Raw genomic sequence first — 115343 nt, forward strand, 5'->3', positions numbered from 1 at the left:
CCGAGCCCCCCGTGGGCACGCGTGTGACCCCGCCGGGGGCGTGGTGCGCCCCCCGGGGCCCGACCGTGGCGGCCGGCAACCCCCCCACTGGGTTGGCGGGGCCGCCGCGGCGTTCGGGCCAGGGCGCCGAGCTCGTCGCTCACCAACCCCGAGATCGCTGCGACGAATGCGGCGATGCCGGGCAGGTTCGGGCCCTCGGCGCCGGAGGCGGTGAATCCGCTCGGAGCGCCACTCGACCACGTCGAGCCACTCGTCATTCGGCGGGCGCACCGGCCGGGCTCCGGGAAACCCGTCGCCGTCGGTATCGAAGTCCGCGACCATGCCCCCGGCGTGGCGGCCGGCACCTCCTCGACCTTCTCCGGCGCCACAGTGAAAAGGTCAGCCTTACCGGCCCTCACCTTTTGTCGTAGCAACGGTGCTCGACCCTGGTCGGGGCCGCACGGTGCCGCGGTCGTTCAGTGGTGAAGCAAACCCCGAACGCGTTCCCGAGCCTCCGGGACTTGCGCCTGTGACGTCCAGGCGAGGGCGTGTCGTAGCGGCGGTCAGTGCATCCTCCGTTGGTCGGGTGGGAGATCTGTTGGTAATCAACGTGTTCTGGGGCGTGGCAGGGGGTTTGCATCGGTATCACGATGTCGCATGCCGGCGCTACAGCTCGTGCATGTCCGCCGAAGGAGCGGGCCATGTCGAGATCCGGCTCCGGCCGTGCGTTGAACACTTCCGACGGTTCGCGCGTGGCGAAGGACACACGCGGCGTGATCTGATTGTTGGAAACAAAAAATCCCCCCGTCGACATGGTGTCGAGGAGGGATGTGGTTTGTTGTGCGCCATCAGGGACTCGAACCCCGAACCCGCTGATTAAGAGTCAGCTGCTCTGCCAATTGAGCTAATGGCGCTTGCTCCGTGTTCCGGTGCGGGACAGACATTAACAGGCCGAGGGCACAGAAGTGAAATCGATATCCGGCGGGGGCTGTCGGTCGAGTTCTCGAGGGGTGTTAACACCCGGTGGGGTAGTGGGGATCTAACCGGTGGACTCGCCTGCGTCGACGCTACTTTCGCGTTGGTTCGGGCTCGCGGAGCTGGCAGAATATCGGGACGTGGTCTCGACCGATCCCGCCGGCGCGGTGGGTTGAGCTAGCAATCGGTTGGATCCGAAGCCATCGGTGTGCGTCTTGGCGCATCGGGACTTGAAACGGGGTTGAGAGTGAGCGTTGGGCAGGGTCGACATCGGACGATGGGGAAAGTCACCGCACCTCTGATGGTGTTCGCCGTGTTCGCGCTGGTCTTATCGGCGTGCTCATCGTCGTCGGGCAGCGCCGACGGGGTCGCTATCGACCGCAACCCCGTCACCGAACTGATCAAGCCGAAGCTGGTGTCCCCGGTCAAGGACGGTGACGTGGGGGTTTCGCCGGGTATGCCGATGGTTTACAAGGTCGACGACGGCAAGTTCACCGCCGTGACCTTGCTCAACCCGCAGGGCGAGTCGGTGAGCGGCAAGCTGGCCGCCGACGGCCGGTCCTGGGAGACCACCGAGGTGCTGGGCTACGGCAAGGCCTACCGGCTGCGCGCCGACGCGATCGGCCTCGGCGGGGCGAACTCCACCACTTTGAGCTTCACCACCAGCTCGCCGGACAGCCAGACCCATCCTTACCTGCTGCCGGGTGAGGGTGAGGTGGTCGGCATCGGGCAGCCGGTCGCGGTGCAGTTCGACGAGAACATTCCCGACCGCAAGGCCGCTCAGGATGCGATAAAGATCACCACCGAGCCCGCGGTGGAGGGCGCGTTCTATTGGGTGAACAACCGGGAGGTCCGGTGGCGGCCCGAGCACTTCTGGGCGCCGGGCTCCAAGGTCACCGTGGATGTGAATGTCTACGGCAAGAATCTGGGTAACGGCCTGTTCGGCCAGGACAACATCCACTCCTTCTTCACCGTCGGTGACGCGGTGGTCTTCACCGCCGATGACAACACCAAGCAGGTGACCGTCGAGCAGAACGGGCAGGTCGTGCGAACCATGCCGACCTCGATGGGCAAGTCGAGCACACCCACCGACAACGGCGTCTACATCGTCAGCGACCGGTTCGAGAAGATCATCATGGACTCCTCGACCTACGGCGTGCCGGTGGGTTCCTCCGATGGCTACAAGACTCCGGTCGACTACGCGACCCGCCTCTCTTACAGCGGCATCTTCTTCCATTCGGCGCCGTGGTCGGTCGGCCAGCAGGGGTACTCGAACACCAGCCACGGCTGTCTGAACCTGAGTCCTGCCAATGCCCAGTGGGTCTATCAGAATGCCAAGCGCGGCGACATCACCATCGTCAAGAACACGGTGGGCGGGATCCTGTCGGGTGTCGACGGCCTCGGTGACTGGAACATCCCGTGGCCGGAATGGAAGGCGGGCAACGCCGAGGCCCGGTGACGACCGCGTGAAACCCGCCTCGCGCCGGGGCCTTTTCCTGTCCTGGGACGGGCGGAGGTCAGGGAATGACAGGTCCTGGCGTGCCCGGGCAGGTGAGATTCGCGTTGATCGCGCTGCCCAACGCGGCGCACAGCAGTGGGCCGCCGAAGAGGAGCTTTTCGAAGGCGGCCAAGGCCGCGCCCGAGGACCCGGTGCCCGAGGACCCGGTCGTGGTCACCCCGCCCGCCGATCCGGTGCTGCCCGATCCGGTCGAGGACTCCAGTCCGGTCGACTCCATCGGTGTTCCGAGATCCGCGGCGGCCGTCCCGGTGGCTCCGGTCAGCAATGTTGCGCCGACGAGGGCCGCGATAACTGTGGCACGCATCACGAACTGTTGTCTTTCTTGTCAACCAGGGCGATGCCTGGCGACACCTCCCCTCGAGCCGCAGTCTACGGAGTGAAACGGAGATCTGTCAGACAATCGGTGAAGTCGCTATGGTCGATCGGCGATGGTGATGTGCGACAGCGAAACTGCCTGTCGGGCAACGTGGTCAGCGTTCAGGATGTGCGCTCGGCCTGCAGGATCTCGCCGATATCGAAGAATTCCCACTGGTTGGGCGGCATCATCGCGGTGACGTGGACCTGCCGCTGCTCGAAATCCAGTAGCAGTGCCACATGGATGCCCGGCTTCAGGGTCCAGCAGACCAGGTAGAAGTCCTCGCGCAGCTTGCGCGCACGATAGGCAATCGCGTCGACCGCGTGCTGGTTGGGGTCGCTGAGCAGGACGAAGCCGAGATGGTCCGCGGTGAATGTCATGCGGTAGTGGTTGCCGGTCGTGTATCGGTACTCGATCACCGTTCCGGCCAGCTCGGTGGTGGACGGACCGCCGATCAGATCGGGGTGGCCTGCGGTCTCCTGCGCTGAGTCGGTCATTTCTCTCTCTCCATGGAAAAGGGTTTCAGGACGCGATGCTGGGAAGGGCGTGGAGCTCGTGGTGCGCGATGGTGACGCAGTGCAGTGCCTGGGCGGGGTTCAGCCGCCGCGACGACGCCAGGCGCAGACCACCGGGGATCGCACCCGTGCGGCGACATGCGTCGAAGAAGCCGTGTATTTCGACCGCGATCGCCTCGAAGTCGGTGGTCTCGCGTCCATGGCCGCTGCGGCCAGTGGTGGCGGGTATCGGATCGCAGACCCAGGCGACCGGCACTCCGGTGGCCATGACGGCCGCCAGCAGCGGTGGCAGCAGCGCGGTGTCGAGGCGGGCGATCAGCGTGAGTCTGCCCGGCGTCCTGTCGGGGTTGAGCCGCAGGCACAGCGCGGCGATATCGTCCGGCTCGGCGGTCGGTCCGACGGTGACTGCGATCGGGTTGCCGATCGCGGTCACGAGTCGCAGGCGAGCCTCGTTGTCGGTGTGGTGGCCGATCCGCAGGAGGTGGGCCGAGCCTGCCCACCAACGGCCGTCGTCACCGCGACGCGTCAGCGCGGGTGTGTAGGGCAGTAGCGCTTCGTGTGAGGTCCACAGCCGTGGCACCAGGCTGTGCACCTGGCGGCCGCCTGCGGGTGCGGTGGTGGCGCCCGCGAACATGTCGGCGACGTTGCGTAACAGGTCCGCCGACAACGGATTCGGGCAGGCATCGGCGGCCTGATCCAACAGGGCGACCGCCGGTGCGGGCGGCGCTACCGGATGGGTCCGAAGGTGATTGAATGTCGCTGCCGCATGCAGATACCTCGACAGCAACTCCTGGGGATCGGGGTTCGGTGCGGACCATGGCCTTGCGCGCTGATCGGCGATCCGACTGATCGTCACGATGCGCCGACCCGATCCGAACGCCAGGACCGCGGCTGCGGCCGCCGCCATCGCCTGGCCGGCAATGAGCATGTCCGCGCGGCGGTTCGCGAGTGTGTCGACGTGGTTTCCCATGTGCAGTGCGAACGCTTGTCCGGCCGTCACCATGGCGAGTTCGGATGTGAGAGTGTCGCATTCGTCGGCGCTCACCAGTGGGGGCAGTTCGCGCAGCTGATCGGCACCGGTACTGGCGGCGTCCAGCCATGGCGACACTGTGGTCGATTCGCCTGCCCAGCGCGACGGTGATACCGGCTCGTCATCCCAGGGCAGTTCGGGATGTTCGACGAGGAGTTCGGGTGAGATCAGACCGGGATTGAAGCTCTCCCGGATATAGCACAGTGGGCCTGCCTCGACCCGCATGATGTAGGACCGTGACGCGCACACCCGCTGATCGGGCCATCGTGCCAAGCCCGCCCGCAGCAACTCGCGGCGTTGGGCGACCTGGCGGGCCTGCAGGCTGTGTCCGATGGCGGTGTCGACACTGTCGAGCTTGTGCTGCGCGCCCACACCTACGGCGCTGACGACGTAATTGACCGATACCGGAATCGAATCCGGGTCGAGCAAGCATGATCGCCGGACCATCACTTCGGTGCCGGACGGTAACTGCAATGGTGCTCGAACGGTGTCGGGCAGCCGGTCGGCGGACATGATGTCCTGGCGTAGCACCCGCACCCGCAAGGTGGTGCCGAGCGCTGCTTCCAGCGCCGGTGTGGTCAGGTTCGTGTTGGCGACGAGCATTCGAGTAGTCGGATCGGCGAACCGTGCCGCACCGGCCGTCGCCGCCGAATCGGGCTGGCCGAGACGTGGTCGGCACCGCGCCGTGCCGATGGGATTCTTCTCGCGGGGAAAAGCGGTCGCGGCTTCCATCTCATGCATTGGACCCAAACCCGTTTATCTTTTTGATGATTCGCCCTTTGCGGCATCATCCTGCACCTATTTCTTCGGTCTGTCTACTCGAGAAAGCGAAAGAGTCGGCTTCTGGTCCGCCAATAGCCGGCCATATCTAATGCGTATCGTTAACTTTTGGTTATCGAAGATGTCGGTATGCGTAGGTATGTGAATTCATGTGTCGGACATCACGATCGATAGTGGTTATCGTCGTGTTCTGTTGGTTGACAGTGTCGCACTGGAAGGTGATTATCAGATCCCACACGTTCGACGATCGGGTATTCGTCAAACACTTCGCTACGTCTGTTCAAGGGCATAGGTGAAAAGGCATGACCGCGGCCGTAATTGACCCATACCTCGTTGCTATCGCCACGGAGGTTCCCCCTCATCGATATTCGACCGAGGAGTTACTCGCCGCCAGTCGCGGGCATTTGTCCGACAAGCTCGGGGCAATGCTGGGCAGCCTCGGCATCGAGCAGCGGCACTCGGTGCTCGCCAACTATCCGGATGTGCTGTTTCAGGGTGCCGAACCGCAGTTGACCATCGCCGCGGCCGATCTCGCGGTCCGGGCCGCTCGCAAATGCCTTGCCAAAGCTGATGTTTCGCCCGACTCGATCGGCCTCGTGCTCGGCGTGAGCAGCACTCCGGGACGGCTGCTGCCGAGCTTGGTTTGCGACATATTCGCGCGGATGCCGGAACTGCCACGGACCGCGCCGAATCTGAGCATCGAATATATGGGCTGTTCGGCGATGGCGAAGGCGGTCGAGACGGCGAGGTGGTTCCTCACCTGTAACCCAGGCAAGCGGGTCCTGGTCTGCTTCATGGAAGCGATCACGCCGTTGTCTCCGGTGCTTCCGGCCTTCTACTCACATTTCTCGGAAGTGGGTCCGCAGCAGCGTCAAGGCACCGTCGACGTCATGCACGGGTTTCTGTTCGCGGACGCGGCCGTTGCCATGGTGTTCGGCGCGGAGGGCGACGGACCATCGTTCGGCCCGGTGGCCAACCTGACCAACGAGCTGGCGTCGGACGCCGAACTCGGCACCGTTCCGGACGGTGGCTCGGACATCCCGGTGGTGCACGGGCGTCGCATCTACACGCTGAGTCCCTATGTCACACCGCGCGGCGCCCACTACGCCAGTGAGACGGTGCGCATGACATTGGAGGACGACTCCTGCGAGTTGTCCAAGCCTGCCGACGCCGCGGCGCTGCTCCTGCACACCGGCAGCATGCGCATCGTCGACGCGCTGTGCGCCGAGTTCGGCGTCGACAAGGACAGTGAGGTTGTCGCCTCGTCGTACCGAGTGCTGCGCGACCACGGCAACACCCTCGGATGTTCGGTTCCCCTCATGGTGGCGGAGCCGGTGCACCGCCCGGCCGGGCAGGGCCTGCTGGTGGCATTCGGATTGAGCTTCAGTTGCGGCGCGTTCACGATGACGGTCCCCGAAGGTGGATGGAATCCCCAGTGAACGCAACGGATTTCGATGTCGCTGTCGCCGTCGGGCAACGCAACCTCGCCGAATTCGTGTGGGGAGCCGGTGACCGGGACGGGGTCGCGCTGATCGAGCACTCGACCGGCCGGACCTACCGACATCGGGAACTCGTCTTCGCCGCAAGGCGATTCGCGGCCGCGCTGGCTCAGCGCGGGCTGCACCCCGGTGCCAATGTGGCGGTGATCTGTCCCAACGGCGCCGAGTTCATCGCCGCGTACTACGGTGTGCTGCTCGTCGGCGGTGTGGTTCTCGCGCTGGATCCGTTGGGTGCCATCGACGAATGGGAGGCTGCGCTGGCCCGTACGCCTGCCGGCTTCGCCGTCGTGACCGGCGCAGTGTGGCACACGCTTGTGCGAGAGCGCCGTGCGGAGCGATTCCAGCACGTGGTGGTGACAGACGACGACGGCACGGTTGCGGCGGCGCGGACCGGCGCGGTGGTCGGGTGGGGCGCGCTGCTCGCCGAAGCCACGACGACCGTTCCCGCGGCCGCAGGTGGTGACCGCGCGGCGATGCTGATCGCGTCGAGCGGGACCCAGGGCGAGCCCAAGCAGATCGTGCTGACCCACCGCAATATCGCCGCGAATCTCGTGCAGATCGATCTCGCGCACCGGCTGACCACGCAGGACGTCGTGCTCGGTCTCACTCCGTTCCGCCATGTGTACGGGATGCTCCATCCGCTCAACAGCACGCTGCGAGTCCGGGGGACGGTTGTCACGGTGGCCACTCCGTTCACCGCCGCGGACCTGCTCGACACCATCCACCGTCGGCGCATCACCGTCGCGTACCTGGTGCCGAGCGTGTTGGCCGAACTTGCCACGTTCCCCGACGTCGAACGCTACGACACCAGCAGTGTGCGGCTGGTCTACTCGGGCGGTGCGCCACTGCCCGTCGAAGTCGCGGCGACATGCGCGCGAATCCTGGGAGCGCCGGTTGTGCAGGGCTACGGCATGACCGAAGCCTGCTGCACCTACGCCCCGCCCGACATCGATCCAGGGCCGCCCGGATCGATCGGTCTGCCCGTGCCGGGGACACAGACCCGATTCGTCGATCCCGACACCGGCCTCGATGTCGACGAAGCCGACCCCGGCGAAATCTGGATCCGTGGTCCGCAGGTTTCGCCGGGCTTCGTACAGGGCGACGGCGAGATTGTTCCGGTCACCGACGCGGACGGCTGGCTGCACACCGGCGACATCGGTCGTCGCGATGCCAGGGGCTACGTCACCATCACCGGTCGGGCCAAGCAACTCATCAAGTACAAGGGGCACCAGGTCGCGCCCGCCGAGCTCGAAGCGATCCTGCTCGGTCATCCGAATGTCGCCGACGCGGTGGTAGTGGGAGTTCCGGACGAGATCGCCGGGGAGATCCCGGTGGCCTACGTGGTCCTGAGCACCGCTGTCCCGCTCGATGACGTGTCGGCCTACGTCGCCGAGCGGGTCGCGCCGTACAAGAAGATCCGCCGCATCGAGGCGGTCACCAGCATTCCTCGGTCCGCCATGGGCAAGCCGCTGCGCGGCGGCCTGGGGCGCGCGCACTGATCACCGCCGCACTGATCTCATCGGGAGTACCCCATGCGCCACACACTTCCGTCGCTGTTCGAAGCCGCCGCCGACGCCGGGGGTGCGCAACCGGCGGTCTTCGTGGACGGCGGCTACCGGTCCTGGGCGCAGTGGCGCGCCGAGGCCCATGCGCTGGCGCGTGGATTACAGGATCTCGGTATCGGTCCGGGCGACGTGGTCGCCGTGCACCTGCCCAACTGCTGGGAGTTCCTGACGGTGCATGTCGCCGTCGCGGCCGCGGGCGCGACCATGCTGCCCCTGCACATGGGGCTCGGGGCCAACGAACTGCGCGCGCTGCTCGCCAGAACTCGGGCCGCTACTTTGGTCGGCACCGCCGATCGCATACACGGATTGCTCGCCGAGCTGCGTGCGGGATCCCCGGCGCTGCGGCACGTGCTGGTTGTCGGTGATGCGGACTTCGCACCGAATGATGTTCTGGCACTGGAGGATGTGTCGCGGCGGTGGGCAGGCAAGGCACCGCTGCCGATCCAAGTCGGCCCGGACGACCCCTTCGTGCTGCTCCCGTCGTCCGGTACGACCTCGTTGCGCCAGAAGATCTGTATGCACACCCACGACGCCCTCCTGTCGAACGCCGTCGCCGTGGCTGCCGACGGTCGTGCTCGCGATACGGACACGATCATCAGCGCCAGCCTCTTCACGCATCTGTTCGGCCTGCTCTCGGTGCACGTCAGCCTCGTGACCCACGGCCGCCAGGCCCTGCTGCGTGGCTGGGACGTACGGGAATTGCTGCGGCTGGCAGCCGCGAGCGAGGCGGGTGTGCTCTACGCGGTTCCGGCGCAAATCCGCGACATCGTGTCCCTGCTGGGAGCCTCCGGCGACGACTGTGGGATCCGGCTGACGGAAGTGCGGGCCAGTGGCGCGGCCATCTCCGCCACGCTCGTCGAAGACGCCCGGCGGCTGCTCGGTGCACGCGTGATTTCGCACTGGGGCATGTCCGAGGTGGGTGCCGGCCTGTACACCCGGCCCGATGATCCCCCGCGCGCGGCGACCAGCGGTGTCGGCCGTCCGGTATCCGGCGGCCGGGTTCGGGTCGTCGGTGAAGACGGAAGTCCCTGCGGTACAGGTGAAACCGGCGAACTCCAATTTCGTGGGCCCTCGATGTTCACCGAATACTTCGAGGAACCGGAACTGACGAGGAATGCGCTGACCGTCGACGGATGGTTGCGTACCGGGGACCGTGCCGTCCTGAACGACGACGGCACGGTCAGCTTCCGTGGCCGGGACGCCGAAGTGATCAATGTCGGTGGTGTGAAGTTCAGCGCGTCCGAGATCGAGATGCTGCTCGATGACCTGCCTGCGCCGCGGCTGCTCGCCGTGGTCGGCCGACCGGACGACCGTCTGGGCGAATACCCCTGTCTGGTAGTGACTTTGCGCGCGGGCGCCGCGCTCACGTTGCGTGAGGTGACCGGGCATTTGGCGGCCAAAGGTGTTGCGGAGTACAAGATCCCGGCCGAGCTCATCGTGCAGGAGGAGATACCGTGCACGCCGACCGGCAAGATCGCCAGGCGCAGACTCGCCGCGATGCTGGACGGTGATGTTTCACGCCCGCAGTCGGTCTGGGTGCGACGCATGCTGGCGCTACCGCCGTCCGAACGACTGCGCCACGCCCTCGATCTGGTTCGTGACCAGGTGGGTGTGGTGCTGGGTGATCCAGGATCGATCGGTCCCGACCAGGTTTTCACCGATTTCGGCATGAAATCCCTGACCGCGGTGCGATTGCGCGCCGCCTTGTCCGAGGCCACCGGATTCGCCCTGCCCGCGACCACCGCCTACGACCTGCCTACCCCGAACCTGCTCGCTCGGCACCTTTGTGAGTTACTGGCCGAAAAGTCGCCGGTCGGCAGCCCTGCCACGCCGAACCGTGCACGACCGGCCGCGCAGGACCCGGTGGTCATCGTGGGCATGGGATGCCGGCTGCCCGGCGATACCGCGTCTCCCGAGGAGTTCTGGGAACTGCTGGTGGCGGGACGGGAGACCCTCGGCGAGTTCCCCACCGATCGCGGCTGGGGTTTCGATCCGGACGCCACCTTCACCCGGCGGGGCAGCTTCCTGCGCGACGCCGCCTGGTTCGACCCCGCCTTCTTCGGGATATCACCCCGTGAAGCCATGACCATGGACCCGCAGCAACGACTCCTGCTGGAAACGACATGGGAGGCACTCGAACACGCCGGGATCGACCCGAACATGCTGCGGGACACCGAGACCGGTGTCTTCGTCGGTGCTATGGCCTCGGACTACCTGCCACGCACCTATGAGTCGGTCACGCATTCCGATGTGGGCGCGATGACCGGCAATGCGGGTGGGGTCGCCTCCGGCCGGATCTCCTATGTGCTCGGGCTACACGGCCCGGCGCTCACCGTGGACACGGCATGCTCCTCTTCCCTGGTCGCGCTCCATCTGGCGGCCCGATCGCTGCGGGCCGGGGAATGCTCGATGGCGTTGGTCGGCGGTGCGACGGTGATGTCGACGCAGGCCACCTTCGCGGAATTCGCGCGACAGGGCGCCCTCGCAGCCGACGGACGGTGCAAGTCCTTCGCCGCCGCGGCCGATGGAACGGGCTGGGGTGAAGCGGTCGGCGTCCTCGTCCTCGAACGGCTCTCCGACGCGCGCCGGTCAGGCCATCGCGTGCTCGGCGTCATCCGCGGCAGCGCCGTGAACTCCGACGGCACCTCCAATGGGTTGACCGCGCCGAACGGCCGTGCGCAGCAACGAGTTATCCGTCGCGCACTGGCCGACGCCGAGCTGGATCCGTCCGATATCGACGCGGTCGAAGCGCACGGTACCGGCACCACGCTCGGTGACCCGATCGAGGCTCAGGCGATCCTGGCGACCTATGGGCAGGACCGTGAGCGGCCGTTGCTGCTCGGTTCGATGAAATCGAACCTCGGGCACGCACAAGCCGCCGCAGGCATTGTCGGCACGATCAAGATGCTCCTGGCAATGCGGAACGGGCTGGTGCCCAAGACGTTGCATGTGGACGTGCCCTCCCCACACGTGGACTGGGCGGCGGGCGCGGTGCGCCTCGTCACCGAAGCGGCGCCGTGGCCGGAGACCGGGAGACCGCGTCGCGCGGGCATTTCCGCATTCGGGATCAGCGGCACGAACGCACACGTCATTCTCGAACAAGCTCCGCACGAGCGGGACGGGCAAGGACGGGACGGGCAGGGACGGGACGGGCAGGGACGGGACGGCACGGAGGGGGATGGCGACGGACGAGGTGACACGCGACAGCGCGGTGCCGATCTCGGTGACCGTGGCGCGAGTGGCCATGGGCAGCACGAGCCGGGCTCGGATGGCACTGGCCAGGGTGCCACCCGACGGGACGATCGTGGACAGCGTGGCACCGAGCAGTGCAGCGGAACCGATGACCGCACCGCCAGCCCGGCGAATCTGGTTGTGCCGTTGGTCTTCTCGGCATCGACGACAGGGGCTCTGGCAGCTCAGGCGGGACGGCTCGCTTCCCTCCTGAGCAGTGGCGCGGTACCTAGGGATGTCGGTTACTCCCTGACCACCACCCGCGCGACGTTCGAGCATCGGGCGGTCGTGCTCGACGCCGATCGTGACGACCTGGCCGCGCTGATGGCGGGGACTCCCGGCGCTGCGGTCACAGGGCGTGCCGACCTCAGCGGGGGAGCGGTGTTCGTTTTCCCGGGGCACGGCGCCCAATGGGCCGGAATGGGATCCGAACTGCTCGGTACGGCCCCGGTCTTCGCGGCCGCGATGGCCGAGTGCGAGGACGCGCTGGCGGAGTTCGTCGACTGGTCGTTGACCGAGGTCATTGCCGACGAATCGGCCTTGCGCCGAACCGAAGTCGTGCAACCGGTGCTGTTCGCGGTCACGGTTTCGCTGGCCCGGCTGTGGCAGCACCACGGCGTCGAGCCCGCCGCTGTGATCGGTCACTCCCAGGGCGAGATCGCCGCCGCGCACGTCGCGGGCGTGCTGTCCTTGCGTGATGCGATCCGAGCCGTCGTCCGCCGTGGTGAGCTGTGCGCCGCGCTGAGCGGCATGATGCTGTCGGTCGGATCGATCGAAGACATCGAGCATTATCTCGCCACTTACCCGGCGGTGAGCATCGCCGCGTGTAACAGCCGCTCCTCGACGGTGCTGGCCGGAGATGCCGAATCCCTCATCGCGCTCGCGAAGGATTACCGCGATGCGGGCAAGCCGGCTCACGTGGTGCCGATCGGCTACGCGTCACACTCGGCACATGTCGAGCCCATCCGTGACCGGCTGTTGGCAGACCTGGCCGACCTGAGCCCACGGCCGGCGCGCATTCCCTGGTATTCGACGGTGACCGGCCAACCGATGACCGGCCGCGATGCCGACGCCGGTTACTGGTACGACAACCTGCGCCACCCGGTGCAATTCGCCGCGACCGTGGAATCGCTGGCGTCCGCGGGGTTCAGCCATTTCATCGAGGTCGGGCCCCACCCTGTGCTGACCACCGCGATACAGGAGACAGTCGGCGGCAGCGGCCTAGCGGTCGGTACCTTACGTCGCGGCCATGGCGGCCTGCACCGGTTCGCCGCTTCGCTCGCCCAGACGTATGTCCGTGGGCTGCCGATCGATTGGACGAGATTCTTCGACGGCGGCAGTGCCCGACGCATCGACCTACCCACCTATCCGTTTCAGCGCGGCCACTACTGGGTCGGTCGAACCAGACAGTCGAGCGCGGCAGAGCTCGGTCAACAAGACATCACGCATCCGCTGGTGTCGGCACTCGTCGAGCACCCCGACCAACAGGGTGTGACCTGCACTGGCCTGATCTCGCCCGCCCAGCAGCCTTGGCTGACCGATCATCGGGTGCACGGTGCTGTCGTGGTGCCGGGAACCGCCCTGGTCGAGCTGGCTATCCACCTCGGCCAGCGGTTCGGCTGCCACCGGGTCGACGAGCTGGTCATGCACGCCCCGCTGATGGTGCCGGAGGATGGCGTCCGGCTCCAGGTGCGGATGACACAAGAAGAGGAAAAGCGCGTCGTCGTCGCGGTGCACTCGAGGATTACCGGACAGGAGTCCTGGACCGAGCACCTGACCGGTGCGCTCGTGCCGGAAACGGACACCGCGGTGTCCGGGTTCGAGTTCGCCACCTGGCCGCCGCCGGGAGCACAACGCATTGATATCGACACCGTGTACGAGTCGCTGCTCGAGGCGGGTGTCGCGCACGGCCCGGCCTTCCGTGGGCTGGGCGCACTGTGGCGGCGCGATGCCGAACTCTTCGCCGAAGTCGCATTGCCCGATGACCTTTCGACCGGATCTTTCCTGCTGCATCCTGCTCTGCTCGACGCGGCGTTGCATCCGATCGCGGTGAGGCAAGACCATAGCGATACCGCGGTGCAGCGGGCAGGAGCGGGCGTCGCTCGTGGACCGGACGAGTCGACTCCTCGCCCACAGCCGATGCTGCCGTTCGCTTGGCGGGGTGTGAGCCTCTTCGCGACCGGGGCGAGGGCGTTGCGAGTGCGGTTGCGTCCCGAGGCCGATCGACCCGGTGGGATCGCACTGGATATCGCCGACGACCTCGGCAGAGGTGTCGCACGAGTGGAGTCGCTGATCTGCCGCCGCACCGACGGCGTGCTCCCGGGTAGCGCCATCGCGCCGAACACGCTGTTCCGGATCGGCTGGAAGCACGCGGGCCAACGGTCCGACGACGACCGTGAGCTGCTCGACGTCAGCGCCGTGTCCGACCTTCGGACCGCGCTGAATCTCGTGTTGACCGCTCTGCAGCGCAAGGCAGTCGAACACACCGGATTGATCGTGCTGACCAGGAATGCCGTGGCCACGGCGGATGTCGAGGACACCGATCCCGTGCAGGCCGCCGTGTGGGGCCTGGTTCGCTCCGCCCAGCGGGAGCATCCGGGCCTGTTCGTCCTCGCCGACACCGACGACCCGACCGCATTCGAGCGAGCAGTGCCCGAGGGGGAATTCGAGTTCGCGGTTCGCGCGGACTCGGTTCTCGTCCCCCGCCTGATCAGGCAGCGAGCAGCCCGGGCACAGACGGCCGCGAATGCAGGCGGCGCAGCGTCGGTGACCGGCGGCAGCGCACCGGTGACCGATGATGCCGCTCCCGTGACCGGCGGCGTTGCGCTCGCTTCGGGTGGGATTGCGTTGGTCACCGATGACGCTCTCCCCGCGATCGACGGCACTGTCCTCGTGACCGGCGGGACCGGTGGCCTCGGGCGGCGGCTGGCCCTGCACCTGGCCCAGCGGCACCGCGTGCGGCATCTGCTGCTGATCTCACGGAGCGGCTCCGATGCCCCCGGTGCGCAGACGCTGCGTGCTGAACTGGCGGAACTCGGTGCCGACGTGCGCATCGTCGCCTGCGACGTGGGTGACCGCGCCGCCCTTGCGGCAGTAGTGGCAGGCATCGATCCACAACACCCGCTGATCGGTGTCGTCCACGCGGCGGGGATCGTCGACGACGGGGTGCTCGGTGCGCTGAACGCGGATCGAATCGAGAAGGTGCTGCGGTCGAAAGCCGATGCGGCGCGGCATCTGCACGAGCTCACCCAAGACCTTCCGATCCGGTTATTCGTCTTGTTCTCCTCGATCGCCGGTCTGCTCGGCAGCCCCGGCCAGGCCAATTACGGTGCGGCGAATACCTACCTGGACGGATTGGCGGCGCATCGCCGGGCGCGGGGTCTGCCCGCGGTCTCGGTGGCCTGGGGGCTGTGGCCACAGGCCACCGGGATGACGAGCACGCTGACCGCCGCTGACCACGCCAGGATGTCCCGCAACGGCATCCTCGCGCTCTCCGACGCGGACGGTCTCGCGCTGTTCGATGCCGCACTGACCGCCGGTCCGGCGCTGTTGGCAGCGATACGCGTCGATCTCGCCGCGATCGGCTCGACACTGACAGCGCCGATCTGGCATGAGCTGGTCGATCCGGTGCGGGAGTCTCCCGTCCCAGCCCCTAGGCCGGTGGCGACGGCCGCCACACCATCGGACTCGCTTCGCCGTCAACTCACCGGACTCGACCCAGCCGACCAGGTTCGGCTCATCGAGGACATGGTCAGGGGTCACGTCGCGGCCTTGCTCGGCTATCGAGACACGGCGGCGGTGGCGCTGGATCGCAAGTTCCTGGAGATCGGCTTCGACTCGCTGTCGGCGAAGGAATTGCACGACGCCGTGAACACGGCGACCGGTCTCCGCTTGCCTTTCATGGCCGTGTTCGATGCGGAGACCCCCGGCGCGCTCGCTAGGCGAGTGTGGAACGAGCTGATCGGGCCGCCGCCCACACCGGAGACCGAGCCGGTCGCGACGGTTTCGCGCTATGCGGAGTCGGTCCGAGCGGTCGTCCAGCACGCAGTCGCCGCGGGCCGCCCGGAGGTGGCCTTCAGCATGATGCGGGCGGCCGCGGATCTGCGGCCATCCTTCACCGACAGTGCCGATCGTGGCCCGGTCGTCGCGGCCACCACCTTGACCGACGGACCGCACCGTACCCGCCTGATCGCCCTCAGCTCGCCGATGGCCAATGGCGGTGTCCACCAGCATGCCCGGCTCGCCACACATTTCCGGGACGCAGTGCGTTTCTCGGCAGTGCCGTTGCCCGGCTTCGCGTCCGGCGAGAAGCTGCCTGATTCCGCCGAAGCCGCTGTCACCGCGGTCGTGGACAGCGTGCTCGGTGCCGCAGCGGGCGAGCCCTTCGTGCTGCTCGGCTACTCGTCGGGCGGTGCGCTGGCGTATGCCGCCGCGCGGCGTCTCGAACGCAGCCCACGGGGTCGACTCGCCGCGCTGGTGATGATCGACACGTTCCGGATCGATGACCCGACGGTCCCGATCGAGACGATTCTGCGCGAGATGTTCGTGGATGAGACCGGTATCGCCGGACCCACCGGTGACCGGCTCTCGGCAATGGGCCGCTGGCTCGCGGTGATGTCCGACATGGACTTCGCCCCGATCGAGGTGCCGGTGTTGTTCGTTCGGGCCACGGAGCCGTTCGCTCCCGGTACGGGGGACCCGGCCCGTTGGCAGACGCGGCCGTTCCACGACACCCATGATCTGCGGACCGTGCGATCGGATCATTTCGGCCTGGTCGGCCGGGATTCCGAACATACTGCCCAGGTCGTCCGAGCATGGCTCGAGGAACATTTGTGACCCTGACGGCTGGCAGCCACCCTGCTACCTGTGGGGCGGAATACTCGCCATGTCTGCTCGCGAGTCGGATAAAAGGGCCAGGTCAGAACGTTTACGCTCAGACCTGGCCCGTACAGGGTCCCCGATGTCCCAGCATACGAACTGCGAAATCCTGGTCGCCGGGCCCGAGATCGTCGTTCGGCCGGTCGCGACGCTGGTGCGATAGATCCGCTGGCCGCGGTGGTCAGCTCTCAGTCGGCAGTTGCCGTGGCCATTCCTGGGCTGTGTGCGTCGGTGCCCTGGGGGAGGCACGTACCACATCTACAACAAATCGGGCGCGTGGCAAACTGCAGATCTCCGCCGAATTTGCGACAGATCGGCGGCTCTATCGTCGGGTAGCCAGCTGCTCGATACAGGCTGCAGTCGTCGCTGACAATGACCCATGTCGGTGATGATTCAGCCGACCTGCTGCCCCCGACACCGGAGCGGGTGACCCGGTTTCTTCGATTTCGTGAAGGACAGGATCGCGACCGCTCGCAAATATGTGCCAGCGGCAAGGGATTACGTTGTACCGAATGCCATATCACGCTGGGCTGCGCTCGGAAGAACCTGTGCCGCTCGAGCTTCTGGATGCGCATTTCGTTCGTGACCCGTAGGCAACTCCCCTCGGAAGCCGGGCCGTTCGGCCACCGCGTGCAACGGCACCGCGGCAGGGTCGCCGCCGCCAAGGCGCGGCACCTGCGGTCCGCGAAGACCACGGGAGACGACTGCGCGGAGCAGTATCCCGCCGGACAGCGCCAGATCGGTGAGGGCGGGCAGGTGAGCCCAATGCATCACGGCGCCCGGCATCGGGACAGCCACGTGCAGCATGAGCATTGCGCTGCTCATCGCCGCGGTCATGGTCCAGGCAGCGAGGGACGGGCCGGTCCACAAGTGCCAGGCGCACCACAGGCAGCCCAGCGACATCAGCGCTGGCAGGACAACCAACCACACTGCGGTGCAATGGGTTCCACCGCAGGCGGCATGCAGGGTCGACGAGACGAGCGCCAGGGTCGCTGCGGCCCGGCCCACTCGGGACCGGGTCGGAACCGGCGGGTAATCCATCACTGCACCGGATGTGCGCAGCAGTCGTGCGGTGCTTCCTTCTCTTGACGGCCGGCTTCGCCCCTGTCGATGGCCGCGGCGACCTTGCCCAGCCAGTCAGCGGCCGTCTCGTCGGCCGTGGCTGCGTACTCGTCGTTCCAGTTCCACCACTCGTACGGCGGTGTCCGGGGGTAGCCCTCGGGTGAATCCTCCCAGTTCTCCTGGCGGCCGAGGGCCGTCATGTCCAGGTAGCTCCAGGTGTTTCCGAAGTACTCGTCGCCACGGCGGTTGATGAAATAGGTGCGATACATCTGGTCGCCCTCGCGAATGAAGGCGTTGGTGCCGTGCCATTCATCGACGCCGAAGTCCACGTCGAACTGGTCGGTCATGGTGTACCAGGGGATCTGTGACCAGCCCATCCGGGCCTTCACCTTCTCGATCTCGGGTTGCGGTGCGCGCGAGGCGAATACGAGCGTGGTGTCGCGGGCGTTCAGGTGCGCGAGATTGCCGACGTGGTCGGCGATCATGGAGCAGCCGCGGCAGGCGTGATCGGGCCAGCCGAGCACTCCGGGCTCGAAGAATGCACGGTAGACGATCAGCTGGCTGCGGCCCTGGAAGAGGTCGAGCAGGCTCACCGGGCCCGTGGGTCCGTCGAATCGATACTGCTTGTCGACGGCCACCCACGGCATGCGTCGGCGTTGGGCAGCGAGCGCGTCGTGGGCCCGCATCACCTCCTTTTCCTTGACCAGCAGCTCCAGACGCGCTGCCTCCCACTCGTTCTGTGAAACGATCGACGGTGTCTTCATAGCGACATTCCTGTTCGGTTTCGGGTTGTTGATCAGGCCCGGTCGAGGATGTTCTTCAACGCGTCGAGCGAGCCGTCCCAGTCACGCGCCAGCGCGGCCAGGAATTGTTGCGCCACTTGCATCGGCGCGGAATGTAATCGGTAACGCACCCGGCGGCGCTCGCCCGGCTCGGCGGTCACCAGACCGGCCTCGGACAGCAGCGCGAGGTGTTTGGCGATCGCCTGCCGGGTGATCGGCAACCGAGCCGCCAGATCGGTCGCCGTGGCGGGCCCGGCGGACGCCAGCGCGGCGAGGATCGCGCGCCGACTGGGATCCGCCAAGGCCACGAAGACCTGCTCGGCAATCGCCTCCTGGTCAGGCCGCATCGAGGTAGCCGGCCAGCTCACCAAGCTCGTTCCGCCAGCCGCGGGTGTTGCCCTCGAACGCCGCCTTGTAGGCATCCTCCGCGAGCTGAGCGAAACCGGACTCGACCACGGTCAGTTGGGTACCCGCCGCCACGGGCTCGAGTGTGAACTCCACATAGGTGCGGCGTGGATCCTCCTCGGGCAGTCCGAAAATATGCCAAGTGAACCCGAATACATGCGGTTCCTCCACCCGCTCCACCCGCATGTCCGCTATGTGTCCCCCCTCGTTCCAGCGCATCCACCCCTTACCGCCCGGGCGCAGCTCGATGTCGGCCTCATTGCCGAACCACGTGCCCAACCCCTCTGCCGTGGTCAGCGCTGCCCACACCTTTGTCGGCGGGTGTGCCAGCTCGATCGTCCGCTCGATGCGATCGGGAAATCCCATAACCACCTCCGAAATAGCAACTCGACGGTTGCGATATTATTGCAACCGATGGGTTGCGTCAACTGGGCTCGCGGCCCGGTCGGCCGGTTGGTTGGTTGGGGCGAGCCGGGACACGCTGCTGCCGACGCCGGAAGATCAACGGGCGGAGCGTGATACGGCCACCGACACTGCCGTGGCCTGGTGCCCGCGGTCGAGTGCTGCTGTGACGATTCGGCTGCTGATGGCATCGATAACTGGGATGTGCATGGTTCTCCCTATTCGTGCGATGAACAACCGCGGGCCCCGCAGAGGTCGGCGGCGATATCGAACGAGGAACTGGTCAACGGTCTCACCGTCTACCTCCTCGGAATCACGGAGAACGAGTACGCCGACTACTCGCGATCCAGGGAATCGGTGATCGCCACTATCAACACCGCGCTTTCCCGGGTACGGAGGGGAGAGGGGTTTCTCGACCTACCGCACCACACCGCCCTTGGTTGGCGGAGGCAGGGTCGGGACCGGTGTCCGGGTCGTATATTGCGCCGAAGTTCGCGTAGTCGAGAAAGGCGGAGAACGGGGTGTTGCCGAAGTAAGCGGCGCACTGCATGCCACCGGCGGCGGCCTCGGTGGCGTTGTCGAGGACTGCCTTGACCGCTGGATCGTCGAGATCGGGGAGCGCGACGGAAAGAGCACCGGGATCGTCGAGGAACTCATCCGAGATCTGCCACCACTCGGAGGCTCCGATCGGACCGTTGGTGAGGTGCGTGCCACGATCGATCAGTTGAAGATCCTTCAACGGGATCTGCTCCGGATCTTGTCGGCCCGCCCGCGGGCACCTGCCCCAGTCGAGCTGGACGATATTGCGGACCGCATATGTGACGTGATGCACACCGGAACCCGCAATGAGACGAAGGCGCTAATCGAGGGGTTGGTTGCCTGGGTAATGATTACTGCCCGGATTGGCTGGTCCCGGTCTTCCGAGTTCCACTGGACGAAGTCGTCGACAGTGAAGAATCTGCTGTTCACGGTGCGCGAACCGTTACCGGGGTAACGGTTCGCGCACCGTGACAGTTGGGGTGGCTGACGGGACTCGAACCCGCGACAGCCAGGATCACAACCTGGTGCTCTACCAACTGAACTACAGCCACCATTGCCGATGAATCACCGGCGCGGTAGATATTAGCGTGTAACCCCCTGGAGTCCCTAATCGGTTAACGGCGTGCCTTTTGTACTGGGCTTTTGGCGCGCCGCGGGGTTGCGGTGACTACCGGCCACACCTGCGGTCCCGCCGATCCGGCGACCGCGGCCGGTTACTCGCCGTCGGGCTGGGCGGACGCGGTGTTCTTGTTGTTGCCGAGTTCGGTGGCGATGGCGGAGATCTCGGCGGTCGACGGGCCGGGTGCGGCGACGAACGCGGTGCGGCGGTAGTACTCGAGCTCTCGGATGGATTCCTTGATGTCGGCGAGGGCGCGATGCGTGAGGCCCTTCTCGGGCTGGCCGAAGTAGATGCGTGGGTACCAGCGGCGGCACAGCTCCTTGATGGAGCTGACGTCGATCATTCGGTAGTGCAGGTGGGTATCCAGCAGCGGCATGTCGCGGGCGATGAAGCCACGGTCGGTGGCGATCGAATTGCCGGCGAGCGGGACCGTGCCCGCGAGCGGCGCGTACTCGCGGATGTAGTCGAGCACCTGCTGCTCGGCCTCGGCCAGGGTGACCGTGGAGCGGCGCACCTCTTCGGTGAGACCGGAACGCGCATGCATTTCGGCGACTACCGGTGGCATAGCGGCCAGCGCCTCGTCGTCGGCGTGGATGACGATATCCACGCCCTCACCCAGAATGTTGAGGTCGCTGTCGGTCACGAGTGCGGCCACCTCGATCAGCTTGTCGCTGTCGAGACGCAGGCCGGTCATCTCGCAATCCATCCACACCACGTACTTGTCGCTCACCGGAGACACAGTAGCCGTTTGGTCGTGACCGACCGGGCCCACCCGGCGGCGTGGTCGCAGCGGATTTCGGGTATCGCACACACCGAGTTCGACACCACGAATTTGTCGGACAGCCCAGCGGCACCAGCGGCACCAGCGGTGATGACTGGGTTGAGCCATCCGTCCGCGACCAGCGGCGATAGAGTTTGCAGGAGTTCGGCGTAGGCGTTTGTGGCACGACAGCCAACACTGCGAAAGCAGTCAGGAGTCAGACCAAGACGGAGGACGCGCGATGACCACCCCTCAGGAGAAAGCGGCCGCTGCCCGTAAGGCCGCGCAGGAGGCGGCGCGGGTCGCCGCGGAGGCCGCCGCCGCGGCGGACGATGCGGAGCGTGAGTTGGCCGAACAGGAGGCCGCGGGCGCCTCGGGTGCGGCCGATGGCGCCGATGCGGTGGCCGCCCGGTCCCAGACAAAGGCCGCCGCGACCGCGGAGACCGCTGCCGCGGCCGCCGCGGTCGCTCGAGCTACGACAGCGGTAGCGTCCGACACGGCGAGTTCGGCGGAACAGTCGCCCGCACAGCAGATCGCCGCGGGCTACGCGTTCGACGGCGAGGCGCTCGCGCTCGGCTCGGTGATTGTCGACGGGGAAGTCGATCCGACTGCGCTGGTGCGGATTCCGATGCGCACCTTGAACCGGCACGGCTTGGTCGCGGGCGCCACCGGCACCGGTAAGACGAAGACGCTGCAGGGCATCGCCGAACAGCTCTCGCGCGCCGGAGTGCCGGTGGTGCTCGCGGATATCAAGGGCGACCTTTCCGGTCTTTCCCAACCGGGTCAGCAGAACGAGAAGTTGAGCGCGCGGGCCCTGGAAACCGGTGCGGGGCAATGGCAGCCCACCGGCTTCCCGACGGAGTTCGTCTCGCTCGGCACCGGTGGCGTCGGGGTGCCGATCCGTGCGACCATCACCGCCTTCGGTCCGGTGTTGCTCAGTAAGGTGCTCGGGCTCAACGAGACTCAGGAATCGACGCTCGGACTGATCTTCCACTGGGCGGACCGACAAGGGCTGGGTCTGTTGGATCTGAAGGATCTGCGCGCGGTCATCACCCATCTGACCAGCCCGGAAGGCAAGGAAGATCTCAAGGGCATCGGCGGGGTCTCGGCGGCCACCGCGGGGGTCATCCTGCGCGCGCTGGTGAACCTCGAGGCCGATGGTGGCGACACCTTTTTCGGTGAGCCGGAACTGGACCCGGCGGATCTGCTGCGCATGGCGGGCGGGCAGGGGGTGATCACCCTTTTCGAGCTCGGTGCCCAGGCGGCGCGACCGGTGATGTTCTCGACCTTCCTGATGTGGGTGCTCGCCGACCTGTTCCAGACCCTGCCCGAGGTCGGCGATGTCGAAAAGCCCAAGCTGGTATTTATCTTCGACGAGGCGCACCTGTTGTTCGCCGACGCGTCGAAGGCCTTCCTCGAGCAGGTGGAGCAGACGGTCAAACTGATCCGTTCCAAAGGCGTCGGCGTGTTCTTCTGCACCCAACTGCCCACGGATATCCCGAATGCCGTGCTCTCCCAACTGGGTGCGCGCATCCAGCACGCGCTGCGCGCCTTCACACCCGACGACCAGAAGGCGCTGTCCAAGACGGTGCGAACCTATCCCAAGACCGGCACCTACGATCTGGAGCAGGCACTCACTTCACTGGGCACCGGCGAGGCCATCGTCACCGTGCTCTCGGAGAAGGGTGCGCCGACTCCGGTGGCGTGGACCAGGATCCAGCCGCCGCACTCACTGATGGACACCATCGGCGACGAGGCAATCAGGTCCCGCGCGCTGTCGAGTTCGCTGTTCGGCAAGTACGGCCGGACCATCGACCGGGAATCGGCTTACGAGATGCTCGCCGCGAAGGTTGCCGCGGCACAGGAGAATCAGCAGCCGCCCGTGGTGCCCGGGCGTTCCACGAAGGCCGCCGAGCAGGACTCGGCGGCCGAGCGCATCATGAAGAACCCGGCCGTCAAAAGCTTCCTGCGTTCGGCCGCCACGGCGGCCGGTCGCGAGATCAGCCGCAGCATCTTCGGCACCCGCAAGCGCTGATGGTCCATGTCACCGGCCCGAGCCCGCAACGCGAACGACGGTCGTGACGGTGGTCAACGTCCGGGGCGGCGCCGTGGGTCAACCGGCATCGCGGTCGAGCATGTCCGGTTCGCGGCGTACGAGTTCGACGCAACGGCCGCTGTCGACGGCGATGACGGGCAGCCGGCCGGTGTCGGACAAGGCGGGTCCATGCTGGTACGCGCCACTGCACGGCACCGCGAGCAGATCACCGGGGCGCAGGTCGGCGGGCAGCCGGATATCGGTGGCGAGGATGTCGTTTCCGGCTCGGCTCGCGACGGTGGCGGCCCGGTGCGACCCGGCGGCCTGCCGGTTCGCCGGCAGCATGCCCGTCAGAGCGGCGGGCCGCGTGCCTGCGCGCGCATCGCTGTCGACAATGACGCAAGCGTGGCCGCCGTCGTGGTGTTTGACCGAGCACACCCGCAATAACGTCACGCCGGCGCGAGCCACGATTCCACGGCCGGGTTCGAGGGCGATATTAGGACGCGGGAAGCGTTGTCTGGCACAGGCCGCGTCGAGTGCGTCCTCGAGGATGGCGGCGAGTTCGGTGAGGTTCATTTCGGCGTCGCCACGGCGATAGGCGACCGCGTGCCCGCCGCCGAGATCGAGGTCGCTGAGGATTCGGCTGTGGTCGTGGCGCACCTGCGCCATTTCCGCGACCATCCGGCGGACCGCCTCGCCGTAGTGGTCGGGATTGTGGATCTGGGAGCCGACCTGGCAGTGGAAGCCGATCAGGTCGAGCATCGGCTTGCTCAGCACCTGCTCGACGGCAGCCGCAGCCGCGGCGCCGATCGGGAAGTTCGGCAGTCGAGCCATGTCTGTCGGCTGAGCATCCACATCGAGATCGGCGGACAAGCGCAGCAGCACTCGCTGCGGATGGGTGGCCACCGCCGCGAGCAGAGTGATCTCGGCGAGCGAACCGGCCACGACCCGCCCGACGCCGCAATCGACCGCGGTCACCAGCGCGTCGAAGGATTCCCCGTTGCCGTGCATGATGATTCGCTTCGGGTCGATGCCCGCGGCGAGAGCGACGTCCAACTCGTCGGATGAGTACACAGCCACCGAAAGACCTTCGTCGGTGACCCAGTCCACGACGGCGCGAACCAGCAATGCCTGTCCGGCATAGACGATCTCGGTCTCCGGGAAAGCCTTCCGATAAGCACGGCAGCGGCACCTGACCTCGTGCTCGTCGAGGACCATCGTTGCGGTGCCGTATCGCTCGGCGATATCGGCGAGCACGACACCGCCGACCACCATCCGGCCCGACTCGTCGTAGTGCGAATCGCGGGGCCAGAGCGCGGTGTCGAGGCGTGCGGTCGGCAGCGACCGGGTGGACGAGAAGAGGTCGAGCAGCGTCACGATGTTCTCCTGTTTGCGCCCGCTGGAGATAGCCGCGGGGGATATTCAGGTGTACCTCGCCAGGAGGGCGCTCGACCTGTCGTTAGCACAACCTTGACCACCCGATCGGCGATCCTGACGAATCACTGACACGCCGTTGTCGATGCCGTTTCTCAGCGGCGGATATCCCGGCTGAGCAGGTCGGACAGGGTTTCTCGACGCACCAATTCCCGGGAGACACCCTTGCGCACCGCGACGATCGGCGGGCGGCCGACGCTGTTGTAGGACGACGCGAGGCTGTGGTGGTAGGCGCCGGTGCACGGCATGGCCAGCACCTCGCCGGGCCGCAGGTCCGCGGGTAGCTGCACATCGGTGGCGAGGATGTCGCCCGCCTCGCAGAACCGGCCCGCGACCGTGGCGGTCATCTGTGGGCCGGTCGGATGCCGGTTGGCGACGACCACGCTGTAGTGCGCGCCGTACAGCGCGACCCGTGGGTTGTCGCTCATCCCGCCGTCGACCGTGACGTAGGTGTGCCCGCCGTCGATGTGCTTGACCGAGCGCACCCGGTACAGGGTGACCCCTGCGTGGGCGACTATGGCTCGGCCCGGCTCGATGGCGATGACCGGGCGCGGGAACCTGCGGCGCGCACAGGCCGCGTCGAGGGCGTCCTCGACAATCGCGGATAGTTCAGCGAGATTCATTTCGGCGTCGCCGCAGCGATAGGCGACACCGTGTCCGCCGCCGATGTCCAGATGGGTCAGCAGGTGGTCCTGCTCGTCACGCACGCGCGCCATCTCGGCGACCATCCGTCGAATGGCCTCGCCGTAGTAGTCCGGCTCGCAGATCTGCGAGCCGAGATGGCAATGGAAGCCGACCAGCCGCAATGTCGGCTGGCGCAGGATGCGGGCGACAGCTTCGTCGGCCGATGCGCTACCGAGCGGGAAACCGAACTTCTGATCGGTGACTCCGGTGACGACGGCGGGATGGCCGTGCACGTCGATGCCGGGCGACAGCCGCAGCATGACCTGCTGCGCGTCGGTGGCCAGTGCGGAGAGCAACGTGATCTCGGCGAGCGAATCGACGACGATCCGGCCGACGCCGACTCGAACGGCGGCTTCCAGTTCGTCGAAGGATTTTCCGTTGCCGTGCAGAATCATTCGTTGCGGATCGACGCCCGCGGCGAGGGCGACGGCGAGTTCGCCCGCCGAGCAGACATCCACGGACAGTCCCTCCGAGGTGACCCAATCGGCGACCGCCGTGATCATCAGCGCTTTGCCGGCGTAGTAGATCTCGGCGGCGGGGAAGGCGGCCCGATAGGCCCGGCAACGCTGCCTGACCTCACGCTCGGCGAGCACGTAGGTGGGGGTGCCGTACTGGTCGGCGATATCGGCGAGCGCGACACCACCGACGGTTATTCGGCCCGCATCGTCGTAGTGCGTGTCACGTGGCCAGATCGCGGAGTCGAGCCGCGGGAGCATGCCTCCCGGCCGCAGCGACGGAAAAATCTCCAGCAGCGTCACGATGTCTCCCTGTGCCGCCCCGCTTTCTCCACCTGCGGGGCCGCTGTCAGGACTACGCCGATTTCAGCAGCCCGATCCACCGACATATGCGAACTTGACGCATCGCTGCACGATCTTGACGAGATCGCAACGGCCGGCCGGCCATGCATTCACCGAAGCTCAACCGCAGGCCCCGGCGTTGTCGGCGCCGGCGATCGAGCGGTGCGAGCGCACGTCGTGCGCGTTGCGCGGACCGCGGAGTTGGGCCCGCTTCTACTCTGCGTGACCATCGGTGGCGATCGGTCGCCACCGGCCGTTGTGCGAGTGAGCCTCAGCTGAAATCTAGCCGCCGAGCTTGCGGTAGAAAGCGCCGGCGATGGGGGCGGTGAACGAGCGGGGTCCGTACTGACCGGCCACGCTCATGCCCTTGCTGATCAGACCGGGAACCACGCGCATCTTGTTGCGGGCCAGGGCATCGATGGACACCTTCGCCGTGTATTCCGAGGTGACCCACATGAAGTCCGGGACCATGCGGTCCACGATCGATGCCTCGGACGGGTCCGGCGTTTCGGTGCGCACCGGGCCGGGCGCGAGCAGGGTGACGTGCACACCGGAGTCCTTCAGCTCGCCGCGCAGCGATTCGGAGAAGGTGTTGGCGAAGGCCTTGCTCGCCGCGTACGTGGCGTTGTTCGGGATGGGCATGTTGCCCGCCGCCGAGCCGCTGATCAGGATGCCGCCGCCGCCGCGCGCGATCATGCCGGGCAGCACCGCGAGCGTGAGGTCGTGCACCGCAACGGCATTCAATTCCATCTGCGCGCGTTCGTAGGCCATATCGAGTTCGGCGACCGCCCCGAAGGTAGCGATGCCCGCGTTATTGCACAGAATCGCGATATTGCGCGCGGCCAGCTCTTCGACGAGGGCGCCGCGCTGGGTACGGTCGGCCAGATCGACCGCACGCACCTCGGCGGTGATGCCGTGTGCCAGCGTGAGCCGCTCGGCGAGTTCGGTGAGCAGGTCACCGCGCCTGGCGACGAGGATCAGGGAGTAGCCGCGCGCGGCGAGTTCGGCGGCCAGCGCGGTGCCGATGCCGGAGGAAGCGCCGGTGACGACCGCGCGATTCTCGGAGGTGGGGGAGGGCAGGCTCACGAGTGGAGCCTAGGCGATGTGACCGTCCTGATCGACGAGCACCATCGATCCGAGGGAGGTCGAGCGGTCGGTGGCTCTCGTGCGGCCGCACATCGCGCGTCGGCGGGGCCCGTGCGTCGGATGGATGTCGGCCGTGCGGTAACCGTCATTGTCGACCAACATCACGGAACGGACCGGGTCGAGAACGCCATGCTCGCAGCTGTCGAGGCCGCTGTGCGCTCGGTGTCGTGAATCCCCCGCCGCCGACATCGGCCTCGGACGCTGTCGATCGAGCCGATCCGGCATCGAGCTTCATTGATGCCGGATCGACTCGTGTTACCGGTGGGATCAGAGGCGGGCGGCCAGGCGGGTGCCCTGATCGATCGCGCGCTTGGCGTCCAGTTCGGCGGCCAGTTCGGCGCCGCCGATCAGGTGCAGGTTCATGCCTGCCGCGCGCAGCGGTTCCTCCAGTTCTCGCACTGATTCCTGGCCCGTGCAGATGATGACATTGTCGACCGGGATCAGTTGCGGGCGTTGGCGTTTCTCCCCGAAGCTGATGTGCAGGCCGTCGTCATCGATGCGCTCATAGTTCACGCCGCCGACGTGCTCGACGCCCTTGGCCTTCAGCGCGGCGCGATGCACCCAGCCGGAGGTCTTGCCGAGGTCCTTGCCGAACGGGGTCGACTTGCGTTGCAGCAGTACGACTTCGCGAGCCGCGGGCGCGGGCTTGGGGGCGGTCAGCTGACCGCGGACCTGTTCGTTTTCGGAGTCGACACCCCACTCTTCCTTCCACTCGTCGAGCTTCAAGGTGGGATGGCCTTCGACGGTAAGGAATTCGCTCACGTCGTAGCCGATGCCGCCCGCGCCGATGACCGCGACACGCTTGCCGACGGGGCGTTCCTCGCGCACCAGCTCGGCGTAGGACAACACCATCGGATGGTCGACGCCCGGGATGTTCGGAATGCGCGGGCGCACACCGGTGGCCAGCACCACCTCGTCGTAGCGGGCGGTGATGAGCTCCTCGGCGGTGACCCGTTTGGTCAGGTGCACGGTCACGCCGGTGACCTCGAGCATCCTGGTGTAATAGCGGATCGACTCGTTGAACTCTTCCTTGCCTGGGATGCGACGCGCGATGTCGAACTGGCCGCCGATCTTGTCGTCGGCCTCGAAAAGGTCTACCCGGTGGCCGCGTTCGGCGAGGTTGACCGCGGCCGAGAGCCCGGCCGGTCCCGCGCCGACGACCGCGACGCGCTTGGTGCGCCGCGTCGGTAGCAGCTTCAGCTCGGTCTCGTGGCCCGCCCGGGGGTTCAGCAGGCAGGACACGGTCTTGTGCTGGAAGGCGTGATCCAGGCAGGCCTGGTTACAGGCGATACAGGTATTGATCTCCTCGACGCGATTGCCCTCGGCTTTGTTCACCCACTCGGGGTCGGTGAGGAAGGGTCGCGCGAGCGAAACCAGTTGGGCGTCACCGCGAGTGAGGATTTCCTCGGCGATCTCGGGCATATTGATCCGGTTGGACGCACAGACCGGAATGTCCACCTGCTCGGTGATCTTCGCGGTGAACTCGACGAAGGCCGCGCGCGGCACCGAGGTGACGATGGTCGGAACGCGCGCCTCGTGCCAGCCGATGTCGGTGTTCAGGATATTCGCGCCCGCGGCTTCGAGTTCCTTTGCCAAGGCGACGATCTCGTCGAAGGTCTGCCCCTTCTCGACCAGCTCGGCCATGGACAGCCGGAACACGATGATGAAGTCCGGGCCGACCGCGGCGCGGGTGCGGCGCACGATCTCCACCGCGATCCGGCGGCGGTTCTCCGGCGAACCACCCCATTTGTCGGTGCGCTTATTGGTGCGCGGCGCGAGGAACTGATTGATGAAATACCCTTCACCGCCCATGATTTCGCAGCCGTCGTAGCCGGCGAACTGCGCCAGCTTCGCACAGCGGGCGTAGTCATCGATGGTCTGCTCGACGCCCTTGGCCGAGAGCTTGCGCGGTCGGAACGGGTTGATCGGGGCCTTGATCGAGGACGCTGACACGCTGCCGGGCATATAGGAGTAGCGGCCCGCGTGCAGGATCTGAATGGCGATCTTGCCACCTTCTCGGTGCACGGCCTTGGTGATCGTCCGGTGCCTATAGGCCTCGGATTTGTTGGTGAGCTTCGCACCGAAGGGCAGCAGCCAGCCGGTGCGATTCGGGGCGTAGCCGCCGGTGATGATCAGACCGACACCGCCACGGGCGCGTTCGGCGAAGTACGCGGCCAGCTTGTTGGTGTCCCAGGCGCGATCCTCCAGGCCGGTGTGCATCGACCCCATGATCACGCGGTTGCGCAATGTGGTGAAGCCGAGGTCGAGCGGCTCGAACAGGTGGGGGAAAGAACTCATCTGCGAGTCTCACCTTTCTCCGGGTTCCGGGTGCGGGGCTGTCGCACGCGGTTGCAGGGCTTGCAGAACTTCCTCGCACCATTCGACGAACCCCGCCTCGACGCGGATGCCCGCGCGCAGGACGAGGTATTGGTGCAGTGGCGTACCGGAGAGCTGATCCGGTGCGGGGAAGTCTCGCTTTTCGATGAGCCTGAACAGCTCGAGTCGCTGGTTGTGCTGGTCGCGATGCCTGGCGACCTCGTTGCAGAGCGCGCCGATGTCACCGTGCGCGGCGGCGCGGATCTTCACGCCGAGTTCGTTGCGCGGCATCCTGGTATCGCTCGGCTCGGCGATCCATCTGGCCAGCTCGGAGCGACCGGCCTCACTGACCGAGTAGACCTTCTTGTCGGGCCTGCCCTCCTGGGTCACCGATTCGCCGGTCAGCCAGCCGGATTCCTCCATGCGCTTGAGCACCCGGTAGATCTGCTGGTGGGTAGCGCTCCAGAAGAAGCCGATCGATTTGTCGAACCGGCGCGCCAGCTCGTACCCGGAGCCGGCCCGCTCGGTCAGCGATACCAGCAGGGCATGCTCGAGGGCCATGTGGCCAGGATAATCGTTACACGCGGTACTATGCAACTGGGTGCATAGCGCGGCGTATGGATCGCCGGCGGTCAACGGATGTGGGCTGCTACTACGAATCGCGCGGGGGCGGTCCGGGCTGGGGGCCCTGCTCGCGTTGCGCGATGATCGCGGCACCCATCCAGCGGGTCAGATATCGCCGCAGATCCTCGTCGCTGCGTGGTGGATTGCCCGGGGAAACGAAGAATGACTGCATCGTTCGCAGGACGTATTCGACGAGCTCGTGCAGCGCCGTGTCGTCATACCCGTAGCGCTCCCAATCGACGTCGAATCGTTTGATCATGAGCATTCCGAAGGTTTGCGCCTCTTCGGAAGTGAGGCTTTCGGGGTGGACGTTGGAGTACGTGCTCGAGAGCAGGATGCCGAGATGGGGCGTTCGGCGCACCTCGGTCAGTGTGTAAACCACGCCCTCGGTCATCGCCGCGACCGGGTCTTCGATACCGCTCACCTGCTGTGCCAGTCGATCGAGAAAGCCGTCGACCGACGCGATCGCCGCGGCCCTCATCAGGGCATCCGCACTGGGGAAGTATCGGTACACCGTCTGGCGGATGACGCCGAGTGATTCCGCGACGTCGGCGATGCTGATCTCCGAACCTGTTCGACCGATCAGGTCGACGGCGGCGGCGACAATTCGGCCGGACGCGTCTTCATCGTTGTCCGGTGGGCTCCCGCCCCATCCGCGCCTTCCTGCCACTGCTCGCTTCCTCGGCTCGAACTGTGTCCGTCGCGTACGAATTCGACCGTGTGGGAACCCTATCGACGGTCCCGATCGGGGGCTCGACGGTACCACGGGGCCGACTCATCGGGGTTCTCCCAGCTCGGGCCTGCGTCGACGATTCTTATCATACACGGAAGTGATTCTGTGTATGATCACCTCACCGTGGCACGGCTGCGCAGTCGAGCGGGCCATCGGGTCAGACCACTTCCGAAATTCGAGGTAAAGCTCAGTGACCGATCTGCAAGTTCGAAAGATGCGGTTCGCATTCGCGGATTACGACGTGCCCTTCGTATGGAACGAAGAGAATCCGGCGTTCTCGTCCATGGCCAATGCGGTGTCCTTCCTGGCCATCGGCTTCGAGAAGATGATCGTCAACATGATTCGCGAGGCCATGCCGCGGATAACCGATCGCGCGATTGCGGAGGAAGCCGATGCGTTCGTGCGCCAGGAGGGGCAGCACTCGACAGCCCACCGCCAGCATGTGAATGCACTGATCAGGCGATTTTCTGGGCTCCAGGAAACTCTCAACGACGTCATCGCGGAATTCGATCGCCTCACCGTGCACACCTCACTCGACTACCGGCTCGCCTATACCGCCGACCTCGAGGCAACGTTCACCCCGGTGTTCAAACTCATGCTCGACAACGATTCGTCCCTCTTCCAGCCTGGAGACGACCGGGTCGCGTCGCTGTTCATCTGGCACTTCGTCGAGGAAGTCGAACATCGAAGCTCCGCGCTCATCATTTTCGATGCCCTTGTCGGAAGCGATACCTACCGGATGCGTATGGCCCCGTCGATATTCCGACACGTGATGCGGGTGATCAGGCTGGCGTGCGACGGCTTCAACAAGCATGTCCCGCTGGAGGATCGGAAGATCGACGCACTGGCGATGTTCGCGACGCATCGGCACAAGCACAAGCTGCGCAAGTGGCTACGACTGCCCGGCGTGGACAACGGTCCGATGCTGCGTGCCTTCGACGAACTGCCACTGGGTGAGCAACTCGTCGCGTTGGTCGGCGTCATCCGCAGTCAGTTGCCCAAGCACAACCCGGACCACGAGAAGCTGCCCGCACTCGCCGATGTGTGGTTCGAGCGCTACGACGCCGGATACGACGTCTCGCACTGGTACACCGCCGGTACGCGCGCATCGCGGCAGGCGGACTGATGGCCGATCATTGCGCACCCACCTTCGACCAGCTCGCGAACGCGCTCGGCTTTTCCTGTGCGGAGGCCGGTGGACTCGTCGAGTTGCGGAACCCTGCCGGGTTGGAGAATTGGACCCTACCGGTCCTCGAGTTCACCATCGTGCTCGGCGCGGTGCTCGCGCTGATATACGCGATCGTGCGCTTGCGTCGGCACGGTGATCCCACCAACCTGGTGGTCTGGTTCGGTGCGACCGCATACCTGTTCATTATCGAACCGCCGCTGTATTTTCCCGAGGCCTTCGGTATCGACGCCCATGTCGACACGATGTTCGCGCACAACGTCTTCACCGTGGATTTCCTCTGGGGTCGACTTCCGCTGTATATCGTCGCGATCTACCCATTGATGGCCACACTGGCCTTCGAGATAGTCAGAATGCTGGGAGTTTTCCGCCGGTACGGGGTTCTCGCCGGTGCGGTCTGCGTGGGTTTCGTCCACCACGCCTTCTATGAAATCTTCGACCACCTCGGACCGCAACTGCGGTGGTGGGAGTGGTCGATCGACAACCCGCTCAATCAACCGATGTTCGATTCGGTACCCCTGCCGAGCGTGGTTGTGTTCGCGGCGTTGTGGCCGATGTCGCTCGCGTTCTGTGTGCAGCTGTTCGTCGGTCGCCACATCGACCAGGGCCACACTTTTTCTGGACCGCAGTTGGTCTGGCGGACCGTTGTCATCGGCGTACTCGGATCTTTGGGTACCGCCGTGTTACCCATCCCCGCAACTGTTTTCGGTACGGGAAACACCACACTGCGGGGCTTCCTCTATGCGGCCGAAATGGTCATCGTCACCATTGTCGCTGTCCCGATTCTCGCCCGCCAGTGGTTGCGGCTACGGCGAGACCAAGGGAATGCTCCGTGCCAGCGCGACAGCTTCGTCCGGATCTACAGCGTGGTCTATCTGTGCGTGATGGCAGTACTCTGGGCGACCGCGTTGCCCGAATTCTTCGACGCCGTCGACGGTTCGACAAGCGAGGGGGACCCGGTCGGGAATCTCTGGTACACACTGTCGTGCTTCGTCGTCGCGGTACTCTGCGTAGCCGCCGTCTTCACGGTGCCACACAGAAAAGTCGACGAGACCGACATGCATGTCGTCAGTGCCGATGCGGTGACTCACACGTCATAGCCGGGCAATCCCGGGTGCGGTAGCAACGTGGGGTGGCCGGCCGGTGCCCTGCGAGCGCATCGGGCGTCGGGATCTCGATGTCCGCCCAACCGATCCTCGACACGCCCACGCGGCGAGCGGCCGCGGCGGCAAGGCTGAACGTGAGCAGGGACGGTTGTCTCGAGTGTTGTCCCGACGCGCCGCCGGATCCGCATTAGGCTGCGCGACATGACCGAGGTGGACGCGCGGGCGACTGTCGGGCAGGCGGCCGGGCGCGGGCAAGTGGTGGCGTGGGGATTGTGGGATTGGGGGTCATCGGCCTTCAACGCGGTGATCCTCACCTTCGTCTTCTCGGTGTATCTCACCGACAAGGTGGGTGACGATCTGCCCGGTGGGATCTCGGCGAGTGCGTGGCTGGGCTGGGCGCTCGGCATCGCGGGCCTGCTCGTGGCGGTGACCGCGCCGATCAGCGGGCAGCGCTTCGACGCGACCGCGAAACGCAAACGCTCCCTTGCGGTTCTGACCGCGCTGACGATCCTGGCGATGGCGTTGATGTTCTTCGTCCACGACGACTACCACGATCTGTGGATCGGGCTGGTGCTGCTCGGGTTCGGCTCGGCCTTCTTCGAGTTGGCGAATGTTCCGTACAACGCCATGCTGCGCCAGGTGTCCACGCCGGCGACCGTCGGCAGGGTCTCCGGATTCGGTTGGGCAATGGGCTATTTCGGCGGCATCCTGCTCCTGCTGATCTGCTACTTCGGGTTCATCTCCGGTGACGGCGACAGCCGCGGTCTGCTCGGCGTGCCCACCGATGACGGACTGAACATCCGCCTCGTCGCGATGCTGGCCGCGGTGTGGTTCGCCGCCTTCGCCCTTCCGGTGCTCTTCGCGGTGCCGGAACTACCGCGCACCAGCGCCGATCCCGGCGCGGCCAAGGCGGGCTTCTTCGGTTCCTACCGAGTGCTGTGGCGTGACCTGCGCGAGCTATGGTCCGTCGACCGTCGGACCGTCGGATTCCTGGTGGCCAGTGCGATTTTCCGGGACGGCCTCGCCGGTGTCTTCACCTTTGGTGCGGTGCTCGCCGTCCGTGTCTACGGCATCGCCGACTCCGATGTGCTCCTGTTCGGCATCGCGGCGAATGTCGTCGCTGCCCTCGGTGCGATCATCGCGGGTCGATTCGACGACCGCGTCGGCCCGAAGATTGTTATCGTCGTCTCCCTCGGCGCGATGCTCCTGTGCGGACTGGCGCTGGTCATCGTCTCCGGGCCGCTGATGTTCTGGATCTTCGGCCTCCTGCTCACCGTCTTCGTCGGCCCGGCGCAGGCTTCCGCTCGATCCTTTCTGACCCGGCTTGCCCCACCCGGCCGCGAGGGCCAGATGTTCGGCCTCTACACCACTACGGGTCGTGCCGTTTCCTTCCTCGCCCCAAGTCTTTTCGGCCTCTTCGTCTGGCTCTTCGATGCCGACCGCGCGGGCATCGCCGGCCTGCTTGTCGTGCTCGCCGTCGGCCTTGCCGCGCTGCTGATGGTGCCGGGCCCGGACCGCGCCCGCTAGTCCCTGCTCGGCCGCCAAGCGCTCATGCCGAGGGCGATGAGACGGACCTGTCGGACAGTGCGGTCGACGATGAACCGCTGGTCGCGCGGGGTTGCGGCGACGTAGGCGGCGATGCCGTCGGAGACCGTGGCGACCAGCAGATCGGCGGCGATTTCCAGATCGTCGGGCGACCAGGAATCCAGTGCGCGGACGCGAGAGAGGTCGGCGACCAGTTCGCGGACGATCAGTTGCAACTCCATCGCGATGGCCTGGCGCAGCGCCGCCGAGCCGCCGTGGCGCTCACGGGTGAGGAAGCCGAACATCTCGCGTTTGGCCGCGACCTGTTCGAAGACGAAGCGCACCGTCTCCGACAGGCTGGCATCGGGGGTGCGGCGCACTTCGCGCAATGCGAGACGCAGTGCTTTGACGCTCTCGTCGACCAATGCGGCGCCCAGATCCTCCAGCGAGGAGAAGTGGCGGTAGAACGCGGTCGGCACGATCCCCGCCGAGCGGGCGATCTCGCGCAGGCTGAGCGCGGCGAACCCGCGTTCGGCGGCCAGGGTCAGAGTGCCGTCCAGTAGTGCCTGGCGGGTTCGCTCCTTGCGTTCGCCTCGCGTTGCTGCCTGCTCGCTCATCACGGTGAGCATACATCCGTTCACCATTCGCCCCATCGAGAGATGTAGTTCGGGTCACACGTTTTGCTGGTTGACATCGGACCCTGGTCATCGGTCACACTAGTTGAGTGTACAGACGTGCACTGAAATTGGTCGCACGTCCCGAGTCCTGACAAGCAGGGCCCCGGCTCCCGACAAGCAAGGTACGGAGAACCCGAATGGTGGATCTCATCAACCTGGTGCAGACCCTGACCACGCCGCACCCTCTCGATCGGTATTTGGAACTCATTCGCCCGACGCTGACAACGCGGGTGATGCGGGCCGAGATCACCCACGTGCGCCGCTCGGTGCTGGGGTCGGTGACGCTGACCCTGCGCCCGACCAGGCAGTGGGCCGGTCACGCGCCCGGGCAGTATGTCCAGATCGGCGTGGTGATCGACGGCGTCAGGCACACCCGCTGCTATTCGCCGGTGAACGTGGCGTCGCGCCGTGACCGGCACATCCAGCTCACCGTCAAGGCACACCCGGACGGCCTGGTTTCGCAGTATCTCTACACCAGAGCGCTGCCGGGGATGGTGGTCGACCTCGCGCCCGCCACGGGCGCCTTCCGGCTGCCCGAGCCGCGCCCGGAGCGGATAGTGCTGATCAGTGGTGGCAGCGGCATCACGCCGGTGCTCGCGATGCTGCGCGCCCTCGCCGACGAGGGTTATCCCGGTGAGGTGGCCTTCCTGCACTACGCGAAATCGCCCGAGGTGCAGCCGCATCGCCCGGAACTGGCGGAGATCGAGCGGGCGCACAAGAACTTCCGCATCGAATCGCGATATACGAGTTACGGTTCGGGCTACTTCGACTACGACGAGCTGGAGCGGGTCGCGCCATGGTTCGCCGACGCACAAACCTTTGTGTGCGGCCCGCCCGGACTGATGGACGCGGTGCGCAAGATCTTCGAGGCGGAGCGGCTGGCAGACCGGCTGCACGCCGAGGAGTTCACCCTGTCGGTCGCGCCTGTGGAGATGGGCGAGGTGTTCGGCACGGTGCGGTTCGCCGCGAGCGGGGTCAGTGCGCAGAACAACGGCTCGGTGCTACTCGAGCAGGCCGAAGCGGCCGGTCTGACACCGGATTACGGCTGCCGGATGGGCATCTGTTTCTCCTGCACCGCGGTTCGGCGCACCGGCTGCACACGCAATGTGCGCACCGGCGACACCGACAGCGATCCCGATCAGCCCATCCAGCTGTGCATCAGCGCGCCCGTCGGCGACGTCGAGATCGATATTTGAGCAAGTGATTTCACTATCAAGGGGAGTTGAGCAATGACTATTTTGACCGAAACGAAAGACGGCCCGCTGGTGCTGACCCCGGACCAGGTCGAGGAGCTCGGCAGGCGCCTGGACGAGCTGCGCGCCAAGGTCGTCGCCGACCTCGGCGACCGCGACCGCGAGTACATCTACTCGATCATCAAGGCGCAGCGCGGTTTCGAGGTCGCGGGCCGTGGCCTGATGTATCTCGGCTTTCTACCGCCGTTCTGGCTGGCCGCGGTCGCCGCGCTGAGCGTGTCGAAGATCCTGGACAACATGGAGATCGGCCACAATGTCATGCACGGCCAGTACGACTGGATGCGTGAGCCGGATCTGAATTCCCGTGAGTTCGAGTGGGACAACGTCTGCCCCGGTGATCAGTGGCGGCACTCGCACAACTACATGCACCACACCTACACCAACATCCACAACAAGGACCGCGACATCGGCTACGGCATCTTGCGTGTCGACGAAGCGCAGCAGTGGAATCCCTTGCGGCTGGGTAATCCGCTGTACGCCTTCGGCCTGATGGTCCTGTTCGAGTGGGGTGTGATGGGTCACGATCTCGAGGTCGAGAACATCGTGCGCGGCAAGCGGAAGTGGGCCGATGTCACAAAGCTGTTGAGCGGCCAGTGGCGCAAGGCGGGCAGACAGGTGCTCAAGGACTATGTGGTCTTCCCGGCGCTGTCGGGTCCGCTGGTGCTCAGCACGCTCGCCGGGAACGTGACCGCGAATCTGGTCCGCAACATCTGGGCGTTCTCCATCATCTTCTGCGGCCACTTCCCGACCGGCGTACAAACGTTCACCGAGGAGGAGACGGAATTCGAGACGCGCGGTGAATGGTACGTCCGGCAGATGCTCGGCTCGGCCAACATCACCGGCGGTCGGCTGTTCCACATCATGTCGGGCAATCTGTCGCACCAGATCGAACACCACCTCTTCCCGGACCTGCCCGCGAACCGGTATCCGGAGCTGGCTCCGGAGGTGCGGGCGCTGTGCGAGACGTACGGCCTTCCGTACAACACCGGCTCGTTCGGTAAGCAGATCGGATCGGTGTGGGGAAAACTTTTCAAGCTCGCACTGCCGCCGTTCTTGGTCCGGAAGGAGAGCGCGCCCGGTGTTATTGTGATGCGACAACAGCAGCCAACTGAAGTGGGCGTGTGAATGATCGGGAAATTCGAAAGCAACAAGGATTTGATCCAGGAATTAACGACTTCCGGTGCACGGCATGTCGGTAATATTGCGTCGATCATCACCGGCACCGTGCAGGACGTCACTCGGGAGATCGGCGAGTGGATCACCGATGCCATCGAGATGAACGAAGCCGCGGCGGCGGCGCGGCGCGATGCTGCGTCGCCGCACGAGGACGCGTTCGCCGATGATCTGCTCGATGAAGGCCCCGGCGTTTCCTACGACGCGGAAGGGGAGCCCCCCGCGGGCGCCGCGTTCGTCGAGGCCGAGGTGGTCGAGCCGGGGGTCGAAGACCTCCGGTGATCACCACACCGGCAGCCGGCGCCGGTGTTCGTTCACATCGGTGATCAGATCCTTGTAGCCGTCGGTCAGCTCCGCCAACCGGCACCACTGCAGGTGGGCTTCCCCGTCCAGCTGCAGTGGGTGTGGGTCGGCGGGTGCCGAGATTCCTAAAGCCTGTTGTGCCGCAATCCATTTCGCGGCCATTCGATCGATGACGGCGCCGAGGGTCTCGGTGTGCAATGAGGCGCCGGTGCGGTGCTGGATATTGGCGGCCACCCAGTGGTCGATGCGGCCCACCAGTTCCGCGCGATGCCCGTCGATGTCCTCGACCAGCTGTGTGCACGCCGCGACGCATCCGCTGGAGGCCCCGGGGGTGTGCGCGGCCTGCTGGGCTCGGTGCCTGCGTTCATGGCATTCGACCAGTTCGCGTGCCGCAGCCAGGACCCGGTGTTGTCGGCGATTCGGGTTGTCGGGCTCGCGGAACGCGCGCAATAACGCTGACGGTGGTGGCAGCTCTCCGGTTCCGATACGGCTTGCTGCGTATTCGGTAGGCATGATGCATACCTCTGCGGTAACGATTGCGATATCTGGATGCGCCAGGGCCGAGGGGGATTTCGAGGAGGGGCACCCCTCGGCTCCGGCGCAGACCCGCGCCCGGAGCGCCACCCCCACAGTCCACCAACACGGCAAAGAAACCGGGAAATCCGCGACGATGCGATGAGGAAGACGGCCCGAGAAATCGGGACTCTTTCAGGAAAGCTCGATAGTCGGATCCACGCAACCGTATGGTGTAAAAAGAGAGAACCTGCCTGGAAATTGTTATGGTCCGTTACGGATCGGTCACATGAGGGCGGCATCGATGTCGGGGCGAAATCCGTGAGCGCATGGGCAGCAACCTGATCCGGTGCGGTAGCTGCGCAGCGCCCCTTCATCGGCTAGCCTCGATGTTCGTGCCTGCCTATGTGTCCTCGCCCGAGTTGACATTCGGCTTCATGTTCGCCCTGGAAGACCCCGAGCGAATTGCGGAGGTCGTGCGCAACCTCATCGTCCGCAAGACCGTGTCGGTGTTTCGACTCGCGCGGCTGTCCGACGACGACGGGCCGCCCGAACGATATGTCGTGAACTGGGCTGCCATTCCGCAGATTTCGATCACCACTATCGCTCCCGAACCGGACGAGATGGCGGCCAACCGCACCATGCTGGTGAATGCCTTCCTCAGCGAGGCGGGCGAAGTGAGCCTGTATTCGGCTACGGGTCAAGCGCCGTCCTGACCTGTGCCGACCTGCCCCGGGCACGGTGTGCCCGGGGCAGTCTCGAGCTCACGATGCGGGATGCTCAGCCGACCGGCAGTGGCGCCTCCAGCCGCCCGGAGCGCGCGAGCGCAGACAGTCCGCACGCAGATGCCGCGCCGACGGCGATCAGACCCGCCCACGCGAGCGAACTCATGCCCGCGCCGCGCGCCGCATCCAGGATCGTCCCGGTGCCGAGGTTGCCGAGCAGAATGCCGATACCGACGATGGTGTTGTAGCAGCCGTAATGGGTGGCGACCAGACGATCACCGCACAGCGCGACCACAGTGTCCATCTCGAACGGGAACACCGCCGCCGCGCCCACTCCCAGCACCGCCGCGGTGACCAGCAGCGCGCCGACCGCAGTCCAGGTTCCTAGTCCATTGCCCGGCACCAGCAACAGCGGGACGAACGCGGCCGCCAGTACTGCCATGCCGATGACCAGGCTGTGTGGACGACCCCATCGCCGCGTGAACCAGCGGGTGATACGCAGCTGGCCTGCGATCGCGATCGTGCCGGACACCACGAACACCGCCGTCATCACCACAGACGCCGAATCCGCGCCGACGATGCGGGCGGCCTGCATCGGCAGCGCGAGATAGACCTGGAAAGACAGCACATAGCAGCCGATCATCGCCAGCGCGAAGAGCAGGAATGGACGATTGGCCAGCACCACCCGCCAGTCCTCGAGCACTGACACGGTTTCGGGTTCGGCCCGATGCTGCGGCAACGCGCGCAGCTGGGCAAGGGTGAGCAACCCGAAGACCACCGCCGCGCCTGTCGCGGTCGTCCGGAAATCGAAGGCCATCAACGCCAGACCGACGATCGGGCCGAACAGGATGCCTGCCTGGTAGAAGATGTTGAACACCGCGAACGCCTCGACCCTGCGCTCGGCCGAGTCCACCGCGAGGTAGGCCCGTACCGCGGGGTTGAACAGTGCGCCCGCGAAACCGGTTGCCGCCGAGGCGATCAGCAGCGCGGGCAGCGAATCGGCGAGGGCAAGCAGCGCGAAACCACCGGTGCGCAATAGGCACCCGGCCACGATGAGCGGCTTGTAGCCGAGCCGATCGGCCAAGGTGCCGCCCAGCAGGAACATGCCCTGCTGGGAGAAGTTCCTGATGCCGAGCACCAGGCCGATCGCCCAGGCGGCCAGGCCGAGCGGGCCGGCCAGATATCCGGCGAGATATGGCATCAGCATGTAGAAGCCGGTGTTGATGGCGAACTGGTTGATCATCAGCATCCGGCTCGGCCGGTTGAAGGATCTGTAGGTGGCGTAAACATTGGTCACCGGGTGACCTCCGGTGCTGCCTCGCCGACGGGCAATGGTGCTGCCGCAGCGCGGTGCGACACTGTGGCCGGACCGGTGCGCCTGCTCGGTTCCGGTGCCGTCGGTTCACCGTGTCCTTCGCGATTGCGGGGATCGACGACAGTGGTGCACCTGGTCCACGAGTCGACAACGGCGGCCGCCGGATGGGCGATCGTCGCCGGTTCGCGCGGTGCGGCGATGCCGAGCAGCCCGTTCGCGCGGCAGTACTCGTCGTTGTACACAGTGTCGAAGTAGCGCAGCGGACCGTCAGGGAAGACCGCGGCTATCCGCACGTCTCGGTCGCTGGTGCGGGCCAGCCAACCTGCGACCAGTGCGACAGCGCCCACGCTCCAGCCGCCGCTCGCGTGATGTGTCGCGGCCAGCGTGCGGCACGCCCACACGGCCTCGGACGGTGCGACCCAATGGATTTCGTCGAATGCCGGATAGTCGACATTGTCGGGATGGATGCTGGAGCCGAGCCCGCGCATCAGTCGCTGGCCCGCTGGCTGCCCGAATATGGTGGACGCGACGGTGTCGACGCCGATCAGCCGCAGGTGCGGGAAGTACTGGCGCAGCACCCGGGCGATGCCCGCGGAATGGCCGCCGGTGCCCACCGAGCACACCAGCGCATCGACCCGGCCCAGCTGCGCGACCAATTCCATGGCAAGGGACGCGTAGGCATCGCGGTTGTCGGGGTTGCGGTATTGGTCGGGGCACCAGGCCCGCGAATCCTCGGCGAGCAATGTGGCTACCCGGTCGCGACGGGCCTGTTGCCAGCCTCCGGTCGGATGCGGTTCGGTGACCATCTCCACTTCGGCGCCGTAGGCGGCCAGCATGTGCCGCATCAACGGTTCGAGACCGGGGTCGGTGACGAGGCGGACCGGATGATGGTACTCCATGCCTGCCAGTGCCAAGCCCAAACCGAGTGTGCCGCTGGTCGATTCGATAATGGGGGCGCCCGGTGTCAGCTCGCCGCGCGCGGTCGCGCGCGCCACCATGTGCAGGGCGGTGCGGTCCTTCATGCCGCCGGGATTGGCGCCCTCGAGCTTGGCCCAGAACCCGCGGCCATCCGGTGCGTGCGCCGAATCGGTTGTGGGAGAGAGGGGTTCGGTGATCCACAGGACCGGGGTATTGCCGACCATCGTGGCGGGGCGTTGGCAGCGATTCGCCGTCGTCAACAGACTTGCGGGACTCGGCAGCGCGGCCGGGTCGGTCGGGAGAGCGGGCTCTAGCAGGTCGTGCGTGCGCACAGCCAGGTGCTGCATGGGAATCGTCGATTCTGTTCGGTCGCTGGTGGACAGCGAGCGGGTGAGTGCGGGAAACGCACGAACACCGGCCGGGCCCCGGCAAGCTCCGGCCTGACGCTGGCCGATCAGATTCTGGCGATGCCGATTCGAAGGAGGGTGTCTCTGCCTCGACGGGCGGGCAGCAGTGATGGCGGTGCGCGGAGCCCGCCGCCGAGGGCGGCGGGCAACGGCAGCACGAATATCAGCGTCGCGGCGAGGATCAGCAGGCCGAGCATCGACGATGCGCCGCGGGGCAGGGTGACGACTACGGCGTCGTTGGACAGATGCTGGTCCGGCGCAGCCGCGTGCTGATGACGATCGATCCCGAACTGAACCGGGGCGGGCGAGGGCACCGACGGGTCGGCCGATTCGATATGCGCGTGAGCGGTGCTCGCGTGCGGGAAGAGGTGACACTCCGGCAGCGCGAGCGTCAGCGCCCAGAGGGTGAACGCGAAAGCGATCACCACCCGGGTTCCTGGGAAACGCATCGCGCTGAACATCACGTTTCCCGATAGTACAAGCCGCACCGCGGATGTCACGGGCTGATCTGTCGGTCTCAGCGGGTCGGGCGCACCGCGCAGGCGACGCCGTCCTCCGCGCCGTCGAGCTTGTCCAGCGTGATCGAGTAGCCCTTGTCGGTCCGCCGCAGCGGTGGCTTCCCGATGGCCCACGCTTCGGTGCAGTCCTTGAACGGACGTTGCGGAGTGCTGGTGACGGTCGACGTCGCGGCCGGTCGGGAGGAACTCGAGCTGCGGCGCTTTTTGCTCTTGCCGCAGCCGCTCATCGACAACACCAGCACAGCGACGAGCAGCGCGCCGATGACGAGCACAAAAGGACGAGACTTACGCATTGAATTACCCCCGAGGTAATACGATTGGACAAACGCCGCCCAGTGTTTCGCGCCGTGGCGTCGTGGTGCAACACCGGGTTGCCACGGGCGGGGACTGTGGGGTGCGCACCCCCGGGCGGGATTCGTTGGCGTGTCGGTATCCGAACGTGGCTTCGGAGCTGCTCTGGTACGAGACAATCGGGACATTCCGCAACCTGAACCGTTGCGTGTCGAAGCACCCGAAGGAGCATCGATCATGGAACCCGAAAATCCTGTCGATCTGGGTAAGTCCGTCGAACCTGTTCGTATCAGAGGAGATCTCGATCCAGCGCTGTCGCGCTGGCTGTGGTTGGTCAAATGGATCCTGGCCATCCCGCATTACATCGTGTTGTTTTTCCTGCACATCGCATGGGCCGTAGTCACCGTGATCGCTTTTTTCGCGATCCTGTTCACCGGCAAATATCCCCATGGGCTATTCGATTTCGGTGTCGGAGTGCTCCGCTGGAGCTGGCGGGTCGGGTTCTACGCTTGGTCACCGCTGGGCACGGACAAATATCCGCCCTTCAGCCTCCAGTCGAACGCGGACTATGCGGCCGATATCGAGGTGGACTATCCGGAGCGACTGCATCGCGGTCTCGTCCTGGTGAAATGGTGGTTGCTTGCTATCCCGCACTACCTGGTGGTTTCGGCGTTCGTCGGTGGCGGATACCTGGCCTTCGGTGACGACTACGGCGTCTCCTGGGTGCCTTTGCTACCGATTATCACGCTGATCGCGGTGGTGGTGCTGCTGTTCACCGCGGTCTATCCGAAGGGCCTGTTCGATTTCGCGATGGGAGTCAACAGATGGGTGCTGCGGGTGCAGGTGTACACCTCGCTGCTGCGTGACGAATACCCGCCCTTCCGGCTCGACCAAGGTGCGCGGGAACCCGAAAACAACTGAACAGTAAGGCAATAGAGCCGGACATCGAGCGACTACCAGGTGGCGGATTCGTAGATCCGCCGGACCACGTCCTCGATGTCCGGCTCTTCGATGGAGAGGTCACGTACCACGGCGCGGTCCGACACTGCCGCGAGAAGTTGTGCGGCCGTGATTTTTTCGGAATCGAAGGCCAGCCGTTGGCGAATCCCGTCGCCTTCGCTCGTCAGGAGCTCGGCACCGGGAAGGTTGTCGAGATCATCGGTCGGCTCGGCCAGGTCGACGGTGAGCACGCGTCGGGCGCCGACCCGGACCGCGAGTCCGTTCACCGATCCGTCGTAGACCAGGCTGCCGCGATCGACGACGAGAACTCGATCGCATAGTCGCTCGATATCGCCCATATCGTGGGTGGTGAGCAGCAGCGTGGTACCACGGTCGGCCCGCTCGGCGCGCAGGAACTCGCGTAGCCGCTGCTTGGAGAGCACGTCGAGACCAATGGTCGGCTCGTCGAGGATCACCAGCTCCGGTGCGTGCAGCAGCGCCGCGGCCACCTCGGCCCGCATCCGCTGCCCGAGCGACAACTGCCGCACCGGAGTGTCGAGCGTTTCGGCCATCTCGAGCTGTTCGACCAATTCGTGGGTGCGCTTGTGCGCGACGTCGGGCTCCAACCGGTGAATGGCGGCCAGGATCGAAAACGATTCGCGCAGCGGCAGATCCCACCAGAGCTGCGAACGCTGCCCGAACACCACCCCGATGCGGCCTGCCAGATCGCGCCGCTGCCGGACAGGTTCCAGGCCGCAGGTGCGTACGGTACCCGCGGTGGGGACCAGGATGCCGGTCAGCATCTTGATGGTGGTCGATTTGCCCGCCCCGTTCGCCCCGATATAGCCGACCGCAGCGCCGCGGTCGATACGGAAGGTCATCCTGTCGACGGCGGTGAGTATTTCGCGGCGTCGGCGCCAGCGACGCCCATTCTTGCGATACAGGATGAATTCACGTGTCAGGTCCCTGATGTCGATGATTGCATCCGGTAATTCACTGTCCGCCATGCTTATCCGCCGCCTCCCTGATAGTGCCGAGTACCGATTCGCCACAAGCCGAGTGCGAGCAGCCATACCCATATCACTGCGAGCGGGGAGAGCCAGGCCAGCCAGGCCGGCAGCAGCGGCGGCCCAGGCAGGTCGAGCAGCGCGATGGTGGGTAGATATGCCGTGAACGAAACCGGGATGGCGAATCCGAACAGCAGCTTCAACGGTGTCGGAAACACCGACGCGGGTTGCATGGCCGCGAAAGACCCGCCATAGGTGAAACTGTTGGTCAGCTCGGATCCGTCGATCAGGAAGAACTGTGCGCCGGCGGCGCACACGAACAGGCCGCCGAACACGGCGATCCCACTGGTCAGTGTGATCGCCAGTAGCGCCGATGTGTCAGGGCCCCAGCAGATATCGTTGCGAATGAGGCCGAGGGCGAGCACGACGATCGCGACCGAAGCGCGGGCGAGGCGGCGCAGCGAGATATCACTGGTGATGAGCTGCAGCAGCAGTGGCTGCGGACGTAGGTAGTACGCATCGATCGTGCCCATCCGAATGAGGACCGGCAGCGAATCCAGGTGGCCGAACAAGACCTGAGCCAGTGCAAAACTCGTATTGCTCAGCCCGAACAAGAGCAGCGCGCCGTCCAGGTCGAGGCCGCCGAGAACCCGGACATTGTGGAAAATGACCCACACCTCGGCAAACTCCACCAGCCCGATCAGGAACGCACTGAATACCTCACTGGCAAAGGACAATCGGTATGTCTGCTGAGCGCGGATCCGGGACGCGAGTACGGCCGCGTAGGGGGTGCACCAGGAGCCTGCGGGTGCGGGCGCGAACGGCGGCTCAGCCACCTTGCACCTCCAGCCTGCGGCGCCCCGCCGCGAGTAACACCCGGCCCACCGCGCCGATCACGAGCACCCAGAACACCTGTGCGGCGACGACCGTCACCGCCGTCATGTCGGTGACCCGGCCCGAGAGGATGTCGATCGGGGACTGCAGGATCGACGGAAACGGGGTGGCCTGCGCAATCGTGCGCAGCCAGTCCGGGAACATGTGCACCGGGACAAAAAGCCCGGCCAGAAACGTGCCGCAAATTTGGTACAGCACTCGCAGACCACGTGTTTCCACCACCCAGAATCCGATCAGCCCGACGGCGAACAGGCACAGGAAGGACAACGCCACCGCGAGGAGCACGCTGAGCACACCGAGCAGGTAGGGAGCGGGCGTGTTCGGCATGGTCAGTCCGAAGGTGAGCACGCCGACGAGCACGCTGGGCACGCCGCGCGGCAGGATGGTGGCCACCGCTCGGCCGAGATCGGCTGCCAGATAACTGCATTGGATATCGACCGGTCGCAAGAAGTCGATCGCGATATCGCCATTCTTGACCCGGTCGACGAGCTCCAATGGCGGACCCATGAATTGGGTTGCGCCCAGCAGCCCCTGGGACAGCCAGACATAGGCGCCGATCGTGCCCTCGTCGTAACCGCCGAAGCCATCCGAGGCGCGCACCGCGGCCATCATCACTGCGGCCCGGACGAATCCGAAAACACAGTTGGTGAATAGCCCGGCGAACATCGCGAGCTTGTACTGTGACTGTCGCCGGAAACCTGCTCTAGCAAGGCGAACATATACCATCATCGCTCGCCGAAGGTGCACTGCTACAGCGAGCCAACCTTCCCCCTCCGCTCTGGCGCGCACAAACAGTTAACTCTAGAGGGGGCCAGCGGACGCGCGGAAGATCTCCGCGCGATTTTTGGAAAAGCGCTACGCACTCGGTGCACGAGTGTTAGAAACACAGTCACTTCAGATTGACCGTCGTCGCCACCCGACGGAGCTGCTCGTGCACGACAGGAAGGATCGTCGATGACTGTCACCGCTGCACAGGTCGGTCCGAACGGTGCCGCGGGCGACTGCTCGCCGGCCGGTCGAAACAACACCGAGATGACCGTCTTCGAGGAACTCGAGTCGAATGTCCGCGGGTACTGCCGCTCCTGGCCTACGGTGTTCGACACCGCGAGCGGGGCCTGGCTGCGCGACGAGAACGGCAAGAACTACCTGGACTTCTTCGCGGGCGCGGGCGCACTGAATTACGGCCACAACAATCCGGTCCTCAAGCGCGCCTTGATCGACTACCTGGCGGGCGACGGGATAACCCACGGGCTGGACATGTCCACAGTGGCCAAGCGCGGACTGCTGGAAACCTTGCGCGACACCGTCCTCGCCCCCCGTGGCCTCGACTACAAGGTGCAGTTCCCCGGACCCACCGGCGCCAACGCGGTGGAGGCCGCGTTGAAGCTGGCCCGCAAGGTCACCGGCCGGCAAACGATTCTCAACTTCACCAACGCTTTTCACGGAATGTCGCTCGGCGCGTTGTCGGTCACCGGCAATGCCGCCAAACGGGCGGGCGCAGGGGTGCCGCTGGTGCACGTGACACCGATGCCCTACGACGGCTACCTCGATGCCGCCGACGCGCTGGGCTGGATGCGCCGCGCGCTCGACGATCCCTCCTCGGGCGTGGACATACCCGCCGCGGTGATCGTGGAGACGGTGCAGGGCGAGGGCGGGGTCAATGTGGCACGCGCGGAATGGCTTCGGCAGCTCGCCGAATTGTGTGCCACCCGCGGCATCATGCTGATCGTCGACGACGTGCAGATGGGCTGCGGCCGAACCGGGCCGTTCTTCTCCTTCGAGGTTGCGGGCATTACCCCCGACATCGTCACCCTCTCGAAATCGATCGGCGGCTACGGCTTGCCGATGGCGCTGGTGCTGTTCAGGCCGGAGCTCGATCAATGGGCGCCGGGCGAGCACAACGGCACCTTCCGCGGCAACAACCCGGCCTTCGTGACGGCCAGGGTGGCACTGGAGCACTACTGGTCCGACGGTGCCCTGCAGAAAGCTGTGCTGGCCAAAGGGGAGCGCACGGCTCAGGTGCTGGCCGAGCTCGTCGCCCCCTTCCCCGGCCTCTCGACCCGCGGCCGTGGCCTGGTGCACGGCGTGGTGTTCGAAGACGCGTCGCAGGCGGGCAAGGTATGCCAACTGGTTTTCGAGCGCGGACTGCTTGTCGAAACCTCCGGCTCGGCCGACGAGGTTGTGAAACTTATGCCGCCGTTGACCATCACCGACGACGAACTCGAACGCGGATTGGCGCTGCTCGCCGGGGCGGTCGAGGTGATCTGCGGCTGATCGGGCGTCAGTCGAACGGGGACTTATCGACGGCACAACCGGTGTGCTCCGGCGGCAGCAGGCCCGAGAACAGGTAGTCGCGTTTGACTTGTTCGGCGCAGGTGCTCTGCACGTACATACTGCTGTGGCCCGCGCCCTCGATCACCACCACCTGTGCCTTGGCCAGTTCCGCGGCGCCCGCGTAAGCGCCGCGCAACGGTGTCGCCGGGTCGGACCGGCTGTTGAGCACGAGAATCGGTGCGGCAGTGCGGCGGTTCCACGGGCCGGTGTACCGGTCGGCGTCGTGGCCCTGCCAGAACGCGCAGGGCAGCGCGTCGAAGACGCCGATACGTCCGAAGTATTTCACTCGCTGGTCCTCCGAGACCGCGGCGCGACTGTAGGCGGCGGGATCGGTCGGAACGACGGAGTCGCTGCACTGGATCGTGTAGAAGGCTTCGGTGCGATTGCCCAGGTAGGTCGCCTGCTGTGCGACCGGTCGCAGGCCAGGGATGGCGGTGCCCGTATCGAACAACTTCTGCAGCAACACGGCGAGGTCGGGGTAGTCCGACGGCTTGGAAAGCTCGGCGGCGGCATTGATGACCGCCGCGTACGTCCACGTCTGACCATCGACCTTGATCGGGGCCAGCCGCGCTCGTTCCGCGAGCACTGTCCACTTGAGCTTCGGGTCGCCGGCGGCGAAGGCGCAGCGCGGCCCGGCGGCCGAACAATCTCGCAGGAAAGCCTCGAAGGTCGCGGCTATGCCGCCCGCGACATCCTGCCTGGTGTCGAGTGGAATCGTCGGGCCTTCGCCGCCGTGGCCGTTGGTGTTGCCCTCGAAGTCCATCGATCCGTCCAGCACCAATGCCCGCACTCGGCTCGGGAACATGTTCGAGTAGATCGCGCCGAGCTGGGTGCCGTACGAAATGCCGTGGTAGGTCAGTTGTGGATCGCCGACCGCGCGGCGCAGCAGTTCTAGATCGCGTGCGGTGTTGGCGGTCGAGGCATGATCGAGGATCGGGCCTGCCAGCTGCTTGCAGCGATCGGCGAGCTCGGCGGAACTGGCGAAAAACGCTGCCTCGCCGCTCGCATCGGTGGGCATGTCCGGCAGGGATCCGAGGAACGCCCGTTGTTCGTCGACATCGGAAAAGCATCTTGCCGCCGCGCTGCGCGCCACCGATCGAGAGTCCCAGGAGACGATGTCGAACCGAGCCCGCAGTTCCTCGGAGAACAGCCACGGCCACCGCGCCCGCTCCCGCAGTCGGTCGACGCCGGACGGGCCGGGTCCGCCGAAGTTGACGAAGAGGGTTCCAATTCGCCGACTCGGATCCGCGGCGGGCAATTTGATCGTCGCCAGCTCGATCTGTTCGCCACCCGGCAGGTTGTAGTCCAGTGGAACCTGTGCGGTGGCGCACTGGAATCCGTCCTGGCAGTCCGACCAAGACAACGTCGGAGTGGCCGCTGCTTCGGCGAGGCGATCGAGGTAGGGGTCCGCTCCCTCCTCCGCCGATGCCACCGTGGGTAGGCCGAGCACGCTCACACCGACGGCAAGCGCCATCAGGGTGGCGCGGACTCGGCGAGACCTGTTGTGCGCCAAGGATGAATCCAATCGAACGCCTTCCTGTGCACAGCCAACCGAGTCGGCTGCATCATTCCAGCTCCTCGATCTCTACCATTCCCACTAATGGAAATCATTGTCCGGTAACGCGATTGCGACAGTACTGGCTCCAGCACCGCTGATCGAACTCGGGTCGCAAACCACGAGGAGGCATTTGGCAATGGGAGGTCTGACGCTGATGACGTTCACGACAGTCTTCGCGGGGCTCTGCCGCCTGCCGGACGGTCGAGCGGCGATCGGCACGGGTTCGACCGGGGAGGGTGGTTCAGCTGAGGTCGACCATTGCATGGCTGTGGTTTCCTGCGCGGAAGGGGCTGCCCTTCGAAGGGGGCGATTCGTGCACGAGGTGCGGCGATGCTGGTCGAATCTCCCGGTGTGTGCTGTTCTTCGATCGGTCGGGAAGGGGAGAAAGCCTCGTCGGCCTACTCCCGATGCCGTGATGGATCGCTGGTGGGTGGGCAGTACCGAGTACCGATGAGCTCGCTGGTCCAGGGCGTCGGTGTCTCCCCGTGCGAGGTTTGTCCGTCGGGGTGCCGGGTACGGCCCAGCTATGACGCCAGTCGGTGATCTACTGTGCGCTTCTACCGTGTCGGGTTTGCCCGATTCGATCTCGGTGGCACCGGGGGTGGCGTGGGGGAGCGGTCAATGATGTCCTTCACCGAATCCGAGTACTGGTTGGGCAGGCTGGTCTTCCAGCGCGGCCTGGGCGTCATCTATCTGATCGCGTACCTGGCGGCCGCGCGACAATTCCGAGCGCTGATCGGTGAGCGGGGGATGCTGCCGGTGCCGCGGTTCGTGAGGCGGGTCTCGTTCCGTGTGGCCCCCAGCATTTTTCAGCTCTACTACTCCGATCGCTTCTTCGCCGCCGTCGCGTGGTTCGGCGTCGTGCTATCGGCCGCGATCGTGGCCGGAGTGCCGGATCTGTTGCCGCTGTGGGCGGCGATGCTGCTGTGGACGGTGCTGTGGGTGCTGTATCTGTCCATCGTCAATGTGGGGCAGGCGTGGTACGCGTTCGGATGGGAGTCGCTGCTGCTGGAGGCTGGATTCCTGGCGATCTTCCTCGGCAATGATCGGGTGGCGCCGCCGCTACTTGTGCTGTGGCTGGCTCGGTGGCTGTTGTTCCGAGTGGAGTTCGGCGCGGGACTGATCAAGCTGCGCGGGGATTGCTGCTGGCGGGATCTGACCTGCCTGTACTACCACCACGAGACCCAGCCGATGCCCGGTCCGCTGAGCTGGTTCTTCCACCATTTGCCCAAGCCGCTGCATCGAGTGGAGGTAGCGGCCAACCACTTCGCTCAACTCGTCGTGCCGTTCGGGCTGTTCGCGCCGCAGCCGGTCGCGAGTGTGGCCGCGGCGTTGCTCATCGTCACCCAGCTGTGGTTGGTGCTGTCGGGCAACTTCGCCTGGCTGAACTGGGTGACGATGCTGCTGGCCGCCACCGCGATCGACCGATCGTCGGTCGCGGCCGTGCTGTCGGTGCCGGATGCTCCGGCATTGCCCGGCGCGCCACCGTGGTTCGCGGGTCTGGTGATCGCGTTCGCCGTCGCGGTGCTGTTCCTGAGCTACTGGCCCGTGCGCAATCTGATGTCCCGGCATCAGCGAATGAACACATCCTTCAATCCTTTTCGCCTGGTCAACGCCTACGGGGCCTTCGGAACTATTGGCCGCATCCGCGAGGAGGTGGTGTTCGAGGGCACCGAAGACGCGGAGATCACCGAGCGGACGCGGTGGCGGGAGTACGAGTTCAAAGGCAAGCCGGGTGATCCGAGCCGATTGCCGAGGCAATGGGCCCCATACCATTTGCGGTTGGACTGGCTGATGTGGTTCGCCGCGATCTCGCCGATGTACGCCCGCGGCTGGCTGTTCGCCTTCGTCGAGCGACTGCTGCGAAATGACTCGGCCACACTGCGACTGCTGCGCAGGTGTCCCTTCCCCGACGCGCCGCCGCGGTTCGTGCGGGCGCGGATCTACGTCTACCGCTTCACAACCCGCGACGAGTTGCTGCGCGAACGACAATGGTGGCATCGCGAACTGGTCAGCGAGTACCTTCCACCGATGACGGCCTCGCCCGCCTGATCCGGAGTGCGTCCGACACGTGGATCATTATGGTGAGTGGGCGATGATGGACTCCGCGTACTGCTCCAGCCGGTCGATTTTTGCCGACAGCGGCTCGATGTCGAGTCCGTGCCGGTAGGAGGGGCGGAATCCGACGATGACATCGGTAACGCCCCGATCCTCCAGTCGTTTCACCCCATCGAGGGAATAGGCATCGGGTGCGACGACGTGGATTTCGAACGGAGACCTCGGATCATCACGTTCGCTACGCAGTTCATCGATCCGGTCGAGCAGTCGGGCCAGCTCCGCGTCGTCGCCGCCCGCGTGCATCCACCCGTCGCCGAGCCGAACGGCCCGGCGCAATGCCGCGTCGCTGTGCCCGCCGACCAGGATCGGCAGTGGCTCGGTCGGCGCGGGCGTGAGCTTGATCCGCTGGATGTCGTAGAACTCGCCGTGGAACTCGAAGTAGCCGCCCGCGCACAGCCCGCGGATGATCTGCACGCATTCGTCCATCCGCTTGCCGCGGCGTTCGAACGGCACGCCCATGATTGCGAAATCCTCTGGCCACGGACTGATTCCGACGCCCAGCGCGAATCGATTGCCACTCAAACAGGCCAGTGAACCGGCTTGTTTGGCAACCAGCACCGGCGGCCGGATCGCCAGCTTGAGCACGAACGGCAGCACCCGAAGCGTGGTGGTCGCGGCTGTCAGAGCCGACGACAGCACGAAGGCCTCGACGAATGGCTTGTCCTCCAGGAATTCGCGATTACCGTCGGAGGAGTACGGGTAAGTCGAGTCGGACTCGGCCGGATAGGCGATGCTGTCGGCCACACACATACTGGTGAACCCGGCCGCCTCGGCAGCCCGCGCCAGCGGCACATAATGCGCCGGATCGGTCATCGCCTGCGAGTAGGTGAATCTCATGCGCCGGTGTTCTTCGGTACCGCAGCGGGATTCGTCACCATGAATGGGTTGCCGACCGGATACCTGCTCACCGACACGGTATCGAGGTTTCGATCTGCCCCGATCCGCGCGACCGACGCCATCATCCGCTCGACGCGCTCCTGGAACTCGGCCGCGTCCCGTGCGCCGTACCAGACCATCGGATCGGTGAGCGCCGCGGCCGGAAACTGTTCCTCGACAATGGCATCGATAGCCGGCGCGTCCGGTGTGATCGCCCGGACCACGACGTTCTGTGTATAGCCGAACGTCGATTGCGTCTCGACCGCCACCGCGGTGTGCTGCCCCTGCCAGCGGCTCAGCCATTCCTCCGGCGTGAGCTCTGCGGGCCTGCGCAGGAACGCCAGGTTGCCGAAGCCCTCGGTTCGCGCCGGAATCGAATCGTCCAGCCGAAGCGGCACCGACTCGGTCACCAGATAGCCGTGCGCCGCGGCGCACACCGCGCCGAGGATGTCTGCCGCCGCCGTCGCCGCGGCGCCGTAGCTCTGCTCGACCCAGACTGTGACGACCGCGGCGATCGGCGGATCCATCGTCGCGTAGCGCATCAGCGCGTCGTGCACCACCGCATCGCGGACGTAGACGGTGACACCCGCCACCCCGAGTTCGACGAGATGGTCGGCCACGGTGGTGCGTAGTGCTGTACACCACGACTCGGTGGCATCGCTATCGGTATGCCGCAGGACGAAGACCAGTTTCTCCACCTTGCCGAAAGTACGGTGACGGGCCGGATCGCGGGAGGGAATCGCCCGGTCACCGGAACCTGTTCGGTACAGCCGTACCGCTCAACCGCGGGTCGGACTCGATATCGGGTGTCGGGTCAATGGTTGGAGTGCGGCCCTGGGTAACCGGGCGGCGTCGGAAAGGCGGGCGTCGGAAACTTGGGCGTCGGAGGGGCCGGTGGCGTCGGAAACTCGGGCGTCTTCGGGTGGGGCGGGTGATAGACCATCGGAAGAACCTCAGCGGCCACGGCGTCGCGGGCATCGGGGGCGGTGGCTACCCCGGGCACAGGTCCAGCACCGTTGGCTGCTACCGCAGCAGCACCCGCCAGGATCGCGGCAATGGACAGGATCGGAGCAAGAATCGTCATAGGCGACATCACAGCGTCTCTTTCACGAAGCGCACCGACCCAGTGTCGGCGCTAGTGGGATAGACGACGGGTCTCTGTGCCATTTTACGTTCCCGGACGAACCCGATCGAGCGACCTTCGCCGCCCTATCGACGGCGCGAATCGGCTCGTGTCCGAGGGGTTCGTCAGCGACGACATCGACCATATGTTCGGCGAGTACCTCGGGTGAGCAGGGCGACCAGCTGATCGATCGGATCGACCGGAACCCCTGAGCAAATCGGTGGTGACCGGACGCCGTGATCGTGGCAACCCGGCGCACGGGACCGGATGCTTCGTCCGGATTGTGCACCGTTGCCCCTCACGTGGTCGGTGCGCAATGGATCGCCATAGGTGGTGTCCAAAGAAAAAGCCGGGCTCCCGGCGTTTAGACGGGAGCCCGGCGGGTAACTACTCTGCGAGCTTGCGCCCCCGGCAGGAATCGAACCTGCGACCTAGGGATTAGAAGGCCCTTGCTCTATCCAACTGAGCTACGGAGGCAGTGGCATCCACCATGGCCGACATTGGCCGCGCTGTCCAGCGCAGCAAGTATAGCGACTGTCCAGATTGCTAAGTTCTTAGCGTCAGCAACATTCCAGTCACCTCAGTCGAGACGTACGGCGAGTAGCAGCATTCCGGCCATGATCAGCTCCAGGATCAGGAAGAACCAGACCGGATAGAAAGCGGAGGGGCGTTCCACGAAGGCCGACCACACCCGGCCGAACGCCATACCACCGAGCGCGGCCGCCACGGCGAGGCACGCTCCGTATCTCAGATCACCGACATCGGCGGCGGCGAGCCCGAGGACCGCGGCGATCGCGATGCCGAAGCCGCCGTAGACGGCGCGCACCTCGGCACGAGCATCGGGGCGATCGGCGAGCAGGCCGAGTGGATCGACCAGCTTGCTGGGCCGCAACAGCCCATAAATTCCCATGCCAGCGAAGAACAACGCCACCACGGCAATCAACACGATCGACATCGCACCTCCGGGTCCGGCCCCACAGTATCGGCCCAAACCCCACCGGGCCACGCATTGCCGACCGAACTACGCTCAGCTGTATGTCGTCAGCGCAGGACCCCCCAGCAGAACTCGACGTAGAGACGGGTAAGTCGGGTTCCTGGTCGGCCTTCGCGATGTTGACGGCACTGGCGGGTGCTATAGCGGCGGTTATCTCCGCACTGGTGGTCGGACTGTCCGCGGCGCAGGCGTTGAGCCTGCTCGGTATTCCCGATCCCGGTCCGCTGACCACCTACGGTCTGCCCGCGATCCGCGCCCTCGCCGACCTGTCCGCGGCGTTGACCGTCGGCTCGCTGCTGTTCGCCACATTCCTGGTGCCGCCGCAGGCCAACGCGTTGCTGGATGTCGGCGGATATCGCGCGGTGCGACGTGCGTCGAATTTCGCCGTCGTCTGGGCCTGCTGCGCCGCGCTGCTGATCCCTTTGACCGTCTCGGACACAACCGGTCAACCGGTCGCCGATGTCTGGCGACCCGAACAGCTGTGGCGGGCGATCGGACAGATCGACCTGGCCGACGCCTGGCGAACCACAGCGTTGTTCGCGCTGGTCGTCGCGGTGGGCTGCCGCCTCGCCCTGCGCTGGGGCTGGACTCCGGTGCTGTTCGGCGGCGCGATCGTGACCATGATGCCGCTGGCATTGACCGGGCATTCATCCTCCGGCGGTGCGCACGATCTCGCCACCAACAGCCTGATCTTGCACCTGGTTTCCGCCGCGATGTGGGTCGGCGGACTGTTCGCGGTGCTCGCGCACGCCATCCGCGGCGGCGCGCACACCGATGTCGCCGCCCGGCGATTCTCGATGACCGCCACGATCGCGTTCGTCGTGATCGGGTTCAGCGGTGTGATCAATTCGTGGGTCCGGGTGCCGAGCTGGGATGAACTGTTCACCACCACCTACGGCAGGCTCGTGCTTGCCAAGGTCGCCGCGCTGGTCGTGCTGGGTGCGTTCGGCTATCTGCAGCGCCGTGCTTCGTTGCCCGCGCTGGCCGCGAACCCAGGCGACCGCGCGGCACTGGTCCGGTTCGGTGGGGTCGAGGCATTGGTGTTCGCCGCGACCATGGGACTGGCCGTCGGCCTCGGCCGCACACCACCGCCACCGCCGACATCGGTGCCGACCCCCGCCGAAGTGGAGCTCGGGTACAACCTCACCGGGCCGCCGACGGCCATGCGATTGCTGTTCGACTGGCGCTTCGACCTGATGTTCGGCACGCTGGCCATCGTGCTCGCGATGCTGTACCTGCTCGGGGTGCGACGGCTGCGGGCACGAGGCGATGCCTGGCCGATCGGTCGAACCCTTGCCTGGATGTCCGGGTGCGCGGTGCTGTTGTTCGCCACGTCCTCGGGCGTCGGGCGTTATTCGCCCGCCGTGTTCAGTGTGCACATGGGCCAGCACATGGCACTGTCGATGTTGGCGCCCATCCTGTTCGCGCTCGGCGGTGCGGTCACGCTGGCGCTACGCGCGCTCCCGCCGGCCGGGCGCGGTGGTATTCCCGGGCCGCGGGAATGGATCCAGGCCGCGGTGCACAATCCGGTGTCGCGCTTGCTGACCCACCCGATCGTCGCGTCGGTGATCTTCGTCGGCGGTTTCTACGCGCTGTACATGGGCGGCATCTACGACTCGTTCGTCGACTCGCACGCCGCGCACTTGCTGATGAATGCGCACTTCCTGCTCAGTGGCTATCTGTTCTATTGGGTGGTGATCGGCATCGATCCCAAGCCGCGCCAGGTGCAACCGCTGACCAAACTGGGGATGGTGTTCGGTTCGCTGCCCTTCCACGCCTTCTTCGGCATCGCCCTGATGAGCATGACCACCGTCATGGGTGGGTGGTTCTTCCGCAGTCTCGGCCTGGGCTGGAACAACGATTTGCTCGGAGATCAGCGCACCGGCGGTAGCCTGGCATGGGCCAGCGGTGAAATACCGCTGGTTGTCGTAATGCTCGCGCTGCTGATCCAGTGGTCGCGCAGTGATGCGAAACTCGCGAAGCGGACCGACCGGGCCGCAGACCGTGATAACGACGCGGACCTCAGCGCGCACAACGCGATGTTCGCCGAGCTGGCAAAACGTGACCGAGAGGTGCGCAAGTGATCGAGCGGGCTTTAGTTGAGCCGCAGCACCGAACGTCTCGGCGGGTATACCGATCGGATGTCCGTGCGGCGCGTAAGCGGTTGGCCGGGCAGACCCGCAAGACGCCGGTCTTCCACACCACCGTCTCGGGTCCGCACGGGCCGATACCGGTGACATTGAAACTCGAATACCTCCAGCACGGCGGCACATTCAAGGTGCGGGGCAGTCTCAATGCGCTGCTCGAGTCGGGTGCGGATGTCGAACAGGTGGTCATCGCCTCCGGTGGCAATGCGGGCATCGCCGCAGCGTTGGCCTCGGCCCGTCTCGGCAAGACGTGCACGGTGGTCGTGCCGGAATCGGCGCCGCACACCAAGGTGGCCGCGATGTGGGCATACGGTGCCGAAGTGCTGTGGCACGGAACCACATACGCCGAGGCCTACCTCTACGCGACCGATCTGGCCGCCGAGCGCGCGGCCTTGCAATTGCACGCCTACGACCTGCCCGCTGTTGTCGCGGGTGCGGGTGTGGTCGGCCTGGAACTGGAGGAGCAGGTGCGGGGCAGGCCGCCGGTGCTCGTCGCGGTCGGCGGCGGCGGACTCGTCGCCGGGATCGCCGCCGCAGTCGGTCGCCGTCAGCAGGTCATCGGCATCGAGCCGGAGGGCATCCCCACCTTGCACGCCGCGCTCGTGGCGAACCGGCCGGTGGATATCGAAGTGTCGGGTGTCGCGGCGGAATCCCTCGGCGCCACCAGGATCGGCGATATCGCCCTCGATATCGCCCGCCGTCACGAGGTGCGTTCGGTGCTGGTCACCGACGATGCGATCACGACCGCCCGGGAGTATCTGTGGCGGGAGTTCCGCATCGTCGTCGAACTCGCCGGGGCGACTGCGTTGGCCGCGGTGCAGAGCGGGGCCTATGTTCCTGCGGAAGGTGAGCGACCGGTAGTGGTGCTGTGTGGGGCAAATACCGACCTGGCGGTCCTGTAGCGCTCGGCAGCCCGCTATTGCGCGGAAACCGTTCGCTCCGAACAGCTTTCGGCGGATAGATAGCACTCTCGCGCCGATGACGCGGTTTCTGGCTCCGGCGAAGTCGGGTTGCTGTGTTATCGCCGGAGCGCAGATCGGCTGCTGGCGATAGGTGAACCGCTCGATGGCCTGCCGGTCGGCAATCGAGCCCTCGGGATGGTTCGCCCGGTGACCGCGACGAACGGCCCCGGGCGCCGGTAGCATCGCTACCGGTGGAGGTGGCGTCTGCGGCGCCCGAAACCTCCGATTACATGATCGACCTACTCGGACGAGCCGCTCGATCGACCTGCCACCGGCTGAGGCGTGGAAACCTACCTCCGCCAGCCACTGCTCGTCGTATCCAGCGAAGGGAGCCCAGCATGAGCGAAAGACCTCAGGACTGGCTGTCCATGCCGAGTGTGTCCCGTGATCACCAAAGGATCGCGCTGCACAGGCCTCCGATCGTCGGGTACCGATTCGGGCGATCGGGTAATCCTGCGGCCGATGAAGGTGGCACTGCGAATGATCCGACCACTGGCAATCGTGCCTGGGTGGACGATCCACGAGTCGTACACGGCAGAGTGAGCCCCCTCCCGGCGGGGGATGCCGACCACGGTGAGCAGAGCAGGCGTAGCGCAGCACCGTCGGCAGACCAGCATTCGGCGACTGATTCGCGGATGTCGCCGCCCGGACAGCGTGGTCACCTCCAAGAGCGAAACCCCCCAGTGGCTCCAGTTGTGGTGGCCGAAATTACCCCAGGGGATGACGCCGAAATTACCCCAGGGGATGACATTGAGCCGATGTCCGAGGCACAGGCGATTATGGCTGTCCGCAGGTATCTGCTCAGCCGCAATTCCGACCCGAGTACATGCGCACCGGGAAGGCTGGTGGCCGAACGATGCAGTGTGGGCTGGATCGTGGGCGCGGCTGCCCTCGCGCGTCAGCGCAACGATGAGCGCATCTACTACATCGCAGACGATGGAGAGCTCGAAGAAACGTCATCCGCTGCCGAACGGTCTGCCTATGTCACATCGTTCGAGCAGCGGTTCAGGCAACGCCGGGCCTTGTTCGGCTAGGTGATCGGGCTACCGAATCGGTTACACCACAAAGGATCTCGGTGAGCTCGCCGTCGGTGTGCCGGGCCGGATGGCGCGGCCGATGTCGGTGCGACTCGTCTGCGCGACAGATCGTCTACGGCCTCTCGATCGACTACGAGGTCTTCTGTCTCCCGAGCAGTCGAGGCCCGCGCCAAGGGCGCCAAGCGGTTCTCGACGCGGCGAACAGATGTATCTGTCGCGCGCGGAGTCAGTGGCGGACGTCCGGTGTGTCGGCTTGCTGTCGACAAGGCCGGAAATGGCCGTTGTCCACATGCGGGAAAGTTCTCCACAGCTTCGGAAGTCGGGGGTCCGCTCAGGCTCGGGATCGGTCAGGCTGGAGGTGCCCTCCTGGCGGGGGAGGCAGCGACCGAGGCGGATGGCCGAGGGGCGAAATATGAATGAAGGGGCGGGAGCATGTACGAGGCAATGGCAACGGTGATCGGCACCGTGGTCACCCATCCGGTCAAGCGGGATCTGACGAATGGGGAGCAGGTGGTCACTTTCCGAATGGCCAGCAATTCCCGCAGGTTAGACCCCGCGACCGGGGAGTGGGTCGACAGCGGAACGCTGTACTTGACCGTCAGCTGCTGGCGCAGGCTGGTGGCGGGGGTCGATGCGTCGATACGCCGCGGTGATCCGGTCATCGTCTACGGCCAGCTGCGGTCGCACGAATACCGAACCAAGGATGGTGTCGAACGGCGCGACCTCGAAATGCGGGCCAGTGCGCTCGGCCCCGACCTGTCGCGCTGCACCGCGCAGCCGATCCGCCGGACCGAAGCGGGGCGTTCATTCGGTCCGAGTAATCTAGTGCGCAATACCTGTGACCGATCGAGCGCAGAAGACCGTGCACGGGTCGACGGCGAGGCGCTGGGGAAGGGCGCGTTGCCCATGCCTGACGTACCGGCCCGGATCACCGAATCCGCGTCGGCAGACGCCTGACCGCACGGCCGATTTGCGCTCGGCGGCAGTGGTAGCTCTGCTTCGTTCCACCAAACCTCACACCGATAGGCTTGTGTATATGGCTGAGTTCATTTACCAAATGAAGAAAGTTCGTAAGGCGCACGGCGACAAGGTCGTGCTCGACGACGTCAACTTGAACTTCCTTCCAGGCGCCAAGATCGGCGTCGTCGGCCCCAACGGCGCCGGTAAATCCAGCGTGCTGAAGATCATGGCCGGACTGGACCAGCCGAACAACGGCGACGCCTTTCTCGCGCCCGGCGCCACGGTTGGCATCCTGCAGCAGGAGCCGCCGCTGAACGAAGAGAAGACCGTGCGCGGCAATGTCGAGGAGGGCCTCGGCGAGGTCAAGGTGAAGCTGGATCGCTTCAACGAGATCGCCGAGCTCATGGCCACCGACTACTCCGACGAGCTCATGGACGAGATGGGCAAGCTTCAGGAGTACCTGGATCACGCCGATGCGTGGGATGTCGACTCGCAGCTCGAGCAGGCCATGGACGCGCTGCGCTGCCCGCCACCGGACGCGCCGGTCACCAACCTCTCCGGTGGTGAACGCCGCCGCGTCGCGCTGTGCAAGCTGCTGCTGAGCAAGCCGGATCTGTTGCTGCTCGACGAGCCGACCAACCATCTGGACGCCGAGAGCGTGCTCTGGCTGGAGCAGCACCTGGCCGCGTACGCGGGCGCCGTACTCGCCGTCACCCACGACCGGTACTTCCTCGACAACGTCGCCGAGTGGATTCTCGAGCTCGACCGTGGTCGTGCCTACCCCTACGAGGGCAACTACTCCACCTATCTGGAGAAGAAGGCCCAGCGACTCGAGGTCCAGGGCAAGAAGGACCAGAAGCTGCAGAAGCGGCTCAAGGACGAGCTGGCCTGGGTGCGCTCGGGCGCCAAGGCGCGTCAGGCCAAGAACAAGGCCCGCCTCGGCCGGTACGAGGAGATGGCGGCGGAGGCCGACAAGCACAGGAAATTGGACTTCGAGGAGATCCAGATCCCGGCCGGACCGCGCCTGGGCAATGTGGTGGTCGAGGTCGCGAACCTGGACAAGGGCTTCGACGATCGGCAGCTCATCAAGGACCTGTCGTTCACGTTGCCGCGCAACGGAATTGTCGGCGTCATCGGACCGAACGGCGTCGGTAAGACCACGTTGTTCAAGACCATCGTCGGGCTGGAGGATCCGGACAGCGGCATCGTCCGGGTCGGTGAGACGGTCAAGCTGAGCTACGTCGACCAGAACCGGGCGGGCATCGACCCGCAGAAGAACGTCTGGCAGGTCGTTTCCGAGGGCCTCGACTTCATCCAGGTCGGCAACCAGGAAATGCCGTCGCGCGCCTACGTCAGCGCGTTCGGCTTCAAGGGTCCCGACCAGCAGAAGCCCGCTGGTGTGCTCTCCGGCGGTGAGCGCAACCGGTTGAACCTGGCGCTCACCCTCAAGCAGGGCGGCAACCTGATCCTGCTCGATGAGCCGACCAACGACCTCGATGTGGAAACCCTGAGCTCGCTGGAGAATGCGCTCGAGCAGTTCCCCGGCTGCGCCGTGGTCATCTCTCACGACCGCTGGTTCCTCGACCGCACCTGCACCCACATTCTGGCGTGGGAGGGCGACAACGACAACGACGCCAAGTGGTTCTGGTTCGAGGGCAACTTCGAGGCGTACGAAGCCAACAAGATCGAACGCCTCGGCCTGGAAGCGGCACGCCCGCACCGGGTCACCCACCGCAAGCTCACCCGCGACTGAGTGGAGGCTCGACAGGCCGCACTCGCGGGTGCGGCCTGTCGAAGCGGTCGAGCAGACTGGCGAGTAACTGCCGACTCTGCCGAAGGAACTACGGACAACCCTGTCGGAATGGACCAGTTGCCGAAGGAAATACGGTCGGCCCGCGCCACGGGTCTGATCTGGCTAGGGTGGTAGCTGTGCATGCGAAGGCGCAGTCCGAGGACCGGGTAGGTCTCATCGCCGACGCGGCAACATAACTTCGTCGGTCCGATCGGTTGCCGTGCCGGGATCGTCGACTTCGGCAATCGAGTGGCGAACCTCGCGTTCGCGGTGAACACCCTGGGTTCGAAAGGGAATTCACCCCTATGTTCGCGACTCGCAGCTACTCTCGGACCGGCGTCACTTTGGTGCGGAACCGAATCCGAGGGAGTTGGCGAAAAATGACGGTCTCGTCCGAATTGTCCAGTGCGGCGTGGGCCGCGAGTTTGCCGCAGGCGTTGCGCGGCGATCTCGGGCCACTCGAGGAGGCGTATTTCCGCCACGTCGACGCGGGCGATGTGGACTGTGCGATCACCGGTATCACCCAGATCTTCCGACGGCACACGGAGCTGGCGATGACCCGCCCGGCCGGTCGCGCGCTGGTTCGGGTATATCACCCGGACGACGCCTCCGGGCTCGGCGCCGCGGTGCAGCTGGTCACCGACGATATGCCGTTGCTGGTGGAGTCGATCACCTCGTCACTGAGCCGGATGGGTGTCAGCGTCAGCGAGGTGATCCACCCGATCTTCGAGGTCGAGCGTGACGCGGACGGCCGCCTGCTCAGGGCGATGCCGCACGAGGTCGACAGCAACGGCAACACCGGGCTGCAGGAATCGTGGATGCACATCCAGCTGCACCCCTCGACCAGCCGGGCGCTGCTCGACCGGATCGAGGGGGCGATGCCGGATGTGATCGCCGACGTGCGCCAGGTGACAGGTGACACCGAAGCCATCCGCGACGTGCAGAGCAGGCTGGCCGACGAGCTGGAACTCGCGGCCAAGGCAGGCACCGCGCCCTTCTCCGGAACCGACCTGGTGGACTGCGCGAACCTGTTGCGCTGGTTGGCCAGTGGCAATTTCACAGTCCTCGGCTATGCCCGTTATCGACACAGCACCTCGCAGGACCAGACCGTGTCGGCCGCACTGCCGGGCACCTGCCTCGGCGTGCTGCGTCCCGATGTCGGCACCGATTTCCGGGTCCCTGTCAACGCAGGGGAGCGGCCACTGCTGATGTTGACCCAGGGCTTGGTGCCCGCGACGGTGCATCGCTCGGTGTACCCGTACTTCGTCGGCGTCGCGGACTTCGACGAGGCGGGAACCATCATCGGTGAGCATCTGTTCATCGGTGTCTTCACCGTGACGGCGGTGCACGAGAACGTCCTGGACATTCCCGTCATCGAGCGCAGGGTGCGGTCGGTCATCGAGGAGAGCGGATTCGATCTGGACTCCTTCTCCGGGCAGGCGATGCTCGAGGTCATCCAGTCGTTTCCACGTACCGAGCTGTTCTCCTCGAACGCCGAGACAATGCGTAGGACCGCGACCGCGGTGCTCAATGTCGGCCTGCGCAGACAGGTCCGGCTGTTCCTGCGCTCGGATGGCTACGGCCGCTTCGTCGCCTGCATGGTCTACCTGCCCCGGGACCGCTACACCACTCGGGTGCGGTTGGAGATGCAGGAAATCCTGGTGCGTGAACTGGGCGGCGTCTCCATCGACTATTCGGCGCGGGTCAGTGAGAGCGAGCTGGCCAGCGTTTATTTCACGGTGCGGATGCCGGAGGCCGAGTTCGGTGTGCCGCGCACGTCGGAGGCGGTTGCCGACACCTCCGAGGACAACCGGCTGCGCATCCAGAAACTGCTCGCCGAAGCGAGCCGGACCTGGGACGACCTCCTCAATGACGAGGTGAGTACCTCTACGGTGCTAGATCCCGGTGTTGTCCAGCGCTATGCCGAGGCATTCCCCGAGGGGTACAAGCAGGACTTCACACCCGACCGTGCGCTGTTCGACGTCGTCCGGTTGGAGCGGCTCTCCGAAGGCTCCATCGACCAGAATCTGTATCGCCGTGCGGATTCGGACCCGGGTTCCTGGCGGTTCACGCTGTACATCGGCGGCACCGGGATATCGCTGAGTCAGGTGCTTCCGGTACTGCAGAGCCTCGGCGTCGAGGTGGTCGACGAGCGGCCGTACCAGGTCGAGCTCGACGCACCGCCCGGCGGCGACCAGGCCGTCGAACGCTGGATCTACGACTTCGGCCTTGTCGCAAGGCCCGAGCTGCTGCGCAGCTCCTTGGATCGGGACCTGGACGCGGAACTGTCGGAGTCCTCGGCCCGCGTCGCCGCCTTGGCGTCGGAGGTGCGTGGCCTGCGCGAGCGGTTCACCGAGGCCTTCGAGGCCGTCTGGTACGGCCGCGCCGAAGCCGACGCGCTCAATGAACTCGTGTTGCGTGCCCGGCTGCCGTGGCGTGCGGTGTCGATTCTGCGCATGTACTCGAAGTACTTGCAGCAGGCGGATTTTCCATACAGCCAGGCGAATATCGCCAGGGTGCTGCTCACCTATCCGGACATCGCGCGGCTGTTCGTCGACCTGTTCGCGGCCCGATTCGATCCGGATACCGAAACGTCGTTGCATGTCGGCGACCTGGAGACCCAGGTGCGCGGCCGCATCGACGAGGTCGTCAGCCTCGACGCCGACCGCATCCTGCGCGCCATCCTCTCGCTGATCAAGGCGACGCTGCGGACCAACTACTACGTCACCGACGCCGAGGGCACACCACGGTCGTACATATCGGTGAAGGTCGAGCCGCGCGAGATCGCTGAATTGCCCAAGCCCAAGCCGCAATTCGAGATCTTCGTGTACTCGCCACGCGTCGAGGGCGTGCACCTGCGCTTCGGCGCGGTGGCGCGTGGTGGGTTGCGCTGGTCGGACCGTCTGGAAGATTTCCGAACAGAGATCCTCGGTCTGGTGAAGGCACAGGCGGTGAAGAACGCCGTTATTGTGCCGGTCGGGGCCAAGGGCGGTTTCGTGGTCAAGCAGCCGCCTGCCGCCACCGGTGATCCCGGTGCGGATCGGCAGGCGCTCAGTGCCGAGGGCGTCGACTGCTATCGCACCTTCATCTCCGGCCTGCTCGACGTCACCGACAATGTGGATCTCGCGACCGGCGCGGTGTTGCCGCCCGCGCGGGTGGTGCGTCGCGACGGCGACGACACCTATCTGGTGGTCGCCGCGGACAAGGGCACCGCGACGTTCTCCGACATCGCCAACGACGTCGCACAGCGCTACGGTTTCTGGCTCGGTGACGCCTTCGCCTCCGGCGGCTCGGCGGGGTACGACCACAAGGCGATGGGTATCACCGCCAAGGGCGCGTGGGAGAGCGTGAAGCGCCACTTCCAAGAGATGGACATCGACACCCAGACCCAGGACTTCACGGTGGTCGGCGTCGGCGATATGAGCGGTGACGTATTCGGTAACGGCATGCTGCTCTCCGAGCACATCCGCCTGGTCGCGGCGTTCGACCACCGGCACATCTTCCTGGACCCGAACCCGGATGCGGCCCGCTCCTTCGTCGAGCGGCAGCGGATGTTCGAGCTGCCCCGCTCCTCGTGGGCCGACTACGACATCTCGCTCATCAGCGAGGGTGGTGGCGTGTGGGACCGCACGGTGAAGTCCGTTCCGATCAGCCCGCAGGCCCGCAGGGCGCTCGGCTTGGCCGACGGGGTGGAAGCGCTGTCACCGCCGGAGCTGGTGCGCGCGATCCTGCTCGCACCGGTCGGGCTGCTGTGGAACGGCGGCATCGGCACCTACATCAAGGCGAGCACCGAAACCAACGCCGAGGTCGGCGACAAGTCCAACGATCCGGTGCGGGTCAATGGAAGCCAGTTGCGGGTCGAGGTGATCGGCGAGGGCGGCAATCTCGGCGCGACCGCGCTCGGCCGGATCGAGTTCTGCCGCAACGGCGGCAAGATGAACACCGACGCCCTGGACAACTCGGCGGGTGTGGACTGCTCCGACCACGAGGTCAACATCAAGGTGCTGCTCGACGGCGTAGTCAGCGCGGGCCGGCTGGCCGAGGCCGATCGCAATCCGCTGCTGGCCTCCATGACCGATGAGGTCGCGCAGATGGTGTTGCAGGACAACGTGTCCCAGAACTTTCTGATGGGCCTCTCGCGAGCCGAGGCGCCGCGCATGATGAATGTGCACCATCGGCTCATCGAAGACCTGCAGGAACGCCGTGGCCTCGACCGCGAGTTGGAGGCGCTGCCCTCGGACGCCGAGATCAAGCGCAGGATGGAGGAGGGTTCGGGCCTTGCCTCGCCCGAGCTCGCCAATCTCATGGCGCACGTGAAGCTTTCGCTGAAGGCCGATCTGCTCGACACCGACCTGCCCGACAGCGCCTATTTCGCGGCCCGGCTGCCCGAATACTTCCCGACGCCACTGCGCGGCCGGTTCGGCGCCGCGATCAAGAAGCACCGGCTGCGGCGCGAGATCGTCACCACGGTGGTGGTCAACGAGATGGTCGACTACGGCGGGATCACCTATGCGCACCGCCTGAACGAGGAGATCGGCGCGACGACCACCGACGCGGTACGCGCGTTCGCGGCGACCGCCGAGATCTTCGACCTGCACGACGTGTGGCGGCGAATCCGTGCCACCGACGCTTCGGTCGCGGTCCGTGACGAACTGGAGCTGGAAACCAAGCGCATCCTCGACCGTGCCTCCCGCTGGTTGCTGAGCAACCGGCCGCAGCCGATCGCGGTCGGTGCGGAGGTCAACAGGTACAGCAGGGGTGTGCGGGAGCTGGCGCCGCAGGTCCCCGGCTGGTTGCGCGGTCACCACGTCGCGACGCTGACCGATCAGTCTGCGGAGGTGATCGCCCGAGGTGCGCCGACCGATCTGGCCACCGAGATCTTCGGCCTGCTGAATCTTTTCCCGCTGCTGGATGTGTTGGATATCGCAGATATCACCGATCGCGGCGGTGACGAGGTCGGTTCGCTGTATTACGCGCTGAACGAACATCTGAAGATCGACTGGCTGCTGCAGGCCGTCAGCCACCTGGAACGCGGTGATCGCTGGCACGCACTCGCCCGGCTTGCGCTGCGCGACGACATGTACGGCTCGCTGCGCTCGCTGACCCTCGACGTGCTCTCCGGCGGTGACCCGGAAGAGACTGCCGACGAGAAGATTGCATACTGGGAGTCGAAGAATCAGTCTCGGCTCGGGCGTGCCCGTGCCGCACTGTCGGAATTGTTCGAGTCCGGAACCCACGATCTCGCCACGTTGTCGGTTGCAGCGCGGCAAGTGCGAAGCATGGTGAGCGGGGTGGGCGCCCAATCGGAGGTACCACGTTGACGAGTTCGTTGAACGGTCGCGGGCAGGCGCACGGCAGCAGCATCGTGCTGCCGAAGCGCTTTCACGCCAAGGTAGACGTCAGGTGGTCGGATATGGATGTGTTCCAGCACGTCAACCACGCCCGCATGGTGACGCTGCTGGAGGAGGCGCGGATCCCGTGGCTGTTCGAGGACGGCCGCCCGACCGCGCCACTGCGCGAGGGCTGCGTGCTCGCCGACCTGCGGGTGCGCTACCGCGGCCAGCTCCGCCACGAGGACACCCCGCTCGATATCGCCATGTGGATCGAGCAGCTGCGTGCGGTCGACTTCACCATCGGCTACGAGGTGCGCGCGGCAGGCGCCGCGCCGGACTCGCCGCCCGCGGTGATCGCCTCGACGCAGATCGCCGCGTTCGACATCCAGCAGCAGCGGCTGCGCCGGATTACCGAGACCGAGCGTGACTATCTCGCCGAGTGGATGGAGTGAAAGGTCGCGCACTCGGTGACAGCCGCGTGGTGACAACAGCGTGATGTCCGGGCAACGTGTGCTGGAGGTTTCCGATCCAGCCGAGCGAGAGAACCTCGCCACATTTCTCACCAGGGCTGTGCGCCTGGACCCCGCGGCGGTGGTGCGGTTGCGCCGTCGCGGGGATCGTTTCGTGTCCGGCTGGGTGGCAACGGGCTTCGAAGCGCTGGCCGTACGGACCGTGGTCGCCGAGCTCGGTGTCGACGATGTCACCGTCGGCGCCGATCTGGTGCTCGCCGGCTTGGCCACCGGAAGTCCGATCGACCTGGGTTACTCGATGGACTCGGCCTGGCGCGGCGCCCTGCCACCCACCGACGGTTTCGTGCACGTCGATGATGTGCCCGCCCGTACCCTGGTCGAACTCGCCGAACAAGGCGCGCAACTGGCCAAGGAGCACGGCAGCAGCCACGGGCCCCCCGCCTCGCTGCTCGACCAGACCGTGCTGACCGTCTCGGCCGCGGACACACAGGTGGAGGTGCCGATGCGCGTTGTCTTCGCCCTCACCGCAATGGATTTCATCCCGCACTCCGGTGACAAGGCCGACTCTCGTCGCATCCTGCCCACCGAAATAGTCCGCGTGCGTGCCACCAAAACCTGGTTGCGTATCGATGCCCGCTACGGCTCGGTCGCCCGCCGGCTGGGCGGTGCCATCCCGCTCACCCCCAGCTGACCCCTCTCAGCTGACGCCCACCACGCGAAGGAGGGCCGTTGTGCCCGCAGCCGCGAGAATGACCACGAGCATGGGGTGGCTGCGCCAGGCCAGCAGTCCGCCGGCGAGAACCCCCGCGGGCAGGGCGAATCCGAGGTGGTCGGATCCGACGGGCAGGGTGGTGATCGCCACCAGCGCGGTGAGGAGCACAACCGCGCCCACATCCAGCAATACCGTTGCCCGAGCGGGGAATCGGATCCGGGTTCGCAACGCCGGCCCGGCCCACCGGAACGCGTATGTTCCCGCGGCGAGCACGAGTGCGGCGGCGAGCAATAACGGTGACATCATGAGCACATCCGCCCGTCGAGCTGCGCGCTGTCGAAAGCCATTGCTGCCGAACAGGTTCGGGACGCGAGTGGCGAGGATATAGTCATTCGATGCTCGGTTCCGGCGCGTCGGCTCCGCCTTGGTCCCACCCGGCGAAAACGACGCCGATCAGTGCGACGAGCACCGGCAGGCCCGCGGGCAGAAACAGCGAACTGAGCACGGCGGCGGCCGCACCGAACGATGCCGCGCGCATGGTTGCCGTCTTGGCCCGCAGCGCAGGAACCACCAGTCCGAGCAGTACCGCGGGGAATATCGCATCCAGTCCGATCACCGAGGTGTCGGGAACCACGGTCCCGATCGCCGCGCCGATCGCGGCGCCACCGGGCCAGGCCAAGAGCACACCGAGCCCGCTGATCCAATAGGCGGCCCGCCTGCGTGCGACGTCGGGTTGTGCCATGGCCAGTGCGACGGATTCGTCGTTCATCACATGTACGCCGATCGGCCGCCGCCAGCCGGTGCCGACCACGTCCGGAATCGATAAACCGTAGGGCACATGCCTGGCATTGACGAGCAGCCCGGCCAATGCCGCCGCGATCGGACTGCCGCCCGCGGCGACGATACCGATGAACAGGAACTCCGAGCCGCCGGCGAGAATCAATACGCCGAGCGCAATGGGAAGCCAGAGTGGAAAACCTGAGTTCACGGCCGTTGCGCCGTAGGAAACGCCGATCAGCGCGACCGCAACGCACACCGCCGCGATGCCGGAGAGCGTGTCCCGATCGAGTGTTCGCCATATCGAACGCATGTTTCTTATACTGAACATGGTTGGTCGGTTCGTCAATATGGTTTTCTGTGGGCGGTCGTCTACTCGATGGGAGCGGGCATGGTGCCGGAAGAATCGGCGGTGGCGACGCCGCAGGCGGTGATCGCTGCCTCGTTGCGCCGGGAACGCGCACGGGCAGGCCTGTCGCTCACCGAGGTGGCGAGCCGGGCGGGCATCGCGAAATCGACACTGTCCCAATTGGAATCGGGCACCGGTAATCCGAGTCTGGAGACGCTCTGGGCCTTATGTGTCGCACTGGATATGCCCTTCTCGCGCCTACTCGACCCGCCTCGTCCCAACGTTCGGATCATTCGTGCGGGGGAGGGGCCGGTGGTGGTCGCCGAACAATCCGACTACCGCGCCACCCTGCTCGCGTCGGCGCCGATCAGTTCCCGCCGCGACCTGTTCCGGATCACCGCCGAGCCGGGACATGCGCGCCGATCCGACCCGCATATCCCGGGTGTTGTGGAACACGTGTTGCTCGCCACCGGCCGGGCGCTCGTCGGGATCATCGACGCGCCGGTGGAACTGCATCCCGGCGACTACATCTCCTACCCGGGCGATGTCCCGCACATCTTCGAGGCGCTCGAACCAGGCTCCTGGGCAACACTGGTCATCGAGTACACCTGAGCAGGGCGGCTGTCGCTCAGGCGGCGCCTTCGCCGAGATACTGCAACCACACCGGGTCCAGATCGGCGGTGGTCGACAGCAGTCGCCAGTGCGGCCCTTTCGGTGAGACCAGCGGTGAGCGCAGTGTCCACCCCAGCTCGCTGAGCAACTTGTCGGCCTTGCGGTGATTGCACGGCGCGCAGCTGGCGACGCAGTTCTCCCAGGAATGCTCGCCGCCGCGACTACGCGGGATGACGTGGTCGATGGTCTCCGCCTTGCCGCCGCAATAGCCGCAGCGGTAGCGGTCGCGGTGCATGAGGGCGGCGCGGGTCATCGGAACTCGGGCTCGGTAGGGCACGTGCACGTAGCTGCGTAGCCGGATCACCGACGGAATGCTGACTGCGGCTTCGGCGGAGTGGACGACAGAGCCCTCGGGATCGTGGTGGACGGTGTCTGCCTTGGCGCAGATGAGCAGGACGACGGCGCGGCGCGCGGACAGGGCGGTGAGCGGCTCGTAGGTGGCGTTCAGAAGCAGCACCCGGCGCTTCAACCAGTTGGTGCCGTCGCTCGGGACGGACGCGAGATGGTGACCATGCTCACCGTGATGGGAGGGGTCACCGTGCTGAGGAATCTCATCGGTGCGATGCGCACCCGGATAGTGATCGGACAAAATGTGCAGCGGAGTAGCCCCCGACCCACGATTGTGGACGTCGGCGGGCTGGAGTTGTCGGTGCGTCCTGGCCTCGTGTGATCGGCCGTGCCGCTGCTTCATGGGGACCCCGATTTCATAGTTTTCAAGATCATGTGGTATCTCGGCAGACACTGCCACCCAGTTGACCATGGAACGACGGCTATTGCACGGTGATTTCGCACAATGTCGGATGAACTGTGGTTGAAGGGCTGCGCGTTCGTGACGCAGGCACAATGGACTGCGGTGGATTCGGACCGATCGAGAGGACCTGATGACTTCCGGCGAGCAAGCGGCGGGTCAGAAAACGGCGCAACAGTCGTTCTACGAGGCGGTCGGTGGTGCGGAGACGTTCCAACGGATCCTCGCCGCGTTCTACCGCGAGGTGGCGACCGATGAGGTGCTGCGCCCGCTGTACCCGGAGGAGGACCTCGGTCCGGCCGAGCGGCGACTGCGAATGTTCCTCGAGCAGTACTGGGGCGGTCCACGCACCTACTCCGAGGAGCGCGGGCACCCGCGGCTGCGGATGCGGCACATGCCCTTCACCATCGGCCCGGTGGAACGCGACGCGTGGCTGCGCTGCATGCACATCGGCGTGGCGGAGATCGAGCCCGCGACCCTCGACGATGAGCACCGCAAGGCGCTGCTCGATTACTTGGAGATGGCGGCGAATTCGCTGATGAACGCCACCTTCTGAGGTGGTTGCGGTCGAGTGCGGGGATGGCGGCAGGGTTTTCGACCCACCTCGGGAATGCTGATGATTTGCCCGATGTCGAGAACGCTGCTGCGCCTGAGCGATTTTGCCGCATAGTTTTGGCACTATTGCGGGTGTGACTGATACACCAGCCGTTCCGGTGCCGGTGGATCGCACCACGCAACCATGGTGGCGGTCGGCCGTGTTCTACCAGGTTTATCCCAGATCCTTCGCGGACTCCGATGGTGACGGCATCGGCGATCTCGGCGGTGTCCGTGAGCGGCTCGGCTACCTGGAACTGCTCGGCGTCGACGCGCTGTGGATATGTCCGGTGATGCGCTCGCCGATGGCCGATGGCGGCTACGACGTGGCCGATCCGCGCGATATCGACGCGTTGTTCGGCGGCATCGCGGCGATGGACGCGCTGATCGCCGAGGCGCACAGCCGCCACCTCAAGGTCACCATGGATCTGGTGCCGAACCACACCAGCAGTCAACATCCCTGGTTCATCGCGGCACTCGCCGCCGCGCCGGGCAGCCGGGAGCGCGCCCGCTACATCTTCCGTCCCGGTCGAGGTCCCGATGGCGCGCAGCCGCCGAACAATTGGCCGAGCATCTTCGGTGGGCCTGCGTGGACTCGGGTCATCGAGGCCGACGGCATGCCAGGCGAGTGGTATCTGCACATCTTCGCGGCCGAGCAGCCGGACCTGAACTGGGAAAACCCTGAGGTGGCTGCCGATTTCGAGGAGACGCTGCGGTTCTGGCTCGATCGAGGCGTCGACGGGTTCCGGCTCGATGTCGCGCACGGGATGGCCAAGCCTGGCGGACTGCCCGATATGGCGCTCGTCCAGACCAAACTGCTGGTCAACGATGACAGCGACCCGCGTTTCAACAATCCGGGTGTGCACGATATTCACCGCCGCATCCGCAAGGTGCTCGACGAATATCCCGACGCGGTCTCCATCGGCGAGGTGTGGGTGGACGACAACATCCGCTTCGGCGAGTACGTCCGTGCGGACGAACTCCACCTGGCCTTCAACTTCCGGCTCGCTCAGACCCTGTTCACCGCCGATGCCGTGCGTGTGGCGATCGACAATTCCCTCACCGCGGTCGCACCGGTCGGCGCGGTGCCCACCTGGACCCTGTCCAACCACGACATCGCCCGCGAGGTCACCCGCTACGGCGGTGGTTTCGACGGCGTGGCGCGGGCCAGGGCGATGTTCATGGTGGAACTGGCGCTGCCCGGCGCGGTGTTCATCTACAACGGCTCCGAGCTCGGCCTGCCCAACGTGGACGATCTGCCCGAGGCGGTGCTGCAGGACCCGGTCTGGGAACGCTCCGGGCATACCGAACGCGGTCGCGACGGCTGCCGGGTGCCGCTGCCGTGGGAGGGGAGTGCACCGCCCTTCGGGTTCACCCCCGCCGCGACATCCTGGCTGCCGATCCCACCCGAGTGGGTGGGGCTGACGGTAGAGGCGCAACTGGAAGAACTGGGGTCGACTCTGTCGCTCTACCGGATGGCGATCGAATTGCGCAGCGTACGACCGGAATTCGCGGGCCCGCGAATCGAGTGGTACGGCAGCCCCGCGGGTTGCCTCGCCTTCCGTCGACCTGGCGGGCTGGTCTGCGTGCTGAACGCCTCGGCCGTCCCGATCTCGTTGCCGCCCGGTGACGTACTGCTCGCGAGTGCGCCACCGGAGAACGGACAGCTGCCCCCCGATGCCGCGGCCTGGCTGGTCTGACTTCGACACGACCGGCGGGCGGTGTCGACCAGAAGACGATCTACTACACACGATCGTCTACCGTTGGTCCGTGAGCATTCTCGAGACAGTGTTGATCTTCGTCGGCATCCCGCTGGTGATCTACGGCGCGATCGCCGGATTGTCGTTTCTCGGTAAGCCACTGGCCGGTGAGAAGCCGGTCCACTACGACCTCGGTCAGAAGTGGACACAGCCGCCGGTGCTGTGGAGTGCTACCGACGAGGTGACCGCCCAGGGTCACCACGCTGAGACCCCGCATGGCTCCCATGCGGCTATCGAATCCGCGCAGGCGGAGCTGATCGGAGGCCGGGCAAGTGGCAAGTTCTAATTGGCCCGCGGTGGTCGAGGCCGATCTACCGCACGGATACGTCATCACCACCAGCGGCCGGGTTTCCGGCGTGCACGAGGCGGGCGATGTATTCAAGGAAGCGCCGTTCAGCGATGACGAGCGGCTGTCGATGGACAACGTGCTCACCGAGGCGACCAGGGCGACCAAGATCCGCTTCAACGTCTACATCGGCGATCTCGGCGAGGACCCGGCCGCAGGCGTGGACGAGATCTTCCCCACGACCCCCGAGGCTGCGCATTCGGTGCTCATCGCCGTTTCGCCCAACGATCGCGCGATCGAAGTTCGGTCCGGCACCGATGTCGCCGACCGTGCCAACGATCGGGTCTGCCAGCTCGGCGTGACCGCCGCGCTGAGCTCCTTCCGTCAGGGCGAGCTCATCGACGGTCTGGTCTCTGCGGTCCGCGTGATGGCCGCGGCCATCGGTCGCTGAATCCTGAAGGCGCGGAACGGCTCACCCGTTCCGCGCCGACCGGGAATGTTTGGGGATTGCCTCCCTCAGCCGCTCACGATGACCTCATCGGCGGCTGAGGTCGAGAGATCAGCCCTCCGCTGCGGCGTGTTCGCGGCGGAACGCGTCGGGACTACGGCCGGTCCACCGATGGAAGGCACGGCGCAGTGCGCGGGCATCGGTGTATCCCAGCCGGGCAGCCACCGACTGCACTGAGAGATCGGTGTCGCGCAGCAGCGCGGTGGCGTGGGAGTGTCGGACGGCTTCGACCTCTTCTCGCCAGCTGGTGCCCTGCTCGCCGAGGCGACGCTGCAGTGTGCGGGGGCTCATCGCCAGCCGGTGCGCCACGACATCGAGGCTGACCTGGTCGTGGATCAAGGCATCGATCATTGCGGCGTGGAGCTTGTCTCGCCAGCTCGGCGCGGACTTGGCGGAGGCGATGGTGAGTTCGGCGTGGCGGCGAATGATGCCGCCGAGGTGGGGATCGGTTCCGGTGGGTAGGGAACCGGCATCCAAGAGGGTGAACTCGGTGTGCGGCGCGCCGAAGTCGACGCGGTCGGTGTCGAACGCATCGATGAGGTGTCGGTGGTGCCCGCGGGCCCGATGGCCGAACGCCACTCGTACTGGAACGAGGGGCAGGCCGGTGGCCTCACGGATTCGCCGCAGCAGCAGGGAAAGGGCGAATTCCTCGGTCGCGGCGAGAAGGGGCTCAGGCTCGATCCCGGTGTATCGGACGGTGAGTAGCCGGCCGTCGTCGTCTATCTGGAAGCCGACGGCCGGATCGGTCACTGCCGCGTGCAGGTCGAATGCGGCTGTCAGGCTGTCACGCAGGGTTGGGCCCGTGGTGAACAAGTAGTCCCACACGTGCAGGCTGCCCATATTCGCGGCCGCCGTGATGCGCAGACCGGCGTTTGGCACGCCGCGGGCGTGGATGAGTTCCCAGATCCGCAGGGCCGTCGCGACGGGCACACGCATCAGATCATCACCGAGCAACTCCGGATCCAGCCCCGGCAGTCGGATGAGCTCCGCCGGTGCGACCCCGGCCTGCAGGGCAGTCGTTCGAATCAGTCGAGTTACCTGAGCCGACACCGTGCCATCTATCACCGGCGACAGCATATCCGGCACCTCGAGATCAAGTGATCCGGAACATCTGGCGTGAAAAGTCCGCATCGTGTTTCCGCCGTCCCGGGTCGGTCGGAGTTGGCGCAGCGTGTGCGCTGGGGTCGGGCGTCTTGTCGTGTTCGGTCCGCATCACGGCGTCTCGGGTCCGCATAGTGGCGGCTCGATGCGTCCTAGATTCATGGATGTCAGGCGAAGGTCCGCACAGTGCAGAAAGTTTGGAGGATCGGGAATGATCCCGAGTGCTCTAACCTTTAAAGGGATTATGATCGGTTAGAACGGTCCGGCTGTTCGGCTCGCATATCCCTGCGGCAACTACCCACGAGAAAAGGTCTCACCATGTCACGACTTCCCCTGATCCAGCCCGACGGTGCCTCGCCGCAGGCTGCTGAGCTGCTGGCGGGCGTACAGAAGGCGCTGGGTGTCACCCCGAACATGACCAAGGCGATGGTCAATAGCCCCGCCGTGCTGCAGGCATATCTGGCGTTCTCCGGCACTCTCGCCGGCGGCGAACTGTCGGCCCCGACCCGGGAGCGAATCGCGCTGCTGGTGGCCGAGGAGAACGGGTGTGACTACTGCCTGTCCGCGCACAGCTACATCGGCGCGAACATCGCCGAGCTCGACGCCGAGGAGATCGAGCGAAACCGTCGCGGCCGGTCCGCGGACTCCAAGGCCGAGGCGGTGCTGACCTTCGCAATTGTGGTGGTCCGAACCCGTGGTGGTGTTGCCGAAGCCGACCTGGAGGCCGCGCGGGCCGCGGGCCTGACCGACGGCGAAATCGCCGAGGTCATTGCGGGCGTTGCGCTCAATGTGTTCACCAACTACCTGAATAAGGCAGTCGACACCGATATCGACTGGCCGGTTGTGCGCCACCACGAGCACTGACCACTGAGCCTGCTGTCTCGACCGAGTACGACGAACAAGGAATAACTATGACCGCCTTCAAGATCCTGGCCATCTCCGGCAGCCTGCGTGCCGACTCGCACAACACCGCGCTGTTGCGTGCGGCGCAGAAGTTCAACACCGGCCTGGATATCGAGATCTACCAGGGGCTTCGCGAAATCCCGCCGTATGACATGGATCTGGACAACTCGCAGCGTCGGCCCGCCGCGGTCGCGGAGCTGCGCAGGCGCGTCGACGAGGCGGATGGTCTGCTGATCGCCACACCGGAGTTCAACTACTCCATCCCGGGGGTGCTGAAGAACGCCATCGACTGGGTCAGCACCGACTGGACCAAGACCGAGGGGCTGCCGCTGCTGCACAAGCCGGTCGCGATCCTCGGGGCCGCGCCGACCAACTTCGGTTCGGTGCGTGCACAACTCGCACTGCGCCAGGTGTTCGTGTGGACCGAGAGCGATGTAGTGGTGAAGCCCGAGGTAATCGCGTTCCGTTCGCACGAGCGTTTCGACGACGAGGGCAACCTCGTCGACGAAGCCACCATCGAGCTGCTGCAGGGCCTGCTCACCGCACTCACCGCCAAGATCGAGCGCGCGGGCCGGCGCTGACCGATGTGGTGGGTCCGTGCTGAACATGGGCGAATAACCGCCTCCGAGAAAGGAATCCGGATATGTCGAAGATTCTTCCGCAGCGAAGGTCGTCGAGATGACCGGGCATTACGCACAGGTGGCGTTCACCCCGGCCGTCCGCGAGCATCAGCGCAAGCACGGCAGCCTGCGCAGTTACGAGCGAATGGCGGAGGTGCCCGCGATGGCCGACCCGATCGGCAGGGACGAGGCGTGGTTCATCGGAGAGCGCGACAGCTTCTACCTGGCCACGGTCGGCGAGACGGGCTGGCCCTATATCCAGCATCGGGGCGGTCCGAGGGGGTTTCTGAAGGTCATCGACTCATCGACGCTCGGGTTCGCCGACTTCCGTGGCAATCGGCAGTACATCAGCCGAGGCAATCTCGATCACGATGCTCGGGTTGCGCTGTTCCTGATGGACTACTCGGCCAAGACTCGGATGAAGATCTTCGGGCGGGCCACGGCTGTCGAGGCGGTGGATGATCCGGAGCTGATGGCAGCACTCGCCGTCGAGGGCTACCGAGCGCACGTCGAGCGGGCGGTGCTGATCGAGGTCGAGGCGTTCGACTGGAACTGTCGTCAGCACATCCCCGAGCTGTACCCGCGCGAAGAAGTCCTGGACGCCGTCCAGTCGCTGCGGGACCGGGTCGAGGAGCTCGAAAGGGAGAACGCGAAGCTGCGGGCGAATATCGGCCGCGAGTGACAGACCGCCTCGTCTGAACTGGGCTGCACTGCGCCGTGGCCCGCACCGGCTCACGCATGGTGTAAATCGGCGGTCCTGTGCGGGTGGATAGGCCGCAGTGGTGGTCTTGTCTCTATTGTTATAACCGTTAAAATAAGCTTTAATAGTTAGGAAGTGATGGGCATGCGACGCGAACAGGTCGCTTGGGCCGGATTGGCGGCAATGACCGTGTCGTTCGGCTTGAACTTCTCGATGGGAGTGTTCTTCGCACCGACCGCGGCTTCCTACGGGGTGAGCACGGCAGCGCTGGCGATCGCTGCCGCATTGGGGACAACGGTGACCGGGTTTGCCCAGCCGTTCGTCGGCAGGCTGCTCGACAGAGTCGGTTCCACGCTGGTGCTGATCGGTGGACTCACGCTCATCTCGGGCAGCTACCTCGCACTCGCGGTGGTACGTGAGACCTGGGAATTCGTGGCCGCCTACATGGTGCTCGGCGGGCTCGGCTTCGCGGCCTCGTCCACATTGACGGTCACCACGCTCATTGGGCGATCCCTCGGAAACCAGGTCGGACCCGCCCTCACCCGCGCGGCGATCGGCATCAATCTAGGGCAGCTGATCGGGCCGTGGGCGGCGACCGCGCTGTTCGAACCCGTCGGTGTCCGGGCGACCTATGCCCTGCTCGGTGCGGTCGGGCTCGCGGTCGCCGGAATCCTGTGGGCTGTCCTGCCCGCCGATCGAGTCACCGATGCGGTTGCCGGGCGCGGGGAGTCGCTGGCCGGCCGGGGCAAGGTGCTGATCTCGTTCGGATTGCACTCCGCGACCCTGTACGTAGTGATTTTGATGCTGCCCAAGCACGCCGTCGAGTCGGGCTGGTCGGTGGTCGGGGCCGGACGTCTGGTGGCCTTGGCCGCGCTCGCCGCCGGCATCACCTCCGCGGCGATGGTTCGGCTGCAACGTCGACACCCACAGGAGACCCTGCTCCGCGTTCTCTATCTCGGGCGCATAGTCGCCCTGGCACTTGCTGTTTCCTCCACCGCCCCTGCCGCGCTCATCGCGGTTGCCGCGCTGTTCGGCGCGGCCTCTTTCCCGATCGTGCCACTGACGATGGCTGTCATCTCGCGTGGTCTCGACCCCGCTCGAATGGGACGGACACTGTCGCCGGCATGGGTGATCCACCAACTCGCCGCCGCAGCGGGACTCGCGGTCGCGGGTCTCATCCACGCCCGAACCGACAGTTACCAAGGCTATTTCGCACTCGGGCTGGCCTTCAGCGTGGCCGCGGCATTACTGCTCACCCCCACCAGGAAACCCGAAATCGAACTCGTCGCAAGCGCGGCCTGACCGCCCGAACCCGAGGAAATCCATGAGCGCCACCGAGGCCAACGCGCCACCGAGCATCCGGCCACGCAGCTCGAGGTCGTCGAGACTGCCGACCCGCCGATAGCTCGTCCCGATCAGAAACAGATCACACCAACAGGAGAAATGACATGACCAACGTTCGCCACAACACCGTAGAGATCCAGGGCCTGCCGGTCTTCTACCGCGAAGCGGGCGACCCGTCCAAGCCGACACTTGTACTACTGCACGGCTTTCCGACCAGCTCGGCCATGTTCCGCAATCTGCTGCCCGAATTGGCCGCGGAGTACCACCTGATCGCACCGGACCATATCGGCTTCGGCCAATCGGCGATGCCGTCGCTGCTCGCCTTCGACTACAGCTTCGAGAAGCTGACCGAGATCACCCTGGAACTGTTGGACACCTTGGGCCTGCAGCAGTTCGCCCTCTACATCCAGGACTACGGCGCTCCGATCGGGCTGCGTATCGCCTCCCGCAACCCCGAGCGCGTCACTGCGATCATCACCCAGAGCGGCAATGCCTATCTGGAGGGTTTCACGCCGTTCTGGGAGGTGCTCTTCGCGCACGCCAACGACCGGGCCGCGCACGAACCCGCCGTGCGCAAGCTGCTCGAACTCGACGCGACGAAATGGCAGTACACGCATGGTGTTCCGGCCGACCGGCTGGCGCTGGTCAGCCCCGACACCTGGACCCTGGATCAGCACTACCTGGATCGTCCCGGCAACAAGGAGATCCAGCTCCAGCTGTTCGCGGACTACAAGCTCAACCTCGACGGCTACCCGGATTTCCAGAAGTACTTCGCCGAATACCGGCCGCCGGTCCTGATCACCTGGGGTGAGCACGACGAGATCTTCGGTCCCGATGGCGCTCGCGCCTTCCTGCGTGACCTGCCCGAGGCCGAACTGCACCTACTGGACGCGGGCCACTTCGCACTGGAGACGCACGGCCCCGAGATTGCCGCGCTGATCCGCGACTTCCTCGGCCGCACGCTCGGCTGAGCCGAAAGGTGAACGGGGCGTGCTCATCACGAGGGGTGGGCGCGCCCCGATGGCTGCGGGCGAAAGTGCCCCTTGCACGATGTCCGGCAACCTGCGAACAGTGGGGAGATGAAAATTCTTGTGACCGGCGCGACCGGGAATATCGGCCGATTGGTCGTCGACCATCTGCTGGCCGCCGGCGCTGAAAATGTGCGGGCGCTGACCAACAACCCGCAGCGCGCCGCGCTGCCCGCCGGTGTCGAGGTCGCCGAGGGATACCTGCGCCGCACCTCGTCGCTGCCCGCGGCCTTCGCCGGTGTGGACCGGATGTATCTCGCCCCGGTGCTCGAGACCGTGGACGAGGTCGTCGCGCTGGCAAGGGATGCGGGTATCCGGCACATCGTCGACCTCTCGGGTGACGAATACACCGACTGGCAGCCGATCGCCTCCGCCGTAGCGAAGTCCGGAGTCGACTGGACCCACCTCTACGCCGGTGAATTCACCGAGAACACCGTCATGTGGGCGGATCAGGTCCGCTCGACCGGTGAAATCCGCGAACCATACCCCGACGCCGCGAACGCCCCGATCGCCATGGACGACATCGCACGAGTGGCCGCCACCATCCTGCTGTCCGACGGACACGAAGGCCGAATCCACCACCTCACCGGCCCGGAAACACTGACGAGGGCCGACCAGGTCCGACAGCTCGCCGAAGCCGTCGGCAGCCCGATCGACTTCGTGAAAGTGCCACGCGCAGAAACGATCCAGCTGCTGACGCCGACCTTGGGCGAGTACGCCGAATGGTATGTCGACGGACTCGAGATGCTGGTCGAGCATCCACAACGGCCGACCACCGCGGTAGCCGACATCACCGGCGCCCCCGCCACTACCTTCGCCCGGTGGGCAGCCGCCAACGCCGGGCTGTTTCGCTGAGGATCTGTCCGGCGCCGACGGTGCCGGGGAAGTCCGCGGCGACCTCCAGGATCGTCTGGACGAAGGTTCGGATGTAGGTGTTCTCGGCCGAGGTGAGCCAGGTCAGTCCGAACTCGATGTTCGGGGCATCGTGAAAGGGGACGAAGGCGAGTTCGGGGCGGTTGTAGTAGTCGGCCGAGCGAATGGAGGTGGGGCAGAACGCTTTACCCGCGCTTACGAGCGAAAGGACTTCCTGCCACGCGGTGGTCGCCGGGCCCCGCGGGATCGGTCGGCCCAATGGAGTACGACGCGGAAGGTGGAAGTCGAGAAAGTACTGCGGCGGTCCGTCGATCGTGATCAGGGGGTAGTCCGCAAGGTCCTCGAGCGACACCGATCCGCGATCGGCAAGGGGATGTGCCGCTGGAACAGTGAGTGCGCGCGGATGCGAGAAGATGACCGGGCCGGTCGTGACATCGGGTTCGTCGGCAGGGAATTCGGCGAGCTGAAGGTCGAGCTCGCGGGTGCGCAACGGCCCGAAGCGGTCGTTGAGCGCCACTTCTTGGATCTGGATCTCGCACCCGGGGTAGCGCGTGCGGAACAGATCATCGGCCGCGACGATGAGGTTGCCGCACCAGGCGCCGGAGAAACCGACCCGCAAAACCCCGGTGATGGCGTGGCCGTTCGCGGTCGCCTTGACGATCGCCTGCTTGATCTGCTGGTAGCCGGGGGCCAGATCGTCACGCAGCTGACGTCCGACCGGGGTGGGTGTCACCTGACGGCTGGTACGCACGAACAACGGTGCGCCGACCCGGCTTTCCAGCTGTTTGATCACCTGACTGATGCGTCCCGGGGATACCCCGAGCCGCTCTGCTGTCCTGCCGAAGTGCAGTTCATCGGCCAGGACCAGAAATATCTCGATTTCGCGAAGTTCCACGCTGCTCCCGACGAGCGTGTTCGCCCACCGCTGTGGTGGACGAGCACGCTCGTTTCGAATCCCGCCGCCGGCCGCTACGACTCGGCGTCGAACGCGCGGGCGCGCAGTGAGCGCTCGATGCCTGCTTTGCCTTCGGTGACCAGGCGGCGCAGCGCGGGAGGGTGATCACCCGCAAGGAACTTGTCGGCCGCGGCGACGGCCTCCGCGCTGATCGCCCAGGCTGGGTACAGGCCGATCACCACGGTTTGCGCCACCTCGCTCGAGCGCCGCTCCCACACACCGGGGACCTCGGCGAAATACCGGTCCACATAGGGCGACAACAGCTCGCCCTGACCGGCCGGTGCGAAGCCACCGACAATCGAACGGGCGGTGATATTGGGAACCGAATCGTCGCCCATCACCGTCGCCCAGGCCTGCTCTTTCACCTCGGCGATCGGTCGCGCCGTTGCGGCGGCGGCGGCTTGCCGCTTGCCTGCCGCGGTCGGGTCGTTGGCCAGTTCCTGGTCGATCACCGGGGTGCCCGTGTCGTCGGCGTCGATCTCACCCGCGGCCGCGAGTGCGGTGACGATCCGCCAGCGCAGGTCGGTATCGACGGTCAGGCCGGGAAGGCCGATCTCGGCGGGATCGCCGTCGAGCACCTCGCGCAGTACCTCGGTGTGCCAGGCGGACAGTTTGGCGCCGGTGAGTGCGTTGACGAAAGCGAGTTGATGGTCGGAGGCAGGGTCGGCCTCACGGGCGAGCTCGAGCAGACGGTTGGCGAACTCCTGCCAGCCGATGGTCGCGGCCCACGTGGGATCGGCGTAGCTGCCGATGGCGGTGTTGGCCTGCATCAGCAGCCTTTGCACCACACCGATTTCGGTCTCCGCACCGATACCACGCTGGACGAGTGCGACGAAGTCGCGCGCCCGCATCTCGGCCTGCCGCGTCATTTCCCACGCGGCCGACCACGCCAGGGTGCGGGGGAGTGGTTGTGCGATATCGCCGATGCGGTTCACCAGCACATCGAGCGAATCGGGGTCCAGGCGCACCGAGCAGTAGGTGAGGTCGTCGTCGTTGACCAGCACCAGCTTGCCGCGCGCAACGCCGACGAGTTGCGGGACCTCGGTGCGCTCGGCCGCTTCCAGGTCGAGTTCGATGCGCTCGGTGCGGACCAGCTTGCCGTCCCGGTCGTCGTAGACGCCGATGGCCAGCCGGTGCACGCGCTGCTCGCCCGCGCCGGGCGCCGCGCCTTCCTGCACGACCGCGAACGAGGAGAACGTCCCGTCGGCAGCCACTTCGAAGTCCGGGCGCAGGATATTGAGGCCGGTGGTCTTGAGCCACTGGGTGCCCCAGGTCGACAGGTCCCGACCGGACGCCTTCTCCAGTGCCGTCAGCAGGTCATCGAAAGTGGCATTGCCGTAGGCATGTTCGGCGAAGTATGCGCGCAGCCCGGCCAGGAAAGGCTCGAGCCCGACGTAGGCGACGAGCTGCTTGAGCACGCTCGCGCCCTTGGCGTAGGTGATGCCGTCGAAGTTCACCTCGACCGCCGCCAGGTCGGGGATGTCGGCGGCGATCGGGTGGGTGGAGGGCAGCTGGTCCTGACGGTAGGCCCAGGACTTCTCCACATTTGCGAAAGTGGTCCAGGCGCTGGTGTATTCGGTGGCCTCGGACTGGCACAGCACCGAGGCGAAGGTCGCGAACGACTCGTTGAGCCACAGGTCGTCCCACCACTTCATGGTGACCAGGTCGCCGAACCACATGTGCGCCATTTCGTGCAGCACCGTCTCCGCGCGCCGCTCGTAGGAGGCACGGGTGACCTTGGACCGGAAGACGTAATCCTCCAGGAAGGTCACCGCGCCGGCGTTCTCCATGGCGCCCGCATTGAATTCCGGCACGAACAGCTGGTCGTACTTGCCGAAGGCATAGGGCACGCCGAAGTTCTTGTGGTAGAAGCCGAATCCCTGCTTGGTCTCGGTGAAGAGCCGGTCGGCGTCCATGTGTTCGGCGAGGGAGGCACGGCAGTAGATGCCGAGCGGAATGGTGCCGTGGTCGTCGGTGTAGACGTCGGTCCACGTGGCGTACGGGCCTGCGATCAGTGCCACCAAGTAGGTGCTCATCTTCGGGGTGGTGCGGAAGATGTGCTTACCGGGGTCGGCGGCGAGGGTTTCCACGACAGCGCTGTTGGAGATGACGTTCCAGTCGGCGGGCGCGGTCACCGAGATGTCGAAGGTGGCTTTGAGATCCGGCTGATCGAAGCAGGCGAACATGCGCTTGGCGTCGGCGGTCTCGAACTGCGAGTACAGGTAGACCGCGTCGTCGGTCGGATCGACGAAGCGGTGCAGGCCCTCCCCGGTGTTGGAGTACTCGCAGTCCGCCTCGACCACGAGTTCGTTGCGCTCGGCGAGGTCGGTCAGCGTGATCCCGGTGGACTCGTCGTAGTCGGCGACATCGACGGACCTGCCGTTGAGGACCGCCGAGCCGACCCCGCGCGCCACGATGTCGATGAAGGTGCTCGCGCCCGGGGTGGCGGTGAAGGTGACCGTGCTGCGGGAGGAGAACGTCTGCTCGCCCGGTTTGCCCGCCCCGTCCGTCAGGTCGAGTTCGATGCGGTAGTTCTCGACCGACACTGTCGAGGCGCGTTCGATCGCCTGGTCACGAGTCAGGTTGGGTGCAGACATGAGTCTCCTTCGTTGGTCGAAGAACTGTGCCCGGGCAGGCACGACAGTGACCACAATGCCACCTCGGTAAGGTTGCCCGCGCGGAACTTTTTCTCTTGAACCCTATCGACCAGGATCGGAGCTGCGACGTGAAGCACATCCACGCGGGAAAGGTGCGCGACCTCTACGAGGACGGCGATACCCTGCTGCTCGTGGCCACCGACCGGGTGTCGGTGTACGACGTGTCGTTGCCCACCCCGATCCCGGACAAGGGCAAGCTGCTGACGCAGTTGTCGAACTGGTGGTTCGAGTTCTTCGCCGACATCCCCAACCATGTGCTGTCGACCACCGATGTGCCCGCCGAATTCGCGGGTCGTGCCATCCGGGTCAAGCCGTTGAAGATGGTGCAGGTCGAATGCATCGCGCGCGGCTACCTGGTCGGCATGGGGCTGCGCGAGTACCAGCGTGACGGCGCGGTTTCCGGCGTGCGGTTGCCCGCGGGTCTGCGCGAGGGCGACAAGCTGCCCGAGCCGATCTTCACCCCGACCACCAAGATCTCCGATACCGGTCACGACGAGTTCATGACCTTCGACGATGTCGTGAACCAGGAGGGCCGCGAGGTCGCCGAGCGGCTGCGCGATCTGACCCTCGACCTGTATTCGCGCGGCGCCGCGCACGCGGCCGAGCGCGGTGTCATCGTCGCCGATACCAAGGTCGAATTCGGCTGGGACGGTGAAACACTGACGCTCGGCGACGAGGTGCTCACATCGGACTCGTCGCGCTTCTGGCCCGCCGACGAGTGGGAGCCCGGCCGCCCGCAGCGTTCCTTCGACAAGCAGTTCGTCCGGGACTGGTCAACCTCGACCGGTTGGGACAAGGAGCCACCCGGCCCGGAAATCCCCGCTGACATCGTCGAAGCGACCCGGCAGCGCTACATGCAGGCCTACGAGTTGATTACCGGAAAGACCTGGAGCGTGTAGCGCGCAGTTGCGGGCGCGGGCGGGCACCGTTCACTTCCCTGGTGAACGGTGGGGTCGGCGTGCAGGTGTCTGCTCAGGACGGTGTCCGGCCGAGGAGATGTTCGGCAAGCCGGTCCAGGTACGGCCGCTGGCCGGTGCCCAGTTTGTCCTGCGCCGCGGCGAGGTCGAACCATGCGGCGCGGTCGATTTCCGGGAATGCCGCGATCCGGCCGGAACGTGGCGGCCACTCCATCTCGAATGTCCCCGGCACCACCTGTGCCGGATCGAGGTCCGCCTCGATCGCCCACACGGTGAGGTTCTTCGCGCTCTTGCCGCTGCCATAGCGCACCGCACCCAGCGGTATCCACGCACCCTCGGGCACGGGCAGGCCGAGTTCCTCGGTGAACTCGCGACGCGCCGCAGCAGCGACGTCCTCGCTGTCCGGGTCGTACTCGCCCTTCGGAATCGACCAGGCGCCGTTGTCTTTGCGCGCCCAGAACGGTCCACCCATATGTCCGATGAGGACCTCGGTGTCGCCCGAGGTTCGGCGGAACAAGAGAATTCCCGCGCTGTATTTGCCTGCCACAGCAAGCAGTCTGCCGTGCGCTGTCGGGGCGCCGCGGACCCGACACGGCGTTCGCGCACTCCGTCCGCGCAGGTTCTCTTGGCCGGGGTCAGTGCGCCGCAGGCTCTCGCCGGAGTCGGGCGGCGCGGATGGTCAGGTAGTCGCGCTCGGGTGTGCTGGTCGTGCGGCCCGCGGCGGCGGTGTACGAGACGATGGCGGCGTCGAGATCGCCTGCCATTTCGTAGAGGTGACCGCGGACGGCGTCGAGCCGGTGGTTGCCCGCCAGTTGGTCGTCGAGGGTGTCGGTCAATGCCAGACCGGCCGCGGGGCCGTGCACCATGGCGGTGGCGACGGCGCGGTTGAGGGTCACCATCGGATTCGGGGCCATGCGTTCGATCATGGTGTAGAGCAGGAGGATTCGGGGCCAGTCGGTGTCCTCGGGGCGTAGCGCCTCGGCGTGTAGGACAGCAATCGCGGCCTGGAGTTGGTAAGGGCCCGTGAGGCCACCTGCGAGGGTGTCGGTCGTCAGCGTCACGCCCTCGGCGATCGCCGCGCGGTCCCACAGTGCGCGATTCTGTTCGGCGAGGGGAATCAGTTCGCCATGCGCGCCGGTGCGTGCGGCGTGGCGGGCGTCGGTGAGCAACATCAGCGCGAGCAGGCCGGTGACCTCGGTGTCCTCGGGCAGCAGCCGGTGGATGGACCTGGTCAGGCGAATCGCCTCGGTGGACAGATCCGCGCGATGCAGCTTCGGGCCCGAGGTTGTGGTGTGGCCTTCACTGAAGATCAGGTAGAGCACGTGCAGCACTGCGCCGAGCCGCTCCCGCCACTCGGCGTTATCCGGTTGCGCGAAGGGGCGATCGAGGGTGGACAGCCGCTTCTTTGCGCGCGAGATTCGTTGCGCCATAGTGGTTTCCGGCAGCAGGAAGGCATGCGCGATCTCGCCCGTTGTGAGGCCGCCGACGGCGCGCAATGTCAGTGCGATCGCACTCGCGCACGACAGCGCGGGATGGCAGCACAGGAAGAACATGGCGAGCGTGTCATCGCGGTCGACCGCCTCCGCATCGCGCACGTCACGCTCGAAAACCGTTGTCTCTCTACGTCTCCTGGCCACCTCGGCCCGCACCACATCGGCCATTCGGCGCTGTGCGACCTGGATCAGCCAGCCGCGCGGATTGTCCGGCAGCCCCCCGGTCGGCCATTGCGTCGCCGCCGCGAGCATTGCCTCCTGCAGCGCGTCCTCCGCGGTGTCGAAGTCGCCGAATCGGCGCACCAACGTGCCGAGGACCTGCGGTGCGAGTTCACGCAACAGGTCCTCGGCGTCGACGGGCAGCGTCCCGGTCATCGTGTGATTGTCCGCGACGTGCCGATGCGGGACAAGGTCACCGTTGTTCGGTTGCGGCGCGGGGTGGCGATGTCATCGGGTCGGGCGGTCGAGCGTGACGCCGGATTGTTCCGCCGCTGCGCCGGATCCGGTCACTGCTCGGTGGCAGGAGCGCCCATCACCGCACGCACCTCGATGTACTCGCCGATCGGTTTGCCACCGGGACCGGGGCCTGCCGACGCCGTCGCGGCAATCTCCAGCGCCCGCTCCTGGCTGTCCACATCGACGATCCAGTACCCGGCCAGGAACTCCTTGGTCTCTGGGAAGGGGCCGTCGGTGACCACCGGCGCCGAGCGCCCGTCGGAACTGACCAGCACCGCCTGGTCGGGTCCGGCCAGGCCCTGCGCGTCGACGAGTTCGCCGGACTTGGCCAGCTCCGCGCCGAGCATCCGCTGGAAGTCGATGTGCGCCCGGATCTCCTCGGGCGTCCACTCGGTGATCGGGGTGTCACAGTATGCGGCGGGGCTGTAGGTCTTCAGCAGCATGTACTTCATGGCACGGCTCCTTGCCGTTCGGTGCCTCCATGCGACGCTCTCGCGGTGAGGTCGGAGCCCACGGCGGCGGTTCGACACATCCTGGATGCTTGTGATGTGATTTACATCACAAGAATTGATCAGAGTGGCGCTGCGGTGTCGGTGAGCCGATCCGGGTCCACCTGCGCGCCGATCAGGTCCTTGATCCGGTCGGTCACGTCCCAGACATTGACGTTCATCCCGGCGAGCACCCGGTTGTCGGCATCGAGCCAGAACGCGACGAACTCGCGCTCGGCCAGATCGCCGCGCACTACCACGCGCGCGTAGTCGCCGGGGGCGGCGTACCCGGTGTACTCCATGCCGAGGTCGTATTGATCGGTGAAGAAGTAGGGCATGCGATCGTAGGACGCGGACTTGCCGAGCATGGTCGCGGCCGCAACGGCGGGCTGGTTGAGCGCAGTCGCCCAGTGCTCCACGCGAATTCGGCGCCCGAGCACCGGGTGCTGCTGCTCGGCGATATCACCGACTGCGACGATATCCGGGTCGCTGGTGGCCAGGCTCGCATCGACGAGCACCCCGCCCTCGACGGCGAGCCCGGCATCGGCGGCCAGCTCGATGTTCGGCCGGGCGCCGACCGCGACCAGTACCGCGTCCGCATCCACCACGCTGCCGTCGCCGAGCCGGACCCCCGTGGCTTTCTCGTCGTGCGTGACGATCTCGGTGACCTGGGTGCCGAAGCGGAAATCGACTCCGTGCGCCCGGTGCAGATCCGCGAACACCGCGCCCATCTCCGGTCCTAGCGCCCCGAGCAGGGGCAGCTCGGCGGTCTCGACAATGGTTACCTCGACCTTAGCCGCGCGCGCCGCGGCGGCCACCTCCAGCCCGATCCAGCCCGCACCGATGATCACGATCCTGCGGGCCGCACCGAACAGGTCGATGAGGGCGTCGGAGTCGGCGATGGTGCGCAAGGTGTAGACGTTGACGGCCTCGGCCCCCGGAATCGGCACCCGACGTGGCGTCGAACCGGTCGCCAAAGCCAGCTTGGTGTAGGGCAGTGTCGAATCGTCCGGCAGCGTGACGGTCTTGGCCACTGGATCGATCGCGATGACGGTGGTGCCGAGCCGCAGATCGATGTGGTGGTCGCGGTACCACTGGGCCGGATCCACGGTGAAATCGGCGAGCGCTTTCTTGCCTGCCAGATGTTCTTTCGACAGCGGTGGTCGTTCGTAAGGCAGATGTTCCTCGGCGGCGATCACCGTGACGGCCCCGTCGAAATCGTTGTCTCGCAGCGCTTCCGCGAGCTTGGCCGCGGCCAGTCCGCCGCCGACGATGACGAAACGCCGATCAGAGGTCATTGCGGACTCCTTGTCGAGAGGGAACCGGACTCCTGCGCTTTCACCCTACTGGGACAGGTCGTCGTCGTTCTCGAAAACGACCCACCGGAAAAACGGACCCGAAGTCGGGAACGAATCGCGCGATCGGTTGGTTGGCCCAAATGGCGGCGAGGCGAATTTCCGCCGCGCGACGAGCATGTGATGGAGAGGAAGCGACCTGTGAGCGCCGAAAAGGATGTTGCCGATTTCTGGTTCGACCCGCTGTGCCCATGGTGCTGGATCACCTCTCGCTGGATCCTCGAGGTCGAGCAGGTCCGTGATATCGAGGTCCGATTCCACGTCATGAGCCTGTCCGTGCTGAACGAGGGCCGCGATGGCTTGCCCGAGCAGTACAAGGAATTGCTCGCCAACGGCTGGGGCCCGGTCCGGGTCGCGATCGCCGCGGCGCAGGAGCACGGCGACAAAGTGCTCGCGCCGCTCTATGCCGCCATGGGGTCACGCATCCACAACCGGCGCGCGGAGTACGAGCGGGAGTCGCAGGCGGAATCCCTCGCCGCGGTGATCGCCGATTCACTCGCCGAGGTCGGCCTGCCCGCCGCGCTGGCCGAGGCCGCCGGCGGCACCGACTACGACGAGGCGCTGCGCAAGAGCCACCACGAGGGTATGGACAAGGTCGGCCCCGATGTCGGCACCCCGACGATTCACATCAACGGCAACGCCTTCTTCGGTCCGGTGCTTTCCCGGATCCCGCGCGGCGAGGAGGCAGGCAAGCTCTGGGACGGCGCGGTCGCGCTGGCGTCCTACCCGCACTTCTTCGAGCTCAAGCGCACCCGCACCGAAGACCCCGCCTTCGACTAGTCGAACTGTTCGCAGGCGATCGGTGGCAGCGCATCATGCGATGCCACCGATCGCGCCCGGTTACGGTACGGGCTTCGGCGGTAGCGCCGGGAATTCGCCGTAGCTGCTCGGGTAGGTGCCCGCCGGGGGACCACCCGCGGGCCGACTCGGACGCAGGAACATATTGCCGTGCCTGCTGCGATCGCGTAGCGCCCACATGCGCCAGGTCAGCACGGGGTGCGACGACATGGCGTTGACGATCCAGATGAAGAAGCCCTTCTCGATCGCCGCCCGGTCGGCCATCTCGTCGTAGCCGACGAGGGTGTTCATGTACTTGCCCGCCGCGAGAGTGCCCATGGCCGTCGGTGCGCCGAGATGTCGATAGCAGTAGCCGTGATTGTCGGCGGTGTACTCCTGCGCGCGGCTCAGCGAGCTGCCGAGAATCGGCAGGAACGGCACCAGGTACATGCCGAGCTGTCGCCAATAGGACACATGGCCCGCGGCGATATGCCCGACCTCATGGCCGATAATGAAGGCCAGCGCATCGGGTTCGCGCGCCGCGCCGCCGACTTCGAAGAGATCGCTGTAGACCGCGACGAAGCGGCGGAATCCGTGCCCGGAGGCGAAGGCGTTGATCTGGCCGTTGCCGAGCAGCACGTAGGCGTCGGGCACCTTCGTCATGCCGAATCTGGCTGCCGCCTCGGCCACCATCCGATAGCCCTCGGGAAATTGGGTCGGCGACATCTTGACGCCGTTGACCCGCAGAGTGGCGAAGGTCTGACCGCGCACGAGCCACACCAGTAGCGGCGCGGCGAGAAACAACAGGATGTACTCGTTGATGGTGCCCAGTGCCGCGAACAAGATCGCGAACAGGAACGTCACAACGGTGAGCATGACGACGACGACCAGCAGTGGAATCTCCCAGCTGTGTCGAGCGGGCATCCCGAAGGGCGATAGCCCGCGCGGCCGCTGGTGCGTCGGCATCGCGGGCGGCACCGACACACCGCCGTACGGTGCGGGGCCGTAGGGGGCTGTGGGATACGGACCGGTGGGGTAGGGCACGCCCGGATAGGGATTGGGCACCGGCGGATACTGCGCCGAGCCGTAAGATGCCGCGGCCGCGTCCTGGGCCGGTGCCCACCCGGCCTGCTGTGGGGTGTGGGGGTCGACCGGCGGGCCTGCCTGGTGGGGTTCGTGCGGCTGCATGGAAAGAACTCTATTCAGAATCCGGTCGGTGGGTCCGGTCACCGGCTCCGTCGAGGGGGTGGTCTCGATCGGTGAGCGTCCCGGCTCGGGCACTGGATCAGCCTGTGGCTGTGGATCGTTGGGCATGGGATGCCACTCCGTTCGGTCGGCGGGACGAGCGTGCCGGACGTGGCGTCGGGCGGCCGGCGGCGGCTGCGCGCGTCGGGCACAATCGGTTTCGTGGGAGGTCGGTGCGGGCGTTGATGCCGTGTCGTGTCGTCTCCCGATCCCTCTCGTGACCCCGCCGAAGCGGCCTGACACAATCGCTGCCATGCGCGTATACCTGGGTGCCGACCATGCCGGTTTCGAACTGAAGAATCTCGTCAAGGCCCATCTGGAGCAGGCGGGCCACGAGGCCGTCGATTGCGGCGCTCTCGAATACGACGCTCTCGACGACTACCCCGCGTTCTGCATCGAGGCGGCCCGCCGCACCGTCGCCGACCCCGGCAGCCTCGGGCTCGTCTTCGGCGGCAGTGGCAACGGCGAGCAGATCGCCGCGAACAAGGTGCCGGGCGCCCGCTGCGCGCTCGCCTGGAGTGTCGAGACCGCGAAGCTGGCGCGTGAGCACAACAATGCTCAGCTGATCGGCATCGGCGGCCGCATGCATTCCACCGAGGAAGCACTCGCCATTGTCGATGCCTTCCTCGCGGCCGAGTGGTCCGACGAAGAGCGCCACCAGCGCCGCATCGACATCCTCGCCGAGTACGAAAAGTCCGGTGTCGCACCGGCCGTTCCCGCGTACTGATCCGGGCGCGGTCGTCATCAACTGTGCCTGAGGGACATACGCTGCACCGTCTCGCGAAGCTGCATCAGCGGCGCCTCGCGGGCGGTGTGGTGCGGGTGTCGAGCCCGCAGGGGAAGTTCGCGGCCGGGGCTGCGCGGGTCGATGGCCAGCTGCTGGTTCGGGCCGAGGCGTGGGGTAAACACCTACTGCACCACTACGAGTCGGGGCTCGTCGTGCACGTGCATCTCGGACTGTACGGGAAGTTCACCGAGGTGCCGGTGCCGATGGGGGAGCCGATCGGGCAGGTGCGGATGCGGATGTTCGGGGGTGGATCGGGCGAGCAGCCCGGCTTCGGCACCGATCTGCGCGGCCCCACTGCCTGCGAGGTGTACACCGATGCCGAGGTGGCGGCGCTGACCGATCGGCTCGGCCCCGACCCGCTGCGGCGCGGCGCCGACCCGGATCGCGCCTGGCAGCGAATTCACCGCTCGCGCAGGCCGATCGGTGCATTGCTGATGGATCAGCAGGTGCTCGCCGGTGTCGGCAATGTCTACCGGGCGGAACTGCTGTTCCGGCACGGTATTTCGCCACAGCGGCCGGGGACCGCGCTGAGCGCCGATGAGTGGGCCACGATGTGGACCGATCTGGTTGCGCTGATGCGGGTCGGTGTGCGGGTCGGCAAGATGGTCGTCGTCCGGCCCGAGCATGACCACGGCGAACCGTCCTACGCGGTCGACCGCCCACGGACCTACGTCTATCGTCGTCCCGGCTCTGCGTGCCGTGTCTGCGGCACTCCGGTCCGGCATGCCGTGCTGGAGACGCGAAACCTGTTCTGGTGCCCCAGCTGCCAAGCAGGCTGACCCACGGCCGGATAGCCGCCGTCCTCCTCAGCCTGCGACGGCTGTCTTGATCTCCGGTTCGTCGGACTCGGCGAGTGCGAAACGCTTGCCGCCCGCCGTCTTCGCTGTGTACATCGCGCGATCTGCCTTGCGCAGCAGGTCGGTGAAATCGCAGGGGCTGCCCGGTCCGCAATAGGCGGTGCCGACGCTGGCCGAGACCGGCACCGGCCCGGCCGTCGACCACACCGGGTCACGCAGTGCACCGACGATCTGGCGTGCGAGATCGCCGAGGGTGTTGTGATGCGGGTTGGTGGCCAGCACGAATTCGTCGCCGCCGTAGCGGCAGATCACCGTGTCCGGCGGACAGATCTCACGCAGCCTGCGCGCGAGCTCGACGAGCACCTCGTCACCGACCGCGTGGCCGAAGCTGTCGTTGATCTGCTTGAAGCGATCCAGGTCGATCAGCAGCAGGCCGACACCGCGGGTCGGATCGGCCGCCATCAACCGGACCTTGTCCTGCAGTAGTGTGCGGTTGGCCAGATCGGTCAGCGCATCGTGGGTCGCCTCGTGGCGCAGCCGATGCTGTAACGCGGCGATTTCCTGCACCCGCAGTGACACCGCGGCCGAAATATGTTGTTCCTGCTGCGCGAGTGCGCGCTCCTGGAGGGCCTGGGCATAGCTGTCGATGGCTTGGCTGGCCACCAACGGCCAGCGGGTGGCGACCAACGATCCCGGTGCGCCTGCCGGGAAGCCGAGCAGCCACCTGGTGGCCTGCGCCAGCATCCTGGTCCTTTCGAACGGGGCCTCGACCAGCCGAGCGCCGAGCATCCGCGCCTCGGGTACCGGGAACGGCTCGGACTTGGCCAGGTGCAGCAGCCGTTCGATGATCTCGATCAATACCGGTTCCAGTTGCTTGGGTGCCGCGTGCGAACCCGGCTCCGCGCAGACAGCACGTGCCCAGGCTCGGGCCATGGCGGCTACCGGGGGCTCGATGTCGGTCGCCATCGCACTCACCCGGCACAGCTCGAGTCGGTGGCGTGGTGTGTTGAACCCACACCGGCGCCCGCCTCACCCCGATCGTTCCCACTGCCATGCGGCTGTGTCCACCTTGCCTGGTGCACGCTCACCGCCCCCTTTCCAGATACCCCCGTCCGGCAAAAAGGATCCTAGCAAGCCACCGGGCTTCGAAAAACGCTGTTTTACAACGTGTTCTCGAATCCGCGCGAATGGCGATCGGGTATGTCATCGCTATCGAGGTTCGAGCGTTACACAGGAATTTCATTCGCTGGGAAGTCGCGCACCGACACGCCGACGGCGCGCCGGAGCGGATCCGAAGTTGGGGTGCACCCACCCCTCCTGTCGGCGATAGCCGCAACCTACAACCAGAGGTCGACCCGGGGTCGTGCCGGCGAGAACGATTGCGGCGCACCGGTCCGCGTGGGGCGATTAGCGTTTCCGAAGCGACGTTCGGTACAGTCGGTACGCACACGGCATCGTGGCGATCCCATCGATGTCGTATGCCTGCGGGTGTAGTTCAATGGTAGAACCTCAGCCTTCCAAGCTGATGGTGCGGGTTCGATTCCCGTCACCCGCTCCACACAGGGTTATTCATCCTCTGCGGCGGCCGATCCCGCCGCGAGGTCAACGGGGTGTAGCGCAGCTTGGTAGCGCATCCGCTTTGGGAGCGGAGGGTCGCAGGTTCAAATCCTGTCACCCCGACAACAGTTCGACAGCAATGTTCTCCGGCCTACCCGGCCGTGGCGGCGCCGTGATCGGGTACCTCACCCGGTTCCGGCAGTGGGTCACCCCACCCATCGGTTGTAACTGCCGGGCGTGCTGGGAAGAAGCGGCGTGATTGCGGCCGGTGCATTCGGCATCTCGAACTATCTGTTACCGACCGCGGGTTCGACACGGATGTGGTTCGCAGCTGGTTCCCAGGCTGGTCTTAGAATTCCCGGGTTCTATCCCAGGTGTCGTTGATCGACATCGGATTCACCCACTGGGAGAGGTTTCGAACATGAGGTCCACATCGAGTCGTATCCGCATCGCCGTGGCGGGCGGCGTGCTCGCCGTCGGCGCATCGGCGGCGCTGCTGGTTCCCGGAATCGCCGCGGCAGCGCCGGGCGGCCCTGGCCACCTGCTCGCGGAAACGACGTGCTCCTTCGCTCAGGTGGATGCGGCGCTGCACGCGGCGGCACCCGAGCTCGCCGCCCGTCTCGACGCCAACCCGGAGCGCAAGGCGAAGCTGGAGCAGTTGCTGGATCTGCCGCCCGAGCAGCGCAGGGCCGCCATCCAGCAGCGTCTCGACGATCCCGCGGTCAAGGAGCGCATCGAGGAGCACCGCGGGAAGATCGAGGAACGCCGCAACGACCCGCGCTTCACCGAAATGCGCGACAAGATGCAGACCGTGGCCGACACCTGCCACAACTACTGAGCGCGAACACCCGCCCTCGCCTGCCACAACACGGCACGCGAGGGCGGGTGTCTGTGTTTGGATCATGTGCATGTCCTATAAGGCCGACCCACGCGTCGACGCTTATATCGACGCGCTACCCGAGTGGCAGCAGCGGATCTGTCACGAGGTTCGTGAACTGGTGCACGAGGCGGACCCGGAGGTCGTCGAGACCGTCAAGCGGACCGTCCAGCCGTACTTCGTGCTCGATGGCAATATCTGTGCGTTGCTCGCGGCGAGGCTGCACGTCAATGTGTTCCTCTACGACGGTGCCATCGTGCCGGACCCCGAGGGCATCATCACCGCAGGCCACGACAACAAGACCGCGCGCACGGTGGCGATCCGGGAGGAGGAAACCCTCAATGCTCCGGCGCTGTTGACCATGTTCCGCCAGATCATCGCCAACAACCGCGCCGGTGGGTGGCGAAAGTTGACGGCGCAGGAGTCCGGTCAGTAGCCGATCGTGAAGCGTCGCTGCACGAATCGTGGCAGCTCGGCCTCGTCGAGCAGCGCGACGGCGGCGTCCTCGATCGAAATGCGGCTGTGGCCGTCGGCATCGAGCACCGGCTGATCGCTGCCGACGCGGTAGCGCCCGGTGCGTTCGCCCGGTGCGATCAGTTCGGCGGGGCTGAAGTAGGTCCACAACCGGTTCGAACTACGCAGCACCGTCAGCGCGTCGCGGTGGCCGCGCACCGCCGCCGCGTACGCGCGCGGTAGGCCGACGCTGTCGAGGGTGTCGGTGAGGCGCTGGTCGTCGTCGGCGGTGACCCGGCCCGGCGCGAATTCCAGACTGCCCGCGCCGCCCACGACGATCAGGCGGGTGCGTGGATGGCTACCGAGTGCCTGTACCAGTGAGCGCGCCGCGGTCGCATAGACGGTCGGGTCGGCGATCGACGTCGCCACCGTGCTCGCGAAATCCGTTGCGGCATTGCCCGGCTGATAGCAGCTGATCAGCACGTCCATCCCGGGCAGGGCGGCCGCCACGGCGGCGCCGTCGAACACGTCGAGGCTGCGCCAAGCGACGTTCGGCTGATCGTCGGCCTGTCCACTCGCATCTCTGCTGAATGCGGTGACGTGATGGCCGCGGGCTACGGCTTCGGCGTGCACCCGCCTGCCGATATTGCCGGTCGCGCCGATGATTCCGATGAACATGGTTCTCCTAGAGCTATTTCGATACGGCGTGTAAAAACTATATGCCGTGAAGTTCATGCGCAATGTCTAATTTCTGCACGCCGTTGTAAAGTGGCTCCGTGGCCACTGCGGCGCCGAGCAGGCGGGAACTACGACGTTCCGAGACGACAACCGAGATCAAGCAGGTTGCCCTACGCCTGATGGCCGACGGTGGGCCAGGCGCGATCACCCTGCGGGCGATCGCCCGCGAGATGGGCATGACCGCCAACGCGGTCTACAGCTACTTCGCCACTCGCGACGATCTGGTCACAGCGCTCATCAACGATGTGTACAGCGAACTCGCCGACACGGTGGAAGCCGCGAGGGATACTTGCCCGCCCGCCGACCCCGCAGGCAGAATCTTGGCCTGGGCCTGCGCCTTCCGCGAATGGGCTGTGGCCAATTCCGAGGGTTTCCGCCTCATCTACGGTGATCCGGTGCCGGGCTATCAGCCACCGGCGGGCGGTGCGGCCCCCGAGGCCGAGCATCGGGTGTGCGCGGGCCTCACCGGCCTGGCGGCAGGCGCTTGGCCCCATGCCGAAAAGCTGTACGCCGACAGCGGCTTCGAGTGGTCGGACTTCGATGACAAACTCGTCGGCGAGGTCGCGCAGGACTTCCCTGGATTGCCCCCGGCCGCTATCGCGATCGCGCTACGCATCTGGGGCCACCTGCACGGCCTCGTTTCCTTGGAGATTCTCGGCCACCTGCGCTCACAGACGAGCGCCCCGGACAAGCTCTACCGCAACGAAATCGGCCACCTAGTGCGCTCCCTCGGCCTCACACTGCCGAAACAGCCGAGCTGACCGGCCGTCGACGTCAGGGGAAGCCTCCGTAGCCGATCGTGCGGCCACGTCGAGGAGCAGCCTGGTGATGCCGGCAGTCGGACCGGTCAGCTCGCCGCCGCGGTGGTGTCGATGAGACCGGAGGTGCTGTCGATGTCGGCCGATCGGGCGGCGCGCTCGGACATGGCGGCGAGCAGGGGAAGGCGGGCGTCGCCCAGGGACATGGCGTGGTTGCCGAGATGGTTGGTGACGAAGCCGATCGATAGGCCGAGCCGGGGTATGGCGATGCCGCCGGAGCCGCCGATGCCGAAGTGGCCCAATGCATGCCTGGTGAGTTTGGCGCCGACGATGGCGCGGTGGTACCCCAGGGCGAAGTGGGGTGCGGCGCCGAGGACGTAGTCGTAGCGGCCGTTCGGCGGCATCTCGGCGATGTGGCGGGTGGTCTCGGGCCGCAGCAGACGGCGGTGGCCGACCATGCCGTCGTTGGCTATCGCGCCGTACATCTTGGCCAGCGAGCGCGCGGTGAAAACGCCGTTCCAGCCGGGCATCATGGCGTCGTAGGGCCGCTGGCCGAGGGTCATGTCCGCCCAGCCGTCGTAGATGGCGCTGCGTGCCGAGCGGACGATCCGCACCGCGGCGAACGGGGCGATCAGCGTGTCGAACGGCACCCCGGCGACGCCGAGGCGGGGTGCCAGTTGGGTCAAGCGGTGGCGCTGATGCCCGGGTACGCCGAACCAGAAGTCGTTGTCGCCGAGTGGTTCGACGAGTTCGCTGCGTACCACCTCGTGGAAGCTGCGGCCGGTGGCCCGCTGGGCGATCTCCGCGACGAGTGTGCCGAAGGTCAGGCCGTGATAGCCGGATGCGCGCAATCGCATCGGGTCGGGCGCGGCGGCGGCCATGGCGGCCGCGACGGCGTCGTGGTCGAGCAGATCGTCCGGGTGCTCGACCAGATCGCGGGTGCGTTGCAGCCCGGCACGATGGTTGAGCACCTCGCGAATCGTGATGTCCCCCTTACCGTTCGCTGCGAATTCCGGCCAGTAGGTCGCTACCGGCTCATCCAGGTCCAGCACGGCGCGTTCGACGAGGCGATGCATGATGGTCGCCGCGACGCCCTTGCCGGTCGAGTACGACAGCGCCATGGAGTCCGCTCGCCAGCGTCGGTCGGTGTCGGCCCAGCCCGCCCAGATGTCGAGGACGGGCTCGCCGTGCAAATACACCGCAAGCCCGCCCCCGCCCTGACTTTTGCGGCGAAACATCGAGAAGAACTTGGCGGCGACCGCGGTGAACCGGTCGTCGATCAGCATGTGGCCTGGCGCGTCGATGCTCGCAGCGGGCATGGTCAGACTCCCTTGTCTGTCAAAAAACGCCTGCAAGCTGGCATGTAACAGTTGCAAGCGGCGTGCTGACGCAAACTGTAACGGGTGTCACTTACGGGTGTCACTTACGGCCGGCAATGGTCGCTTGTGTGATCGCAGTCGAGATCACTGTTGCCCAGCGGCACGATGCCGCAGGCCCGGCCCGGAGTAATCACGCATTTGCCCTCCTCACCAGTGGGGCTTCTCGCAGTCCTCGTCTCCCACACCAGATGTAGCATCGGCCGAGGCCTCGCCGATAGTCTCGTCGAGCAGCCGGCCGACAGGCGGTGGGCACTTGATTCCGTTGGAAGATTTGGGAAATGAGCAAGGGTTACGACGAGAGGCCGGCGACGCTGGCCCCGATTTTCTTCGCCAGTTTTGCGCTCTGGCTCGGTCGCAGCGTTCGAGACGCTGTACAGCCATCCACGGGAGGCCAACAGGATCTCGAGGTGCCTGCTACGGACTTCGAACTCGAGCCGGTCTTCGACAAGCAGACCCCGGTCGTCTTCCGTGGTGTCGCCAAGACCTGGTCGGTCTTCGAGGACTACCAGCCCCAGGAGCTGCGCACCAAGTACGGCAGTGAGAAGGTGGCCGCGCTGACCAGCACGACCAACGTGTTCACTCAGGAAACCTCGCCGGTCGAGGTACTCGAGTACCGCGACGTCATGGATGCCGTCTTCGACCAGCCGAAGCCGGGCAAGAATTACTACTCGCGTTCCGCGGCGGATCCGCGTCCGCTGGCCGATCAGCTGCCCGCGCGCGTCGGCACCCGGCTGCAGAGCATGGCGGCAAGCAGCGTGTGGATCGGGCAGCAGGGCAACCTGACTCCGCTGCACAATGATCCGTGGCACGGCCTGCTGATCCAGCTGCACGGCCGCAAGCGGGTCCGGCTGTTCCCACCGAACGAATACCGCAATGTGTACGGCAAGATACCGTTCAAGGCGTCGGATCCCTACACCGGGCTGCCCGACGAGTTCGAGCCGGATCGCAGCACCTTCGAGAAGCTGCAGGACGCGTCGTACTACGACGTGGTTCTGGAGACCGGTGACATCCTCTACATCCCGATGTTCTGGTGGCACCAGGTCGAATCCGTCGACCCGGCGATCTCGTATGTCGCCCGCTACAACCCGAACTACTTCGAATTCATGAAGGCGGCCTTCTTCCCGATGGCCATGCGTGGGCTCCTGCGCATCGTCGACAGCGTCAAGGGCGCGTTCCGCAAGAAGAAGTGAGGTACCCCGCTGCGGTGACCAGCGACTGAAGCCGGTCGCTACCCGGCTCTACCGGGTATCGACCGGCTTGTTCTCGGTGGTCAGAGCCGAGGATCGACCGGCTCGGCTTCGAGGGCGAGGACCGCGAAGACGGCCTCGTGGACACGCCACAGCGGTTCGCCCGCGACGAAACGATCCAGCGCCTCCAGGCCGAGTGCGTACTCACGCAGCGCCATCGACCGCTTGCGGCCGAGACCGCGAGTGCGTAGGCGGCGAAGGTTGTTCTCGCGTAAGTATTCCGGGCCGTAGATGATCCGAAGGTACTCGGGCCCACGGCATTTCACGCCGGGCTGGACCAGTCGGTCCGCCGTAGTGCGTACCAGCGCCTCGACCGGCTTGACGACCATGCCCTCACCGCCGGCGGCGGTCAGCTCCGACCACCACGCGGTGGCCGCTGCTTCGCTGTCGGGCTGTGCGAGGTCGACGATCATCCGCGCGGTCGCGGCGAATAGATCGCCATCCGCTGCGGCCAGTCGATCGATGCGCTCCAGGTGCCAATCGTGGTTACGCACCGCATAGTTGACGCCCTCGGCGGCCAGGATCTGGAACGGGGCGAGCCGGAGTCCGGCCAGCCCGTCGACCGGCCAGCAGTAGCGGCCGTAGGCGGTAGTGAAGGCGTCCGCGTCCGATTTGCGGGTGGCGGTGCGCTCCGCGAGATCGGCGATGTCGAGGCCGCGGCTTGCCGCTGCGGCCAGCAATTCGGTAGCCGCGCCGAGCGAGGCCCGTGCCGCCGCGCCGACCGCCGCGTATTGGTTGCGCAGCAGGCCGACTGCCTTGGCCGACCACGGCATCAACTCGGTGTCCAGCAGGAGCCACTGGCTGTTGAGCTCCTCGAACAGCCCGGCAGTTTCGGCGGCCGCACGTGCTCGGGCCAATAAGGCCTCGGTCTGCGCGGTGTCGTCGAAGAACGGACGACCGGTGCGCGTGTAGATCACGCCGGTGCCGCCGTCCTCGACGCCGAACCGGTCCCGCGCCGCCGCTGCCGAGCGTGCCACCAGAACGAGGGCGCGCGAGCCCATGTGCTTTTCCTCGCACACGACCCGCTCGACACCCTCGGACCGGTAATAGGCGAAGGCTTCCGCGGGGTGCTCGAGCAGGCCCGTCCGCTCCGAGGTCGCACAGGGCGCCATCGTCGGTGGCAGATAGACCAGCCAGCGCGGGTCGATGGCGAAACGGCTCATCACTTCCAGTGCGGCGCAGGCGTTTTCCTCCTGCACGCCGACGCGGCCGTGCTGGCGGGTTTCGACCACCCGGCGGCCGATCACATCGTCGAGGTCGAGCACGCCGGGATCGCGGCGTACCACGCCCTCGGCTGTCGCGATCGTGGTGGCCTGCAGCGGTCGCACCGGCTCGTACCACACCTGTTCGGCGGGCACCGAAACCGATTCCCGCTCCGGGTAGCGCAGTGCCGAGAGGCGGCCGCCGAACACCACACCGGTGTCCAGGCACAGCGTGTTGTTCACCCATTGCAGGTCGGTGACCGGTGTGTGTCCGTACAGCACCGTGGCGCGACCGCGATAGTCCTCGGCCCACGGATAACGCACCGGCAGGCCGTATTCGTCGGTCTCCCCGGTGGATTCGCCGTACATGGCGAAGGACCGCACCCGGCCGGACATGCGGCCGTGGTACTCCTCCTTCAACCCGGCGTGCGCAACCACCAGATTGCCGCCGTCGAGCACGTAGTGACTGACCAGACCGCGGCAGAATTCGGTGGCCGCCTTGCGGAACTCCTCGTCTTGCGTCGCGAGCTGGGCCAGCGACTCGGCGAGGCCGTGTGCTACGCGCACGTTCCGACCGTCCAGCGCGCGCACCAGCTTGTTCTCGTGATTGCCGGTGACGCACAACGCGGTACCCGCGGTCACCATGCCCATCACCAACCGTAGTACGCCGGGGGTGTCCGGGCCACGGTCGACCAGGTCACCGACGAACACCGCGGTGCGCCCGGCTGGATGGTTCGCGCCGACCGCGCGGCCCAGGCCGTCGCGGTACAGCTCATAGCCGAGCCGGGCGAGCAGCGTCTCCAGTTCGGCGCGGCAGCCGTGTACATCGCCGATCACGTCGAACGGGCCGGTGAGCTCGCGCTTGTCGTTCCACGACCGCTCGTCGACGATCGTCGCGGATTCGACCTCCTCGACTCCGTGTAGTACATACACCTTGCGGAAGCCCTCGCGCTCCAGACCGCGCAGTCCGCGGCGCAGTTCGCGCTGCTGCCTGGTGACGACATGCCGCCCGAGGTGCGCTCGGTCGGCGCGCAGCGCGTTGCGGTCCAGGCAGACCGCATCCGGCACGTCGAGCACGATCGCCACCGGGAACACATCGTGGGCGCGGGCCACCGCGATCAGTTCCTGACGCGCCTTCGGCTGCACATTGGTGGCGTCGACGACGGTGCGCAGTCCGCGCCGCAGTCGTAGGCCCGCGATGTGGTGCAGCAGGGCGAAAGCCTCGGGCGTCGCCGACTGATCGTTCTCGTCATCGCTGACGATCCCGCGACAGGAATCCGAGGACACGACGCCTGTCGAGCGGAAATGCTTGTGCGCGAAGGTCGATTTCCCGGAGCCGGTGGCACCGATCAGCACGACGAGCGAGAGCTCGGGGACAGACAGTTCGGTCATTGCGCGACTCCTTTCGTTCCGTCGGTGGTTTCGGCGGTTGCCTTGGTGAACACCGCCAGCTGGGAGGACGAGCCGGCGTCGGGATGCTCGGGTCCGACCGGGACGAATCGGATGCGGTATCCGTGTCGTGCCGCGACTCGATCGGCCCACGCCGCGAATTCGGCACGGGTCCATTCGAATCGATGGTCGGAGTGCCGGAAGGTTCCTGCCGCCAGTCCCTCGTACAGCGCGTTGTACTCGGCATTGGGAGTCGTGACGATCACCGAAGTCGGTGCGGCGGAACTGAATACAGCGTGTTCGAGCGCCCCGAGGCGGGGTGGGTCCACGTGCTCGACGACCTCCATCAGCACCGCGGCGTCGTAGCCGCGCAGGCGCGCGTCGGTGTATGTCAGCGCGCCCTGCCGCAAGGTCAGCCGCTGTGCCACCCGCTCCGGCAACCGGTCCAGCCGCAGCCGCCGTTTCGCGATATTCAACGATCGCATCGAAACGTCGACTCCGACGACCTCGCTGAACATGCTGTCGGCCAACAGCTCTCGAAGCAAGACGCCGTCACCGCAGCCGAGATCGAGCACTCGACGTGCGCCTACCTCGCGCAGTGCGGCAAGTACCGCTTCGCGTCGCAGTGTTGCCAGCGACGGGGTGTGTTCACCGGCCTCGACGGTCCGCTCGGCTGCCGGACTGATGGTGCCGGTGTCCTTGCCGAACTCGTCTCCGGTGTCTTCGACCGCGTCAAGCTGCTCCGGGTCGGTGTCATCGATCTCGGCGAGACGCGCGAGCGCGGTGCGGACCAGTGAGTGCCGCCGGGCCAGGTAGCGCCGGGTGATCCAAGCCCGATCCGGGTGCTCGGCGAGCCAGCCCGAGCTGGCGCGGATCAACTTGTCGACCTCGTCGGCGGCCACCCAATAATGCTTGGCGCCGTCGAGGACGGGCAGCAGGACGTACAGGTGCGAGAGGGCGTCGGCGAGCCGCAGGGTGCCGGTGAGTTCGATCCGCACGTAATGGGAATCGCCCCATTCGGGAAAGGCCGGGTCCAGCGGCAGGGGAGTGACCGCGACAGTCCAGCCGAGTGGGCCGAAGACGCGTTCGGCCGCCTCCGGCCCGCCCTTGCACGGCACGGCGGGCAGCTCGATGCGCAACGGCAGTGCGGTGCGCACCAGTTCGGGGCGCTGGTCGCAGCGGCCGTGCAGTGCGGTGCGAAACACCGCACCGAGCGCGACCGACAGCAGCGACGACGCCGCGTACGGCCGATCGTTGACGTACTGTCCGAGGCTGAAATCCGGTGTGCTGCGCGAGCGTCCGCGCACCAGCCGGATCGGGTCGACCTCGAGCACCAGTGCCGCCGTGCACCGTGCCGCGTCGGCCTGCGGGTACAGCACGTGTGCGACGCCATAGGACTGCTCGAACGCCTGCACCCGGTCGGGGTTCTTGTGCAGCAAGAAGCCCAGGTCGGTCGCCGGCCACTCGGCGTCCTCCGGCGCTGCGCAGGTGATCGTCAAGAGCATCCTGCGATCGTGGCCCAGCCGGGACATCACCGCAAGGAATTTCGCGGTCCCGGCGGCCACATTCCGCGTCAGAGGCTGAGGTTCGGCCAGCTCCAGTCGGCGACGGCGGGGATGTCCTCGCCGTGCTCGCGGGTCCATGCTCGGGCGTTCCAGCGGGCGTCGACCATCTCCTGACGCAGGCCCGCCGCCTTGTCTCGCAGTGTCGGCACCCGATCGATGACATCCATCACCAGGTGGAACCGATCGAGGTCGTTGAGCATGACCATATCGAAAGGAGTTGTCGTGGTGCCCTTTTCCCTATATCCACGCACGTGCATGCCGTTATGGTTCGCGCGACGGTAGGTCAGGCGGTGGATCAGCCAGGGATAGCCGTGGAAGGCGAAGATCACCGGACTGTCACAAGTGAACAGGGTGTCGAATTCGCTGTCGGACAGGCCGTGTGGATGTTCGTCGGGCTGCTGCAGCCGCATCAGGTCGACCACGTTCACCACCCGGACGCGCAGCTCGGGCAGCCGCTCGCGCAGGATGGCCGCGGCAGCAAGGGTTTCCAAGGTCGGTACGTCGCCTGCGCAGGCGAGCACGACATCCGGTGTGGTGCCGGGATCGTCGTTGTGCCCGGCCCAGTTCCAGATGCCTGCGCCGCGGGCGCAGTGCACGGCGGCATCGGGCACCGAAAGCCAGTCCGCCTGTGGCTGTTTGCCCGCCACCACCACATTGACGTAGTGCCGCGAGCGTAGACAGTGGTCGAAGGTGGACAGCAGCGTGTTCGCGTCCGGTGGCAGATACACGCGCACGATCGACGGTTTCTTGTTCAGCACCACGTCGAGGAATCCGGGGTCCTGGTGGGTGAATCCATTGTGGTCCTGGCGCCAAACATGTGACGACAAAAGATAATTGAGGCTGGCGATGGGACGCCGCCACGGAACTCCCGCACTGGCGTCGAGCCATTTGGCGTGCTGGTTGAACATCGCGTCGACGATATGGATGAATGCCTCGTAGCAGGTGAAAACTCCGTGCCTGCCAGTGAGAAGATAGCCCTCGAGCAGGCCCTGACACATGTGCTCGGACAGCACCTCGATCACCCGGCCCGACCGGTCGAGGCCGACGTCGAATTCGCCCACCTCCGCCTGCCAATCGCGCCCGGTGACCTCCAGGATGTCCTGTAGCCGATTGCTGGCCAGCTCGTCGGGCGCGAAAGTAAGGAAGTTGTCGGTATTGCGCGCGGTGACCTCGCGCAGCCAGCCGCCGAGCACGCGGGTCGCCTCGTGCCTGCTCGCGCCGGGTGCCTCGACCTCGACACCGTAGTCGCGCCAGTCCGGGAGCCGAAGATCCCGAACGAGCGTGCCGCCGTTGGTAATGGGATTGGCGCTCATCCGCCGATCGCCACGCGGCACCAGCTCGCCGAGCGCGGCCACCGGTCGGCCCGCCTCATCGAACAACTCCTCCGGGCGATAGGAGCGTAGCCACTGTTCGAGTACCACTCGGTGCCTGTCATCGGTGCGCGCGGCGGGCAACGGCACCTGATGTGCACGAAACGTGCCCTCGACCTGATTGCCGTCGACGACCGGTGGGCAGGTCCAGCCCTTCGGTGTGCGCAGCACGATCATCGGCCAGGTCGGGCGCACTCCATCGGCGCCGACGCGTGCGGCACGGTGGATCTGCCGGATGCGATCCAGACAGTCGTCCATGGCGGCGGCCATCGCCTGATGCACGGCCGCCGGATCGTTCCCCGCGACAACGATCGGTTCGTAGCCGTACCCGCGCAGCAGCATCAGCAACTCGGATTCCGGAATGCGCGCCAGGACCGTCGGATTGGCGATCTTGTACTCGTTCAGCGCGAGGATCGGCAGCACCGCGCCGTCGCGCACCGGGTTGAGGAACTTATCGGCGTGCCAGCTGGCGGCCAGCGGCCCTGTCTCCGCCTCGCCGTCCCCCACCACGCAGAAGACGGTGAGATCCGGATTGTCCAGCGCCGCGCCGAAGGCGTGCAGCAGGGAGTAGCCGAGTTCGCCGCCCTCATGGAAGGAACCCGGCGTTTCCGGCGCGCAATGGCTCGGCACGCCGCCGGGAAAGGAGAACTGCGCGAACAGCGCACCCATCCCGGCGCCGTCCCGTGGCACATGGCTGTAGAGCTCGGAATATGTGCCCTCCAGCCAGGCACAGGCATTCGGGCCCGGCCCGCCGTGCCCTGGCCCCGCGACGAACACCGCGTTCAGATCGCGCTGCTGGATGGCCCGATTGGCGTGCGCCCAGACCAGATTCAGGCCGGGCACGGTCCCGAAATGTCCGAGCAGCCGCGGTTTGATGTGCTCGGCGCGCAGCGGTTCCCGCAGCAGCGGATTGCTCATCAGATAAATCTGGCCGACCGCGAGATAGTTCGACGCTCGCCACCACGCGTCGATCGATTCCAGCTCACCGTGATCGAGCGGACCGGGCACCTGCGCCAGTCGATAGGGTCGCGGCGCGATCGTCGCACCGCCGCCGCTGTCGACATTGTCGGCCGAGGTATCGCCCCCGGCATCGGCCATCTGCGTCATACGTCGACTCTCCTCACGCTCGGGGCATCGAGTGCGGTACCGGAGCAACCGCTGTCGCCGGGCCCCGCACGGTTGTCGACAAGTGATCGACAACACCGGATGGAGAATTCCTCGTCAGGCTACCGGCAGCAGGCCCGCGAGTCAGGCGTCTGCGCACGACATCACCACCCGTGCCTGCCGTTACCGCCCATACTGCTGCCAAGATTGCCCACGGTGTTGCGTTCGATGGCTCGCGGCCTGTCGAATGCGGAGATCGCAGGCGAGCTGTTCATCGGCGCGGAGACGGTGAAGACCCATGTCAGCGCCGTGTTGTCGAAACTGGGCGCGCGTGATCGAACACAGGCCGTGATCATGGCGTACGAATCGGGCTTTGTCCTTCCGTGAGTCCCGAGCGTTCGACCCGCCGTGTGGTCAGGGCGGCACGATGCCGGTGGCCGTGCGTGGATTAGGGTGCGCCGCATGCAAATACTCGGCAGGATCATCGGTCTCGGCGCCATCGCCGCGGCCGCGTTCACGCTGACCGCGTGTGGGTCGGGGGACGACAACAACTCGGTGTCCGCGACGACCACCGCGGCGGCGAAGACGGCCTCGTCCGCGGCGGCCGCGCCGCAGAGCAAGGGTCGCGAATGCACCGCCGACGACATCAAGGTCGACGGTGGGTTCGGCGCCAATCCGAAGATCACCATCCCGGACGACTGTGACCCGCCCAAGCAGCTGATCGTCAAGGACCTGGTCGAGGGCGGCGGGCCGGGCGCGGCCGCAGGCCAGCAGCTCACCATGAACTATTCGCTGGTCACCTGGTCGGACAAGAAGAAGCTCGACAGCTCCTTCGACCGGGGCAAGCCGTTCCAGCTGACCCTCGGTGCCGGGCAGGTCATTCCCGGCTGGGACCAGGGCTTGGTCGGTGTCCAGCAGGGCGCGCGGCGGCTGCTGATCATCCCGCCGGACCTCGGATACGGCGCGGGTGGCAACGGCATCAAGCCGAACGAGACTCTCGTTTTCGTCACCGACGCGGTCACCGTTCCCAAGAGCTGATCTCTCGCCGGCGACTGGCAAGCAGCCGCTGGGACGTCTAGGGCGGTGCTGCCCGCAACCCGCCGCGACCGGTCAACTAACCTTGTCGGGATGCGTGCGCGTGGGCGCGCTGCGTCCATGTCCATGAGAGCAAGGCGCCCATGTCGATGAGAAGCAAGTCGACCAGAACCACCAACGAACAAGGAGCATGTCCGTGAAGAGCACCGTCGAGCAGCTGAGCCCGACCCGGGTCCGGATCAACGTCGAGGTGCCCTTCGAGGAACTGAAGCCCGACTTCGACAAGGCGTACAAGGCACTGGCCAACCAGGTCCGTATCCCCGGCTTCCGCCCGGGTAAGGCTCCGGCCAAGCTGATCGAGGCCCGTGTCGGTCGTGGCGCGATCCTGGAGCAGGTCGTCAATGATGTGCTGCCCGGGCGCTACAGCGAGGCCGTCACCACCTCCGAGGTGAAGGTCATCGGTCAGCCCGAGATCGAGATCACCAAGATCGAGGACGGCCAGCAGCTGGCGTTCACCGCCGAGGTCGATGTGCGTCCCGAAATCGCCCTGCCCGCCTACGACGGCATCGAGGTGTCGGTCGAGGCGTTCAGCATCGGTGACGAGGACATCGAGGAGCAGCTGCAGTCGCTGCGCCAGCGCTTCGGCACCCTGACCGGTGTCGAGCGTCCGGTCCAGGACGGCGACTTCGTGTCCATCGACCTGTCGGCCACCGTCGACGGCGAGGATGTGCCGGAGGCCGCCACCACCGGCTTGTCCCATGAGGTCGGTTCCGGCCAGCTGATCGAGGGCCTCGACGAGGCGCTGGCCGGCCTGTCGGCCGGTGAGTCCGCCGAGTTCACCTCCACGCTGGTCGCAGGCGAGCACGCGGGCAAGGAAGCGGTCATCACCGTTACCGTCGGTTCGGTCAAGGAGCGCGAGCTGCCCGAGGCCGACGACGACTTCGCCCAGCTGGCGAGTGAATTCGACACCCTCGAAGAGCTGAAGGCCGACCTGCGCACCCGCGTCGAGCGGGTCAAGAAGGTCGAGCAGGCGGGCGAGATCCGCGACAAGGTGCTCGAGGCGCTGCTGGAGCAGGTCGAGGTGCCGCTGCCGGAGGCCGTGGTCAAGGCCGAGATCGACGCCGTGCTGCACGACGCTGTGCACGGCTTCGACCACGACGAGGACGCCTTCGCCGCCGCGCTCGAGGCGCAGGGCAGCACCCGCGAAGAGTTCGACAAGGACACCAAGGAGTCCGCCGAGAAGTCGGTGAAGACCCAGCTGTTGCTCGACGCCATCGCCGAGGCGGACAACACCCAGGTCGGGCAGGAGGAGCTCACCGAGCGGATCCTGTTCCAGGCGCAGCGCTACGGTCTGTCGCCGGAACAGTTCATCCAGCAGGTGCAACAGGCGGGCCAGCTCGGTGCGGTGTTCGCCGATGTGCGCCGCGGCAAGGCGCTTGCCGGTGTCGTCGGCCAGGTGAAGGTCACCGACTCCGAGGGCAACTCGGTGGACACCGCCGAAATGTTCGGCGCCCCTGAGGGTTCCGCGGCCGAGGCCGCCGCCGAAGAAACCGCCGCCGCGAGCGCCGAATAATTCCATGGAATGCCAGCGTGATCGACGGCCGTGTGGTTGTGTGATTGCGCTGTGAGCGAAGTAGGGCGGTGCCGGGAGTTCGGTGCCGCCCTGTTTCGTTAATGTTTGTGACAGCGAACGGTGATGGCTCTGTAGCAATCAGCGCTGTGTAGGTTTCAGTGACAAGCCGGTGAGAAGAGAAGGCAGGTATCCGTGACAATCAACCAGGCAGGGGTCATGACAGCCGCTACTGCTGGTCTCAACCTCAGTGATTCGGTGTACGAGCGCCTGCTGCGTGAGCGCATCATCTTCCTCGGCACTCAGGTCGACGACGACATCGCGAACAAGCTGTGCGCCCAGATCCTGCTGCTCTCGGCGGAGGATCCGGTCAAGGACATCTCGCTCTACATCAACTCGCCCGGCGGTTCGGTGACCGCGGGTATGGCCATCTACGACACGATGCAGTTCGCCGAGTGCGATATCGCCACCTACGGCATGGGTCTGGCCGCCTCGATGGGGCAGTTCCTGCTCACCGCGGGCACCAAGGGCAAGCGCTACGCGCTGCCGCACGCGCGCATCATGATGCACCAGCCTTCGGCGGGCATCGGTGGTTCCGCGGCCGACATCGCGATCATGGCCGAGCAGTTCGCGCACACCAAGCGTGAGCTGAACGAGCTGCAGGCGCAGCACACCGGCAAGTCGGTCGAGCAGGTCACCATCGACGCCGACCGCGACCGGTGGTTCACCGCGACCCAGGCGCTCGAGTACGGCTTCATCGACCACGTGATCAGCCACGCGAATCAGGCGGGGAACGGCGCGAAGTAGCCGACCATTTCGAGCGACCTGCAACCAGTCGCAACGGCTGAGAACCGCTCACCCACTCAGACTTTGGAGACGAAGATGGCCAACCTGATCGACCCACGCGCCGGCCTCGGCGGTATCGCGCCGCAGAGCCCGCAGGCGCGCTACATCCTGCCGTCGTTCATCGAGCACTCGAGCTTCGGTGTCAAGGAGTCCAACCCGTACAACAAGCTGTTCGAGGAGCGCATCATCTTCCTCGGCGTGCAGGTGGACGACGCCTCGGCCAACGACATCATGGCGCAGCTGCTGGTGCTGGAATCGCTCGATCCCGACCGCGACATCACCATGTACATCAACTCGCCCGGTGGCTCGTTCACGTCGCTGATGGCCATCTACGACACCATGCAGTACGTGCGCGCCGACGTCGCGACGGTCTGCCTCGGCCAGGCGGCCTCCGCCGCCGCCGTGCTGCTCGCCGCGGGCACCCCCGGCAAGCGCGCTTGCCTGCCCAACGCCCGTGTGCTGATCCACCAGCCGTCGCTGGAGGGTGGCATCCAGGGGCAGGTTTCGGACCTGGAGATCCAGGCCGCAGAGATCGAGCGCATGCGTCGCCTGATGGAGACCACGCTGGCCTACCACACCGGCAAGGACGCGGACACCATCCGCAAGGACACCGACCGCGACAAGATCCTGACGGCCGCGGAGGCCAAGGACTACGGGATCATCGACACGGTGTTCGACTACCGCAAGCTCAGCGCACAGAAGTAGTCTCCGCGCGCGATCAGGTGTCAGGCAGAGATTCTGGGGTACGCCCGGAATACGGGTTGCGCCGGTCGCTCGTATGTTGCTGTTAGTCAGGTAAATCCGGCCGGGACAGGTGCCGCTCGGCATCCGTTCCGGCCGGATTGTTTCGATGGAACCGACCTACCGGAAGGGTGTCCGGCGGGAGAGGCCACGAGGCGGGCGGCCGAACCGGGTTTCGGCCGCAGCTCGGGGAGAACGTGTTCTAGTGCCGTGAGAACTCGCGCAACCCCGGCGAGAAACATGCTCGAGTTGTCGACCTCCGTCGCGCACACCGGGTACGGTCAACCTAGGGGCCTTTGCTCCCGGTTGACGGCAGTGCTCGACCCGCCGGAACGCTCGAGGTGTTCGTGATTACACCCGAGGGTGGCGGATTGCCGGCAACCTGGACAGACGGTTGCACGCGGACAAGGAAGTAGGGACCCACGAGATGGCGCGCATCGGAGACGGCGGCGATCTGCTCAAGTGCTCGTTCTGCGGAAAGAGCCAGAAGCAGGTCAAGAAGCTCATTGCGGGACCAGGGGTGTACATCTGCGACGAGTGCATCGATCTATGCAACGAGATCATCGAGGAAGAGCTGGCCGAGTCCAGCGAGGTCAAACTCGATGAGCTGCCCAAACCTGCCGAGATCCGGGACTTCCTGGAGAACTACGTGATCGGGCAGGACACGGCCAAGCGCACGCTCGCGGTGGCCGTCTACAACCACTACAAGCGCATCCAGGCCGGCGACAAGGGGCGCGACAGCCGTGGTGAGACGGTCGAGCTCGCCAAGTCGAACATCCTGATGCTCGGCCCGACCGGTTGCGGCAAGACCTACCTCGCGCAGACCCTGGCCAAGATGCTCAATGTGCCCTTCGCCATTGCCGATGCCACCGCGCTGACCGAAGCCGGGTATGTCGGCGAGGACGTCGAAAACATTCTGCTGAAGCTGATCCAGGCCGCCGACTACGACGTGAAGCGGGCCGAGACCGGCATCATCTACATCGACGAGGTGGACAAGATCGCTCGCAAGAGCGAGAACCCTTCGATCACCCGCGATGTCTCCGGCGAGGGTGTGCAGCAGGCGCTGCTGAAGATCCTGGAGGGTACCCAGGCGAGCGTGCCGCCGCAGGGTGGACGCAAGCACCCACACCAGGAATTCATCCAGATCGACACCACCAACGTGCTGTTCATCGTGGCGGGCGCGTTCGCCGGGCTGGAGAAGATCGTCTCCGACCGCACCGGACATCGCGGCATCGGCTTCGGTGCCGAGGTGCGCTCCAAGGCGGAGGTCGACACCTCGGATCACTTCGCCGAGGTGATGCCGGAGGACTTGATCAAGTTCGGTCTGATCCCCGAGTTCATCGGCCGCCTTCCTGTCGTCGCCTCGGTGACCAATCTCGACAAGGATTCCCTGGTCAAGATCCTCTCCGAGCCGAAGAACGCGCTGGTCAAGCAGTACATCCGACTGTTCGAGATGGACGGCGTCGACCTCGAGTTCACCACGGACGCGCTGGAGGCGATCGCTGATCAGGCCATCCTGCGTGGCACCGGTGCTCGCGGTCTGCGCGCCATCATGGAAGAGGTCTTGCTGCCGGTGATGTACGACATCCCCAGCCGCGATGACGTCGCCAAGGTGGTCGTCGACGCCGACACGGTCAACGACAACGTGCTGCCCACCATCGTGCCGCGCAAGGCGCAGCGCACCGAGCGGCGCGAGAAGTCGGCGTAGTCGCTTGATGGCAGGGGGATTTCAGGGTGCAACCGCAGCCACTGCTGCATCCGGCGGGGCCGGGTCAGCTGCTGGATGTGCGCGGCGTGCTCAGCGGCGCCGTCGACATGCGGACCTATCGGCACAAACATCTCGTAGTCTTCTCACGCACTGAGGGCGGCCTGATCCGGGACCCGGGCCCGGATCAGGAAGGTCTGCTGGCGAGGCTGACAACGTGTGTCGAATGGCTCGACGAACACTTCGGATTCGAGTTGGTGAGCGTTTTCACCAACCCGCTCGAGATGCAGTACATCTACTACGCCATGCTGCGCCGTCGTAGTGGAGGTCAGCCGTAGTAGGTGACGTTGTGTCGTCGCCCATCGTGGACATCGGGTCGAAGCAGAGGTGTACAGACCTGTCTGTTGGGGTAGTCCATGGGAAGGGTTGAGCAACCAGCCCAGTCCTGGAGCGGACGCATCCGGGCGAAATTGAACGCCGGCAATGTTTCGAGTGTGCCGTGCGTGACCGGACCGAGGTCCTTATGTCGACTGTTGTTGCTACTTCCAGCCAATCCGCCATCGTGGCACCGTGGCCGTCCAGTCGCGGTCCGTCCGACCGCCTGCGTGTCACCCTCATGACACCCACGGATTCGATCACGCTCTGTGCTCTCGTCGGCGAGGTGGACTACTACAGCGCCGATGTCTTCCGTAGTGGTCTGCTCGGATCTCTCGGTAGCGCAGGGCCCGTGGTGGTGGTCGATCTGTCCAGGGTGACGTTCTTCGGCAGCGCGGGTCTGCGGGTATTGATCGAGGCCGAGTCGTTGATGGGAGCGGCGGGAGGCAAGCTCGTGCTGATCACCGGCCGACGCTGTGTCGACCGACTGCTCGACGCTGCTGAGGATGTCGTGGTTTTCCAGACCGTGACAAGTCTGGCCGAGGTGATAGCCGACGCCGCATAGCGGCTTCCCCGTACCGCCCGTCGACTTTGTCCGACGGGCGGTACGGTCGTTTGGTGGGTCAGTCCTGGGCCCACGGGACTCGGCAGGAATCGGTGCTGAAGCCCTGTGCCGTGATTCCGAGCGCGGAGTAGAAGCGCGAGCGCATGTTCTCCAGGCCGATCTGGTAGGTCAGTTCGATGACACCCGCACGGCCGAAACGCTTTTCGAGGTCGGCGACTTGATCGTCGGTGACGGTGGTCGGTGTCGCGGTGATGGCGTCGGCGTAGGCGATGGCGGCGCGTTCGTCGGCGCTGTAGAGCGGCGAGGTCTCGTATTCGGCGATGTGCTCGAGTCGGTCGATGTCCAGGTCGCCGTGCCGCATGAGCATTTCGCCGAAGTCGATGCACCAGGAGCACCCGACGATCCAGGCCGCGCGGTAGACGGCGATCTCTCGGATGGCGGCAGGCAGATCGGTGCAGGCGCGTTCGACGAGCAGTTCGTGAATGCTGCTGGCGGCGAGTAGTTTTCCGTGGTTGGCCGTCACCGCGAACGGTTCGGGTACCGCACCGAAGCGTCGCGCGGCGACGCGGTACAGCAGCTTGGTCAGCGGCCCCGCCTGCTCCGGGGCGACGGCGGGGATACGGGTCGTGCTCATCACGGTTCTCCTTCGATCCGACGATGTTGTCCTGCTACTCGGACGAGGAGGGATCGTGGAATGTGATGGGCAGGCGGGTGTGATCTACGGCACGCGTGGATGGCCAGGGCTACACCACTTCGGTATGCATATCGTCGGGGCTCCAGTACGCGCGCATGCTGATGATCTTGCCGTCGTCGTCGAACTCCATCACGTCGATGGGGGTCAGCGTGAAGCGCTTGTCGCCGAACCTGGTGATGATGCTGAACATGAAGGCGGCGTGATTGCCCCCGATGCGGATGGTCTCCGGCTTCAGTTCGGTTTCCCGATCGAGGTTGGCGATCACGTCGTAGAACTCACGGATGGCAGCGTGGCCCTGTTTGACCTCGGAGCCGATGGGATCCTCGACGGTCGCGTCGGCGGCATAGAGGTTGACGATCTCCTCGGTCGGACCCGAGCCGACCAGCTTGACGTACTGCTCGACCACATCGCGGATCTGCTGTGCCATGAAACTCCTGCCGAATTGAAACGCGTTCTAATTCGGAGCCTAGCAGCGTCCATGGAGCCCGGTCCGTTGTTTGCGCTCTCGTACCGGTCAGTGGGACGTCGAGCGGACGCGTATCCGCGGACGGCCCGGAACTCCAGGTGTAGCGCCTTCGGGGACACGGTGACGATCGGCCGGCTGCTGCCGTTCGATCACGCCCGGGTCGGGATCGCCGTTGATCCCCCTGGTTCGCCATTGAACCTTCGTACCCTTCGGGTGCTTTCGTTGATGCTTTCGTTGGCGGGGCCTCCAGTGTTACGTCCGTCACTTATCGAGCGATCCGTACTTCGGGGCGCCGGCGTTGCGGTAGGTCGCGATGACGACGCCCGAAGCGGTGGTGCGCACACTGGTGCTCGAATCCGGCGGGCCGTACATCGTCGGTGAACAGCCGCTTGCCGGTGCCGAGCAGTACCGGAAGGTGAGCAGGTGCATGGTGTCGATCAGGTCCGCGGCCAGCAGGCTCTGCGCCGGATTGCCGCTCCCGTGCACCTGCAGTTCGCGACCGGGGCGTTCCTCGAGGCTGGTCACCTCCTTGACCAGATCACCGCGCAGCACCTCGACCGGGCCCCATCCCGCGCTGTCCAGGTGGGTGCTCACCACGTATTTGGGAGCGAATTCAGCGCGGTGGCAATGGGATCCGTCGGGTCGGTCACTTTCTGGCCGGTAGCTCGCGAAAGTCTCGTGGGTGCGCCGACCGAGCAGGAAAGCGTCGACCTCGTCGAACACCTCGGTCATGAAAGCGCCGAAGTCCTCGTCGCCGTAGGGCGCCGACCAGCGACCGTGGGTGAACCCGCCGCTCGGGTCCTCCTGCGGTCGCCGGGCGCCTGATAGGCGCCGTCGAGGGTGACGAACTGTGTGAGCGACAGCTCCATGGCGGGGGTTCCTTCCGTCCTTGTCGTCCGCCACGCGCGGGCCTCTCCCCGGATTCGACGGCGCGGGCCCGGAAAACTCATCGCTATTTCCGCCGGTCGCGCCCCGGTGTGTCGGACTTGCGCTGTCGGCGACGTGCTGTTGAATCGGTCCGGTCAACCAGATGTTCGAGTGACGAGTGAAAGCGGAGGAGACATGGCACTGCCTACCATGACCGCGGAGCAGCGCACTGAGGCGCTGGCCAAGGCGGCTGCGGTCCGCAAGGCGCGCTCCGAACTGATCGGCAAAGTGAAGGCCGGCAAGGTTTCGGTGGCCGATCTGCTGAAGAAGGCCGATAGCGACGAGCTGGTCAAGAAGACCAAGGTCGCGGCCGTGATCAAGGCCCTGCCCGGCGTCGGCCCGGTGAAGGCCGCCAAGCTGCTGGACCAGGCCGAGATTCCCGAGGACCGCCGCATCGGTGGACTCGGCGCTCGCCAGCGGGCCGCACTGCTCGAAGCACTGGAAGCCTGATCGCGTCTCAGCTGTCGAGGTAACCATGATCGAGGAACGAACGCTCACGTCGGTGGCGTGGTTGTGCGTCGAGAACGGCCGCTTGCTTGCGGTCCGCACCAGAGGACGCGACGCCTTCTACCTACCGGGCGGCAAGCCCGAGCCGGGTGAAACCCTGGCGGGAGCGCTCGTTCGTGAAGTTCGAGAAGAAGTCGGCGTCGAGTTGGAGGCGCACCGGATCGCGCCCGTGGTAACCATCACCGCTCCTGCCCACGGGCGTCCCGGCACTCTCGTCGAAATGCACTGCTTCACCGCGCCGGGCCACGGCAAC

At 66.0% G+C, this 115343-nt stretch carries 100 protein-coding genes, 5 tRNA genes and 1 pseudogene (1 of these 106 running past the window's edge); 54 read left to right on the forward strand and 52 right to left on the reverse strand.

Going from position 1 to position 115343, the window contains the following annotated elements:
- Positions 1 to 820: 820 nt before the first annotated feature.
- Positions 821 to 893 (reverse strand) — tRNA-Lys (locus AB0M74_RS20870).
- 338 nt (positions 894 to 1231) lie between these two features.
- Between AB0M74_RS20870 and AB0M74_RS20875 the strand changes: the two genes are divergently transcribed.
- On the forward strand, positions 1232 to 2413 hold the full coding sequence (locus tag AB0M74_RS20875) for an Ig-like domain-containing protein (protein WP_366527929.1): 1182 nt from the start codon (positions 1232 to 1234) through the stop codon (positions 2411 to 2413).
- A 58-nt stretch (positions 2414 to 2471) separates the two neighbouring features.
- Here AB0M74_RS20875 and AB0M74_RS20880 read toward each other — a convergent pair whose 3' ends face one another.
- The 3 genes from AB0M74_RS20880 to AB0M74_RS20890 all read right to left on the reverse strand — a co-directional run bounded on the left by AB0M74_RS20880 (position 2472) and on the right by AB0M74_RS20890 (position 5105).
- Positions 2472 to 2777: a hypothetical protein gene (locus tag AB0M74_RS20880; protein WP_366527930.1), complete on the reverse strand. Its 306-nt coding sequence runs from the start codon at positions 2775 to 2777 to the stop codon at positions 2472 to 2474.
- Between the two features lie 173 nt (positions 2778 to 2950).
- Positions 2951 to 3325, reverse strand: coding sequence for a MoaF N-terminal domain-containing protein (locus tag AB0M74_RS20885; protein ID WP_366527931.1), 375 nt, complete (start codon positions 3323 to 3325; stop codon positions 2951 to 2953).
- Between the two features lie 25 nt (positions 3326 to 3350).
- Positions 3351 to 5105 (reverse strand): 3-deoxy-7-phosphoheptulonate synthase, encoded by a 1755-nt coding sequence (locus AB0M74_RS20890; RefSeq protein ID WP_366527932.1) that lies wholly within the window; start codon positions 5103 to 5105, stop codon positions 3351 to 3353.
- A gap of 350 nt (positions 5106 to 5455) precedes the next feature.
- On the opposite strand from AB0M74_RS20890, the gene AB0M74_RS20895 reads away from it, so the two are divergent.
- The 3 genes from AB0M74_RS20895 to AB0M74_RS20905 are packed head-to-tail and all read left to right on the forward strand — an operon-like array spanning position 5456 to position 16284.
- Positions 5456 to 6592: a 3-oxoacyl-[acyl-carrier-protein] synthase III C-terminal domain-containing protein gene (locus AB0M74_RS20895; RefSeq protein ID WP_366527933.1), complete on the forward strand. Its 1137-nt coding sequence runs from the start codon at positions 5456 to 5458 to the stop codon at positions 6590 to 6592.
- Complete coding sequence (locus AB0M74_RS20900) at positions 6589 to 8151, forward strand: AMP-binding protein (RefSeq protein ID WP_366527934.1); 1563 nt, start codon at positions 6589 to 6591, stop codon at positions 8149 to 8151. The genes AB0M74_RS20895 and AB0M74_RS20900 overlap by 4 nt, the downstream gene beginning before the upstream one ends.
- Positions 8152 to 8184: 33 nt before the next feature.
- Positions 8185 to 16284 (forward strand): SDR family NAD(P)-dependent oxidoreductase, encoded by an 8100-nt coding sequence (locus AB0M74_RS20905; RefSeq protein ID WP_366527935.1) that lies wholly within the window; start codon positions 8185 to 8187, stop codon positions 16282 to 16284.
- Between the two features lie 540 nt (positions 16285 to 16824).
- On the opposite strand, the gene AB0M74_RS20910 is transcribed toward AB0M74_RS20905, so the two are convergent.
- From AB0M74_RS20910 to orn, 7 genes are all read right to left on the reverse strand, one after another.
- Positions 16825 to 17367, reverse strand: a complete 543-nt coding sequence (locus AB0M74_RS20910; RefSeq protein WP_366527936.1) for a hypothetical protein — start codon at positions 17365 to 17367, stop codon at positions 16825 to 16827.
- Positions 17367 to 18152: a DUF899 domain-containing protein gene (locus AB0M74_RS20915; protein ID WP_366527937.1), complete on the reverse strand. Its 786-nt coding sequence runs from the start codon at positions 18150 to 18152 to the stop codon at positions 17367 to 17369. Before AB0M74_RS20915 ends, AB0M74_RS20910 begins: the two co-directional genes overlap by 1 nt.
- Before the next feature lie 32 nt (positions 18153 to 18184).
- Positions 18185 to 18517 carry a metalloregulator ArsR/SmtB family transcription factor gene (locus AB0M74_RS20920; RefSeq protein ID WP_366527938.1) on the reverse strand — a complete coding sequence of 111 codons (333 nt, stop codon included), beginning with the start codon at positions 18515 to 18517 and terminating at the stop codon, positions 18185 to 18187.
- Entirely contained in the window at positions 18507 to 18941 is a 435-nt protein-coding gene (locus AB0M74_RS20925) for an SRPBCC domain-containing protein (RefSeq protein ID WP_366527939.1), read from the reverse strand. The genes AB0M74_RS20920 and AB0M74_RS20925 overlap by 11 nt, the downstream gene beginning before the upstream one ends.
- A 406-nt stretch (positions 18942 to 19347) precedes the next feature.
- Positions 19348 to 19809, reverse strand: a complete 462-nt coding sequence (locus AB0M74_RS20930; protein WP_366527940.1) for a hypothetical protein — start codon at positions 19807 to 19809, stop codon at positions 19348 to 19350.
- A gap of 183 nt (positions 19810 to 19992) precedes the next feature.
- Positions 19993 to 20068: transfer RNA gene (locus tag AB0M74_RS20935), tRNA-His, on the reverse strand.
- Between the two features lie 162 nt (positions 20069 to 20230).
- Positions 20231 to 20866: an oligoribonuclease gene (orn, locus tag AB0M74_RS20940; protein ID WP_366527941.1), complete on the reverse strand. Its 636-nt coding sequence runs from the start codon at positions 20864 to 20866 to the stop codon at positions 20231 to 20233.
- Positions 20867 to 21137: 271 nt separating this feature from the next.
- Between orn and AB0M74_RS20945 the strand changes: the two genes are divergently transcribed.
- Positions 21138 to 22931, forward strand: a complete 1794-nt coding sequence (locus tag AB0M74_RS20945) for a helicase HerA-like domain-containing protein (protein WP_366527942.1) — start codon at positions 21138 to 21140, stop codon at positions 22929 to 22931.
- Between the two features lie 78 nt (positions 22932 to 23009).
- Here the strand turns inward: AB0M74_RS20945 and AB0M74_RS20950 are convergent, their stop codons facing one another.
- The 6 genes from AB0M74_RS20950 to AB0M74_RS20975 all read right to left on the reverse strand — a co-directional run bounded on the left by AB0M74_RS20950 (position 23010) and on the right by AB0M74_RS20975 (position 30602).
- Positions 23010 to 24308 (reverse strand): diaminopimelate decarboxylase, encoded by a 1299-nt coding sequence (locus AB0M74_RS20950; RefSeq protein WP_366527943.1) that lies wholly within the window; start codon positions 24306 to 24308, stop codon positions 23010 to 23012.
- A 152-nt stretch (positions 24309 to 24460) separates the two neighbouring features.
- On the reverse strand, positions 24461 to 25807 hold the full coding sequence (gene lysA, locus AB0M74_RS20955; RefSeq protein ID WP_366527944.1) for a diaminopimelate decarboxylase: 1347 nt from the start codon (positions 25805 to 25807) through the stop codon (positions 24461 to 24463).
- 321 nt (positions 25808 to 26128) lie between these two features.
- On the reverse strand, positions 26129 to 26932 hold the full coding sequence (cmrA, locus tag AB0M74_RS20960) for a mycolate reductase (protein ID WP_366527945.1): 804 nt from the start codon (positions 26930 to 26932) through the stop codon (positions 26129 to 26131).
- A gap of 327 nt (positions 26933 to 27259) precedes the next feature.
- Complete coding sequence (locus AB0M74_RS20965) at positions 27260 to 29290, reverse strand: NADPH-dependent 2,4-dienoyl-CoA reductase (RefSeq protein WP_366527946.1); 2031 nt, start codon at positions 29288 to 29290, stop codon at positions 27260 to 27262.
- A gap of 9 nt (positions 29291 to 29299) precedes the next feature.
- On the reverse strand, positions 29300 to 29869 hold the full coding sequence (locus tag AB0M74_RS20970) for a PadR family transcriptional regulator (protein ID WP_366527947.1): 570 nt from the start codon (positions 29867 to 29869) through the stop codon (positions 29300 to 29302).
- A 91-nt stretch (positions 29870 to 29960) separates the two neighbouring features.
- Entirely contained in the window at positions 29961 to 30602 is a 642-nt protein-coding gene (locus AB0M74_RS20975; protein ID WP_366527948.1) for a TetR/AcrR family transcriptional regulator, read from the reverse strand.
- Between the two features lie 253 nt (positions 30603 to 30855).
- Here AB0M74_RS20975 and AB0M74_RS20980 point away from each other — a divergent pair, with 253 nt between their 5' ends.
- From AB0M74_RS20980 to AB0M74_RS20990, 3 genes are all read left to right on the forward strand, one after another.
- A complete protein-coding gene (locus AB0M74_RS20980) occupies positions 30856 to 31791 on the forward strand; it encodes a metal-dependent hydrolase (protein WP_366527949.1) in 936 nt (311 codons plus the stop codon).
- On the forward strand, positions 31791 to 32951 hold the full coding sequence (locus AB0M74_RS20985; RefSeq protein WP_366527950.1) for a hypothetical protein: 1161 nt from the start codon (positions 31791 to 31793) through the stop codon (positions 32949 to 32951). Before AB0M74_RS20980 ends, AB0M74_RS20985 begins: the two co-directional genes overlap by 1 nt.
- 207 nt (positions 32952 to 33158) lie before the next feature.
- A complete protein-coding gene (locus AB0M74_RS20990) occupies positions 33159 to 34484 on the forward strand; it encodes an MFS transporter (protein ID WP_366527951.1) in 1326 nt (441 codons plus the stop codon).
- On the opposite strand, the gene AB0M74_RS20995 is transcribed toward AB0M74_RS20990, so the two are convergent.
- Entirely contained in the window at positions 34481 to 35098 is a 618-nt protein-coding gene (locus tag AB0M74_RS20995) for a TetR family transcriptional regulator (protein WP_366527952.1), read from the reverse strand. The two genes, AB0M74_RS20990 and AB0M74_RS20995, sit on opposite strands and share 4 nt — an antisense overlap.
- A 197-nt stretch (positions 35099 to 35295) precedes the next feature.
- Between AB0M74_RS20995 and AB0M74_RS21000 the strand changes: the two genes are divergently transcribed.
- The 3 genes from AB0M74_RS21000 to AB0M74_RS21010 are packed head-to-tail and all read left to right on the forward strand — an operon-like array spanning position 35296 to position 37866.
- Positions 35296 to 36354 (forward strand): FAD-binding oxidoreductase, encoded by a 1059-nt coding sequence (locus AB0M74_RS21000; RefSeq protein ID WP_366527953.1) that lies wholly within the window; start codon positions 35296 to 35298, stop codon positions 36352 to 36354.
- A 33-nt stretch (positions 36355 to 36387) separates the two neighbouring features.
- A complete protein-coding gene (locus AB0M74_RS21005; protein WP_366527954.1) occupies positions 36388 to 37536 on the forward strand; it encodes an acyl-CoA desaturase in 1149 nt (382 codons plus the stop codon).
- Positions 37537 to 37866 carry a hypothetical protein gene (locus AB0M74_RS21010; RefSeq protein WP_366527955.1) on the forward strand — a complete coding sequence of 110 codons (330 nt, stop codon included), beginning with the start codon at positions 37537 to 37539 and terminating at the stop codon, positions 37864 to 37866.
- Here the strand turns inward: AB0M74_RS21010 and AB0M74_RS21015 are convergent, their stop codons facing one another.
- Positions 37867 to 38400, reverse strand: coding sequence for a DUF4254 domain-containing protein (locus AB0M74_RS21015; RefSeq protein ID WP_366527956.1), 534 nt, complete (start codon positions 38398 to 38400; stop codon positions 37867 to 37869). It abuts the gene before it with no gap.
- A gap of 329 nt (positions 38401 to 38729) precedes the next feature.
- Here AB0M74_RS21015 and AB0M74_RS21020 point away from each other — a divergent pair, with 329 nt between their 5' ends.
- Positions 38730 to 39116 (forward strand): hypothetical protein, encoded by a 387-nt coding sequence (locus AB0M74_RS21020; RefSeq protein ID WP_366527957.1) that lies wholly within the window; start codon positions 38730 to 38732, stop codon positions 39114 to 39116.
- A 64-nt stretch (positions 39117 to 39180) separates the two neighbouring features.
- Here AB0M74_RS21020 and AB0M74_RS21025 read toward each other — a convergent pair whose 3' ends face one another.
- From AB0M74_RS21025 to AB0M74_RS21040, 4 genes are all read right to left on the reverse strand, one after another.
- Entirely contained in the window at positions 39181 to 40374 is a 1194-nt protein-coding gene (locus tag AB0M74_RS21025; protein WP_366528054.1) for an MFS transporter, read from the reverse strand.
- 44 nt (positions 40375 to 40418) lie between these two features.
- Complete coding sequence (locus AB0M74_RS21030) at positions 40419 to 41582, reverse strand: PLP-dependent cysteine synthase family protein (RefSeq protein ID WP_366528055.1); 1164 nt, start codon at positions 41580 to 41582, stop codon at positions 40419 to 40421.
- A gap of 230 nt (positions 41583 to 41812) precedes the next feature.
- Positions 41813 to 42229, reverse strand: coding sequence for a hypothetical protein (locus AB0M74_RS21035; protein ID WP_366527958.1), 417 nt, complete (start codon positions 42227 to 42229; stop codon positions 41813 to 41815).
- Positions 42230 to 42282: 53 nt separating this feature from the next.
- Entirely contained in the window at positions 42283 to 42576 is a 294-nt protein-coding gene (locus tag AB0M74_RS21040; RefSeq protein WP_366527959.1) for an excalibur calcium-binding domain-containing protein, read from the reverse strand.
- Positions 42577 to 42811: 235 nt separating this feature from the next.
- On the opposite strand from AB0M74_RS21040, the gene AB0M74_RS21045 reads away from it, so the two are divergent.
- Positions 42812 to 43495, forward strand: coding sequence for a DUF4389 domain-containing protein (locus AB0M74_RS21045; RefSeq protein ID WP_366527960.1), 684 nt, complete (start codon positions 42812 to 42814; stop codon positions 43493 to 43495).
- 32 nt (positions 43496 to 43527) lie between these two features.
- Here AB0M74_RS21045 and AB0M74_RS21050 read toward each other — a convergent pair whose 3' ends face one another.
- The 3 genes from AB0M74_RS21050 to AB0M74_RS21060 are packed head-to-tail and all read right to left on the reverse strand — an operon-like array spanning position 43528 to position 46080.
- Positions 43528 to 44520: an ATP-binding cassette domain-containing protein gene (locus tag AB0M74_RS21050; protein ID WP_366527961.1), complete on the reverse strand. Its 993-nt coding sequence runs from the start codon at positions 44518 to 44520 to the stop codon at positions 43528 to 43530.
- Between the two features lie 2 nt (positions 44521 to 44522).
- Entirely contained in the window at positions 44523 to 45356 is an 834-nt protein-coding gene (locus tag AB0M74_RS21055) for an ABC-2 family transporter protein (protein WP_366527962.1), read from the reverse strand.
- Positions 45349 to 46080, reverse strand: coding sequence for an ABC-2 family transporter protein (locus tag AB0M74_RS21060; RefSeq protein ID WP_366527963.1), 732 nt, complete (start codon positions 46078 to 46080; stop codon positions 45349 to 45351). Before AB0M74_RS21060 ends, AB0M74_RS21055 begins: the two co-directional genes overlap by 8 nt.
- Positions 46081 to 46446: 366 nt before the next feature.
- Between AB0M74_RS21060 and ectB the strand changes: the two genes are divergently transcribed.
- Complete coding sequence (ectB, locus tag AB0M74_RS21065) at positions 46447 to 47688, forward strand: diaminobutyrate--2-oxoglutarate transaminase (protein ID WP_366528056.1); 1242 nt, start codon at positions 46447 to 46449, stop codon at positions 47686 to 47688.
- A gap of 7 nt (positions 47689 to 47695) precedes the next feature.
- Here ectB and AB0M74_RS21070 read toward each other — a convergent pair whose 3' ends face one another.
- Positions 47696 to 49273 (reverse strand): alpha/beta fold hydrolase, encoded by a 1578-nt coding sequence (locus AB0M74_RS21070; protein WP_366527964.1) that lies wholly within the window; start codon positions 49271 to 49273, stop codon positions 47696 to 47698.
- A 654-nt stretch (positions 49274 to 49927) separates the two neighbouring features.
- Here AB0M74_RS21070 and AB0M74_RS21075 point away from each other — a divergent pair.
- Positions 49928 to 51358, forward strand: a complete 1431-nt coding sequence (locus AB0M74_RS21075; protein WP_366527965.1) for a lipase maturation factor family protein — start codon at positions 49928 to 49930, stop codon at positions 51356 to 51358.
- A gap of 27 nt (positions 51359 to 51385) precedes the next feature.
- Here AB0M74_RS21075 and AB0M74_RS21080 read toward each other — a convergent pair whose 3' ends face one another.
- The 5 genes from AB0M74_RS21080 to AB0M74_RS21100 all read right to left on the reverse strand — a co-directional run bounded on the left by AB0M74_RS21080 (position 51386) and on the right by AB0M74_RS21100 (position 54378).
- Entirely contained in the window at positions 51386 to 52261 is an 876-nt protein-coding gene (locus AB0M74_RS21080; protein WP_366527966.1) for a TIGR03619 family F420-dependent LLM class oxidoreductase, read from the reverse strand.
- Positions 52258 to 52998, reverse strand: coding sequence for a hypothetical protein (locus AB0M74_RS21085; RefSeq protein ID WP_366527967.1), 741 nt, complete (start codon positions 52996 to 52998; stop codon positions 52258 to 52260). The genes AB0M74_RS21080 and AB0M74_RS21085 overlap by 4 nt, the downstream gene beginning before the upstream one ends.
- Before the next feature lie 116 nt (positions 52999 to 53114).
- Positions 53115 to 53384 (reverse strand): hypothetical protein, encoded by a 270-nt coding sequence (locus AB0M74_RS21090; protein ID WP_366527968.1) that lies wholly within the window; start codon positions 53382 to 53384, stop codon positions 53115 to 53117.
- Positions 53385 to 53826: 442 nt separating this feature from the next.
- Positions 53827 to 53900, reverse strand: a tRNA-Arg gene (locus AB0M74_RS21095).
- Between the two features lie 103 nt (positions 53901 to 54003).
- Positions 54004 to 54378, reverse strand: a complete 375-nt coding sequence (locus tag AB0M74_RS21100; RefSeq protein WP_366527969.1) for a DUF4345 family protein — start codon at positions 54376 to 54378, stop codon at positions 54004 to 54006.
- Positions 54379 to 54458: 80 nt separating this feature from the next.
- Between AB0M74_RS21100 and AB0M74_RS21105 the strand changes: the two genes are divergently transcribed.
- The 8 genes from AB0M74_RS21105 (at position 54459) to AB0M74_RS21140 (ending at position 67809) form a co-directional block, all read left to right on the forward strand.
- Positions 54459 to 56501 (forward strand): cytochrome c oxidase assembly protein, encoded by a 2043-nt coding sequence (locus tag AB0M74_RS21105; RefSeq protein ID WP_366527970.1) that lies wholly within the window; start codon positions 54459 to 54461, stop codon positions 56499 to 56501.
- Positions 56498 to 57466 carry a threonine/serine dehydratase gene (locus AB0M74_RS21110; RefSeq protein WP_366527971.1) on the forward strand — a complete coding sequence of 323 codons (969 nt, stop codon included), beginning with the start codon at positions 56498 to 56500 and terminating at the stop codon, positions 57464 to 57466. The genes AB0M74_RS21105 and AB0M74_RS21110 overlap by 4 nt, the downstream gene beginning before the upstream one ends.
- A gap of 758 nt (positions 57467 to 58224) precedes the next feature.
- Entirely contained in the window at positions 58225 to 58560 is a 336-nt protein-coding gene (locus AB0M74_RS21115; RefSeq protein ID WP_366527972.1) for a hypothetical protein, read from the forward strand.
- A gap of 435 nt (positions 58561 to 58995) precedes the next feature.
- Positions 58996 to 59520: a single-stranded DNA-binding protein gene (locus AB0M74_RS21120; RefSeq protein WP_366527973.1), complete on the forward strand. Its 525-nt coding sequence runs from the start codon at positions 58996 to 58998 to the stop codon at positions 59518 to 59520.
- A 79-nt stretch (positions 59521 to 59599) separates the two neighbouring features.
- A complete protein-coding gene (gene ettA, locus AB0M74_RS21125; RefSeq protein ID WP_366527974.1) occupies positions 59600 to 61276 on the forward strand; it encodes an energy-dependent translational throttle protein EttA in 1677 nt (558 codons plus the stop codon).
- 419 nt (positions 61277 to 61695) lie between these two features.
- Positions 61696 to 66636, forward strand: a complete 4941-nt coding sequence (locus tag AB0M74_RS21130) for an NAD-glutamate dehydrogenase (protein ID WP_366527975.1) — start codon at positions 61696 to 61698, stop codon at positions 66634 to 66636.
- 41 nt (positions 66637 to 66677) lie between these two features.
- Positions 66678 to 67100 carry a thioesterase family protein gene (locus AB0M74_RS21135; protein WP_366528057.1) on the forward strand — a complete coding sequence of 141 codons (423 nt, stop codon included), beginning with the start codon at positions 66678 to 66680 and terminating at the stop codon, positions 67098 to 67100.
- 43 nt (positions 67101 to 67143) lie between these two features.
- Positions 67144 to 67809: a hypothetical protein gene (locus AB0M74_RS21140; protein WP_366527976.1), complete on the forward strand. Its 666-nt coding sequence runs from the start codon at positions 67144 to 67146 to the stop codon at positions 67807 to 67809.
- A gap of 6 nt (positions 67810 to 67815) precedes the next feature.
- Here the strand turns inward: AB0M74_RS21140 and AB0M74_RS21145 are convergent, their stop codons facing one another.
- Complete coding sequence (locus tag AB0M74_RS21145) at positions 67816 to 68136, reverse strand: AzlD domain-containing protein (protein ID WP_366527977.1); 321 nt, start codon at positions 68134 to 68136, stop codon at positions 67816 to 67818.
- A gap of 82 nt (positions 68137 to 68218) precedes the next feature.
- Positions 68219 to 68920: an AzlC family ABC transporter permease gene (locus AB0M74_RS21150; protein ID WP_366527978.1), complete on the reverse strand. Its 702-nt coding sequence runs from the start codon at positions 68918 to 68920 to the stop codon at positions 68219 to 68221.
- A gap of 78 nt (positions 68921 to 68998) precedes the next feature.
- Between AB0M74_RS21150 and AB0M74_RS21155 the strand changes: the two genes are divergently transcribed.
- Positions 68999 to 69568, forward strand: a complete 570-nt coding sequence (locus AB0M74_RS21155) for an XRE family transcriptional regulator (protein ID WP_366527979.1) — start codon at positions 68999 to 69001, stop codon at positions 69566 to 69568.
- 16 nt (positions 69569 to 69584) lie between these two features.
- Here AB0M74_RS21155 and AB0M74_RS21160 read toward each other — a convergent pair whose 3' ends face one another.
- On the reverse strand, positions 69585 to 70319 hold the full coding sequence (locus AB0M74_RS21160; RefSeq protein WP_366527980.1) for an HNH endonuclease: 735 nt from the start codon (positions 70317 to 70319) through the stop codon (positions 69585 to 69587).
- A gap of 190 nt (positions 70320 to 70509) precedes the next feature.
- Here AB0M74_RS21160 and AB0M74_RS21165 point away from each other — a divergent pair, with 190 nt between their 5' ends.
- The 4 genes from AB0M74_RS21165 to AB0M74_RS21180 all read left to right on the forward strand — a co-directional run bounded on the left by AB0M74_RS21165 (position 70510) and on the right by AB0M74_RS21180 (position 73467).
- A complete protein-coding gene (locus AB0M74_RS21165; protein ID WP_328410364.1) occupies positions 70510 to 70932 on the forward strand; it encodes a globin in 423 nt (140 codons plus the stop codon).
- A 133-nt stretch (positions 70933 to 71065) separates the two neighbouring features.
- Positions 71066 to 72670 (forward strand): glycoside hydrolase family 13 protein, encoded by a 1605-nt coding sequence (locus AB0M74_RS21170; protein WP_366527981.1) that lies wholly within the window; start codon positions 71066 to 71068, stop codon positions 72668 to 72670.
- A gap of 70 nt (positions 72671 to 72740) precedes the next feature.
- Complete coding sequence (locus AB0M74_RS21175) at positions 72741 to 73016, forward strand: hypothetical protein (protein ID WP_366527982.1); 276 nt, start codon at positions 72741 to 72743, stop codon at positions 73014 to 73016.
- Positions 73003 to 73467 carry a DUF5130 domain-containing protein gene (locus AB0M74_RS21180; RefSeq protein WP_366527983.1) on the forward strand — a complete coding sequence of 155 codons (465 nt, stop codon included), beginning with the start codon at positions 73003 to 73005 and terminating at the stop codon, positions 73465 to 73467. Before AB0M74_RS21175 ends, AB0M74_RS21180 begins: the two co-directional genes overlap by 14 nt.
- A gap of 108 nt (positions 73468 to 73575) precedes the next feature.
- On the opposite strand, the gene AB0M74_RS21185 is transcribed toward AB0M74_RS21180, so the two are convergent.
- The gene (locus AB0M74_RS21185) at positions 73576 to 74601 is read right to left on the reverse strand and encodes an AraC family transcriptional regulator ligand-binding domain-containing protein (RefSeq protein WP_366527984.1); all 1026 of its coding nucleotides are present in this window, start codon (positions 74599 to 74601) and stop codon (positions 73576 to 73578) included.
- A gap of 342 nt (positions 74602 to 74943) precedes the next feature.
- Between AB0M74_RS21185 and AB0M74_RS21190 the strand changes: the two genes are divergently transcribed.
- The 6 genes from AB0M74_RS21190 to AB0M74_RS21215 all read left to right on the forward strand — a co-directional run bounded on the left by AB0M74_RS21190 (position 74944) and on the right by AB0M74_RS21215 (position 80075).
- Complete coding sequence (locus tag AB0M74_RS21190; RefSeq protein WP_366527985.1) at positions 74944 to 75489, forward strand: carboxymuconolactone decarboxylase family protein; 546 nt, start codon at positions 74944 to 74946, stop codon at positions 75487 to 75489.
- Between the two features lie 47 nt (positions 75490 to 75536).
- A complete protein-coding gene (locus tag AB0M74_RS21195; protein WP_366527986.1) occupies positions 75537 to 76109 on the forward strand; it encodes an NADPH-dependent FMN reductase in 573 nt (190 codons plus the stop codon).
- 97 nt (positions 76110 to 76206) lie between these two features.
- Positions 76207 to 76830, forward strand: a complete 624-nt coding sequence (locus AB0M74_RS21200; RefSeq protein ID WP_366527987.1) for a pyridoxamine 5'-phosphate oxidase family protein — start codon at positions 76207 to 76209, stop codon at positions 76828 to 76830.
- Positions 76831 to 76992: 162 nt separating this feature from the next.
- The gene (locus tag AB0M74_RS21205) at positions 76993 to 78150 is read left to right on the forward strand and encodes an MFS transporter (RefSeq protein ID WP_366527988.1); all 1158 of its coding nucleotides are present in this window, start codon (positions 76993 to 76995) and stop codon (positions 78148 to 78150) included.
- Between the two features lie 146 nt (positions 78151 to 78296).
- On the forward strand, positions 78297 to 79163 hold the full coding sequence (locus tag AB0M74_RS21210; protein ID WP_366527989.1) for an alpha/beta hydrolase: 867 nt from the start codon (positions 78297 to 78299) through the stop codon (positions 79161 to 79163).
- Between the two features lie 108 nt (positions 79164 to 79271).
- On the forward strand, positions 79272 to 80075 hold the full coding sequence (locus tag AB0M74_RS21215; protein WP_366527990.1) for an NAD(P)H-binding protein: 804 nt from the start codon (positions 79272 to 79274) through the stop codon (positions 80073 to 80075).
- Here the strand turns inward: AB0M74_RS21215 and AB0M74_RS21220 are convergent.
- The gene (locus tag AB0M74_RS21220) at positions 80029 to 80988 is read right to left on the reverse strand and encodes a LysR family transcriptional regulator (protein ID WP_366527991.1); all 960 of its coding nucleotides are present in this window, start codon (positions 80986 to 80988) and stop codon (positions 80029 to 80031) included. The genes AB0M74_RS21215 and AB0M74_RS21220 overlap by 47 nt on opposite strands.
- Before the next feature lie 74 nt (positions 80989 to 81062).
- On the reverse strand, positions 81063 to 83645 hold the full coding sequence (gene pepN / locus AB0M74_RS21225; protein WP_366527992.1) for an aminopeptidase N: 2583 nt from the start codon (positions 83643 to 83645) through the stop codon (positions 81063 to 81065).
- Between the two features lie 128 nt (positions 83646 to 83773).
- Between pepN and AB0M74_RS21230 the strand changes: the two genes are divergently transcribed.
- Positions 83774 to 84604: a phosphoribosylaminoimidazolesuccinocarboxamide synthase gene (locus AB0M74_RS21230; RefSeq protein WP_366527993.1), complete on the forward strand. Its 831-nt coding sequence runs from the start codon at positions 83774 to 83776 to the stop codon at positions 84602 to 84604.
- Positions 84605 to 84677: 73 nt separating this feature from the next.
- Here the strand turns inward: AB0M74_RS21230 and AB0M74_RS21235 are convergent, their stop codons facing one another.
- From AB0M74_RS21235 to AB0M74_RS21250, 4 genes are all read right to left on the reverse strand, one after another.
- On the reverse strand, positions 84678 to 85169 hold the full coding sequence (locus AB0M74_RS21235; RefSeq protein WP_366527994.1) for an NUDIX domain-containing protein: 492 nt from the start codon (positions 85167 to 85169) through the stop codon (positions 84678 to 84680).
- An 88-nt stretch (positions 85170 to 85257) separates the two neighbouring features.
- Positions 85258 to 86490 carry a DUF6596 domain-containing protein gene (locus AB0M74_RS21240; protein ID WP_366527995.1) on the reverse strand — a complete coding sequence of 411 codons (1233 nt, stop codon included), beginning with the start codon at positions 86488 to 86490 and terminating at the stop codon, positions 85258 to 85260.
- 131 nt (positions 86491 to 86621) lie between these two features.
- Positions 86622 to 87023, reverse strand: coding sequence for a YciI family protein (locus AB0M74_RS21245; protein ID WP_366527996.1), 402 nt, complete (start codon positions 87021 to 87023; stop codon positions 86622 to 86624).
- Between the two features lie 119 nt (positions 87024 to 87142).
- The gene (locus AB0M74_RS21250) at positions 87143 to 88357 is read right to left on the reverse strand and encodes an FAD-dependent oxidoreductase (RefSeq protein WP_366527997.1); all 1215 of its coding nucleotides are present in this window, start codon (positions 88355 to 88357) and stop codon (positions 87143 to 87145) included.
- A gap of 198 nt (positions 88358 to 88555) precedes the next feature.
- On the opposite strand from AB0M74_RS21250, the gene AB0M74_RS21255 reads away from it, so the two are divergent.
- On the forward strand, positions 88556 to 89194 hold the full coding sequence (locus tag AB0M74_RS21255) for a DsbA family protein (protein WP_366527998.1): 639 nt from the start codon (positions 88556 to 88558) through the stop codon (positions 89192 to 89194).
- A gap of 60 nt (positions 89195 to 89254) precedes the next feature.
- Here the strand turns inward: AB0M74_RS21255 and AB0M74_RS21260 are convergent, their stop codons facing one another.
- Complete coding sequence (locus tag AB0M74_RS21260) at positions 89255 to 90157, reverse strand: M48 family metallopeptidase (RefSeq protein ID WP_366528058.1); 903 nt, start codon at positions 90155 to 90157, stop codon at positions 89255 to 89257.
- A 532-nt stretch (positions 90158 to 90689) separates the two neighbouring features.
- On the opposite strand from AB0M74_RS21260, the gene AB0M74_RS21265 reads away from it, so the two are divergent.
- Positions 90690 to 91163 carry a ribose-5-phosphate isomerase gene (locus AB0M74_RS21265; RefSeq protein WP_366527999.1) on the forward strand — a complete coding sequence of 158 codons (474 nt, stop codon included), beginning with the start codon at positions 90690 to 90692 and terminating at the stop codon, positions 91161 to 91163.
- A 23-nt stretch (positions 91164 to 91186) separates the two neighbouring features.
- On the forward strand, positions 91187 to 92002 hold the full coding sequence (locus AB0M74_RS21270) for a DNA-formamidopyrimidine glycosylase family protein (protein WP_366528000.1): 816 nt from the start codon (positions 91187 to 91189) through the stop codon (positions 92000 to 92002).
- A gap of 27 nt (positions 92003 to 92029) precedes the next feature.
- On the opposite strand, the gene AB0M74_RS21275 is transcribed toward AB0M74_RS21270, so the two are convergent.
- On the reverse strand, positions 92030 to 92986 hold the full coding sequence (locus tag AB0M74_RS21275; protein ID WP_366528001.1) for a GGDEF domain-containing protein: 957 nt from the start codon (positions 92984 to 92986) through the stop codon (positions 92030 to 92032).
- Between the two features lie 518 nt (positions 92987 to 93504).
- On the opposite strand from AB0M74_RS21275, the gene AB0M74_RS21280 reads away from it, so the two are divergent.
- From AB0M74_RS21280 to AB0M74_RS21295, 4 genes are all read left to right on the forward strand, one after another.
- Positions 93505 to 93578 (forward strand) — tRNA-Gly (locus tag AB0M74_RS21280).
- A 48-nt stretch (positions 93579 to 93626) separates the two neighbouring features.
- A tRNA-Pro gene (locus tag AB0M74_RS21285) sits at positions 93627 to 93700 on the forward strand.
- A 298-nt stretch (positions 93701 to 93998) separates the two neighbouring features.
- The gene (locus AB0M74_RS21290; protein ID WP_366528002.1) at positions 93999 to 94415 is read left to right on the forward strand and encodes a hemophore-related protein; all 417 of its coding nucleotides are present in this window, start codon (positions 93999 to 94001) and stop codon (positions 94413 to 94415) included.
- Between the two features lie 70 nt (positions 94416 to 94485).
- On the forward strand, positions 94486 to 94890 hold the full coding sequence (locus AB0M74_RS21295; protein ID WP_366528003.1) for a DUF1801 domain-containing protein: 405 nt from the start codon (positions 94486 to 94488) through the stop codon (positions 94888 to 94890).
- Here AB0M74_RS21295 and AB0M74_RS21300 read toward each other — a convergent pair.
- Positions 94884 to 95585, reverse strand: coding sequence for an NAD(P)H-binding protein (locus tag AB0M74_RS21300; protein WP_366528004.1), 702 nt, complete (start codon positions 95583 to 95585; stop codon positions 94884 to 94886). The genes AB0M74_RS21295 and AB0M74_RS21300 overlap by 7 nt on opposite strands.
- Before the next feature lie 98 nt (positions 95586 to 95683).
- On the opposite strand from AB0M74_RS21300, the gene AB0M74_RS21305 reads away from it, so the two are divergent.
- On the forward strand, positions 95684 to 96406 hold the full coding sequence (locus AB0M74_RS21305; RefSeq protein WP_366528005.1) for a TetR/AcrR family transcriptional regulator: 723 nt from the start codon (positions 95684 to 95686) through the stop codon (positions 96404 to 96406).
- Between the two features lie 86 nt (positions 96407 to 96492).
- Here AB0M74_RS21305 and AB0M74_RS21310 read toward each other — a convergent pair whose 3' ends face one another.
- Positions 96493 to 97722 carry a serine hydrolase domain-containing protein gene (locus AB0M74_RS21310; protein WP_366528006.1) on the reverse strand — a complete coding sequence of 410 codons (1230 nt, stop codon included), beginning with the start codon at positions 97720 to 97722 and terminating at the stop codon, positions 96493 to 96495.
- A gap of 467 nt (positions 97723 to 98189) precedes the next feature.
- Between AB0M74_RS21310 and AB0M74_RS21315 the strand changes: the two genes are divergently transcribed.
- Positions 98190 to 98972: a cupin-like domain-containing protein gene (locus tag AB0M74_RS21315; RefSeq protein WP_366528007.1), complete on the forward strand. Its 783-nt coding sequence runs from the start codon at positions 98190 to 98192 to the stop codon at positions 98970 to 98972.
- Between the two features lie 80 nt (positions 98973 to 99052).
- Here AB0M74_RS21315 and AB0M74_RS21320 read toward each other — a convergent pair whose 3' ends face one another.
- From AB0M74_RS21320 to AB0M74_RS21330, 3 genes are all read right to left on the reverse strand, one after another.
- Complete coding sequence (locus tag AB0M74_RS21320) at positions 99053 to 101623, reverse strand: polynucleotide kinase-phosphatase (protein ID WP_366528008.1); 2571 nt, start codon at positions 101621 to 101623, stop codon at positions 99053 to 99055.
- On the reverse strand, positions 101620 to 103125 hold the full coding sequence (locus AB0M74_RS21325; RefSeq protein ID WP_366528009.1) for a 3' terminal RNA ribose 2'-O-methyltransferase Hen1: 1506 nt from the start codon (positions 103123 to 103125) through the stop codon (positions 101620 to 101622). Before AB0M74_RS21325 ends, AB0M74_RS21320 begins: the two co-directional genes overlap by 4 nt.
- Positions 103126 to 103193: 68 nt before the next feature.
- A complete protein-coding gene (locus tag AB0M74_RS21330; RefSeq protein ID WP_366528010.1) occupies positions 103194 to 105662 on the reverse strand; it encodes a phosphoketolase family protein in 2469 nt (822 codons plus the stop codon).
- A gap of 213 nt (positions 105663 to 105875) precedes the next feature.
- On the opposite strand from AB0M74_RS21330, the pseudogene AB0M74_RS21335 reads away from it, so the two are divergent.
- From AB0M74_RS21335 to AB0M74_RS21370, 8 genes and pseudogenes are all read left to right on the forward strand, one after another.
- Positions 105876 to 106046, forward strand: a pseudogene (locus tag AB0M74_RS21335) (LuxR C-terminal-related transcriptional regulator); the annotation flags it as partial.
- Between the two features lie 75 nt (positions 106047 to 106121).
- On the forward strand, positions 106122 to 106697 hold the full coding sequence (locus AB0M74_RS21340) for an FKBP-type peptidyl-prolyl cis-trans isomerase (protein WP_366528011.1): 576 nt from the start codon (positions 106122 to 106124) through the stop codon (positions 106695 to 106697).
- A 193-nt stretch (positions 106698 to 106890) separates the two neighbouring features.
- A complete protein-coding gene (gene tig, locus AB0M74_RS21345; RefSeq protein ID WP_366528012.1) occupies positions 106891 to 108267 on the forward strand; it encodes a trigger factor in 1377 nt (458 codons plus the stop codon).
- Between the two features lie 216 nt (positions 108268 to 108483).
- Complete coding sequence (locus tag AB0M74_RS21350; RefSeq protein WP_366528059.1) at positions 108484 to 109071, forward strand: ATP-dependent Clp protease proteolytic subunit; 588 nt, start codon at positions 108484 to 108486, stop codon at positions 109069 to 109071.
- A 75-nt stretch (positions 109072 to 109146) separates the two neighbouring features.
- Positions 109147 to 109815 (forward strand): ATP-dependent Clp protease proteolytic subunit, encoded by a 669-nt coding sequence (locus AB0M74_RS21355; RefSeq protein ID WP_328410420.1) that lies wholly within the window; start codon positions 109147 to 109149, stop codon positions 109813 to 109815.
- Positions 109816 to 110278: 463 nt separating this feature from the next.
- The gene (gene clpX / locus AB0M74_RS21360; protein WP_366528013.1) at positions 110279 to 111559 is read left to right on the forward strand and encodes an ATP-dependent Clp protease ATP-binding subunit ClpX; all 1281 of its coding nucleotides are present in this window, start codon (positions 110279 to 110281) and stop codon (positions 111557 to 111559) included.
- Positions 111560 to 111585: 26 nt separating this feature from the next.
- Positions 111586 to 111894, forward strand: a complete 309-nt coding sequence (locus tag AB0M74_RS21365; protein ID WP_366528014.1) for a hypothetical protein — start codon at positions 111586 to 111588, stop codon at positions 111892 to 111894.
- A gap of 278 nt (positions 111895 to 112172) precedes the next feature.
- On the forward strand, positions 112173 to 112496 hold the full coding sequence (locus tag AB0M74_RS21370) for an STAS domain-containing protein (RefSeq protein ID WP_366528015.1): 324 nt from the start codon (positions 112173 to 112175) through the stop codon (positions 112494 to 112496).
- Positions 112497 to 112554: 58 nt separating this feature from the next.
- On the opposite strand, the gene AB0M74_RS21375 is transcribed toward AB0M74_RS21370, so the two are convergent.
- From AB0M74_RS21375 to AB0M74_RS21385, 3 genes are all read right to left on the reverse strand, one after another.
- Positions 112555 to 113130 (reverse strand): carboxymuconolactone decarboxylase family protein, encoded by a 576-nt coding sequence (locus AB0M74_RS21375; protein ID WP_366528016.1) that lies wholly within the window; start codon positions 113128 to 113130, stop codon positions 112555 to 112557.
- A 109-nt stretch (positions 113131 to 113239) separates the two neighbouring features.
- Entirely contained in the window at positions 113240 to 113617 is a 378-nt protein-coding gene (locus AB0M74_RS21380) for a nuclear transport factor 2 family protein (protein ID WP_366528017.1), read from the reverse strand.
- 300 nt (positions 113618 to 113917) lie between these two features.
- Entirely contained in the window at positions 113918 to 114559 is a 642-nt protein-coding gene (locus AB0M74_RS21385) for a dihydrofolate reductase family protein (protein ID WP_366528018.1), read from the reverse strand.
- Positions 114560 to 114718: 159 nt separating this feature from the next.
- Here AB0M74_RS21385 and mihF point away from each other — a divergent pair, with 159 nt between their 5' ends.
- Together mihF and AB0M74_RS21395 are read left to right on the forward strand one after the other, a co-directional pair.
- Complete coding sequence (mihF, locus tag AB0M74_RS21390; protein WP_366528019.1) at positions 114719 to 115033, forward strand: integration host factor, actinobacterial type; 315 nt, start codon at positions 114719 to 114721, stop codon at positions 115031 to 115033.
- Positions 115034 to 115058: 25 nt separating this feature from the next.
- Positions 115059 to 115343 carry the 5' portion of an NUDIX domain-containing protein gene (locus AB0M74_RS21395; RefSeq protein WP_366528020.1) on the forward strand. It continues 126 nt past the right edge of the window, so only the first 285 of its 411 coding nucleotides appear in the window; it begins with the start codon at positions 115059 to 115061; the stop codon falls past the right edge of the window.

Source organism: Nocardia sp. NPDC051463 (assembly GCF_040681975.1).
Classification (GTDB): Bacteria; Actinomycetota; Actinomycetes; order Mycobacteriales; family Mycobacteriaceae; genus Nocardia.

What these genes read in the sequence shown, in the direction of transcription:
- AB0M74_RS21205 (WP_366527988.1), top strand. Translation starts at nt 76,993, where the DNA reads ATGCGACGCGAACAGGTCGCTTGGGCCGGATTGGCGGCAATGACCGTG.
- ettA (WP_366527974.1), top strand. Translation starts at nt 59,600, where the DNA reads ATGGCTGAGTTCATTTACCAAATGAAGAAAGTTCGTAAGGCGCACGGC.
- AB0M74_RS21295 (WP_366528003.1), top strand. Translation starts at nt 94,486, where the DNA reads ATGTCCTATAAGGCCGACCCACGCGTCGACGCTTATATCGACGCGCTA.
- AB0M74_RS20970 (WP_366527947.1), bottom strand. Translation starts at nt 29,869, where the DNA reads ATGGCCCTCGAGCATGCCCTGCTGGTATCGCTGACCGAGCGGGCCGGC.
- AB0M74_RS20890 (WP_366527932.1), bottom strand. Translation starts at nt 5,105, where the DNA reads ATGGAAGCCGCGACCGCTTTTCCCCGCGAGAAGAATCCCATCGGCACG.
- AB0M74_RS21320 (WP_366528008.1), bottom strand. Translation starts at nt 101,623, where the DNA reads ATGACCGAACTGTCTGTCCCCGAGCTCTCGCTCGTCGTGCTGATCGGT.
- ectB (WP_366528056.1), top strand. Translation starts at nt 46,447, where the DNA reads ATGACCGTCTTCGAGGAACTCGAGTCGAATGTCCGCGGGTACTGCCGC.
- AB0M74_RS21165 (WP_328410364.1), top strand. Translation starts at nt 70,510, where the DNA reads ATGACTTCCGGCGAGCAAGCGGCGGGTCAGAAAACGGCGCAACAGTCG.
- AB0M74_RS21260 (WP_366528058.1), bottom strand. Translation starts at nt 90,157, where the DNA reads ATGCCGACGCACCAGCGGCCGCGCGGGCTATCGCCCTTCGGGATGCCC.
- AB0M74_RS21340 (WP_366528011.1), top strand. Translation starts at nt 106,122, where the DNA reads ATGCAAATACTCGGCAGGATCATCGGTCTCGGCGCCATCGCCGCGGCC.
- AB0M74_RS21060 (WP_366527963.1), bottom strand. Translation starts at nt 46,080, where the DNA reads ATGTTCGCCGGGCTATTCACCAACTGTGTTTTCGGATTCGTCCGGGCC.
- AB0M74_RS20915 (WP_366527937.1), bottom strand. Translation starts at nt 18,152, where the DNA reads ATGAAGACACCGTCGATCGTTTCACAGAACGAGTGGGAGGCAGCGCGT.
- AB0M74_RS21015 (WP_366527956.1), bottom strand. Translation starts at nt 38,400, where the DNA reads ATGCCTACCGAATACGCAGCAAGCCGTATCGGAACCGGAGAGCTGCCA.
- AB0M74_RS20985 (WP_366527950.1), top strand. Translation starts at nt 31,791, where the DNA reads ATGGCCGATCATTGCGCACCCACCTTCGACCAGCTCGCGAACGCGCTC.
- AB0M74_RS21020 (WP_366527957.1), top strand. Translation starts at nt 38,730, where the DNA reads ATGGGCAGCAACCTGATCCGGTGCGGTAGCTGCGCAGCGCCCCTTCAT.
- AB0M74_RS21150 (WP_366527978.1), bottom strand. Translation starts at nt 68,920, where the DNA reads ATGCGTTCGATATGGCGAACACTCGATCGGGACACGCTCTCCGGCATC.
- AB0M74_RS21370 (WP_366528015.1), top strand. Translation starts at nt 112,173, where the DNA reads ATGACACCCACGGATTCGATCACGCTCTGTGCTCTCGTCGGCGAGGTG.
- AB0M74_RS21140 (WP_366527976.1), top strand. Translation starts at nt 67,144, where the DNA reads ATGTCCGGGCAACGTGTGCTGGAGGTTTCCGATCCAGCCGAGCGAGAG.
- AB0M74_RS21100 (WP_366527969.1), bottom strand. Translation starts at nt 54,378, where the DNA reads ATGTCGATCGTGTTGATTGCCGTGGTGGCGTTGTTCTTCGCTGGCATG.
- AB0M74_RS20895 (WP_366527933.1), top strand. Translation starts at nt 5,456, where the DNA reads ATGACCGCGGCCGTAATTGACCCATACCTCGTTGCTATCGCCACGGAG.
- AB0M74_RS20880 (WP_366527930.1), bottom strand. Translation starts at nt 2,777, where the DNA reads ATGCGTGCCACAGTTATCGCGGCCCTCGTCGGCGCAACATTGCTGACC.
- AB0M74_RS20925 (WP_366527939.1), bottom strand. Translation starts at nt 18,941, where the DNA reads ATGGGATTTCCCGATCGCATCGAGCGGACGATCGAGCTGGCACACCCG.
- AB0M74_RS20920 (WP_366527938.1), bottom strand. Translation starts at nt 18,517, where the DNA reads ATGCGGCCTGACCAGGAGGCGATTGCCGAGCAGGTCTTCGTGGCCTTG.
- pepN (WP_366527992.1), bottom strand. Translation starts at nt 83,645, where the DNA reads ATGTCTGCACCCAACCTGACTCGTGACCAGGCGATCGAACGCGCCTCG.
- AB0M74_RS21380 (WP_366528017.1), bottom strand. Translation starts at nt 113,617, where the DNA reads ATGGCACAGCAGATCCGCGATGTGGTCGAGCAGTACGTCAAGCTGGTC.
- AB0M74_RS21050 (WP_366527961.1), bottom strand. Translation starts at nt 44,520, where the DNA reads ATGGCGGACAGTGAATTACCGGATGCAATCATCGACATCAGGGACCTG.
- AB0M74_RS21105 (WP_366527970.1), top strand. Translation starts at nt 54,459, where the DNA reads ATGTCGTCAGCGCAGGACCCCCCAGCAGAACTCGACGTAGAGACGGGT.
- AB0M74_RS21005 (WP_366527954.1), top strand. Translation starts at nt 36,388, where the DNA reads ATGACTATTTTGACCGAAACGAAAGACGGCCCGCTGGTGCTGACCCCG.
- AB0M74_RS21145 (WP_366527977.1), bottom strand. Translation starts at nt 68,136, where the DNA reads ATGATGTCACCGTTATTGCTCGCCGCCGCACTCGTGCTCGCCGCGGGA.
- AB0M74_RS21160 (WP_366527980.1), bottom strand. Translation starts at nt 70,319, where the DNA reads ATGAAGCAGCGGCACGGCCGATCACACGAGGCCAGGACGCACCGACAA.
- AB0M74_RS21025 (WP_366528054.1), bottom strand. Translation starts at nt 40,374, where the DNA reads ATGCTGATGATCAACCAGTTCGCCATCAACACCGGCTTCTACATGCTG.
- AB0M74_RS21250 (WP_366527997.1), bottom strand. Translation starts at nt 88,357, where the DNA reads ATGACCTCTGATCGGCGTTTCGTCATCGTCGGCGGCGGACTGGCCGCG.
- AB0M74_RS21350 (WP_366528059.1), top strand. Translation starts at nt 108,484, where the DNA reads ATGACAGCCGCTACTGCTGGTCTCAACCTCAGTGATTCGGTGTACGAG.
- AB0M74_RS21330 (WP_366528010.1), bottom strand. Translation starts at nt 105,662, where the DNA reads ATGACGCAGATGGCCGATGCCGGGGGCGATACCTCGGCCGACAATGTC.
- AB0M74_RS21300 (WP_366528004.1), bottom strand. Translation starts at nt 95,585, where the DNA reads ATGTTCATCGGAATCATCGGCGCGACCGGCAATATCGGCAGGCGGGTG.
- AB0M74_RS20875 (WP_366527929.1), top strand. Translation starts at nt 1,232, where the DNA reads ATGGGGAAAGTCACCGCACCTCTGATGGTGTTCGCCGTGTTCGCGCTG.
- AB0M74_RS21155 (WP_366527979.1), top strand. Translation starts at nt 68,999, where the DNA reads ATGGTGCCGGAAGAATCGGCGGTGGCGACGCCGCAGGCGGTGATCGCT.
- mihF (WP_366528019.1), top strand. Translation starts at nt 114,719, where the DNA reads ATGGCACTGCCTACCATGACCGCGGAGCAGCGCACTGAGGCGCTGGCC.
- AB0M74_RS20965 (WP_366527946.1), bottom strand. Translation starts at nt 29,290, where the DNA reads ATGAGTTCTTTCCCCCACCTGTTCGAGCCGCTCGACCTCGGCTTCACC.
- AB0M74_RS20885 (WP_366527931.1), bottom strand. Translation starts at nt 3,325, where the DNA reads ATGACCGACTCAGCGCAGGAGACCGCAGGCCACCCCGATCTGATCGGC.
- AB0M74_RS21185 (WP_366527984.1), bottom strand. Translation starts at nt 74,601, where the DNA reads ATGCTGTCGCCGGTGATAGATGGCACGGTGTCGGCTCAGGTAACTCGA.
- AB0M74_RS21120 (WP_366527973.1), top strand. Translation starts at nt 58,996, where the DNA reads ATGTACGAGGCAATGGCAACGGTGATCGGCACCGTGGTCACCCATCCG.
- AB0M74_RS21010 (WP_366527955.1), top strand. Translation starts at nt 37,537, where the DNA reads ATGATCGGGAAATTCGAAAGCAACAAGGATTTGATCCAGGAATTAACG.
- AB0M74_RS21130 (WP_366527975.1), top strand. Translation starts at nt 61,696, where the DNA reads ATGACGGTCTCGTCCGAATTGTCCAGTGCGGCGTGGGCCGCGAGTTTG.
- AB0M74_RS21375 (WP_366528016.1), bottom strand. Translation starts at nt 113,130, where the DNA reads ATGAGCACGACCCGTATCCCCGCCGTCGCCCCGGAGCAGGCGGGGCCG.
- AB0M74_RS21310 (WP_366528006.1), bottom strand. Translation starts at nt 97,722, where the DNA reads ATGCCCGCTGCGAGCATCGACGCGCCAGGCCACATGCTGATCGACGAC.
- AB0M74_RS21325 (WP_366528009.1), bottom strand. Translation starts at nt 103,125, where the DNA reads ATGCTCTTGACGATCACCTGCGCAGCGCCGGAGGACGCCGAGTGGCCG.
- AB0M74_RS20905 (WP_366527935.1), top strand. Translation starts at nt 8,185, where the DNA reads ATGCGCCACACACTTCCGTCGCTGTTCGAAGCCGCCGCCGACGCCGGG.
- AB0M74_RS20995 (WP_366527952.1), bottom strand. Translation starts at nt 35,098, where the DNA reads ATGAGCGAGCAGGCAGCAACGCGAGGCGAACGCAAGGAGCGAACCCGC.
- AB0M74_RS20945 (WP_366527942.1), top strand. Translation starts at nt 21,138, where the DNA reads ATGACCACCCCTCAGGAGAAAGCGGCCGCTGCCCGTAAGGCCGCGCAG.
- AB0M74_RS21265 (WP_366527999.1), top strand. Translation starts at nt 90,690, where the DNA reads ATGCGCGTATACCTGGGTGCCGACCATGCCGGTTTCGAACTGAAGAAT.
- AB0M74_RS21215 (WP_366527990.1), top strand. Translation starts at nt 79,272, where the DNA reads ATGAAAATTCTTGTGACCGGCGCGACCGGGAATATCGGCCGATTGGTC.
- AB0M74_RS21290 (WP_366528002.1), top strand. Translation starts at nt 93,999, where the DNA reads ATGAGGTCCACATCGAGTCGTATCCGCATCGCCGTGGCGGGCGGCGTG.
- AB0M74_RS21210 (WP_366527989.1), top strand. Translation starts at nt 78,297, where the DNA reads ATGACCAACGTTCGCCACAACACCGTAGAGATCCAGGGCCTGCCGGTC.
- AB0M74_RS20990 (WP_366527951.1), top strand. Translation starts at nt 33,159, where the DNA reads ATGACCGAGGTGGACGCGCGGGCGACTGTCGGGCAGGCGGCCGGGCGC.
- AB0M74_RS20910 (WP_366527936.1), bottom strand. Translation starts at nt 17,367, where the DNA reads ATGGATTACCCGCCGGTTCCGACCCGGTCCCGAGTGGGCCGGGCCGCA.
- AB0M74_RS21030 (WP_366528055.1), bottom strand. Translation starts at nt 41,582, where the DNA reads ATGGTCGGCAATACCCCGGTCCTGTGGATCACCGAACCCCTCTCTCCC.
- AB0M74_RS21195 (WP_366527986.1), top strand. Translation starts at nt 75,537, where the DNA reads ATGACCGCCTTCAAGATCCTGGCCATCTCCGGCAGCCTGCGTGCCGAC.
- clpX (WP_366528013.1), top strand. Translation starts at nt 110,279, where the DNA reads ATGGCGCGCATCGGAGACGGCGGCGATCTGCTCAAGTGCTCGTTCTGC.
- AB0M74_RS21275 (WP_366528001.1), bottom strand. Translation starts at nt 92,986, where the DNA reads ATGGCGACCGACATCGAGCCCCCGGTAGCCGCCATGGCCCGAGCCTGG.
- AB0M74_RS21190 (WP_366527985.1), top strand. Translation starts at nt 74,944, where the DNA reads ATGTCACGACTTCCCCTGATCCAGCCCGACGGTGCCTCGCCGCAGGCT.
- AB0M74_RS21240 (WP_366527995.1), bottom strand. Translation starts at nt 86,490, where the DNA reads ATGACCGGGACGCTGCCCGTCGACGCCGAGGACCTGTTGCGTGAACTC.
- AB0M74_RS21090 (WP_366527968.1), bottom strand. Translation starts at nt 53,384, where the DNA reads ATGACGATTCTTGCTCCGATCCTGTCCATTGCCGCGATCCTGGCGGGT.
- AB0M74_RS21040 (WP_366527959.1), bottom strand. Translation starts at nt 42,576, where the DNA reads ATGCGTAAGTCTCGTCCTTTTGTGCTCGTCATCGGCGCGCTGCTCGTC.
- AB0M74_RS21355 (WP_328410420.1), top strand. Translation starts at nt 109,147, where the DNA reads ATGGCCAACCTGATCGACCCACGCGCCGGCCTCGGCGGTATCGCGCCG.
- AB0M74_RS21200 (WP_366527987.1), top strand. Translation starts at nt 76,207, where the DNA reads ATGACCGGGCATTACGCACAGGTGGCGTTCACCCCGGCCGTCCGCGAG.
- AB0M74_RS21045 (WP_366527960.1), top strand. Translation starts at nt 42,812, where the DNA reads ATGGAACCCGAAAATCCTGTCGATCTGGGTAAGTCCGTCGAACCTGTT.
- AB0M74_RS21075 (WP_366527965.1), top strand. Translation starts at nt 49,928, where the DNA reads ATGATGTCCTTCACCGAATCCGAGTACTGGTTGGGCAGGCTGGTCTTC.
- AB0M74_RS21245 (WP_366527996.1), bottom strand. Translation starts at nt 87,023, where the DNA reads ATGAAGTACATGCTGCTGAAGACCTACAGCCCCGCCGCATACTGTGAC.
- AB0M74_RS21080 (WP_366527966.1), bottom strand. Translation starts at nt 52,261, where the DNA reads ATGAGATTCACCTACTCGCAGGCGATGACCGATCCGGCGCATTATGTG.
- AB0M74_RS21000 (WP_366527953.1), top strand. Translation starts at nt 35,296, where the DNA reads ATGGTGGATCTCATCAACCTGGTGCAGACCCTGACCACGCCGCACCCT.